113 protein-coding genes (2 of these 113 running past the window's edge) are annotated in these 113,558 nt (G+C 64.6%); 74 read left to right on the forward strand and 39 right to left on the reverse strand.

All coding sequences use genetic code 11. From position 1 onward, the window contains the following. The 9 genes from ATE71_RS04570 to ATE71_RS04610 form a co-directional block, all read left to right on the forward strand. A protein-coding gene (locus ATE71_RS04570; RefSeq protein ID WP_152998645.1) for an efflux RND transporter permease subunit crosses the window boundary here: on the forward strand, positions 1-935 show its final stretch. 2,308 nt of this gene lie to the left of the window's left edge; 935 of the gene's 3,243 nt are visible here — the last part of the coding sequence; its start codon lies beyond the left edge, outside the window; it ends in the stop codon at positions 933-935. Between the two features lie 12 nt (positions 936-947). Next, a complete protein-coding gene (locus ATE71_RS04575) occupies positions 948-1,292 on the forward strand; it encodes a DUF190 domain-containing protein (protein WP_003046493.1) in 345 nt (114 codons plus the stop codon). An 81-nt stretch (positions 1,293-1,373) separates the two neighbouring features. Then, complete coding sequence (locus tag ATE71_RS04580; protein WP_003046490.1) at positions 1,374-1,844, forward strand: SRPBCC family protein; 471 nt, start codon at positions 1,374-1,376, stop codon at positions 1,842-1,844. Positions 1,845-2,034: 190 nt separating this feature from the next. Further along, positions 2,035-4,575, forward strand: a complete 2,541-nt coding sequence (locus ATE71_RS04585) for a heavy metal translocating P-type ATPase (protein ID WP_058802277.1) — start codon at positions 2,035-2,037, stop codon at positions 4,573-4,575. A 44-nt stretch (positions 4,576-4,619) separates the two neighbouring features. Next, positions 4,620-7,799 (forward strand): efflux RND transporter permease subunit, encoded by a 3,180-nt coding sequence (locus ATE71_RS04590; protein ID WP_058802280.1) that lies wholly within the window; start codon positions 4,620-4,622, stop codon positions 7,797-7,799. A 13-nt stretch (positions 7,800-7,812) separates the two neighbouring features. Next, the gene (locus tag ATE71_RS04595) at positions 7,813-8,298 is read left to right on the forward strand and encodes an SRPBCC family protein (protein ID WP_058802281.1); all 486 of its coding nucleotides are present in this window, start codon (positions 7,813-7,815) and stop codon (positions 8,296-8,298) included. After that, positions 8,295-8,729: a disulfide bond formation protein B gene (locus ATE71_RS04600; RefSeq protein WP_058802283.1), complete on the forward strand. Its 435-nt coding sequence runs from the start codon at positions 8,295-8,297 to the stop codon at positions 8,727-8,729. Before ATE71_RS04595 ends, ATE71_RS04600 begins: the two co-directional genes overlap by 4 nt. Beyond that, the gene (locus ATE71_RS04605) at positions 8,726-9,370 is read left to right on the forward strand and encodes a DsbA family protein (RefSeq protein ID WP_058802284.1); all 645 of its coding nucleotides are present in this window, start codon (positions 8,726-8,728) and stop codon (positions 9,368-9,370) included. The genes ATE71_RS04600 and ATE71_RS04605 overlap by 4 nt, the downstream gene beginning before the upstream one ends. Before the next feature lie 191 nt (positions 9,371-9,561). Further along, a complete protein-coding gene (locus tag ATE71_RS04610) occupies positions 9,562-9,867 on the forward strand; it encodes a hypothetical protein (RefSeq protein WP_058802287.1) in 306 nt (101 codons plus the stop codon). Positions 9,868-9,895: 28 nt separating this feature from the next. On the opposite strand, the gene ATE71_RS04615 is transcribed toward ATE71_RS04610, so the two are convergent. The 4 genes from ATE71_RS04615 to ATE71_RS04630 form a co-directional block, all read right to left on the reverse strand. Further along, positions 9,896-10,555: a class I SAM-dependent methyltransferase gene (locus tag ATE71_RS04615; RefSeq protein ID WP_058802288.1), complete on the reverse strand. Its 660-nt coding sequence runs from the start codon at positions 10,553-10,555 to the stop codon at positions 9,896-9,898. A 47-nt stretch (positions 10,556-10,602) separates the two neighbouring features. After that, positions 10,603-11,292, reverse strand: a complete 690-nt coding sequence (locus ATE71_RS04620; RefSeq protein WP_058802290.1) for an AraC family transcriptional regulator — start codon at positions 11,290-11,292, stop codon at positions 10,603-10,605. Between the two features lie 128 nt (positions 11,293-11,420). Next, positions 11,421-13,367: a cytochrome c/FTR1 family iron permease gene (locus ATE71_RS04625; protein WP_058802292.1), complete on the reverse strand. Its 1,947-nt coding sequence runs from the start codon at positions 13,365-13,367 to the stop codon at positions 11,421-11,423. Positions 13,368-13,372: 5 nt separating this feature from the next. Beyond that, positions 13,373-14,026 (reverse strand): cation transporter, encoded by a 654-nt coding sequence (locus ATE71_RS04630; protein ID WP_058802294.1) that lies wholly within the window; start codon positions 14,024-14,026, stop codon positions 13,373-13,375. A 105-nt stretch (positions 14,027-14,131) separates the two neighbouring features. Here ATE71_RS04630 and ATE71_RS04635 point away from each other — a divergent pair, with 105 nt between their 5' ends. Next, the gene (locus ATE71_RS04635; protein ID WP_058802296.1) at positions 14,132-14,545 is read left to right on the forward strand and encodes a MerR family transcriptional regulator; all 414 of its coding nucleotides are present in this window, start codon (positions 14,132-14,134) and stop codon (positions 14,543-14,545) included. 68 nt (positions 14,546-14,613) lie between these two features. Here the strand turns inward: ATE71_RS04635 and ATE71_RS04640 are convergent, their stop codons facing one another. The 12 genes from ATE71_RS04640 to copC all read right to left on the reverse strand — a co-directional run bounded on the left by ATE71_RS04640 (position 14,614) and on the right by copC (position 27,322). Further along, on the reverse strand, positions 14,614-14,982 hold the full coding sequence (locus tag ATE71_RS04640; RefSeq protein ID WP_058802298.1) for a copper-binding protein: 369 nt from the start codon (positions 14,980-14,982) through the stop codon (positions 14,614-14,616). Continuing rightward, complete coding sequence (locus ATE71_RS04645; RefSeq protein WP_058802300.1) at positions 14,979-18,113, reverse strand: efflux RND transporter permease subunit; 3,135 nt, start codon at positions 18,111-18,113, stop codon at positions 14,979-14,981. The genes ATE71_RS04640 and ATE71_RS04645 overlap by 4 nt, the downstream gene beginning before the upstream one ends. Then, positions 18,110-19,342, reverse strand: coding sequence for an efflux RND transporter periplasmic adaptor subunit (locus tag ATE71_RS04650; protein ID WP_058802302.1), 1,233 nt, complete (start codon positions 19,340-19,342; stop codon positions 18,110-18,112). Before ATE71_RS04650 ends, ATE71_RS04645 begins: the two co-directional genes overlap by 4 nt. After that, positions 19,339-20,565: a TolC family protein gene (locus ATE71_RS04655; RefSeq protein ID WP_058802304.1), complete on the reverse strand. Its 1,227-nt coding sequence runs from the start codon at positions 20,563-20,565 to the stop codon at positions 19,339-19,341. Before ATE71_RS04655 ends, ATE71_RS04650 begins: the two co-directional genes overlap by 4 nt. A gap of 63 nt (positions 20,566-20,628) precedes the next feature. Next, the gene (locus tag ATE71_RS04660; RefSeq protein ID WP_058802306.1) at positions 20,629-20,895 is read right to left on the reverse strand and encodes a hypothetical protein; all 267 of its coding nucleotides are present in this window, start codon (positions 20,893-20,895) and stop codon (positions 20,629-20,631) included. Positions 20,896-20,958: 63 nt separating this feature from the next. Further along, positions 20,959-21,324, reverse strand: a complete 366-nt coding sequence (locus ATE71_RS04665; protein WP_058802308.1) for a hypothetical protein — start codon at positions 21,322-21,324, stop codon at positions 20,959-20,961. 129 nt (positions 21,325-21,453) lie between these two features. Next, the gene (locus ATE71_RS04670; RefSeq protein ID WP_058802310.1) at positions 21,454-21,912 is read right to left on the reverse strand and encodes a YybH family protein; all 459 of its coding nucleotides are present in this window, start codon (positions 21,910-21,912) and stop codon (positions 21,454-21,456) included. Positions 21,913-21,958: 46 nt separating this feature from the next. Then, positions 21,959-24,280: a heavy metal translocating P-type ATPase gene (locus ATE71_RS04675; RefSeq protein WP_058802312.1), complete on the reverse strand. Its 2,322-nt coding sequence runs from the start codon at positions 24,278-24,280 to the stop codon at positions 21,959-21,961. 165 nt (positions 24,281-24,445) lie between these two features. Next, entirely contained in the window at positions 24,446-25,123 is a 678-nt protein-coding gene (locus tag ATE71_RS04680) for a class I SAM-dependent methyltransferase (RefSeq protein ID WP_058802314.1), read from the reverse strand. Positions 25,124-25,238: 115 nt separating this feature from the next. Next, positions 25,239-25,928, reverse strand: coding sequence for a helix-turn-helix domain-containing protein (locus tag ATE71_RS04685; RefSeq protein WP_058802398.1), 690 nt, complete (start codon positions 25,926-25,928; stop codon positions 25,239-25,241). 32 nt (positions 25,929-25,960) lie between these two features. Continuing rightward, positions 25,961-26,932, reverse strand: coding sequence for a copper homeostasis membrane protein CopD (gene copD / locus ATE71_RS04690; protein WP_058802316.1), 972 nt, complete (start codon positions 26,930-26,932; stop codon positions 25,961-25,963). A gap of 6 nt (positions 26,933-26,938) precedes the next feature. Further along, complete coding sequence (copC, locus tag ATE71_RS04695) at positions 26,939-27,322, reverse strand: copper homeostasis periplasmic binding protein CopC (RefSeq protein WP_058802399.1); 384 nt, start codon at positions 27,320-27,322, stop codon at positions 26,939-26,941. Between the two features lie 164 nt (positions 27,323-27,486). On the opposite strand from copC, the gene ATE71_RS04700 reads away from it, so the two are divergent. The 9 genes from ATE71_RS04700 to ATE71_RS04735 all read left to right on the forward strand — a co-directional run bounded on the left by ATE71_RS04700 (position 27,487) and on the right by ATE71_RS04735 (position 36,106). Further along, entirely contained in the window at positions 27,487-27,732 is a 246-nt protein-coding gene (locus tag ATE71_RS04700) for a hypothetical protein (protein ID WP_152998646.1), read from the forward strand. A 2-nt stretch (positions 27,733-27,734) separates the two neighbouring features. Then, the gene (locus tag ATE71_RS04705) at positions 27,735-28,172 is read left to right on the forward strand and encodes a periplasmic heavy metal sensor (protein ID WP_054731762.1); all 438 of its coding nucleotides are present in this window, start codon (positions 27,735-27,737) and stop codon (positions 28,170-28,172) included. Next, positions 28,169-28,753: an RNA polymerase sigma factor gene (locus tag ATE71_RS04710; protein ID WP_058802319.1), complete on the forward strand. Its 585-nt coding sequence runs from the start codon at positions 28,169-28,171 to the stop codon at positions 28,751-28,753. The genes ATE71_RS04705 and ATE71_RS04710 overlap by 4 nt, the downstream gene beginning before the upstream one ends. A gap of 119 nt (positions 28,754-28,872) precedes the next feature. Then, complete coding sequence (locus tag ATE71_RS04715) at positions 28,873-30,708, forward strand: copper resistance system multicopper oxidase (protein ID WP_414892465.1); 1,836 nt, start codon at positions 28,873-28,875, stop codon at positions 30,706-30,708. Beyond that, positions 30,705-31,922 carry a copper resistance protein B gene (locus tag ATE71_RS04720; RefSeq protein WP_058802322.1) on the forward strand — a complete coding sequence of 406 codons (1,218 nt, stop codon included), beginning with the start codon at positions 30,705-30,707 and terminating at the stop codon, positions 31,920-31,922. Before ATE71_RS04715 ends, ATE71_RS04720 begins: the two co-directional genes overlap by 4 nt. Positions 31,923-32,014: 92 nt before the next feature. After that, positions 32,015-32,404, forward strand: a complete 390-nt coding sequence (locus ATE71_RS04725; protein WP_234179369.1) for a DUF305 domain-containing protein — start codon at positions 32,015-32,017, stop codon at positions 32,402-32,404. 1 nt (position 32,405) lies between these two features. Continuing rightward, the gene (locus ATE71_RS04730; RefSeq protein WP_058802324.1) at positions 32,406-32,930 is read left to right on the forward strand and encodes a DUF411 domain-containing protein; all 525 of its coding nucleotides are present in this window, start codon (positions 32,406-32,408) and stop codon (positions 32,928-32,930) included. 16 nt (positions 32,931-32,946) lie between these two features. Continuing rightward, positions 32,947-33,291 (forward strand): hypothetical protein, encoded by a 345-nt coding sequence (locus tag ATE71_RS22015; RefSeq protein WP_152998647.1) that lies wholly within the window; start codon positions 32,947-32,949, stop codon positions 33,289-33,291. Between the two features lie 343 nt (positions 33,292-33,634). Beyond that, positions 33,635-36,106 (forward strand): TonB-dependent receptor plug domain-containing protein, encoded by a 2,472-nt coding sequence (locus tag ATE71_RS04735; RefSeq protein ID WP_058802325.1) that lies wholly within the window; start codon positions 33,635-33,637, stop codon positions 36,104-36,106. Between the two features lie 36 nt (positions 36,107-36,142). On the opposite strand, the gene ATE71_RS04740 is transcribed toward ATE71_RS04735, so the two are convergent. After that, positions 36,143-37,048, reverse strand: a complete 906-nt coding sequence (locus ATE71_RS04740) for a LysR substrate-binding domain-containing protein (RefSeq protein ID WP_058802326.1) — start codon at positions 37,046-37,048, stop codon at positions 36,143-36,145. Positions 37,049-37,103: 55 nt separating this feature from the next. Between ATE71_RS04740 and ATE71_RS04745 the strand changes: the two genes are divergently transcribed. From ATE71_RS04745 to ATE71_RS04775, 7 genes are all read left to right on the forward strand, one after another. Then, positions 37,104-38,174 carry an amino acid ABC transporter substrate-binding protein gene (locus ATE71_RS04745; RefSeq protein ID WP_235587902.1) on the forward strand — a complete coding sequence of 357 codons (1,071 nt, stop codon included), beginning with the start codon at positions 37,104-37,106 and terminating at the stop codon, positions 38,172-38,174. Then, positions 38,171-40,363: an ABC transporter permease subunit gene (locus ATE71_RS04750; protein ID WP_235587903.1), complete on the forward strand. Its 2,193-nt coding sequence runs from the start codon at positions 38,171-38,173 to the stop codon at positions 40,361-40,363. Before ATE71_RS04745 ends, ATE71_RS04750 begins: the two co-directional genes overlap by 4 nt. Continuing rightward, positions 40,353-41,600, forward strand: a complete 1,248-nt coding sequence (gene metC, locus ATE71_RS04755) for a cystathionine beta-lyase (protein ID WP_058802328.1) — start codon at positions 40,353-40,355, stop codon at positions 41,598-41,600. Before ATE71_RS04750 ends, metC begins: the two co-directional genes overlap by 11 nt. Next, entirely contained in the window at positions 41,597-42,349 is a 753-nt protein-coding gene (locus ATE71_RS04760) for an amino acid ABC transporter ATP-binding protein (protein ID WP_058802329.1), read from the forward strand. The genes metC and ATE71_RS04760 overlap by 4 nt, the downstream gene beginning before the upstream one ends. Positions 42,350-42,632: 283 nt before the next feature. Then, the gene (locus ATE71_RS04765) at positions 42,633-45,338 is read left to right on the forward strand and encodes a TonB-dependent receptor domain-containing protein (protein ID WP_058802330.1); all 2,706 of its coding nucleotides are present in this window, start codon (positions 42,633-42,635) and stop codon (positions 45,336-45,338) included. Between the two features lie 11 nt (positions 45,339-45,349). Further along, positions 45,350-46,054: a PepSY domain-containing protein gene (locus tag ATE71_RS04770; protein ID WP_058802331.1), complete on the forward strand. Its 705-nt coding sequence runs from the start codon at positions 45,350-45,352 to the stop codon at positions 46,052-46,054. Further along, positions 46,051-46,785 (forward strand): PepSY domain-containing protein, encoded by a 735-nt coding sequence (locus ATE71_RS04775; RefSeq protein ID WP_058802332.1) that lies wholly within the window; start codon positions 46,051-46,053, stop codon positions 46,783-46,785. Before ATE71_RS04770 ends, ATE71_RS04775 begins: the two co-directional genes overlap by 4 nt. A gap of 4 nt (positions 46,786-46,789) precedes the next feature. Here the strand turns inward: ATE71_RS04775 and hutC are convergent, their stop codons facing one another. After that, positions 46,790-47,620: a histidine utilization repressor gene (hutC, locus tag ATE71_RS04780; protein ID WP_235587904.1), complete on the reverse strand. Its 831-nt coding sequence runs from the start codon at positions 47,618-47,620 to the stop codon at positions 46,790-46,792. Positions 47,621-47,989: 369 nt separating this feature from the next. Here hutC and ATE71_RS04785 point away from each other — a divergent pair, with 369 nt between their 5' ends. The 15 genes from ATE71_RS04785 (at position 47,990) to ATE71_RS04850 (ending at position 65,157) form a co-directional block, all read left to right on the forward strand. After that, positions 47,990-50,119, forward strand: a complete 2,130-nt coding sequence (locus tag ATE71_RS04785) for a ParB/RepB/Spo0J family partition protein (protein WP_058802333.1) — start codon at positions 47,990-47,992, stop codon at positions 50,117-50,119. Between the two features lie 150 nt (positions 50,120-50,269). Continuing rightward, positions 50,270-50,761, forward strand: a complete 492-nt coding sequence (locus tag ATE71_RS04790; protein WP_058802402.1) for a hypothetical protein — start codon at positions 50,270-50,272, stop codon at positions 50,759-50,761. Then, entirely contained in the window at positions 50,754-51,257 is a 504-nt protein-coding gene (locus ATE71_RS04795) for a hypothetical protein (RefSeq protein WP_058802334.1), read from the forward strand. Before ATE71_RS04790 ends, ATE71_RS04795 begins: the two co-directional genes overlap by 8 nt. Positions 51,258-51,327: 70 nt before the next feature. Then, complete coding sequence (locus tag ATE71_RS04800) at positions 51,328-51,804, forward strand: hypothetical protein (RefSeq protein ID WP_058802335.1); 477 nt, start codon at positions 51,328-51,330, stop codon at positions 51,802-51,804. Positions 51,805-52,066: 262 nt separating this feature from the next. Next, positions 52,067-52,591, forward strand: a complete 525-nt coding sequence (locus tag ATE71_RS04805; RefSeq protein WP_235587905.1) for a DUF7007 domain-containing protein — start codon at positions 52,067-52,069, stop codon at positions 52,589-52,591. 91 nt (positions 52,592-52,682) lie between these two features. After that, positions 52,683-57,023, forward strand: a complete 4,341-nt coding sequence (locus ATE71_RS04810; protein ID WP_058802336.1) for a strawberry notch-like NTP hydrolase domain-containing protein — start codon at positions 52,683-52,685, stop codon at positions 57,021-57,023. An 11-nt stretch (positions 57,024-57,034) separates the two neighbouring features. Then, entirely contained in the window at positions 57,035-58,066 is a 1,032-nt protein-coding gene (locus ATE71_RS04815) for a toprim domain-containing protein (RefSeq protein WP_058802337.1), read from the forward strand. A gap of 306 nt (positions 58,067-58,372) precedes the next feature. Then, the gene (locus tag ATE71_RS04820) at positions 58,373-59,305 is read left to right on the forward strand and encodes a DUF2493 domain-containing protein (protein WP_058802338.1); all 933 of its coding nucleotides are present in this window, start codon (positions 58,373-58,375) and stop codon (positions 59,303-59,305) included. A gap of 243 nt (positions 59,306-59,548) precedes the next feature. After that, positions 59,549-60,292, forward strand: a complete 744-nt coding sequence (locus ATE71_RS04825; protein WP_058802339.1) for a helix-turn-helix transcriptional regulator — start codon at positions 59,549-59,551, stop codon at positions 60,290-60,292. 90 nt (positions 60,293-60,382) lie between these two features. Beyond that, positions 60,383-61,000 (forward strand): acyl-homoserine-lactone synthase, encoded by a 618-nt coding sequence (locus ATE71_RS04830; RefSeq protein ID WP_058802340.1) that lies wholly within the window; start codon positions 60,383-60,385, stop codon positions 60,998-61,000. A gap of 13 nt (positions 61,001-61,013) precedes the next feature. Next, complete coding sequence (locus ATE71_RS04835) at positions 61,014-61,925, forward strand: phytanoyl-CoA dioxygenase family protein (RefSeq protein ID WP_058802341.1); 912 nt, start codon at positions 61,014-61,016, stop codon at positions 61,923-61,925. Next, positions 61,922-62,560, forward strand: a complete 639-nt coding sequence (locus tag ATE71_RS04840; protein ID WP_058802342.1) for a GntR family transcriptional regulator — start codon at positions 61,922-61,924, stop codon at positions 62,558-62,560. The genes ATE71_RS04835 and ATE71_RS04840 overlap by 4 nt, the downstream gene beginning before the upstream one ends. Before the next feature lie 41 nt (positions 62,561-62,601). Next, a complete protein-coding gene (locus ATE71_RS22420) occupies positions 62,602-62,763 on the forward strand; it encodes a hypothetical protein (RefSeq protein WP_160328008.1) in 162 nt (53 codons plus the stop codon). Between the two features lie 55 nt (positions 62,764-62,818). Beyond that, positions 62,819-63,469, forward strand: a complete 651-nt coding sequence (locus tag ATE71_RS04845; RefSeq protein ID WP_082665081.1) for a lasso peptide biosynthesis B2 protein — start codon at positions 62,819-62,821, stop codon at positions 63,467-63,469. Then, positions 63,388-65,157: an asparagine synthetase B family protein gene (locus tag ATE71_RS04850; RefSeq protein ID WP_152998648.1), complete on the forward strand. Its 1,770-nt coding sequence runs from the start codon at positions 63,388-63,390 to the stop codon at positions 65,155-65,157. The genes ATE71_RS04845 and ATE71_RS04850 overlap by 82 nt, the downstream gene beginning before the upstream one ends. Here ATE71_RS04850 and ATE71_RS04855 read toward each other — a convergent pair. The 7 genes from ATE71_RS04855 to ATE71_RS04885 all read right to left on the reverse strand — a co-directional run bounded on the left by ATE71_RS04855 (position 65,058) and on the right by ATE71_RS04885 (position 74,808). Beyond that, positions 65,058-67,028, reverse strand: coding sequence for an Atxe2 family lasso peptide isopeptidase (locus ATE71_RS04855; RefSeq protein ID WP_058802345.1), 1,971 nt, complete (start codon positions 67,026-67,028; stop codon positions 65,058-65,060). The genes ATE71_RS04850 and ATE71_RS04855 overlap by 100 nt on opposite strands. Further along, entirely contained in the window at positions 67,022-69,952 is a 2,931-nt protein-coding gene (locus ATE71_RS04860) for a TonB-dependent receptor (protein ID WP_058802346.1), read from the reverse strand. The genes ATE71_RS04855 and ATE71_RS04860 overlap by 7 nt, the downstream gene beginning before the upstream one ends. An 87-nt stretch (positions 69,953-70,039) precedes the next feature. Beyond that, positions 70,040-70,960 carry a FecR family protein gene (locus ATE71_RS04865; RefSeq protein WP_058802347.1) on the reverse strand — a complete coding sequence of 307 codons (921 nt, stop codon included), beginning with the start codon at positions 70,958-70,960 and terminating at the stop codon, positions 70,040-70,042. After that, entirely contained in the window at positions 70,957-71,535 is a 579-nt protein-coding gene (locus ATE71_RS04870; RefSeq protein ID WP_058802348.1) for an RNA polymerase sigma factor, read from the reverse strand. Before ATE71_RS04870 ends, ATE71_RS04865 begins: the two co-directional genes overlap by 4 nt. Positions 71,536-71,835: 300 nt before the next feature. Further along, complete coding sequence (locus ATE71_RS04875; protein ID WP_058802349.1) at positions 71,836-72,648, reverse strand: TerC family protein; 813 nt, start codon at positions 72,646-72,648, stop codon at positions 71,836-71,838. 214 nt (positions 72,649-72,862) lie between these two features. Continuing rightward, positions 72,863-73,789 carry a lipid kinase gene (locus ATE71_RS04880; RefSeq protein WP_058802350.1) on the reverse strand — a complete coding sequence of 309 codons (927 nt, stop codon included), beginning with the start codon at positions 73,787-73,789 and terminating at the stop codon, positions 72,863-72,865. Positions 73,790-73,968: 179 nt separating this feature from the next. Beyond that, complete coding sequence (locus ATE71_RS04885; RefSeq protein ID WP_235587906.1) at positions 73,969-74,808, reverse strand: cation transporter; 840 nt, start codon at positions 74,806-74,808, stop codon at positions 73,969-73,971. Between the two features lie 74 nt (positions 74,809-74,882). Between ATE71_RS04885 and ATE71_RS04890 the strand changes: the two genes are divergently transcribed. The 3 genes from ATE71_RS04890 (at position 74,883) to ATE71_RS04900 (ending at position 76,927) form a co-directional block, all read left to right on the forward strand. Next, positions 74,883-75,284, forward strand: coding sequence for a MerR family transcriptional regulator (locus ATE71_RS04890; protein ID WP_058802351.1), 402 nt, complete (start codon positions 74,883-74,885; stop codon positions 75,282-75,284). A 306-nt stretch (positions 75,285-75,590) separates the two neighbouring features. Next, the gene (locus tag ATE71_RS04895; RefSeq protein ID WP_058802352.1) at positions 75,591-75,914 is read left to right on the forward strand and encodes a DUF736 domain-containing protein; all 324 of its coding nucleotides are present in this window, start codon (positions 75,591-75,593) and stop codon (positions 75,912-75,914) included. Between the two features lie 83 nt (positions 75,915-75,997). Next, positions 75,998-76,927 (forward strand): nucleotidyltransferase and HEPN domain-containing protein, encoded by a 930-nt coding sequence (locus ATE71_RS04900; RefSeq protein WP_058802353.1) that lies wholly within the window; start codon positions 75,998-76,000, stop codon positions 76,925-76,927. Between the two features lie 6 nt (positions 76,928-76,933). Here ATE71_RS04900 and ATE71_RS04905 read toward each other — a convergent pair whose 3' ends face one another. Next, entirely contained in the window at positions 76,934-77,164 is a 231-nt protein-coding gene (locus tag ATE71_RS04905; RefSeq protein WP_058802354.1) for an EexN family lipoprotein, read from the reverse strand. 209 nt (positions 77,165-77,373) lie between these two features. Here ATE71_RS04905 and ATE71_RS04910 point away from each other — a divergent pair, with 209 nt between their 5' ends. From ATE71_RS04910 to ATE71_RS04925, 4 genes are all read left to right on the forward strand, one after another. After that, positions 77,374-78,450 carry a PIN domain-containing protein gene (locus tag ATE71_RS04910; protein ID WP_058802355.1) on the forward strand — a complete coding sequence of 359 codons (1,077 nt, stop codon included), beginning with the start codon at positions 77,374-77,376 and terminating at the stop codon, positions 78,448-78,450. 85 nt (positions 78,451-78,535) lie between these two features. Next, a complete protein-coding gene (locus ATE71_RS04915; RefSeq protein WP_235587907.1) occupies positions 78,536-79,711 on the forward strand; it encodes a MarR family transcriptional regulator in 1,176 nt (391 codons plus the stop codon). A 35-nt stretch (positions 79,712-79,746) separates the two neighbouring features. Further along, positions 79,747-80,619, forward strand: a complete 873-nt coding sequence (locus ATE71_RS04920) for an antitoxin (protein WP_235587908.1) — start codon at positions 79,747-79,749, stop codon at positions 80,617-80,619. A gap of 52 nt (positions 80,620-80,671) precedes the next feature. After that, a complete protein-coding gene (locus ATE71_RS04925; protein WP_058802357.1) occupies positions 80,672-81,388 on the forward strand; it encodes an SDR family NAD(P)-dependent oxidoreductase in 717 nt (238 codons plus the stop codon). Positions 81,389-81,447: 59 nt separating this feature from the next. Here ATE71_RS04925 and ATE71_RS04930 read toward each other — a convergent pair whose 3' ends face one another. Further along, entirely contained in the window at positions 81,448-84,120 is a 2,673-nt protein-coding gene (locus ATE71_RS04930) for a TrlF family AAA-like ATPase (RefSeq protein WP_082665083.1), read from the reverse strand. A gap of 279 nt (positions 84,121-84,399) precedes the next feature. Here ATE71_RS04930 and ATE71_RS23015 point away from each other — a divergent pair, with 279 nt between their 5' ends. Beyond that, positions 84,400-84,528: a hypothetical protein gene (locus tag ATE71_RS23015; protein ID WP_268801409.1), complete on the forward strand. Its 129-nt coding sequence runs from the start codon at positions 84,400-84,402 to the stop codon at positions 84,526-84,528. Between the two features lie 207 nt (positions 84,529-84,735). Here ATE71_RS23015 and ATE71_RS04935 read toward each other — a convergent pair whose 3' ends face one another. Continuing rightward, positions 84,736-85,641 (reverse strand): endonuclease/exonuclease/phosphatase family protein, encoded by a 906-nt coding sequence (locus ATE71_RS04935; RefSeq protein ID WP_152998650.1) that lies wholly within the window; start codon positions 85,639-85,641, stop codon positions 84,736-84,738. A gap of 139 nt (positions 85,642-85,780) precedes the next feature. Between ATE71_RS04935 and ATE71_RS04940 the strand changes: the two genes are divergently transcribed. Further along, positions 85,781-86,056: an HU family DNA-binding protein gene (locus ATE71_RS04940; RefSeq protein WP_037553418.1), complete on the forward strand. Its 276-nt coding sequence runs from the start codon at positions 85,781-85,783 to the stop codon at positions 86,054-86,056. A gap of 249 nt (positions 86,057-86,305) precedes the next feature. On the opposite strand, the gene ATE71_RS04945 is transcribed toward ATE71_RS04940, so the two are convergent. After that, positions 86,306-86,818 carry an SOS response-associated peptidase family protein gene (locus tag ATE71_RS04945; protein ID WP_058802359.1) on the reverse strand — a complete coding sequence of 171 codons (513 nt, stop codon included), beginning with the start codon at positions 86,816-86,818 and terminating at the stop codon, positions 86,306-86,308. A 55-nt stretch (positions 86,819-86,873) separates the two neighbouring features. On the opposite strand from ATE71_RS04945, the gene ATE71_RS04950 reads away from it, so the two are divergent. Both ATE71_RS04950 and ATE71_RS04955 read left to right on the forward strand, forming a co-directional pair. Then, entirely contained in the window at positions 86,874-87,491 is a 618-nt protein-coding gene (locus ATE71_RS04950) for an SOS response-associated peptidase family protein (RefSeq protein WP_058802360.1), read from the forward strand. Further along, complete coding sequence (locus ATE71_RS04955; RefSeq protein ID WP_058802361.1) at positions 87,488-87,925, forward strand: DUF1810 domain-containing protein; 438 nt, start codon at positions 87,488-87,490, stop codon at positions 87,923-87,925. The genes ATE71_RS04950 and ATE71_RS04955 overlap by 4 nt, the downstream gene beginning before the upstream one ends. A gap of 12 nt (positions 87,926-87,937) precedes the next feature. Here ATE71_RS04955 and ATE71_RS04960 read toward each other — a convergent pair whose 3' ends face one another. After that, positions 87,938-88,495 (reverse strand): cytochrome b, encoded by a 558-nt coding sequence (locus tag ATE71_RS04960; protein WP_058802362.1) that lies wholly within the window; start codon positions 88,493-88,495, stop codon positions 87,938-87,940. A gap of 221 nt (positions 88,496-88,716) precedes the next feature. On the opposite strand from ATE71_RS04960, the gene ATE71_RS04965 reads away from it, so the two are divergent. From ATE71_RS04965 to ATE71_RS04980, 4 genes are all read left to right on the forward strand, one after another. Further along, positions 88,717-89,505, forward strand: a complete 789-nt coding sequence (locus ATE71_RS04965; protein WP_201022922.1) for an ImuA family protein — start codon at positions 88,717-88,719, stop codon at positions 89,503-89,505. Next, on the forward strand, positions 89,411-91,216 hold the full coding sequence (locus ATE71_RS04970) for a DUF6504 family protein (protein WP_082665084.1): 1,806 nt from the start codon (positions 89,411-89,413) through the stop codon (positions 91,214-91,216). Before ATE71_RS04965 ends, ATE71_RS04970 begins: the two co-directional genes overlap by 95 nt. Next, the gene (locus ATE71_RS04975) at positions 91,213-94,422 is read left to right on the forward strand and encodes an error-prone DNA polymerase (RefSeq protein WP_058802363.1); all 3,210 of its coding nucleotides are present in this window, start codon (positions 91,213-91,215) and stop codon (positions 94,420-94,422) included. Before ATE71_RS04970 ends, ATE71_RS04975 begins: the two co-directional genes overlap by 4 nt. Before the next feature lie 186 nt (positions 94,423-94,608). Beyond that, complete coding sequence (locus tag ATE71_RS04980) at positions 94,609-94,929, forward strand: DUF736 domain-containing protein (protein WP_037553339.1); 321 nt, start codon at positions 94,609-94,611, stop codon at positions 94,927-94,929. A gap of 8 nt (positions 94,930-94,937) precedes the next feature. On the opposite strand, the gene ATE71_RS04985 is transcribed toward ATE71_RS04980, so the two are convergent. Both ATE71_RS04985 and ATE71_RS04990 read right to left on the reverse strand, forming a co-directional pair. Next, positions 94,938-96,068: a hypothetical protein gene (locus ATE71_RS04985; RefSeq protein WP_058802364.1), complete on the reverse strand. Its 1,131-nt coding sequence runs from the start codon at positions 96,066-96,068 to the stop codon at positions 94,938-94,940. A gap of 57 nt (positions 96,069-96,125) precedes the next feature. Further along, entirely contained in the window at positions 96,126-97,040 is a 915-nt protein-coding gene (locus tag ATE71_RS04990; protein WP_058802365.1) for a hypothetical protein, read from the reverse strand. Positions 97,041-97,323: 283 nt separating this feature from the next. Between ATE71_RS04990 and ATE71_RS22705 the strand changes: the two genes are divergently transcribed. The 13 genes from ATE71_RS22705 (at position 97,324) to ATE71_RS05045 (ending at position 106,537) form a co-directional block, all read left to right on the forward strand. Beyond that, complete coding sequence (locus tag ATE71_RS22705; protein ID WP_162928261.1) at positions 97,324-97,488, forward strand: hypothetical protein; 165 nt, start codon at positions 97,324-97,326, stop codon at positions 97,486-97,488. A 123-nt stretch (positions 97,489-97,611) separates the two neighbouring features. Beyond that, positions 97,612-98,100: a hypothetical protein gene (locus tag ATE71_RS04995; protein ID WP_152998651.1), complete on the forward strand. Its 489-nt coding sequence runs from the start codon at positions 97,612-97,614 to the stop codon at positions 98,098-98,100. 262 nt (positions 98,101-98,362) lie between these two features. After that, positions 98,363-98,674, forward strand: coding sequence for a DUF736 domain-containing protein (locus tag ATE71_RS05000; protein WP_058802367.1), 312 nt, complete (start codon positions 98,363-98,365; stop codon positions 98,672-98,674). Between the two features lie 183 nt (positions 98,675-98,857). After that, positions 98,858-99,067 (forward strand): transcriptional regulator domain-containing protein, encoded by a 210-nt coding sequence (locus ATE71_RS22800; RefSeq protein ID WP_082396360.1) that lies wholly within the window; start codon positions 98,858-98,860, stop codon positions 99,065-99,067. Between the two features lie 169 nt (positions 99,068-99,236). Further along, entirely contained in the window at positions 99,237-99,641 is a 405-nt protein-coding gene (locus ATE71_RS05005) for a DUF2285 domain-containing protein (protein ID WP_228383939.1), read from the forward strand. A 128-nt stretch (positions 99,642-99,769) separates the two neighbouring features. Beyond that, positions 99,770-100,012: a helix-turn-helix transcriptional regulator gene (locus ATE71_RS05010; protein WP_037553423.1), complete on the forward strand. Its 243-nt coding sequence runs from the start codon at positions 99,770-99,772 to the stop codon at positions 100,010-100,012. Further along, a complete protein-coding gene (locus tag ATE71_RS05015) occupies positions 100,012-100,533 on the forward strand; it encodes a DUF2840 domain-containing protein (RefSeq protein WP_058802368.1) in 522 nt (173 codons plus the stop codon). The genes ATE71_RS05010 and ATE71_RS05015 overlap by 1 nt, the downstream gene beginning before the upstream one ends. Next, the gene (locus ATE71_RS05020) at positions 100,530-101,120 is read left to right on the forward strand and encodes a S26 family signal peptidase (RefSeq protein WP_058802369.1); all 591 of its coding nucleotides are present in this window, start codon (positions 100,530-100,532) and stop codon (positions 101,118-101,120) included. The genes ATE71_RS05015 and ATE71_RS05020 overlap by 4 nt, the downstream gene beginning before the upstream one ends. Further along, positions 101,117-101,449 carry a DUF736 domain-containing protein gene (locus ATE71_RS05025; RefSeq protein ID WP_058802370.1) on the forward strand — a complete coding sequence of 111 codons (333 nt, stop codon included), beginning with the start codon at positions 101,117-101,119 and terminating at the stop codon, positions 101,447-101,449. Before ATE71_RS05020 ends, ATE71_RS05025 begins: the two co-directional genes overlap by 4 nt. A gap of 5 nt (positions 101,450-101,454) precedes the next feature. Then, entirely contained in the window at positions 101,455-102,168 is a 714-nt protein-coding gene (locus ATE71_RS05030; RefSeq protein ID WP_082665088.1) for a lytic transglycosylase domain-containing protein, read from the forward strand. Between the two features lie 223 nt (positions 102,169-102,391). After that, entirely contained in the window at positions 102,392-104,137 is a 1,746-nt protein-coding gene (locus ATE71_RS05035; protein WP_058802371.1) for a relaxase/mobilization nuclease domain-containing protein, read from the forward strand. Positions 104,138-104,150: 13 nt separating this feature from the next. Next, positions 104,151-106,121, forward strand: a complete 1,971-nt coding sequence (locus tag ATE71_RS05040; RefSeq protein WP_058802372.1) for a conjugal transfer protein TraG — start codon at positions 104,151-104,153, stop codon at positions 106,119-106,121. Beyond that, positions 106,118-106,537: a hypothetical protein gene (locus ATE71_RS05045; protein ID WP_058802373.1), complete on the forward strand. Its 420-nt coding sequence runs from the start codon at positions 106,118-106,120 to the stop codon at positions 106,535-106,537. Before ATE71_RS05040 ends, ATE71_RS05045 begins: the two co-directional genes overlap by 4 nt. Before the next feature lie 14 nt (positions 106,538-106,551). Here the strand turns inward: ATE71_RS05045 and ATE71_RS05050 are convergent, their stop codons facing one another. From ATE71_RS05050 to ATE71_RS05060, 3 genes are all read right to left on the reverse strand, one after another. Then, positions 106,552-106,749 (reverse strand): hypothetical protein, encoded by a 198-nt coding sequence (locus ATE71_RS05050; RefSeq protein ID WP_058802374.1) that lies wholly within the window; start codon positions 106,747-106,749, stop codon positions 106,552-106,554. A gap of 238 nt (positions 106,750-106,987) precedes the next feature. After that, positions 106,988-107,617 carry a hypothetical protein gene (locus ATE71_RS05055; protein WP_058802375.1) on the reverse strand — a complete coding sequence of 210 codons (630 nt, stop codon included), beginning with the start codon at positions 107,615-107,617 and terminating at the stop codon, positions 106,988-106,990. A 2-nt stretch (positions 107,618-107,619) separates the two neighbouring features. Continuing rightward, positions 107,620-108,336 carry a hypothetical protein gene (locus ATE71_RS05060; protein WP_058802376.1) on the reverse strand — a complete coding sequence of 239 codons (717 nt, stop codon included), beginning with the start codon at positions 108,334-108,336 and terminating at the stop codon, positions 107,620-107,622. Between the two features lie 170 nt (positions 108,337-108,506). On the opposite strand from ATE71_RS05060, the gene ATE71_RS05065 reads away from it, so the two are divergent. Then, positions 108,507-108,737, forward strand: coding sequence for a hypothetical protein (locus ATE71_RS05065; RefSeq protein ID WP_058802377.1), 231 nt, complete (start codon positions 108,507-108,509; stop codon positions 108,735-108,737). A gap of 23 nt (positions 108,738-108,760) precedes the next feature. On the opposite strand, the gene ATE71_RS22425 is transcribed toward ATE71_RS05065, so the two are convergent. The 4 genes from ATE71_RS22425 to ATE71_RS05085 all read right to left on the reverse strand — a co-directional run bounded on the left by ATE71_RS22425 (position 108,761) and on the right by ATE71_RS05085 (position 111,078). Continuing rightward, entirely contained in the window at positions 108,761-109,792 is a 1,032-nt protein-coding gene (locus ATE71_RS22425) for a JAB domain-containing protein (RefSeq protein ID WP_268801411.1), read from the reverse strand. Beyond that, positions 109,699-110,175 carry a hypothetical protein gene (locus ATE71_RS22430; RefSeq protein WP_235587910.1) on the reverse strand — a complete coding sequence of 159 codons (477 nt, stop codon included), beginning with the start codon at positions 110,173-110,175 and terminating at the stop codon, positions 109,699-109,701. The genes ATE71_RS22425 and ATE71_RS22430 overlap by 94 nt, the downstream gene beginning before the upstream one ends. A 41-nt stretch (positions 110,176-110,216) precedes the next feature. Then, positions 110,217-110,540 (reverse strand): hypothetical protein, encoded by a 324-nt coding sequence (locus ATE71_RS05080; protein ID WP_414892485.1) that lies wholly within the window; start codon positions 110,538-110,540, stop codon positions 110,217-110,219. A gap of 70 nt (positions 110,541-110,610) precedes the next feature. Continuing rightward, positions 110,611-111,078 carry a LuxR C-terminal-related transcriptional regulator gene (locus tag ATE71_RS05085; protein WP_235587911.1) on the reverse strand — a complete coding sequence of 156 codons (468 nt, stop codon included), beginning with the start codon at positions 111,076-111,078 and terminating at the stop codon, positions 110,611-110,613. 271 nt (positions 111,079-111,349) lie between these two features. Here ATE71_RS05085 and trbB point away from each other — a divergent pair, with 271 nt between their 5' ends. The 4 genes in view from trbB to trbE are tightly spaced (at most 2 nt apart) and all read left to right on the forward strand, a layout consistent with a single transcriptional unit that may run on beyond the window. Beyond that, positions 111,350-112,327, forward strand: coding sequence for a P-type conjugative transfer ATPase TrbB (gene trbB / locus ATE71_RS05090; protein WP_058802381.1), 978 nt, complete (start codon positions 111,350-111,352; stop codon positions 112,325-112,327). Positions 112,328-112,329: 2 nt separating this feature from the next. Next, entirely contained in the window at positions 112,330-112,662 is a 333-nt protein-coding gene (locus tag ATE71_RS05095) for a TrbC/VirB2 family protein (protein ID WP_037553363.1), read from the forward strand. Then, positions 112,662-112,931, forward strand: a complete 270-nt coding sequence (locus ATE71_RS05100) for a VirB3 family type IV secretion system protein (protein ID WP_058802382.1) — start codon at positions 112,662-112,664, stop codon at positions 112,929-112,931. Before ATE71_RS05095 ends, ATE71_RS05100 begins: the two co-directional genes overlap by 1 nt. Beyond that, on the forward strand, positions 112,928-113,558 hold the 5' end (the start) of the coding sequence (gene trbE / locus ATE71_RS05105; RefSeq protein ID WP_058802383.1) for a conjugal transfer protein TrbE. It continues 1,811 nt past the right edge of the window; 631 of the gene's 2,442 nt are visible here — the first part of the coding sequence; it begins with the start codon at positions 112,928-112,930; its stop codon lies beyond the right edge, outside the window. The genes ATE71_RS05100 and trbE overlap by 4 nt, the downstream gene beginning before the upstream one ends.

A 113,558-nucleotide genomic window follows, 5' to 3' on the forward strand; every position in this document is an offset into this window, starting at 1 on the left:
TTGCCGATACGGTGTCGGCGGCGCTCGGCGGGCGGGAATCCGGCCTGCTCTATGAGGGCGACAGGCGCTTCGACATCACCGTGCGCGTCCCCGACGCGACCCGCGTCAATCTCGACGACATCCGCGCACTTCCTGTCCTCCTCCCGTCCGAAGGCGGGAACCGCGGGCAAATACCGCTCGCGCAAGTGGCGCAGATCCGGCTGACCGAAGGGCTCAACCAGATCAGCCGCGAAAATGGCAAGCGGCGCGTCGTCGTGCAGGTGAACCTCGAAGGCCGCGATGCGGGATCCTTCGTGGCCGAAGCGCAGGCGAAGATCGCCAATGTGAAGCTCCCGGCGGGCTATTATCTCGAATGGGGCGGGCAGTTCGAAAGCCTGCAGGCCGCATCGCAGCGGCTCTCCATCGTGGTTCCGCTCTGCTTCGCGGGCATCTTCATCCTGCTCTACATGGCGCTCGGCACCTTCGGACGCGCGACCGCCGTGTTCCTCGCCGTGCCGCTGGGCCTCGCGGGCGGGGTGTTCACTCTCGCGCTTACGGGCATCAACTTCTCGGTGTCGGCGGCGGTGGGCTTCATCTGCCTTGCCGGCGTCGCGGTGCTCAACGGTCTCGTCGTCATGACGGCGATCCGCGAGCGGCTCGAGAATGATGTCCCGCTCACGGAGGCAATCCGCGAGGGCATGACCGAGAAGATGCGTGCGGTGATCATGACCGGCTTCGTGCCCGCGATCGGCTTCGTGCCGATGGCGATCGCGACCGGCACGGGTGCCGAAGTCCAAAAGCCGCTCGCGACGACCGTCATCGGCGGCCTCATCGCGGCGACCATCCTGACGCTGCTCGTTCTCCCCGCGATCGCAAAAGTCGTCCTCGGGGCGAACTGGCAGCCGAAGTTCCTCAAGCGAAAAGCGGAGTCGGCGGTCCAGCCGGTCACGGAATAGGGAGAGACTGTCATGACAAAAGCATCCAAGCTCTTGCGCATCTACACCGATGAATCCGCCTTCTTCGGTGATCAGCGGGTCTTCGAGTTCATTTCCGAACTCGCTCGCCAGCAAAAGCTGGCAGGCGTTACGGTGCTCGAAGCGGTTCTCGGTTTCGGTCGCTCGGCGCATCTCCACCGCAAGCATGCGCTGGAGAATGACCGGGCGGTCGTGATCGAGATCATCGACGAGGAGCAGCGGCTCCGCGACTTTGCGGCGCAGCTGACCGAAATACCGGACATCGGGCTCATCACGCTCGAAGCGGTCGAAATCCTCGGCGGGAAATCCGCCGCGGAGCCCCCCGATGTTCAGAGCTGACCGGCATCTTGCCGGTCTACACCGCGGCGCAGGTCCCCGGCCTGCGTCGCGGACCAGCTCGCGCGAGCGAGGAGGTCTCCGATGTTCTCGGTAGGCACCTCGCTCCGCTTGCCGGTCCCGATCGGGCGGGTCTGGCGACTGCTCGTCGATATCGAGCGGTACGACGACTGGCATCCGACGCTCCGTTTCACCGATCGTCCGGGAGATGATGAGCGCGTAGGCTATGTCTATTCTCCGCGCGGGAAGCGGGGTCCGGAATTTGCATCCGAGGGGCGGATAACCGGCCTCGACTGGCTGACGGGCTTCTCCTGGCGGACAGGCACGCGCGGGCTGCTCGTCATCGAGGAGAGCTACCGGCTCGAAAAGCTCGGCCAAGGGGTGGAGGTTACCCATCGCCTGGAATGCGCGGGTCTCTTCTCATGGCTCGGCTATCCCATTCTGCGGCGGGTTTGCAGCGTTTTTCTCAAGCGCTCGAACATGGCGCTCGAACAGCAACTCCGTCGCACGACAGTTCAGTCCCGCTACGCGCGGCCAAGCGGGCGCCGCGCATGATCTTGAATTCGAAACCTGGCCGTCGGAGGCCCCTCTCAATCGCCCCCCTCACCACGGGCAGGGATTTCCGGCTGTCAGGGAGGTGCGGGAGCCGGGTCGCATCCCGCAATGGCTCCCGCACCTCATCCTGCCGCGCGTTTAACATGCGCCCGGATCGCATTGCCGACCGCCAACAGAAAGGGATGGCATCATGAGTGACCAGTTGCGGCTCGATATTCCGCTTCTCCTCCCCGAAGTCGCCGATACCGCCGACCGCTGCGTCGCGCGCCTGACGAGCGAACTCGAAGGACGCGAAGGCGTCGACAAGGTCCATGTTGTCCGCTCAAGCGACGGTTCGCCGCCACAGCTCTGCATCCATTACCGTCCGGATATTCTCCCGCTCGAACGCGTGCGGCAGCTCGCGCGCAGCGCCGGTGCCGAGCTCACCGGCCAGTATCAGCATCTCTTCTGGGATGACCTCGAAGGCGTCGGCCACGCCCGTCGCGCGCGGACGATCGGACTGAAGCTTCGCGAAATGCCGGGCGTGATCGAGGCCGAAGTCGGCGCCGCCGGTACGCTGCGCGCCGAGTTCCAGCGCTCGGAGACCTCCATCGAAATGATCAGAAAGACACTCTCGGATATGGGCGTCACTCAGAAATCGGCTGCCGTCGCCGCGGCTGCCCCGGCACAAGCCGCCCACCAACATGGCGATGATGGCCATGACCATGGTCCGGATCACGCGCATGGGCCAGATCACAAACATGGCCATACGGGCGAGGATAGCCACGACCATGGCCATGATCATGGCGGCATCTTCGGCGAGCGGACCGAGCTGATCTTCGCGCTGCTGTGCGGTCTCGTCCTCGGCATCGGCTTTGCGATCGAGAAGCTCGCCGCGGCGCCGGAGTGGGTGCCGCTCGCATTCTATATTGCCGCTTATGGCGTCGGTGGCTGGTTCACTGTCCGCGAGGCCATCGAGAATCTGAAGCTCAAGCGCTTCGAGATCGACACGCTGATGCTCGTCGCCGCGGCCGGCGCTGCCGCGCTTGGTGCGTGGGCCGAAGGCGCGCTGCTCCTCTTCCTCTTCAGCCTCGGCCATGCGCTCGAACATTATGCCATGGGCCGCGCCAAGCGCGCAATCGAGGCGCTTGCGGAGCTGGCGCCGCAGACCGCGACGGTGAAGGATGCCGACGGGACGGCTCGCGAAGTCCCGGTCGAGCAGCTGGCGATTGGCGACACCGTCATCGTCAAGCCCAACGAGCGTCTTGCCGCCGACGGCTTCGTCGTCGTTGGCCGCACGGCGATAGATCAGGCTCCGGTGACCGGCGAGAGCGTCCCCGTCGACAAGGAACCGGTGGCCGATCGTGCGCAGGCCGCGGCAAAGCCCGATGCACTCGACGCAAAATATCGCGTCTTCGCGGGCACCATCAACGGCTATGGCGCGATCGAGATCGCGGTAACCCGTCTTGCGGCCGATACCACGCTCGCCAAGGTCGTGAAGATGGTGAGCGAGGCGGAAACGCAGAAATCGCCGACCCAGCGCTTCACCGACAAGTTCGAGCGCATCTTCGTGCCGAGCGTGCTCGCGCTTGTGTTCGTCCTGCTCTTCGCCTGGGTCGTTGTCGACGAGCCGTTCCGCGACAGCTTCTATCGCGCCATGGCGGTCCTTGTCGCGGCAAGCCCGTGCGCGCTCGCGATCGCGACGCCGAGTGCCGTCCTGTCGGGCGTTGCGCGTGCGGCGCGCGGCGGCGTGCTGGTCAAAGGCGGTGGCCCGCTCGAAAATCTCGGCTCGCTGACCGCGCTGGCGTTCGACAAGACGGGAACGCTCACCGAAGGAAAGCCGCGCATCACCGACGTCCTGCCGGCCAGCGGCGTGCCGAAGGAGGAACTGCTGCGGATCGCGGTGGCGGTCGAGCGGCTGAGCGATCATCCGCTTGCCGCTGCCATCGCGCGCGATGGCGAGGCCATGCTGACGTCGACGCGCGTACCGGTGGCGGACGACCTTAACAGCCTGACGGGTCGCGGCGTCACGGCAAAGGTCGAGGGCGAAACCGTCCTGATCGGCAAGGCCGAAATGTTCGGTGCCGACGGCATCGCGCCGATCGGCGGCGAAGTGGCGGCTGCGATCGCCGGCCTCCGCGAGCAGGGCCGCACGACGATGGTCGTTCGTATGGGCGACCGCGATCTTGGCGCGATCGGTCTGATGGACACGCCGCGCGAAGCGGCGCGCACCGCGATCGCCAAACTGCGCGAGCTCGGCATCGGCCGGATGATCATGATTTCGGGCGATCACCAGAAGGTCGCGGAATCGATTGCCGCCGAGGTCGGGATCGACGAGGCCTGGGGCGACCTGATGCCCGATCAGAAGGTCGACGCCATTCGCGACCTCAAGGCGCAGCAGCCGGTCGCCATGGTCGGTGACGGCGTCAATGACGCACCGGCGATGGCGAGCGCCACCGTCGGGATCGCGATGGGCGCCGCGGGGTCCGATGTTGCCCTCGAAACCGCCGACGTCGCGCTGATGGCCGATGACCTCGCTCATCTGCCGTTCGCGATCGGACTCAGCCGCCAGACGCGCCGCATCATCCGCCAGAATCTGGTGGTCAGCCTCGGCGTCGTCGTGGTCCTCGTGCCGGCGACGATCTTCGGGCTCGGAATCGGTGCGGCGGTCGCGGCGCACGAAGGCTCGACCCTCGTCGTCGTCGCCAACGCGCTTCGCCTGCTCGCCTATCGCGATCGCAGCATGGGCTGAGGGTGCACAGTCGCGGCAGGATCGAACCGGAAGGGGGAGAGAGGATGAACTTCAAGAATATCTCGGCCTGGTCCATCCGGAACCCGATCCCGCCGCTCGTCATGTTCTTCGGTCTGACGGTGGCGGGCATCGTCTCCTTCCTCATGATGGGGGTCCAGAGCGATCCCGACATCGATTTTCCGGGTGCCATCGTCATCATCGCCCAGCCGGGCGCCGCGCCCACCGAACTCGAAACGCAGGTCACGCAGCGTGTCGAGGCGGCGGTGCGGACGATCGAGGGGATCGACGAGCTCAATTCGACGGTTACCGAAGGCCAGTCGCAGACCTTCGTCCAGTTCGCGATCGGCACGCCGATCGACCGAGCGGTGACCGACATCCGCGACAAGATCACCCAGATCCGCAGCAACCTGCCGAACGGCATCCTCGAGCCGCAGGTCATCCGCCTCTCGACCTCGGGCAACACGCTCGCTTATTGGTCGGCTTCGGCCACCGACATGACGCTCGAGGAATTGAGCTGGTATGTCGACAATGTTGTCGCCAAGCGGCTGATCGCAGTCCCCGGCATGGGCGACGCCTATCGACGGGGCGGTGTGAGCCGCGAAATCCGCGTCATCCTCAACCCCGAGCGGATGCGCGCCTATGGTCTCACCGCCGCAGCGGTGAACACCCAGCTCGTCCAGCTCAATGTCAATGCGGCCGGCGGCCGGATGGAGGTCGCGGGGTCCGAGCAGGCGGTCCGCATTCTCGGCAATGCGAGCAGCGCCAACGCCCTCGGCGAGACGCTGATTTCGGTCGGCACGAACCGGACCGTGCGTCTCGCCGATATCGCCGAGGTCAAGGATCTCTACGCCGAGCAGCGCTCGGTCTCGAAGCAGGACGGACGGCAGGTACTGACCTTCGGCTTCGAGCGCGCGAAGGGCGCCTCGGATGTCACCGTCTATGACGCGGCGGTCGAGGAGCTGCGCAAACTCGAGAAGGAGAATCCCAAGGTCAAATTCACCGAGCTGTTCAGCGATATCGAATATACCAAAGGCCAATATCATTCGGCGATCAACGCGATGGTCGAGGGCGCGATCCTCGCGGTCGTCGTCGTCTTCCTCTTCTTGCGCGACTGGCGCGCGACGCTGATCTCGGCGCTCGCCATCCCGCTATCGGCGGTCCCGACCTTCCTGTTCATGGACCTCATGGGCTTCTCGCTCAACATGATGACCTTGCTCGCGCTCAGCCTTGTTGCGGGCGTGCTGGTCGACGATGCGATCGTCGAGATCGAGAATATCGTGCGCCACATGCGGATGGGCAAATCCGCCTATCAGGCCTCGATCGACGCCGCCGACGAGATCGGCCTCGCGGTGCTCGCGACAACCATGACGATCGTCGCGGTGTTCCTGCCGGTCGGGCTGATGCCGGGCGTCGCCGGGCAATATTTCAAGAATTTCGGGCTGACGGTCGTGGCCGCGGTGCTGATGAGCCTCGCGGTCGCGCGCATGATCACACCCATGCTCGCTGCCTATTTTCTCTCTGCGCAGGGTCCGCAAAAGCATGGCGAGGGCCCGCTGATCGACACCTATATGCGCATCTTGCGCTGGAGCCTCGATACTAGCGGGGCCGCTGCCGCGCATGCGCGCGGCGGGCGCTGGAAATGGCTCGGCTACATCAAGGACCATCGCGTCTGGGTGGTCGGCATCGGTGTGCTGGCGCTCTTTGCGACCATTTTCAGCTTCTCGCTGCTCCCGATGACCTTCCAGCCGTCGATCGATTCCGACACGAGCCGCGTCGCCATCCAGCTCGCCCCGGGTGCAACGCTCGAACAAACCGAGGCGGTGGCCGACGAGGTGACCGATCTCATGAAGCGCGACCCGCTCGTCGAATCCGCCTTGTCGCGGATCGATGTCGGCACGGCGACGGTCTATCTGAAATTGCGCAAGGATCGCGAGCTGACCTCGACCGAGTTCGAAAAGGACCGTGCGCCGCGGCTCGCGCAGGTTCCCGATGCCCGCATCAACTTCCAGTCGCAGCATGGCGGCGGCGGCGGCAGCAGCCGCGACATCTCGATCACGCTCGGCAGCGACGACCCGAAAAAGCTCGAAGATGTCGGCAACCGGCTGCTTGCCGAAATGGCCCGCGTGAACGAAATCCGCTCGCCGCGTGTCGAGGGCAATCTCCAGCGGCCCGAGATCGTCATTCGCCCGCGCTTCGCGCTCGCGGCGCAGCTCGGCGTGACGACGCAGGCGCTCAGCCAGTCGATCCGCGTCGCGACGCTTGGCGAGATCGACCAGAATAGCGCCAAATTCTCGCTGTCCGACCGGCAAATCCCCGTTCGCGTCGCGCTTGCGGAAACCGCGCGCGAGCGGCTCGATACGCTGCGCAACATGCCGGTTCCGACCCGGAACGGGGGAACGGTGCCGCTCTTGGTTGTGGCAGAGATCGGCTTCGGCGCCGGCCCCACCCAGATCAATCGCACCAACCAGGTGCGCCAGCTCACCATCGGGGCCGACCTTGCTCCGGGTCTCGTGACCGGTCAGGCGATGGATAAGGTCGAGGCGCTGCCGGCGCTCAAGACGCTGCCCGCCGGGGTCACGCGGCTGGTCCTCGGAAGTGCCAAGTGGCAGGCCGAGATGCTGCGCAACTTCGCGATCGCGGTCGTATCGGGGATATTCCTCGTGCTGGCGGTCCTGATCCTGCTCTATCGCAAGATCATCCCGCCCTTCGTCAACATGGGCTCGCTTCTGCTCGCCCCGCTCGGCGGGGCGGTCGCGTTGCTGCTGACGGGCTATCCGCTCTCGCTTCCCGTCTTCATCGGCGTGCTGATGCTGCTCGGTATCGTCGGCAAGAACAGCATCCTCCTCGTCGACTTCGCGATTGAGGAAATGGCGTCCGGGGTGCCGCGCGACGAGGCGATCGTCGACGCCGGACACAAGCGCGCGCAGCCGATCCTGATGACCACGGTCGCGATGGTCGCGGGCATGATCCCGACCGCGCTGTCGCTCACCGGCGACGGCGCATGGCGCGCGCCGATGGCGGTCACAGTGATCGGCGGGCTCATCCTGTCGACGATGCTGACACTGCTGATCGTGCCGGCGTCCTTCAGCCTCGCGGCGGGCTTCGAACGCCGGATGGCCCCGCGCTTGCGCCGCTGGTTCACAACGGGCGGCGCGCACGCCGACCCATCGCCTGCGGGCGTCACCGACATCGGCGCGGGGCAAAGCCCGGCGGCCGATCGATAGAGGAGTGAAGCTGATGGAGTTCGAGCGGGAGCATGACCTCCCCTATAGTCCGGAGCAGATATGGGCGGTCCTCGGCGATTTCGAGAACCACCGTATCTGGAATCCCTATGTCCGGATCGAGCAGCTTGCCGAGGACCCGATCGCGATCCACTATTCGATGCGCATGGATCCGCACAAGCCCAAGTTTCTCGAAGTCTCCGCGGCGGTGCTCTCCGCGCGCCCCGGCGAGGAGCTGATACTCGACGTCAAGCCGAGCTTCATCCTCCAGTTCGAGGAGAGTTATATCCTGACGCCGACGGCGAGCGGGACGAAGTTCGTTCACCGCTATCGTTGCCGCGGGCCCTTTGCCTGGCTCCGGCTTCCCGGCATCAAGACCAGCTTCCAGCGAATGATCGCGTCGATCGACGGCATCCTGCTCAGCTACCTCAAGTCCAAATACAGCAAGCCGCCACCGCCGCCGCGACGGCCCAAGTCCAAGTTCAAAGGTGGCCGGCGATGACGAGCTTTCCGCTGCTCGCGCCGCACAAATGGCGTCCGCTCGGCGCGGCCTGGGCAATCGCCCTCCTGTCGAGCCTGGCCGTCCTCTTCGTCGGCGAGGTCATGGGCCAGGCGCCGTGCGACCTCTGCTGGTTCCAGCGTAGCTTCATGTTCCCGCTTGCGATCATTCTGGGCATCGCGGCGTTCAAGTCGGACCGCGCCATCGTTCCTTATGGGCTGGCGCTGGCTGCGGGCGGTGGTCTCGTCGCTTTCTATCATAGCCTGCTCTACGTCGGCGTCATTCCGGCCCCGGTCGTCCCCTGCACCGGCGGCCCCTCCTGCTCGGGAGAGAGCATGGCGATTGGAGGCGTGCCGCTGCCCCTCCTGTCGCTCGCCGCTTTCGCGCTGATCCTTATCCTCTTGCTCAACTTTCAAAGGAGATTGAAATCATGAACAGACGTATCGGAGTGGTGGCCACGCTTGTCGTTTCGGCACTCGCCTTCACCGGCGGCGCGATGCTCTACAGCGGAACCGCCGAGGGCGAACCCACGAAGAAGGTCGTGGCGGGGCCCGTCGACAGCCTCATTCGCCCGCATTCGCCGATCATCGGACCGAAAAATGCCCCGGTCACCATCGTCGAATTTTTCGACCCGTCGTGCGAGGCCTGCCGCGCCTTCTATCCCACGGTGAAGGGCATCGTCGCCAAATATCCCAAGGATGTGCGTCTCGTGATGCGCTACCTGCCGCTGCACCCCGGCTCGGCCGAGGCGATCGTGATCCTCGAAGCCGCCCGCGTCCAGGGCAAGCTCGAGCCGGTGACGGCCGCGCTCCTCGAAGCGCAGCCCGAATGGCACGACGGAAAGATGGACGGTGCCTGGGCGGCCGCCGAGAAGGCCGGCCTCAATGTCGCGAAGGCGCGCGCGATGCCGACAACCGATGCGATGGCCTGGATGGAGCAGGACATTGCCGACGCGCGTGCGGTCGGCGTCCGGGGCACGCCGACCTTCTTCGTCAATGGCGAGATGCTCGTCCAGCCGAGCCCCGAACAGGTCGAGGCCCGAGTCCAGGCCGCGGTACTGGCAAAGGGCAAATGAGGGCCCGCACCCGTCCCGCTTCGTCCACGCGGGACGGGTGCCCACCATGCAGCGCGATACTGTCTCTCCCGCCATCGGCCTGTCGCATGGAGACGCCGGGTCACCGTCCGATCGGCAGCATCGGAGCCAATATTCACAGCGCATTCAAGCATGAAGGGGGAGTTTGAACGCCACAAAATGGAGAGACTGACATGCGAAAACTAATCACGATCGCGGCCGCGATGCTCGCCTTCGTGCTCCCCGGAACGGCGCTTGCCCAGCACCATGGCGATCGCGGCGGATACAACCGCGGCCATGATGCGCCGCGTGGCCACGACCGCGACTATCGCTCCTCGCGTCACGGCGTGCCCTATTATGGCAACGACCGTGGCTATCGTGGCTACGATCCCCACTACCGCGGCTATGATCGCCGCTATGAGCGGCGAGACCGTTACGAGCGGCGTTATCAGAAGCGCCGGACGCACCACCACCACCGCGGCCGTCACTGGCGCGGATAGCCGTGACTCGGCGTGCTGGGCGAGCGAGCTACCGCTTCGCCCGATAGATTGAAATCGAGCCAGTCGGAGTCGGGATGACCCTCATCTCCTCTACCGCCTCGAAGCCTGCGGCTGTAAGGAGTTCCGGGACGCAGCCCTTTGCGTTGGGTTCGGTATATTCGAAGCCGTCCAGCCACTGGATCTGGCGGAATAGCGCTCGCATCAACAGCGAGCGCTGCTCACCATAATCGGCCAGGAAGAGCGCGCCACCGGGTTTGAGCAAGCGGTGCATCTGCCGCGCTATCGCCTGTTTGACGTCCATCGGGCATTGGTGCAGCACGAGGCTCGAAACGATCTTGTCGCTGCCTTGCAGCGCTTCAATTTCGTCGAGCTCGTCGCCCATCGCCTCAAACCAGATGATGTCGGCGCCCGCAGCCTTGGCCTTTTCACGGGCGATGTCGAGCACGGCGGGATCGGGATCGACTGCCAGTATCACGCTCCCGGCCGCCGCCTGCTTGAGGGCGATCGCGAACGTCCCCGTGCCGCACCCGATATCGACGATCCGCTCGTCCGGCTGCGGCGCGGTGAGGCGAAGCAAATCGCTCCGCCATCTTTTCTCACGGGTCATGAGGGCGATAGCGGCGTCGTAGCGTTCGAGCGATCCGCTCTTGCCAAGTGCCGGGACGAAATCTCTGTCTGCATTTGTCATGGCGCCTCTTTAACCGCCACCGTCACGGACCGGCTTGAACGGAGAGGCTATGATTCGATCAAGAGGTCGCTTGCCCGGATACCGAACATGGCCTTAATCGTGCGGGCAAAATGCGGGCTATCGCTGAACCCGGCCAAGTGCGCGGCCTCGGTCGCGCTGCGGCGAGCGCCCAATGCGTCGAAGGCGATGATCAACCGCCGCCAGAGCACATAACGCTGGAAGGGCATGCCAATCTCTGCGGCAAAGAGATGCCGGAAACGGCCAAGCGAGAGGCCGCTCTCCTCCGCCGCGTCAGCGAGACGCACCGAACCCATTGGAATCAGGCGGTCGATCGAGGCGGCGGCGCGGGTGATGCGCGGATCGAGCGGCGCGCGCGCGCCTCGCGTCAACCAGCTCTTCCAGAAGGAGGGCTGTCCTGGCTTCGCGACATGAACGGGATCGCATCCGAGTAGCCGGCTGCTCAGTTCCACAGGCGGGCCGAAGCCTGTCGTCGGCTCGGCGAACCATAGTTCTGCCGCGGGCGCGGGGAGCAGCCGATGCACCATATCGGGTTCGATGAGCAGGCAATGACCCGACCGGTGCGCGCCGTCGGCGTCGATCACCGTAAGCGGCTCAGTACAGAAGACCGCCTGTGCGGCAAAATGGCGGTGGACGGCGGCGTCGCCGACGGAACCCGACCAGAGAGCATAATAGTCCCCGAGGCGAAGTCGGCCGTTCCAGTTGGACGTTTCGGGCATTGGATCTCGATAGCAGGTCTGTCGGGTCTGCGTAACGGGCTCGGGGTGAACCCTCGGCTTCGGGGCGCTATTTGGTAAAGCGATCGCCCGGCCGGGGAGAAGGGCGAAAAGTTCGTCGAGACTTCCGCTTATTGGCCGTGCGTTGCCGCGATCCGGCGATGCTGCTGGCTGTTGTAACGATAGCCGATCCAGAGGATCGCTAGCGCGAGAAGCTGAAGCAGCAATGGTTCGAGCGAGGGAAAAATCCCCAGGGCCGGGAAGCGGGGGAAATGGGTGAGCGGCGTGATGCCTAGAAGGTCGGCTTCCTGCAGCGCGCCGGCACCCTTGCCTGCCAGGACGACCGCCAGGATCGCGATCAGAGCGGAACTGTAGGCGAAAAATTTCCCGATTGGCAGGACCCGGCTGTAACGAAGCATGACCCATGCGATCACCGCGAGGATCGCCAGTGCCGTTCCGGCTCCGGCGGCGATCGCACCGCCGCTGCCTTGCGTGGCAAGCGCTGCAAAAAACAGGATGGTCTCGAACACCTCGCGATACACGACAAGAAACGCCAGCCCGAACAGGAACCAGGCCGAGCGGCGCGAAAGCGCCTTGCCCATCGCTTCGCGAATATAGCGCTGCCAGCTCTCCGCATGCGATTTGCCATGCATCCAGATGCCGACCCAGACGAGGACCACGGCCGCGAAGAGCGAGCCGAATCCCTCGGTCAACTCGCGGTTCGCGCCGCTAATCGATATTGCATAGGTCGCGATGGCCCAGGTCGCGCCGCCGGCAACCAGCGCTGCGATCCAGCCGCCATGGACGTAGGAAAGGACTTCGGGCCGTTCGGCCTTTCGCAAGAAAGCGATCATCGCGACGACAATGAGCAGGGCTTCGAGACCCTCGCGCAGCAATATGGTCAGCGCGCCGACAAAGGTCGATGCATCGCTCGCGGCATCGGGAGACAAAGCGGCTTCGGCATCGGCGAAGAGTGTTTCGAGAGCGGCGGCCTTGCCCGCGACCGCGTCGATCGGCAGGCCGCGCGCGATGGAAACGCGATAATCGGACATCACGGATTCAATGCGCGCCATCAGCGCCGCATCGCGCGTCGTCAGAATCGGCTCGATCGGTTCGAAACCGTCGAGATAAGCCGACAGCGCCAGGCGCCCTGCATCGTCCCGGTTTCCCTTGCGGTACGCGGCGAGGCTTTGCGCCAATTTATCGCGTGCAACCATCAGCGTTGCGGGCGAGGCGGTGCTCAGTGCCCTGGGGTCGGAGCGCAAATAGGCCGTGATGGCATCGGCCTGTTCCGGTCCGAGCGTGTGACCAAGTGCTTCGGGGCTGAGGCTCGTGAAGGCCTGCAGGTTGGGGACGAGTTCGCGAGCGGACGGTGTCTGGTTCCAGATACGTCGGCCCGTCGAAACATCGCGAAAGGCAAATCCACCGGCATAGGCTGCTACCGCCCAGCGGTCGTCCGACGGCAAATGGGCAAAACTCGGCATGGACGTGCCCTCGAGCCCTTGGCCTATGACCTGATAGAGTGCGAACAGGCTGCGCTTGCGGGCGCGTTCGGCATCGGTGAAATCGATAGGAGCAGGGTCGAGCCCCTTGGCCTGAGGCCCATTGCCATCGCCGCGCGCGCCGTGACAAATGGCGCAATTTTCCAGATAGACCTGGGCGCCGCGCAGCGGATCGGGGGCTTTGCGCGGGGCGAGGGGCACCGGATAGGCTGCGAGCAGGTCCGCCGCGAGTCCGCGCGCCTGGCCGGCCACCTTGCCGGGGTCGGACTTCGATGCGATCGCCGCTTCGAGTTTCCCCGCTTCGGCGACAAGGCCTGTCCGCGCGGGCGACGCCGGGAGGGCCGCGATGCCTTTGCGAACGGTGGCCGAAAACTCGGTCATCTCGGCATATTCGACCGTGCTCGTCACCTCGCCCTTCGCGACCGCGCCGCCATAATCGACGGCGAGATAATCCAGCAGGCGCCAGATGGTCTGGACTTCGTCGGCAGCGCTGCGCGCCTCCGCCGTCTGCACGGCAAGCCCGCCGATGGCGGCCAGCAGGATCAGCAGGATGCGAAAGCGGCGAGCGGGCTGCATGGGTCCTATTGCCCGGCCACAGTCGATAACTCTCGCAACTCGATACGAGCGCTGCGCAGAATTTCATAAGCCGAATGAAGGAAGAGCGCGGCGATGATGGCCGCAACCGCCAGATCGGGCCAGGCTTGGCCGGTCCATGCGACGAGGCCAGCCGCTATGATCACCGCCACATTGGCGACCGCATCATTGCGGCTGAACAGCCATACCGCGCGGACATTGGCGTCGCCTTCGCGAAACCGCGAGAGGACTGCGGCCGAGGTGAGATTGATGAGCAGCGCGACGATGCCGATGGCGCCCATCAGTTCGGCTTCGGGCGGAACGGCGGTCAGCGCGCGCCATAGCGCGACCCCGATCACGCCGAGCCCGAGCGTCAGAAGAAACAGCCCCTGCGCGAAGGCGATGCGGGTCCGTGCCAGTGCTGTCCAGCCGATCGCCACCAGCCCCGCGAGCGTGATCGTGCCGTCGCCGATGAAGTCTAGCGAGTCGGCCTTCAGCGCCTGGCTGTTGGCGATAAAGCCGCCGACGATCTCGATCGCGCCGAACCCCAAATTGAGGAGCACGACAATCCACAGGGCGCGACGATAGGCTGGATCCTTTTCCGCGCGAACCGGGTCGCCCGTGCAGCCGCAGCCATCGCCACTTTCAGAACCTGCTGTCATCGCGTCTTCATCCCCGTGCCGCTGCCATGGCGTTCCATTTCACGCCTTCAACTCCGGACTGGATCGCCCTATACAACCTCCAGTCACTGGAGGATCAAGAGATTTATGGCCAAAAGGCTCGCGATCGGCGACCTTGCCCGGCAGACCGGCACCAAGGTCAACACGATCCGCTTTTACGAGGAGATCGGGCTCTTGCCCGAGGCGCTGCGCACCGCCTCGGGCCGGCGCAGCTATGAAGCGTCCGACGTTCGCCGCCTCGCCTTCATTCGCCACGGCCGGCAGTTGGGTTTTTCGATCCCTGAAATTCGGTCGCTGCTGGCGCTTTCGGACCAGCCCGATCGCGACTGCGCCGAAGCCGCCGCCATTGCGCGCGAGCATCTTCTCGAAATCGAGGTTCGCATCGCAAGGCTCGAGACTTTGCGTTCGGCGCTGACCGACGTCGCGACCTCGTGCGAAGGCGGCCGGGCGGCCGAATGCCGCGTGATCGAGGCGATCGCGGAAACCGAACTGGCGCTCTAGGCGGAGCATCTGCTGCGTAGCAGCCATCGCGCGCAGCAGCCGGGGCCGCCGCGCGCGATGGCGGCGCGTCAGGGCGCCTTGTCGAGCTTGGTGATCGTCCCGGCCTTGCCGTCCCAGTCGAGCTCGAACGCGACTTTGTCGCCGACCTTGATACCCTTCAGCAGCTCGGGCTTCGCCGCAAAGCCCATCGTCATCGCCGGCCATTCGAGTTCGGCGATCGCGCCATGATCGAGCGTGACCTGGCCCTTCGTGCTATCGACCGCCGTCACGGTTGCCGTGCCCGCGCCATGCTTGGTTTCGTTCGGCATCGCCTTGGTCCCGGCATCGTCGGCCATGGCGGCTTTTTCTTCGGCTTTGGGCGCTTCGCCTTGCTTTCCGCAGCCTGTAAGGGCCGCGCTGAGCGCAAGGCCGAAAGCGATGGTGCTATAGGTCTTCATTTCGTTTCTCCTTCGGGTTGAGCTAGTCTTTCCGCTCGCCTGCGCATCAGCAGATAAGCGGCGGGAATGATGAACATCGACAGCAGCGGCGCGGTGAGCATGCCGCCAACCATCGGTGCGGCGATCCGGCTCATCACCTCGGAGCCGGTTCCGGTCCCAACGAGGATCGGGAACAGGCCTGCGAGGATGACCGCGACGGTCATCGCCTTGGGCCGGACGCGCAGCAGCGCGCCGTCGCGCACCGCCGCCGCAACATCGCCGTCGCTGCGTGCAGCGAGTGCATGCTTGAGGTAGATGAGCATGACGACGCCGAACTCGGCGGCGACCCCAGCGAGCGCGATGAACCCGACCGCGCTCGCGACCGACTGATTATAGCCCAGCAGAAAGAGCAGCCACAGCCCGCCGGTGAGCGCGAAGGGCAGGGTGCCCATGATGAGCAGCGCCTCGTCAAGCCGCCGGAACGTCAGGTAGAGCAGCCCGAAGATGATCGCGAGCGTCACCGGGACGACGATCTTCATCCGCTCGGTCGCGCGCACCAGAAATTCGAACTGGCCGGTGTAAGAGACGCTGACCCCCGGCGGCAGCTTGACCTCGCGGGCGATCGCCGCCTGGATGTCGGCGACCAGTGTTTGCAGATCGCGCCCGCGGCCATCGACGTAAATCCAGGTCACCGGGCGGCCATTCTCGCTGCGCAGCATCGGCGGACCGTCGCTGATCCGCACGTCGGCGACGGTGCCGAGCGTGATCTGCTGGCGCGAGGGGGTCAGCACCGGCAGGTTGATGATTTCATCGAGGCTGTCGCGGATTTCGCGCGGATAGCGCACGCTGATCGGATAGCGCGCCAGCCCCTCGACCGTCTGCCCGATCGTCGCACCGCCGATCGCGCCCGACACGACGGTCTGAACATCGGCGATGTTCATTCCATAGCGCGCCGCCGCGCCGCGATCGATCTGGATATCGATATAGCGCCCGCCGGTGAGCCGTTCGGCGAGCGCCGAAGCGACGCCGGGCACCATCTTGACGACATCCTCGATCCGCTTGGCGCTGGCGTCGATCGCCTTGAGGTCGGACCCCGCGACCTTGATCCCGATCGGGCTTTTGATCCCCGTCGCCAGCATGTCGATGCGGTTGCGGATCGGCGGCACCCAGAAATTGGCGAGCCCTGGCACACGCACCCGCGCGTCGAGTTCCTCGATCAATTTTTCCTGTGTCATCCCCGCGCGCCATTCGCTCTTGGGTTTGAACTGGATCGTCGTTTCGAACATTTCGATCGGCGCCGGATCGGTCGCGGTGTCGGCGCGCCCCGCCTTGCCGAACACGCGGCTAACCTCGGGGACCGTCTTGATCAGGCGGTCGGTCTGTTGGAGCAATTTGCCCGCTTCGGCCACCGAAAGCCCGGGCAGCGCCGAGGGCATATAGAGGAGGTCGCCTTCGTTCATTTGCGGCATGAACTCGCCGCCAAGCCGCGCCATCGGCCACAGGCTGGTCGCAAAGACCAGCACCGCGATGAACAACGCCTGTTTCGGACGCGCGAGCACCCAGTCGAGCCCGGGGCGATAGAGGCGGGTCAGCCAGCGATTGATCGGATTGGCATTCTCGCCTGGAATCTTGCCGCGAATGAGCCAGCCCATCAGCACCGGGACGAGCGTGATCGAAAGCAAGGCCGCCGCCGCCATCGCATAGGTTTTGGTAAAGGCGAGCGGCGCGAACAGCCGCCCTTCCTGTCCCTGAAGCGCGAAGATCGGGATGAAGGAGAAGGTGATGATGAGCAGGCTGAGGAACAGCGCCGGACCGACCTCGGCTGCCGCGCCGGTAATCACGCGCCAGCGTTCGGTCCCTTCCAATTTTCGATCGGGATTTTCGTGCGCCCAGCGCTCGATATGCTTGTGCGCATTTTCGATCATCACGACCGCGGCATCGACCATCGCGCCGATCGCGATCGCGATACCGCCGAGCGACAATATATTGGCGTTCAGGCCTTGCGCGCGCATCGCGATGAAGGCGATCAGGATGCCGAGCGGCAGCGTCAGGATCGCCACCAGCGCCGAGCGCGCGTGCCACAGGAACAGCGCGCAGACGATCGCCACGACGATGAATTCCTCGACGAGCTTCGAGGTCAGATTATCGACCGCGCGGTCGATCAGCCCCGAGCGGTCATAGGTGGTGACGATCTCCACCCCCGGCGGCAGACTGGCCTTTAGCGAATTCAGCTTGGCACGGACATTCTCGATCACCTCGCGGGCGTTCTTGCCTTGCCGCATGACGATCACCCCGCCAGTGACTTCGCCTTCGCCATCAAGCTCAGCGATTCCGCGCCGCATCTCGGGACCGATTTGCACCGTCGCAATGTCGCCTACCGTCACCGGCACTCCGCCCGCGGCGGTGCGGATCGGCACGGCGCGGAAATCGTCGAGGGTCTTGAGGTAGCCGCTGGCGCGAACGATATATTCGGCCTCGGCCAATTCGACCGTTGCGCCGCCGGTTTCCTGATTGGCGGCGGTCAGGGCGTCGCTGACTTCGCGCACGGTGAGGCCATAGGATGCCAGTTTCTGGGGATCGAGGACGATCTGATATTGTTTGACCATCCCGCCGATCGTCGCGACCTCGGCGACGTCGGGGACGGCTTTCAACTCGTAGCGCAGGAACCAGTCCTGGATCGAGCGCAGTGCGGCCAAGTCGTGGCGCCCGCTTTTGTCGACCAGCGCATATTCATAGATCCAGCCGACGCCGGTCGCATCGGGGCCGATCGACGCAGTCGCGCCGTCCGGCAATTTTCCCTGCACCTGGCTCAGATATTCGAGCACCCGGCTGCGCGCCCAATAGAGGTCAGTATCGTCGTCGAACAGCACATAGACGAAACTGTCGCCAACGAAGCTGTAGCCGCGCACGACGCGCGCGCCCGGCACCGACAGCATCGTCGAACTGATCGGATAGGTCACCTGATCCTCCACGATCCGCGGCGCTTGCCCCGGGTAGGTGGTGCGGATGATGACCTGAACGTCCGACAGATCGGGAATCGCATCGACCGGGGTCGTCCGCACTGCGGCGACACCGACGAGGGTCAGGATCAGTGCCGCGGCGACGACCAGTCCGCGCGCCGCGACCGAGGCGCGAATGATCCGCTCGATCATTTCGCGTCGCCCAGCGGACGCACCGCGATGCCGGTCAGGCTCGCCTCGGAATCGAGCAGGAACTGCCCCGATGCGACGATTCTTTCGCCCACCGCCAGCCCGCGCAGTATCTCGGTCTGGCCGCCGCCCTCACGCCCTGTTTGCACTTCGGCGGGATGATAGCGCCCGTCGCCCGCGGCGAGCATGACGATGCTGCGCGTGCCCGTGCGGATGACCGCCTCGCTCGGCACCAGCAGTGCCTTCTGTGCGTCGCCGCCGAGCGCGACATTGGCGAACATGCCGGGGCGCAGGCGTCCGTCGCGATTGGCGAGCTCGATGCGGACGGTGAGCGTGCGGCTGTCGACCTGCGTCGTCGGCAGTATGGCGATGACGCGCCCGCCAAATGTTTCGCCGGGAAAAGCGGTGAGCGTCGCAACTGCGCGCTGGCCGACGCGCACCGCCCCCGCCTGCGCCTCGGGCAAGGCGGCGTTTAGCCAGACAGTGCCAAGCCCCGATATTTCGGCGAGCGTCTGGCCCTGTGTCAGCGTGACCCCCGCCCGCGCGCTGAGCCTCTGCACGACGCCGCCGATCGGCGACCTGATCGTAACGGTCCCGCTTGTCCGCCCGGTCCGATCGACCCGGTTGATGACGGCATCGGACATTCCCATCAGCCGAAGCCGTTGCCGCGCGGCCGCCGTCAACTCGGGCCTACCCAGTTTCTTGACGCTCAGATATTCGGTTTGCGCGCCGCCCCATTCGGGCGACTGAACATCGGCGATCGGCGTCCCGGCGCCGATTACGTCGCCCGGGGCCAGCCGATAGATGCGCTCGACAAAGCCGCCCGAACGCGCCTGGACGATCGCGACGTCGCGTTCGTTGAAATCGACCGCGCCGGTGACGTCGAAGGTCGCCGCGAGGCTGCCCATCTCGGCGGCGACGACGCGCATTCCCAGATTTTGCATCGCCGACGGATCGATCGAAAGGCCCGGCGCGGCGTCGGTCCCGCCGCCTTCGTCGGCATATTTGGGTTCCAGCTCCATATCCATGAAGGGCGACTTGCCCGGCTTATCGAACTTCTGGTTCGGGAACATCGGGTCGTAATAGTAGAGGATCTTGCGCCCATCGCTTGTGGCGCCGGTCGGCGCGTCGTCCGCGCCGCGCTGCCCGATCCAGTAACCGCCGCCGCCCGCGATCAGCACCGCGGCCAAAATCCCGGCGCGCCACCGCGCCGCTGTCGTCGCTTCGGTCATCGCGCTGTCTCCCCATAGATAAAATTGATCCGGATCGCGTCGCGCGCGACCTCGGCCTCGCGCGCCAGAACATCGACTTCGGCTTCGGCCAGCGCGAGCGTCGAGAGCAATGCGGTCCCGAGGTCGAGCTGGCCGGCGGCGTAGCTGGCGAGGTCAAGCTCGGCGCGCTTTTTCGCCAGTGGCACCAGCCGCAACCGCGCATTGCCGAGCTGTTCATGATGCATGTGATGATCGGCGAGATCGGCGTCGAGCGCTGCGGCGATGTCGCGCTTTGCCGCTTCGCGGTCGAGCCGCGCTCGCGTCGCCTCGCTCGCCCGTGCGGCGATCTTCGGGTCCTGCCGCTTCTTGGCGAAGAGCGGCAGGTCGATGGTGACGCCGAGCGTGACGAGGTCGCCATAATTGGGCTCGCGCCGCCCATAGGCCGCCGAGACATTCCAATCGGGCCGCTTTTCGGCGCGGGCGAGGCCGGTTTCGGCATCGGCCGCCAGCGCTCGCGCATCGAGCGCGCGCAGGCGCGGCAGGGCGTCGATGCCGGCGCGCAGCGCGCTTTCGTCGACGACCGGTGGCGGCGGCGCGCCCGCCGTGTCGGCGGCAGCATCGCCGGTGAAGCGCGCGAGTTGCGCACGCGCACGCGCGATCTCGGCGGCGAGCGCGCTGCGGCGATCTTTGACCTCGGCGCGGAGCTGTTCGGGCTCGAGCGCCTGCGCCGGCCGCGCCGCGCCGCTGGCCAACCGCGCGGTCACCGTCGCCTGCAAATCGTTGAGCTCGGCATCGAGCAATTCGAGCTTCTTGAGCCGTTTCTTGGCATAGAAAAGGTCGATCCAGGCGAGCGCCGTCGCCAGCCGGACGTCCTGCGAAGCGACCGCTTCGTCGGCGCGCGCGATCCCGATGTCGGCGAGCGCGCGCGTCGCCCGCGCCCGGCGCTTGGCGGGATGTGTGAATTCCTGACTGATACCGATCACCTGCATCGTGAAATTGTCGCGGTTGAGGCGGCCCGCGTCGGGGCCGGTGACCGGAAAATCCTTGATGGCAAGATCGAGTTTGGGATCGGGCAACCGGTCGGCTGCGATCGCCGCCAACTCGGCGGCGTCGATCCCCGCTTCGCGCCCGCGCAGTTCGGGCGCCTTGGTTTCCGCTAGCCGAAGCGCATCGTCGAGCGACATCGGTTCGGCGTGCAGGGCCGTGGGCAGCGCAAGCACGGCTGCCGCAAAGAAAAGGCGCATGATTTCTCCCTTTTTTGGATCGGGCGGACCATCCCCGGCGCATGGGCCCGGGGATGGAGATATTTACGCCTCGGGGTGCGCCATCTGGCCGACGGACATTCTTTTCATGCAATCGGCCGTATCGGCCTTCATCATGTCGCAGTCGCAGTTGGCCATCTGGGCGGATTTGTCCTTCACCCAGACGCGGATCCGCGAGGTGGTATTGGACTTGTTCGGTCCCGGAACCTGGCGGGTCTGCCATTCATAATGGCCGCGCGATGCTTCCTGCGCGAAAACGGGAGCGGCAAGCGTTGCTGCCGCGAGCGCGGCAACGGCAAAAAACGGTTTCATGTTGAAATTCCTCGGTTGAAAAGCTTGGGAGTACGCCGAAACAGTCGGCGCGCATCGTGCAGTTCAGCCGAGAAGTAGCGGCGGATCGGGCTCGGGGCCGATCGTACGGCCAGTGAGCCGCCGGATCGGAAGCGGATCGAGCAGTCCCGGTATATGGGCCATCGCCACGAGCGGCATGGCCGACGATACGACGGCGGGAGGGAGTGCGCAGCCCATTTTGGCGATGCAGTCGAGCGTGAGACCTTGGCACGGCTCCTTGCCTCGCGACTTGTCGACGCTCATCATTTCCGCGCATTCGTCGCTCATGGCTGAGGCCGCGAACGCGGTGTCCGCGATAGGCATTGCCGGCGCCGATGCGAACGCGGCTTCTTGGGCCAGAAGGCCCAGCACAGCTCCGAAGAGAAGCAGCAGAGAAAGCCAGCGTTTCACGGTCGAAGCATGTTCCTTGTCAGTCCTGGCGTCAAACTGAAATTGCGGCGCCTGGACTGCGGGGTTGTTCGCGAGCAGCCCCTCCGCGGTTACACCCGGGCCAGTTAATCCCTGTCCTGCCCGCCGCCATCAGGCCTTCGGCTTGCGCGAAGAACTGTGCAGGTTGATGATCCGCCACTTGCCGTCCGTCCATTTGAGCACGCTTGTCGCAACGCCATCGCGTTCGACCGTTTCGCCGCTCGCGAGTATGATCGTGTAGGAATAGGTCTCAGTGGCGATCGCAACCTCGCCTTCGCCCCGCACCGAAACCTTATAGCCCTTGAAGGCGAAGGACTTGAACGCCTTGAGCTCGGGCGCGAGATGATGGTCGCGATAATGGGCAAAATTCCCTTCGATGCCGCCCGACTCGAATATCTGGGCGTCAGGCGCGAACAAGGCTTCGACGCCCGACAGGTCGCGACTCTCGATCGCTTGCTTATATTGCGCCAGCGTCGCCGTCGCCGCTTGATAATCGGGGGTTGACGCAGCGTGGGCGGGAACCGCGATGACCAGCGCCAGTCCGATCACCGCCTGCTTGATACCTCTCATCTCTATTCTCTCTTTCTGTACGCGAGCGTTCTCCGCCACGCTTCGATTAGATTTTTGCGAACCGCAGCCGCAGCGAATTGGCGATCACGCTGACCGACGAGAGCGCCATCGCCGCGGCGGCGATGATCGGCGACAGGAGCAGCCCGAAGATCGGGTAAAGCACGCCCGCCGCCACCGGAATGCCCGCGGCATTATAGGCGAAGGCGAAGAAGAGATTCTGGCGGATATTCGCCATTGTCGCATGGCTGAGATGCCGCGCCCGCACGATGCCGAGGAGGTCGCCGCGCAATAGTGTGACGCCCGCGCTTTCGATGGCGACGTCGGTTCCCGAACCCATGGCGATGCCGACATCGGCGGCGGCAAGCGCGGGGGCGTCGTTGACCCCGTCGCCGGCCATGGCGACGATCCCGCCCTCTTCGCGCAGCCGCTGGACGACGGCGCTCTTCTGGTCGGGGAGGACGTCGGCCTCGACATTGTCGATGCCGAGCCGCCGTGCGATCGCCTCGGCGGTGACGCGATTGTCGCCGGTGAGCATGATGACCTTGATTCCGGCTTCGCGCAGCGCCGCGAGTGCGTCGCTCGTCGTCTCCTTGACCGGATCTGCGATAGCGATGACGCCGGCCGCCTTGCCGTTGACCGCGATGTAGATCGCCGTCGCGCCGTCAGTGCGAAGGCGGTCGGCCGCCGCGGCGAGTGCGCCCAGATCGACGTCATATTCTTCGAGAAAGCTCGCATTGCCAAGGACGATCGCCTTGTCGTCGACCGCCCCGACGATGCCCTTGCCGACCGGCTGGTCGACCCCCGATGGCTCCACCAGCGCGAGGCCGCGGTCTTCGGCCGCCCTGACGATCGCGGCCGCCAATGGATGTTCGCTGCTGCGCTCGAGGCTCGCGGCGATCCGCAGCACATCCTGCTCCTCGAAGCCGTCGGCGACTTCGATCGCGACGACCGAGGGCCTGCCTTCGGTCAGCGTCCCGGTCTTGTCGACGACGAGCGTGTCGACCTTCTCCATCCGTTCAAGCGCCTCGGCATTCTTGATCAGCACGCCGGCTTCGGCGCCGCGACCCACGCCGACCATGATCGACATCGGCGTAGCGAGGCCGAGCGCGCAGGGGCAGGCGATGATGAGCACCGAGACGGCGGCGATAAGGCCATAGGCCATGGCAGGCGCGGGGCCGAGAAGCGACCAGACAATGAAAGCGACAATGGCGACCACTATGACGCCGGGTACGAACCAGCCCGAAACGGTATCGGCAAGACGCTGGATCGGCGCCCGGCTGCGCTGCGCGTCGGCGACCATCTGTACGATCCGCGCGAGCATCGTATCGCGCCCGACCTTTTCGCTGCGCATGAGCAGGCCGCCGGTCTGGTTGATCGTCCCGCCGATCAGCGCCGCGCCGGCCTCCTTGGTCACCGGCATCGACTCGCCCGTGACCATCGATTCGTCCACCGTTCCGCGGCCTTCTAAGACGATGCCATCGACGGGGACTTTTTCGCCCGGACGGATGCGCAGCATGTCGCCGACCGCGACCTCCTCGAGCGCGACCTCTTCGTCGCTCCCGTCAGCGCGGACGCGCCGGGCGAGCTTCGGCGTCAGGTCAAGTAGCGCGCGGATTGCGCCGCTCGTCGTCTCGCGGGCCCTGAGTTCGAGCACCTGCCCGAGCAGCACCAGCACCGTGATTACCGCGGCGGCCTCGAAATAGACCGCGACCGAGCCGTCGGCGGCGCGGAAGGCTGCCGGGAAGATTTGCGGGACAATCGCCGCGATCATGCTGTAGCCCCAGGCAACGCCCGTTCCCATCGCAATGAGGGTGAACATGTTGAGGCTCTTGTTGCGGATCGAGAGCCAGGCGCGCTCGAAGAAGGGCCAGCCAGCCCATAAAACGACGGGGGTCGCGAGCAACATCTGGATCCAGTTGCTCGTCTGGCGGCCGACGACATCGTGGAGGCCCGTCAAATGGCCGCCCATCTCAAGTGCAAAGACTGGAAGGGCGAGAAGGAGGCCGACCCAGAAGCGACGCCGCATGTCGTGATATTCTTCGCTGGGGCCGTCCGACGCGGTTGGCATGACGGGCTCGAGTGCCATGCCGCAGATCGGGCAGCTTCCAGGGCCGGGGCGTTGGATCTCGGGATGCATGGGGCAGGTCCAGATGGCCCCCTCGGGTGCGTCGGCTGCGGTCGGCTCGCTTTTTGCGGCGTAAAGATCGGGATCGGCCTCGAATTTGGCGAGGCAGCCCGCGCTGCAAAAATGATGATGCTCGCCGCCGTGCGTCGCCATGTGCGGCGTCGTGGCCGGGTCGACCGTCATGCCGCAGACCGGATCGGTCGTGCTCCCGCTGCCATTTTCCGCGCCCTGATGATCGTGCATCGTCGCCGCTCCCGTACATATAGGATGCCCTCCTGGGGGTGGGGCGTCCGAACGCCGCCGGCCGTGTTCGCCGTTGACGGCTTTCCTGACGGTTCCAGAATGAAGCCGCTCCTATCGATACGCAAGAAGAGCAGTTATCCCTCGGATTTTCTTTGCCCCGTACAATCAGATCCGGGGCTTGCTGGCCTCGATGATCGCGATCGCACCGGTTGGCGTGCGAAACGTCTCAAGTTCGCGAACATCGCGAAAGCCGGCCTCTCTCATCAGCACCGGTAGCAATCCATCGGCGTTGGGCTGGGTGTCCTGGACGCCATCGAGCTGCTGGATCGTCAGGCGGAACAGCAACCGCATGAGGCGGCTGCGCTGTTCCCCATAGTCGGCGACATAGAGTTTGCCGCCGGGCGCGAGCACCTGCCAGGCTTCGCGCAGCAAACGCGCCTTTTCATCAAGTCCGACCTGATGAAGAACGAGGCACAGCGCTATCTTGGCGGGCGAAAGCCAATCGTCGATCGCCGAAGCCCCGAAAAAGCCAACGCGAAACTCCGGCAGTGGAACAATCTGCGCGGTCTTGGTTTGGGCAATTCGCGTTGCCGCTTCGTCGGGGTCGATGCCAAGATAGCGGACGCCCGGGCTATGGCGGGCGATCGCCAGCGCGAGATTGCCCGTACCCGAACCGATGTCGAGAATGACCTCTCCTTCGGCGAGCGCCATATGGTGAACGAGACGGTCGCGCCACACGCGCTCGCGCGTAGTCACCGCGACGCCGAAATCATAACAGGGCGTCAGGAAGTGATATCCTGCCGCTGGCGTGTAGGAACGCGCTACGGATATCGGGTCGGGCAAGGCCGTCTCCTTTCGACGCTTTGGCTTGCCGCTGGATTGCGGCCACGCGCGAGACGTTTAGGGGCGAGCTGGCGCGCCCGTCTTGAACGTTTCGCCGGAGCCAGGCGCGTGCCGCTCAGGGCACGATTTCGAAAGCGAAGGCGCTGAGGCCAGCCGAAGGCGTCACTCCGAGCCATTGGGCGCAGCGGCGCGTGAAGTGCGACTGATCGGCATAGCCTCCCGCCGCCGCGGCGTCGGCGAGACCTCCGCCGCCGACCAGCGCCCGCACTGCGCGCTGAAGCTGGAGCCATTGCAGCAATTTGGCCGGAGGCGCGCCGAAGTCGCGGCTGACGATTTCGCGCAGGCGCGAGGGTGAGAGGCAGGCAACGTCGGCCAAGGCGCGGGCACTCGACAAATCATCAGGGGCCGCGAGCGCCTCGGACAGGCGTGCATCCACCGGACGCGCCCGCGACCGATCGAGATAGCCTGACGCCCAGCGCTTTGCGTCCGCGCCGCTAGCGATATCGCATAGTCCGGCTGTCTCTACCGGTGTCAACAGGACAGGCGCCGATCCGACGGACAGCCGCGCGTCGGCGCGAAAAAGCGGGTCGAGATAAAATGATCGCACGAGGGCGCCTGGCGGCCCCAGGCGGTGCCGGACTTGCGACGCAATGGCTACCGCATGTCCGGCAGGGACTATCATGTCGGCATCGCCAGAAATTTCGAGGTCGCGTTCGACGGCGAGGCTGACCTGATGCGCCACATGGCCATGAGGACGGCTGTTCCCGATGCGCGCATCGATCAATGCCCAGCCGGTCCCGAGCATGATCGAGCCGGACCAGGAGACGGTGTTGAGCGTCAAACCGGATCGGCGGCGACGAACGGCTCGAGCGTCCCGAACCAGGCAACCAGCGCGAGTATGGCGAGCGCGGCCGACGCTTCGATGATCAGGCTCCTGCGCATTGCCGCGAGCGCCGCATCTGGATCGGAATCGACGCTTTCTGCATCGTCGCTTGCCGCCGTCGCCGCCGCGAGCGCAGGCGTCAGTCGCCAGCGATTGGCGGCCGCGAGCGCAAGCATCAGTCCAAACAGAGCGAGCTTGGCAAGGAGCAATTGTCCATAGGGCGACCCGAGAGACCGGCCGAGATTCTCGGCGCCGACGATCATCTGGCTATTGATGAAGCCGGTGGCGGCGATGACGAGGACGCAGATCGTGCCGACGCGCGAGAATTGATCGAGGCTCCGCGCCGCAATTTGGAGCCCGCCTGGCCATTCGCGGACACGACGTGGTGAGATCAGGATCAGGAAGGCGCCGATCGCGCCGATCCAGACCGCGGCTGCGATCAGATGCAAGATGTCGCTGACCCGGTGCACGGTGCCTGCGGCGCCTTCGGTCGCGCCGGCGTGGCCGGACCAGACCAGACTCGCGACGGCCACCGAGCCTGCGGCCGCGAGTACGGCGGCCGAAATTGTCGGCCAGCGGACCATCCAGATCGCGACTGCCAGCGCGAGCAGCAGCGCTGCGCTCCGGCAGACCCAGGCTGTGCCGACCTCGGTCTCGCGAACAAGGTCCCAGAAAGGCTGGAGTTCCAGGGAGAGGAGCCCCACACCCTGCATTGAAGCCGCAAGCACGCCCATCCCCAAGATGGAGAGAAGCAGTCCGGCGGCGCAGAGCCATCGCTCTGCGCGCCAGATCGAGGCCATCATCGGCTGCGGCGCAAGGCGTTCGCTCCGGGTCAGCGCAAAAAGCGGGAACGCAGCAAGACCGGCGATGAGCATCAGGTCCGCATAGAGTGCGAACCTGATGCCGATCAGAACAGGGTCCCCCACCGCCTTTTACTTTACGGTGAAGCTGAATTCGCTCCCCATGCGATGGGTATCGGCGCCGGCCGCGGACCATGTGACCTTGTAGGTTCCTGGCGTCAGCGGCCGCTTGAGCATCAGCATCGCCGACTTGCCCTCTTTGCCCATCATCGACGAGTAGGGCACCTTCATCGGCGCATGATTGGCCATGCCGGGCATTCCGGTCATGACCAGCTCGGTCTTGAGGGTCGAGGCGACGATCTTTTCGTTGAACTGCAGATTGACCGACGTGACCTTCGAAACGGTCGAATTGGCGGCCGGCGTCGAGCTGACGAGCTTGGTGTGCGCGCTCGCTGCGACCGGCGTGATAAGCAGTGCGAAAGCCGCCACTGCAGAGGGGAGAAGAGACTTGAACATGAACACCTCCAAATGCGTGTCTGTCCTGCTAATACGCAAGATATCGGCATAGCCCTCAAATATTCCGGTATAATATTCCAGTGTGAGGGGTGAAGCGCTTCGGCGCGTATGTACAATGATGGAAAGGTTTGAAGAGACGATCGATGGATGAGGAGCTTTGCATTTTGAACAGGATCGATCTGCCCGCAGCGCTCGACGCGCTCGACGATCGCATCATGGGCGCATTGGCGATCCGCCGGCGCGAAGCGGTAGCAACGCGCCGCCTGATGGCGCTCGCGGCCTTTGTCTCCCTTGGCGGCGGTATTTTTGCGGGGAGCGCGATTTCCCAGCCAGCGGTCGCGGCAAGTCCCCTTACCCCGTTCGGTCCGCCAAGCGCATTGGCGCCTTCCACCTTGCTGGACGTGCAGTAACGATGCCGTCGCGCCGTCTTCTTCTCGTGGGGCTCATTGCTTTCGCCGCGGCGATTGCCGGCGTGTTCGTCGGCCGTCTGGTGGCCGATGCGCCCAGAGCCAGCGAAACCGAACTTCATGCGCTTCTTCACGGTCAACTCGATCTGACCCCGGAGCAGGAAACGAAACTCGAGCGGATCGAAGCCGACTTTGCCGGTCGCCGGCAGGCGCTTGAGCTTGAGATGCGCGCCGCCAATGTCCGGCTCGCGCAGGCGATCGAAGCCGAGCATGGCTATGGACCGCGCGTCACGGAGGCGATCGACGAGACGCATGAGGTGATGGGGACGTTGCAGAAGGAAACGCTCCAGCATCTCTTCGCGATGCGCGGGGTTCTCAACCCCGATCAGGCGGAGATGTTCGACAAGAGCGTGGTCAAGGCGCTGACCGCCGATGCGCGGTGAGCGCCGACTTATCGCAATGTAGCGACCAGGATCTGGCGGCCTTTGCGCGCGCGCACCGCGAGGACGCCTATCGCGAGTTGCTGCGCCGTTACAAAACGGGTGTCTACCGGCTCATCGTAAAGCAGATCGGCGATGCCGACGAGGCGATGGATTTGACGCAGGAGACGTTCGTCTCCGGTTTTTCGGCGCTCGACCGCTATGATGGCGAACGCCCCTTCCGCACGTGGATCGCCCGTATCGCGCTCAACAAATGTCGCGACTGGGCAAGACGGCGAAAGGTGCGCGCCTTTTTCTCCCGCGCGCTCCCGCTCGAAAATGCGCATCACGTAGCAAGCGATGGTCCGGCGCCCGATTCCGAGGCGACCGACAGGCGAGAACTCGCCAGGGTTCGCGGGGCGATCGACCAGCTGCCGCAGAATTTGCGCGAAGTCTTGCTCCTCCGCGGTGTCGACGAGGTCAGCCAGGCCGAAACCGCGGTCATTTTGCGCGTCAGCGAGAAAACGGTCGAAACGCGCCTCTATCGAGCGCGGACCAGGCTCCGGGAATTACTCGCGGGAACATCCGCGAGTGCGGAGGGTTGACGGTTCGACCGCTGGTTCAGGCGGCATCCCCTCATCGTCCGGCATTTTTGTTGAGGGGCAGCCGTGCCGCCTGCGTATAGCTTTAGGAACAGTCAGCAACGGTCGGAAAGAATATGCAGATGGAAAGGCGTCGGTTCGTCAGTGGAGCTTTGGGCGGAGGGGCGGCTGCGGCGATGGCCACATGGTTCCCGGCCTGGGCCCAGCCGGTGTCGTCCGGCATTACCGCGCCCCTTCCGACCGTATCCGGTAACGACATCACGCTACGCATCGCGCGCCAGACGATGCGCATCGACGGCAAGGTCAGCCGTGCGATCGGGATCAACGGCACCGTGCCCGCGCCCCTCGTCCGGCTCAAGGAAGGGCAGACCGCGCGCCTGACCGTCGTCAACGATCTCGACGAGGATAGCTCGATCCACTGGCACGGCCTGATTCTGCCGTTCCAGATGGACGGCGTGCCCGGCGTCAGCTTCCCGGGTATCAAGCCGCGTTCGAAGTTTGTCTATGAATTCCCGGTCGTTCAATCGGGGACTTATTGGTATCACAGCCATTCGGGGCTTCAGGAACAACTCGGCCATTATGGCCCGATCGTCATCGATCCCGCGGGCGCCGACCCGATCGGCTACGACCGCGAGCATGTCGTCGTCCTGTCCGACCACAGTCAATTGTCGCCCGAGGCGATCTTCCGCAAGCTCAAGGTCAATCCCGGCCATTTCAACATGCAGCGCCAGACGCTGGCGGGCCTGCTTGCCGGCAGGGATCAACCGCTCAAGGAGCGGATCGATTGGGGCAAGATGCGGATGGACCCGACCGACGTCGCCGACGTCAATGGTTCGACCTACACTTTCCTCGTCAACGGCCATGGTCCGCGCGACAACTGGACCGCGCTCTTCAGCCCCGGCGAGCGGGTACGCCTGCGCATCGTCAATGCGTCGGCGATGACGATCTTCAACGTCCGCATCCCGGGCCTCAGGATGACCGTCGTCCAGGCTGATGGGCTCAATGTCGTGCCGACCGAGATTGACGAGTTCCAGATCGCGGTCGCCGAAACCTATGACGTCATCGTGACCCCGGTCGAGGACCGTGCTTATACGCTCGTTGCCGAGGCCAATGACCGCTCGGGCATGGGCCGCGCAACGCTCGCACCGCGCGCGGGCATGGTCGCCGAGGTGCCGCCGCTGCGCGAACGCCCGCTCGCGACCATGAAGGACATGGGCATGGGCGACATGTCGGGCGGCTCGATGGCTGGTATGGACCATTCGGGCGGCGATATGGGCGCCATGCCCATGCCGGCGAGCGATCCTTCCTGTCCCCCCGAGCATGCCAAGATGGGCCATTGTACGCCCGCAGGCGATGGCGGCGCGATGGCGGGCATGGATCATGGATCGGGCGGAGGCATGCAGCACAGCATGCGCGACTTCAGTGTCGCGCCGCAGGTCAAGCGCGATCCCAGCGTCCAGACGATCTCGCCGATGCCGATGGATCGCATGGGCGAGCCGGGGCAGGGTCTGGAAGATGTCGGGCACAAGGTGCTGACCTACCACGACCTTGTCGCACTCGAGCGCAACCCCGATACGCGCGCCGCCTCGCGCTCGCTCGACATCCATCTGACCGGCAATATGGAACGCTTCATGTGGTCGTTCGACGGCATCAAGATGTCCGACTATCACGAGCCCATCCCCTTCATCGAGGGAGAGCGCGTGCGGATCAACCTCATCAACGATTCGATGATGAGCCACCCGATCCACCTCCACGGCCATTTTTTCGAGCTGGTGACGGGCAAGGGCGACCGGTCGCCGCGCAAGCATACGGTGCTTGTCCAGCCGGGCGGCATCGCGAGCTTCGATTTCACCGCCGACGCGCTCGGCGACTGGGCCTTCCACTGCCACCTTCTTTATCACATGCATGCCGGGATGATGCGCGTCGTCAGCGTGCGCCCGAAGGGAGACGGCGAATGACCCGGATCGCGCTTCTCCTCGCGGGCATCGCCCCGCTGACATTTGCTGTGCCCGCTGCAGCGCAGTCGATGGATCATTCTATGCATGGTGCGGCGCCCGCTCCGACACCCGCTCCCTCGCCAACGCCAGCGCCAGCGCCGGTAGCGCAGCCCGCGCCCGAAGCGCCCGCCGAAGGGTCGATGGAGCAGATGGACCATGGGAACATGCAGGGCATGGACATGGAGCCCAATACTTCGACCTGCCCGCCCGAACATGCGGCGATGGGTCATTGTACGCCCGAGGCGGAGGCTTCGGACAAGGGCGCTTCTGACATGGGCGCGATGGATCATGGCACGGCGGCGCCGTCCGATCCCGATTGTCCGCCCGAACATGCCAAAATGGGCCATTGCACCCCGAAGGTCGGGTCTGCGGACCCCATGGCCGGAATGGAAGGCATGGCGACGATGAGCGGCGCCAGCGGCACCGACTTGCCGCCGGGCGATGCCGCCGCACCCGCTCCTCCCGGCGACTGGTATGCCGATCGCATCTACCCCAAAGCCGAAATGGAGCATTCGCGCCACGACATGATGAAAGAGAATGGCGCGCAGACCATCGCTTTCATCAGCTTCAACCTCGCCGAATATCAGGCGCGCAAAGGGCGCGATGGTTTCCGCTGGGACGGTGAGGCCTGGTATGGTGGCGACATCAACCGGCTGACGCTCAAGAGCGAAGGCGAAGGCGTGTTCGGCGAAGGCATCGAGAGCGCCGAGGTGCAGGCGCTCTACAGCCGGGCGATCGGGCCCTATTTCAACGCGCAAGCGGGTATCAGGCAGGATCTTGGGCCCGGCCCCGACCGCACCTATGCGACGATCGGCTTCGAGGGGCTCGCCCCCTATTGGTTCGAAGTCGAGGGCGCGCTGTTTCTTTCGAGCAAGGGTGACCTGCTCGCCCGGCTCGAAGGCTATTACGACCAGCGCATCACCCAGAAACTGATCCTCCAGCCGATGGCGGAAGTCAATTTTGCGCTCCAAGATGTCCCCGAGACCGGCGTTGGCTCGGGCCTCTCCGACTTCGAGCTCGGACTTCGTCTGCGTTACGAGGTCGTGAAGGAGTTCGCGCCTTATGTCGGCGTCGAATGGGCGCGCAAGGTCGGCGATACTGCGCGTTTTGCCCGCGCCGCGGGCGAGGATGCGAGCGGAGTCAGCTTCGTGATGGGGGTGCGGGCCTGGTTCTAGAAGTTTCGCGGGGTGGCGACACGTCGAGGAGAAATGCCGTGAAACCAGCCTATCGCAGCCTCGCGCTGCAGACGATCGTCAGCGGCGTCATCATGTATTTGGTGATGTTCGTCATGATCGACCGCCTCTCGAGCTTCTACAATAATCTCAACATGCTCTACATGACGCTGATGATGGTTTCGCCGATGGTCGTGCTGATGATCGTCGCAATGCCGGGCATGTTCCCATCGAAACGTCTCAATACGCTCCTGCTGCTGGGATCGGCAGGCGCCTTCTTCGGGAGCTTCGCGCTGATCCGGACACAGACGACGATCGGCGACACGGCCTTCTTGCGTTCGATGATCCCGCATCATTCGGGCGCGATCCTCATGTGCGAACAGGCTTCCCTCAAGGATGCCGAAATACGCGAACTGTGCCGCGGCATCATCGCGGGGCAGGCGGCCGAAATCGAACAGATGAAATCCATTCTCGCGAGGAAATGACATGAAAAGTCCGATGACGCGCCGCCACCTTCTCGGCCTGATCGCCGCCGGGTCGGGGGTGGCGCTTGCGGCATGCAATTCTTCCTCGGGACCGGCGGCAACCAGCGACAAAGACGGCGGGGCTCGCGAGCCCCGCGCCGATGCGGCGAACATCCGGCAGATGCTCGTCTATCGCGATCCCGAATGCGGATGCTGTGAAGCCTGGGCGGATATTGCGCGCGCGGCGGGCTATGCGGTGACCGTTGAGAACCGTTCCGACATGCCTGCCGTAAAGGCGCGATATGGTGTGCCCGACGAGCTAGCTTCGTGTCACACCGCGATCGTCGGTGGCTATGCCATCGAAGGCCATGTGCCGATGCCACATGTCGCGAAGCTGCTTCGCGACAAGCCGCGCGACATTCGCGGGATCGCCGTGCCTGGCATGCCGCGCGGATCTCCGGGCATGGAAATGCCGGATGGAAGCACCGACGCCTTCGAAGTGATGGCGTTCGCTGGCGACGGCAAGGTTGCGCAATTTCCCGCATGAGCTGTCGGAACGACAAGTGGAGATTGATATGATGAGATATACTCCCCTCGCGAGCGCCGCAGCGCTTATGGTCGCACTGGCGGGATGCGGCGCGGAGCCTGCGCAGAAGAGCGACACGGCGCCGAAACAAGGCGAAGTCCCTGCCGGTGAGGCCCCGGCAATGGTCGAGACTACGCCGGCTGCCGACGAGACGCCAACAGCCCCTGAAGCGGCACCGACAGAAGCAGCAAGGCCGACGGAGAATTCCAAACCTGCCGCAAAACCTGCTGTTCCGCCGCGGGCGAAGGCCGCGCCGGAAGCGCCGAAGCCCGTAGAAACCGAGCCCGATCCGCACGCCGGGCACGATATGGATAAAAAGTAAGAGATCATTTGCCGATGAGGCTTGTCGGCCGACCACCCAAGGACAGCCGGCATGAAGCGCCCGCCGGGACTGGTAATCACCCGCGGGACCGGCCGCCTGTTCGCCGCAATGGCGGGCGGCACCCGCAGATCATGCTGTTCGCGCCGGAGCCCGTCCGGGAGAATGGACCGGCGAGGCCGCGGGTTGGGCGCGGCGCGCCGCCGCGCGGCACGGAGCGAGAGATATAACTATATGGAATAACCATCTCGTTTTTAGCGATGAGTCGTGATTATTTCTGGTCATGCCACGGTCACAAAGATAGCTCGGTGGCGAAGCCGAGAGCTTTCGTAAATGGGAGGGGACCATGAGGAAATTGCTTCGCACCAGTGGCTCGATAATTGCCGTTCTGGCCGCCACGTCGGCCGTCGCCGCTTTCGCACAAGATACCGCCGAAGAGGCATCGAAGCCGGGCACGACGCAGGGCGAAATTATCGTGACGGGCACGCGGCGAAACGATCTCAAGGCGGCTGATTCCGCCCAACCGATCGACATCATCTCCGGCGCCGAATTGCTCGAAAAGGGCACGGCCGACATGAACGACCTCCTCCGCACCGAGGTCCCGTCGCTCAACGTCCAGCGCCTCGTCAGCAACGACGGCGCCGTCTTCACCCGGCCTTTCTCGCTCCGCGGCCTGCCGCCGGACCAGACGCTGGTGCTCGTGAACGGCAAGCGGCGCCATCGCGGCGCGACGGTCCAGTTCACCAATGTTCCCTATATCCGGGGATCGCAGGGACCCGATCTTTCGGCGATCCCGTCGATCGCGATCGGCCAGCTCGAGGTTCTGCGCGACGGCGCGTCGGCGCTCTATGGATCGGATGCGATCGCGGGCGTGCTCAATTTCGGTCTGCGCCGCGACCGCGAGGGCGGGCTGCTGATCGCCCGCTACGGCCAATTCTACAAGGGCGACGGCGAGGATTTCCTCGTCCAGGGCAATGTCGGGCTTCCCTTCACCGACGCGGGTTTTGTCAACATCAGCGGCGAATATGTGAACGCCAGCACGACGTCGCGCGGCATCCAGCGTCCCGACGCCCAGGCGCTCATCGATGCCGGCGTTCAGGACGTCCCGGTCCCGGCGCAGCGCTGGGGCAATCCCGAATCCGAGGCGGCGCGCATCTTCGTCAACGCGGGCATCGAACTGTCGGACGAGATGGAGTTCTACACCTTCGGCAACTACAGCTGGAGCCGCGGCACGACGGCCTTCTTCTACCGCAACCCCAATGCCAGCTTCATTTCCACCTCGATTCCGCTCACGGGTACGCCCGGAGGACAGCGGTTCAGCTTCCGCCAGCTGTTTCCCGGCGGTTTTACGCCCGAGTTTGGCGCGACGGTGACCGATGCCGCGCTGGCATCCGGCCTCAAGGGCGAATTCTCCTCGGGCCTGACCTATGACCTCAGCGCGTCCTACGGCCAGAACCATGCCTCCTACCGGATCGACAATACCGTCAATCCGTCGCTCGGCCTCGCTTCGCCGACATCCTTCAAGCCGGGGCAGCTCGAACAGCGCGAACTCGCCTTCAATCTCGATCTCACCTATCCCATCGCGATCGGCACATCCGACCCGCTGACGCTTGCTGGCGGCCTCGAGTATCGGCGCGAGACCTACGAGATCACGGCCGGCGACATGGCATCTTGGCAAGTCGGACCCTTCGCGTCGGTCATCGATCCCGACACCGGAAACCGCGTCGGGCTGCCGGTCGGTTCGAACGGCTTCCCGGGCTTCAGTCCCATCCAGGCAGGTGAGTTCGCGCGCAGCAACTGGGCTGCCTATACGTCGCTCGAGGGCAATATCACCGAGGCGCTCCAGTTCGGTCTCGCGGGTCGCTACGAGAATTATGCGGACTTCGGCTCGAAGTTCACCTGGAAGGTCAACGGGCGATATGATTTTTCGGATGTCTTCGCGGTGCGCGGTTCGGTCAACACGGGGTTCCGCGCGCCGACTCCCGGCCAGTCAAACGCGTCGCAGGTCCAGACCAACATCGACTCGGTGACCGGAGCGCCGCTTACTGCGGGCATCATCGCACCCAATAATCCGGTGGCACAATTTTTCGGCGCGACGCCGCTCAAGCCCGAGAATTCGTTCAACCTGGCCGGTGGCATCGTGGTGAAACCTTCCAATCGGGTCACCCTCACCATCGACTATTTCAACATCAAGGTCGAAGACCGGATCGCCGTTTCGGGCAACTTCAACCTCACCCCGGCGCAGCGCGCGCAGCTCGCTGCCCTCGGCATTCCCGGCGGAGACTCCTTCCAGCAGGTGAGCTTCTTCACCAACTCCTTCGACAGCCGTACCCAGGGCGTCGACGCGGTGCTCACCGTGGGCTTCGACCTCGGCGGCGGCAAGGCCACGCTCGGTCTCAACGGCAATTATACCAAAACCGATGTCATCAAGGCCTCGCCGGTGATCACTGCGGACCGCGAGCGTCTGCTCGAGCTCGAGGGCTTCGTTCCGAAGTGGAAGGGCAATGCGTCCTTCACCTACGCGGGTGAGCGCTTCGGCTTCGTCGCACGTGCAAATTATTACGGCAAATGGACCGACTATGGCGCGGCCCCGGCTGCCGACCAGACGGGCGGTGCCGAACTATTGGTCGATCTCGAGCTGTCCTACAAGGTCAGCGACATGCTCAAGCTTGCGGTCGGCGGCGAGAATATCTTCGACAATTATCCTGACGTCGAGGCGCGGCAATCCCAGATCAACAACGGGATCCGATATCTCCGCTTCGCGCCGACCGGGTTCAATGGGGGCTTCTGGTACGTCCGCGCGACCGCCTCCTTTTGATCGGTGGCCGTGAGGGCCGTGCGGCGACCTGTGTCTTCAGCTGGCGTCGGAGCCGAACATCGCGTCGCGGTGGGATTCGAGCACCGCTATAAAGGCCGCAGCGACTTGGGACATCGGCTTCAACTTCGGCGTGAAGAGCATATATTCGAAATGGACCTCCGGCGCGAAATCACGGACCGTAAGGCCCCGCTCGGCATAATCCGCTGCGGTCACGGGGTTGAGAATCGAACATCCGACCCCCTGCATGACAAGCGCGCAGATGGTCATCGCATATTGGGTTTCGATGACCATCTCGCGGTGGACGCCCGCGTCTTCGAAAATGCGGTCGATGCGGTGACGCACGCCATCCTCGAGCGCGAGCGAAATGAAGGGCTCACCTTCGAGATCGGCCGGCCTGATGACGTCCCTGGCCGCGAGCCGGTGACCGGCAGGGAGAACGCAGGCGCCGGGGCAGCGCAGGAAGCGCTCCATCCTTATGCCGGGCAGTTCGCGCGCCGGCGTTGCGAGCCCGATGTCGAACTGCTGGTTCGCCATCCATTGCCGAACCGTCGAGGAGCTGCGGGTCTGGAGCTGAACGGTGACGCCGGGATGTGTCTCGCGAAAGGCCGCGATCACGCGCGGCAGGAAACTGACCGCGAGCGCCGGGAGGGCGGCGATCCGGAGCGTACCGGTCGCCATGTTGCGAATGTCTTCCGCTACTCGCTTCAGGGCCGCAATACCCGAGAAACTCCGCTCGACTTCATAGTAGAAGGCGTCGGCTTCGGGCGTCACAGTGAGCGCGCTGCCGCGCGAGCGCAGGAAGAGCTGAAAGCCCAGCTGATGCTCGAGCTCGGCAAGCATCTTGCTCACTGCGGGTTGCGACAGGTTGAGCGACTGTGCGGCCTGGGTAACCGATCCGGAGAGCATTACGGCTCTGAAGGCTTCGAGGTGACGCAGATTCATCGAATATCCCTCCCTATAGCTATTTCTTATGGCGCTAGCATCGAAAGCCTCGTTTATGAATAGGTCGCACGCACCGCGCCGCTGGCTTCCGGCGCTGCTCGCCGCCGGCGCCCTGCTTCTTGGCGGCTGCGACCGCGAGCCGGCCGGCACCGGCGGATATGAGATTGCCGCGGCGAAGGGATCTACGCTCGCGCGGATTCGCGCGCGCGGAACGCTCAATTGCGCCATTCATACGGGTCAGCTCGGTATGTCCTATCTCGACAAGCGCGGGCGCTGGCAGGGGTTCTTCGTCGATTATTGCCGGGCGCTCGCCGCCGCGGTCCTCGGCGATGCCCGCAAGGTCCGGTTCATGCCGGTCGCCTCGAACAAGCGCTTCACGATCGTGCAGACGGGCGAGGCCGACGTCCTGTCGCGGACGACGACATGGACGCTGACGCGCGACACCGACCTCGGGGTGAATTTCGTCGGCACCATGTATTATGACGGGCAGAGTTTTCTGGTGCCGCGTCGGTCGGGCGTGCGGCTGCCCGCAAATCTTGACGGCGCGTCGATCTGCATCACCAAGGGAACGACTTCTGAACTCAACACCGCCGAATATTTCGAGCGCAAGGGGCTACGCTTCCAGTCGGTCGTGTTTGAGAATCCCGAGGAAGCGAAGCTCGCCTTCTTTGCGGGACGATGCGACGCGATGACCACCGATGCTTTCACGCTCACTGTGATCCGTCTCGCCGATGCCGCGCATCCCGACGATTATGTGGTGCTGCCCGAACGGCTCACCAAGGAGCCGGTCGGCCCCGTCGTGCGCAGCGACGACGAGCAATGGTATGAGATCAACAAATGGGTGCTGAACGCGCTCTTCGCTGCCGAGGAAATGGGGGTCACCCGCGCGAATGCGGCGCGCATGCGCATGACCTCGCGCGACCCCGAAGTTCGCAAGATGCTTGGCGGCCTGCCCGGATTCGGCAAGTCGCTCGGCCTCGACGATGACTGGGCGTATCGGGCGATCGAGGCGACGGGCAATTATGGCGAAATCTTCGACCGGCACATCACGCCGCTCGGCGTCGAACGCGGGCAAAATAAGCTCTATCGGGACGGCGGGCTGATCTACCCGTTGCCGATGCGATGATCCCGGCGCGGAGACGGCTTGCGATCGCTGCGCTGCCCTGGCTGCTTTTGGCAGGCGGACTTGTGGCCGCTTATGGCCTGTTTGCGACATTGACGGACAATCTCGCGGACCGAAACATCCGGACGGGGTTCGGTTTCCTGTTCGACCGGGCGGGTTTCGCGATCGGTGAAACGCTGATCGCTTACGCGCCGGGCGATTCCTATGCCGCGGCGCTGGCGGTGGGTCTTCTCAACACGCTTCTGATATCGGCGCTCGGTATCATCTTCTCGACCTTGCTCGGCCTCGCGGTCTGCATCGCGCGCCTGTCGTCCAACTGGCTGCTTGCGAGGCTCTCCGGCCTATATATCGAGCTGGTTCGCAACATTCCGCTGCTGCTCCAGATGTTTGTCTGGTATGCTGCGCTGCTGTTCGGTCTGCCCGGCCCCGGTTCGGGCGCCGTCGGTGCCCTCGACCTCGACAATCGGGGATTGCACCTCCCCGCGCTCTCCTTGGCCGATCCGGGACGGCCGGTCTTGCTCATCGCTATGGTCGCCTGTGCGATCCTGTTCGGTGCCGTGCGGCGGGGGCGCGCTCGTGCTCGCACGGTGCTGGCCCTCGCGGGCATTGTCATGGTTCCGCTCCTGCTGTGGGGCGGGATCGATCTGCCGCGGGCGGGGCGCTTCGGAACCATCGGCGGCCTGTCGCTCTCCACAGAGTTTCTGACGCTGGTCGCCAGCCTTTCGGTCTATGCCTCGGCCTATCTGGCCGAGATATTCCGCGGCGCGATCCTCGCGGTTCCCGCAGGGCAGACCGAGGCCGCCAAAGCGCTTGGCCTGTCGCCTGCACAAACAATGGGACGGATTGTGATGCCGCAAGCGCTGCGCATCGCCATACCGCCGATGACGAGCTGGCATCTCAACACGATCAAGAATAGCTCGCTGGGGGTCGCGATCGGATATCCCGAGTTTGTCTCGGTGGTCGATACCGTCATCAGCCAGACAGGCCAGGCGATCGAGGGCGTCGGCCTGATCGTCGCGACCTTCCTTCTGCTTTCGCTGTCCTTATCGTTCGTCACCGGCCTCTATGCCCGCCGGCTGGGCTGGAGCGTCGCCGGGCAGCCCGGCCGGAGCATCCAGTCGGCGCCCCTCGAACCGTTTCCGCTGCGCCCGGTCGCGGCGTGGCCGACATGGGTGCGGCGCAATCTGTTCAGGGGAGGGCGCCAATCGATCTTGACCATCGCGATTCTCGCCGTGACGGCGGCTCTCGCCGGCAAGGGATTGTCGTGGTTGTTGTTCGACGCAACCTTCGCAGGAGGCGCGGCCGAGTGCCGTTTGGCCAGTGGCGCTTGTTGGCCGTTCCTCCATGAAAATGCGCGGCTTATATTGTTCGGAACCTATCCCGAAGCCGAGCAGTGGCGTTCCGCCGCGGCGGTGGCGGCGCTGCTTTCCTGTCTCGCGCTCTCCTTCGTCCCACGGTTTTGGCGCAGCCGCCTCGGCCTGGCCTGGCTCGGCGCGATCGCAGTGGCGGTACTTCTGCTGCGCGGCGGGTTCGTGGGCCTTTCCTACGTGCCGATGGAGAAGTGGAGCGGCCTGCCGGTCACATTACTGCTCGCGAGCCTCGCGGTGGTCGGCGCGTTTCCGCTGGCCATACTCCTCGCATTCGGCCGCAGGTCAGCGCGGCGCGGCATTCGCTGGCCGAGCATCGCCTTCATCGAGCTGGTTCGTGGAACGCCCCTGATCGGCGTGCTCTTCCTCGCCGCGGTCCTGTTTCCGCTGTTCGTGCCCTCTTATCTCTCGATCGACAGCCTGCCGCGGGTCCAGCTCGCGCTCATTCTCTTCACCGCCGCTTATATGGCGGAGGTCATCCGGGGCGGCCTACTGGCGGTTCCCGTCGGGCAGGCCGAGGCCGCGCATGCTCTTGGCCTCACCAAATGGCAGGCGCGGCGCCACGTCCTGTTGCCGCAGGCCCTGAAAGTCAGCGTACCAGGACTGGTCAACACTTCGATCAGCGAGGTGAAGAACACGACGCTCGTCCTCATCGTCGGCGTCTTCGATTTGTTGCAGACGACCCGCCTCTCCTACGTCGAGGCGCAATGGCGACCCTATTTCGCCGAAGCCTATCTTTTCACCGGGACAATCTTCTTCCTCCTTTGTTTCTCCCTGTCCCGGCTCAGCATGAAGATCGAACGGAAACTGAACTATGCAGGATAATCATGACGGAAAATGGCTCGAGGAGCCGGCGGGCTCGAAAGGGCACGCCTGGCAGGATCCGACGCGTGCCGTGCACGGCGGTCCCCGCCCTCGCGATCAGCGGGGCCTCATCAATCCACCCGTCGACCGGGCCTCGACCATTATCTACGACAGCGTCGAAGCCTATATGGACCGGCACCAGGGGCTCTACGATGAGGTCATCTATGGCCTGTACGGAACGCGAACGACCTTTGCGCTCGCCGAGGCTGTCAGCGAACTCGAAGGCGGCTGCGCCACCGTCATCACCTCGTCTGGAACCAGCGCGATCGCGCTAGCCCTCACGGCTTTCGTGGCCGGGGGGGATCATCTGCTCGTTGCGGATTGCGTCTATGGGCCGACCCGCAAGTTTCTGACCGACGTTCTCGCGCGTTTCGGGGTCGAGGTGGAATATTTCCAACCCGATATCGGAGCGGATATTGCCGGGCTGTGCCGCAGCAACACCCGGCTCATCTATATGGAGACCCCGGGCTCGCAGACATTCGATATGATCGACGTGCCGGCGATCACCGCGGTCGCGCGCAGCCGGGGCATTTTGACAGCCGTTGACAACACTTGGGCGACGCCGGTTTTCTTCAAGCCCTTGGCCCATGGCGTCGACATCTCGCTTGCCTCGGCAACCAAATATCTCTCGGGACACTCCGACTGCCTGCTCGGCACGATGACCGCCGCCAGCGATGCCGTCTACCGCCAGCTCAAGGACGCCGCCGCGCGCTGGGGCAACTGCGCGAGTCCCGACAATTGCTATCTCGTCCACCGGGGCATCAGGACGCTCGATGCGCGCCTTGAACGCCACCAGCGTACCGCAGCGACGCTGATCGACTGGTTTGTCGAGCAACCCGAAGTGGTTGCGGTCCGCTATCCGGCCCATCCCGCCGATCCCGGCCATGCGATCTGGAAGCGGGATTTCACCGGTGCGTCCGGATTATTCGGTGTTCAGCTCGATGGCCTGACCCCGCCCGAAACCAGCGCCTTTTTCGACGAGTTCTCGTTATTCCAGCTCGGTTCGAGCTGGGGCGGCTTCGAAAGTCTCGCAGTGCCGGCGTGGCCCGCTCCGATCCGCGATTTTCCCAATGGCGAGGCAGATGGGGCGCTGATCCGTATTCACGCCGGTCTCGAAGCGCCTCAGGATCTGATCGCCGACCTCGCCGCAGCCTTTGCGCGGGTACGGGCGCTACGCGGTCGGGGGCAGGCGTCATGACCCACGGTTCGGGCCACGCCGCCGTCAGCTTGCGGCAGGTCGACAAATATTATGGCGCCTATCATGCGCTCCGCTCGATCGACCTCGAAATCACTCCGCGCGAGAGGATCGTGATTTGTGGACCTTCGGGTTCGGGCAAATCGACGCTCATCCGCTGCATGAACATGCTCGAGGTGCCCGACTCCGGCGCCGTCCTGATCGAGGGAACCAGGATAACCGAGGCGTCGCAGGAGTCAGTTGCGGCGCTCCGCGCCGTCGGCATGGTCTTTCAACAGTTCAATCTGTTCCCGCACAAGACGGTGCTGGAGAATTGCACCCTCGCGCCCGTCCTGCTCGGCGGCTTGTCTCTTCCGGAGGCGGAGGCGCGCGCCATATCCTATTTGGACAAAGTGAGGATTGGCGACCAGGCGGGCAAATATCCGGGGCAGCTTTCGGGAGGGCAGCAACAGCGGGCCGCGATAGCTCGCGCTTTGGCGATGGAACCCCGGATTCTTCTCTTCGACGAGCCGACATCGGCGCTCGATCCCGAGATGATCAAGGAGGTACTTGATGTGATGACGGCCCTTGCCGGCGAAGGACGGACGATGGTGTGTGTGACGCACGAAATGGGATTCGCGCGCGAGGCGGCTGACAGAATTCTTTTTATGGACCAAGGGCAGATCATCGAAGACGCAACCCCGGCCAATTTTTTCGCCGCGCCGAAAAGCGAGCGCGCACGGACGTTTCTCGAACAGATACTCTCGCATTGAGCGGTTCATGTCGGCCGCCTCAAGCTGTGCCGACCCACTTAATCATGTCATTTCATGAGCAAGCCGAGGGAGGAGCCAGCCGGCTCCTTGCGCGAAAAGGCTCGGGTCAGCAAAAAAATTTCAAAATTGATGAGGGGTAGAGCTTTTGGGTGCGTATCTAGTAGGTATCATGCGTCCGCAATTTCCTGCATAACTAATTGATATGATTCAATAAATTCCTATTGACCTGTATATACATTTGATGCTCTCTGAGGGGAATCAGCCAACCATCAGGGGTTTCGCTATGATGACCAGGACAATTTTGCTCGCCAGCGCCGCAATGGTCGCTACCTTCGCAACGCCGGCCCTTGCGCAAAGCGACGCTCCGGCACAGGCGCCAGCCGCCGAGGACGCCCCCAACGCTTCTGACATCGTCGTCACGGGATCGCGCATTCGTCGCCAAGACCTCGCGGGCGTCGGTCCCGCCACGGTCGTCTCGGCCGAGCAGATCGAGAATACCGGCCTGGTGAATATCGAGACCGTGCTCCAGCGACTCCCCGCCAACGCCGGGTTCGCCGGAAACCAGACCTCGGCCTATTGGGCGAACAACGGCTATGGCACAGCGCAGGTCAACCTGCGCGGGCTTGGCATCAAGCGGACGCTCGTGCTGCTCAACGGCCGCCGCCTCGTCGCCGGCGGCACCGGCGCGAACTCGTCGCCCGACCTCAACATGATCCCGGTCGCCGCGCTTGCGCGCACCGACGTCCTCAAGGACGGCGCCTCGGCCATCTATGGCGCCGACGCGATGGCCGGCGTCGTCAACCTGGTGACGCGCACCGACTATGAAGGGCTTGGCCTCAGCGTCCGCCAGGGGATCACCGAAAAGGGCGACGGCTCCGATTTCACCGCCGACCTGCTCTGGGGCATTCGGGGCGATCGCGGCGGCTTCATGGCGGCGGTCACCTATCAGAAGACGAAGGCGGTCAACATGGCGACGCGCGCGCCTTGCTCGCTCGCCGAGGTTACGCCGGGTCAGCTCTCGTGCGTCAACAGCGCCTCGACGATCGGCGGGCGCGCGGTGCTTCCCAATGGGCAGCAGATCAACTTCAATCAGACCCCTGGCGGCGACGGCGACTTTTTCGAGCCGTACAGCGCGGCCAAGCATAATTTCAACTCAGCGCCCTTCCTCAACGCGGTCAGCCCGGTCGAGCGCGTGAGCACCGCCTTCTTCGCCGATTATGACCTGACCGACAATATCGAGGCGTTCGGCGAGTTTCTCTATACCTTCCGCAAGTCGAACCAGATCGCGACCCCCGGCACGCTGCGCAACCTCGCGATCGCGGCGAGCAATCCCACCAACCCGACCGGCGAGAATATCGTGCTGATTCAGCGGCGCCTCGCTGAGCCGGGGCCGCGCCAATTCTTCCAGGAAACCGACACGTGGCAGGGCACGTTCGGGCTGCGCGGAAAATTGTCGAACAACTGGGCGTGGGAAGTCGCGGGCGCATTCGGGCGCAACACTGCGGTCGATGGATCGACGAACATCGCCAACCTCGAGCGCGTCCGCAACACGATCGACACGACGAAGTGCAGCCTTGCAGCGGGCGCGTCGATCCCCTGCGCTGACTATCTGGGCGCCGGCGACCTGACGCCCGAAGTGCTCGACTATATCCTTTTCACCTCGCGCGATCGCGGCGGCAACGAACTGGCGACGGTCACCGCCGATCTCAACGGCAGCCTGTTCAATCTTCCCGCGGGTCCGGTGTCGTTCGCGACGGGGGTCGTCTATCGCAAGGAAAAGGGCTGGCGCGATCCCGATCCGCTGACCGTGCTCGGCATTGCCAACACAAACCAGCAAGACCCGATTTCGGGCTCAACCACGGCGAAGGAAGCGTATCTCGAACTGTCGGTGCCGATCCTCGCGGGCAAGCCTTTCTTCCAGGCGCTGACGCTGGACGGCGCGGTACGTTATTCGGACTATAATCTGTTCGGCAGCGACTGGAATTACAAGGCCAGCCTCGACTGGATGATCAGCGACAGCTTCCGCCTGCGCGGCACTTATGGCACCGGCTTCCGCATCCCCAATGTGCCGGAACTTTATGGCGGCGTGTCGGAAGGCAATCTGACCACGACCGACCCCTGCTCGCGCTATTCGACCAGCGGCAATGCGACGCTGATCGCCAATTGCCAGGCCTCGGGTGTTCCCGCCAACTATGTCCAGCTCGGCACGACGATCCTGACCACCGTTGGCGGCAACGAAAATCTGAAACCCGAAAGCTCGACGACCTGGACCGTCGGGACGGTGATCTCGCCCAAGGGGCTGGTGCCCGGCCTGTCGCTCACCGCCGACTGGTTCGACATCAAGATCAAGGACGCGATCCGCGCCATCCCCGGCTCGACCAAATTGTCGATCTGCTACGCGAGCCAGAATCTGTCGCATCCCTTCTGCGACGATTTCACGCGCAGCCCGCTGACCGGCGAAGTGACCTTCCTTTCGGCGCAGCCGATCAACACCGGCCGCGAGGAAATGAACGGGCTCGATCTGGGACTCGTCTACGCCGGCGGCGTCGGCAGCGTGAACCTCTCGCTCGACGTCAATCTGACCTACCTCAACAAATATGTCGTGCTGCCCTTCCCCGGCGGCGCGCCGATCGATTTCGACGGCTTCATCGGCGGCGGCAACGGCGGCTATTCGAAATGGCGCGGCTATGGCGTGCTGACGGCCGAAAAGGACGGCATCAGCGCAACCTGGTCGACCCAGTGGATCGGCAAGGCGACCGACTTCAACGCCGCGCCGGGAGAGATCGGCTATCGCACGCCCAATGTCTTCTATCACAATCTCCAGCTCGCATACGAGATCGACGAAAAAACGCGCTTCCAGCTCGGCATCGACAATCTTTTCGATCGCAAGGCGCCCTATATCCAGTCCTTCACCGATGCGAACACCGACACGATGACCTATGATCTGCTCGGCCGGCGCTTCTATGTCGGCTTCCGAACGGCTTTCTGAGGAACCGGGAGATGGCAATACGTTGGCCGCTGGTCATCCGGCGCACGCATAAGTGGCTGGCCCTCGTCATCGGCGTTCAAGCGCTGCTCTGGGCGCTGACGGGCATGTATATGGTCGCGGTCCATATCGACATTATCCACGGCGATCATTTGGTCCGCTCCCCGGCGGTCCAGCCCTTCGACCTCGACGGCTTGGCCCCGCCGTCGAGGGTCGTCGCGGCCGCGTCGGGCGCATCCGAACTGCGTCTCCAACGCTTTTCGGGGCGGCCCGTCTGGCGCGCCGAGACGCCCGACGGGGCACGATTGTTCGATGCGCGTTCGGGTGCGCCGCTGCCTGCCCTGACCGAGTCCCAGGTCCGCGAGCAGGCGCGGCGCATCTACACGGGCGATGGCAAGATCGTCTCGGTGCGCCTTCTGACCAAGTCGCCGCAGGAAATGCAGGCGCGCAAGCCGCCCTATTGGCAGGTCGAATTTGAAGGCTGGAACCGGCCGACGCTCTATCTGTCGCCGACGACGGGCGAACTCATCTCGCGCCGCCACGCGCTGTGGCGCGTTTTCGACTTCGCGTGGATGCTGCATATCATGGACTATGACGAGCGGACGGACGTCAACAACCCGCTGCTCCGCGTCGCGACCTGGAGCGCCTTTGCGATGGCGTTCTCCGGAGCTTGGCTGCTGATCTGGTCCTTCAAGCGCCGCAAAAGGAAACAGGCATGAAACGCATCCGGCTGACCCCGCTCTTTTTCCGGCGTATCCATAAATGGGTGGGGCTGATCCTCGGTCTGCAGTTCCTGCTCTGGGCGCTCAGCGGATCGGTGATGGCGCTGCTCGACAAGGACAAGGTCGGCGGCCACGGCGGCGGCATGTCGCACGCGCATCCGCTCCCGGCCGGGGAATATTTCAACATCGCCAGCTTGCCGCGCGGTGAACCGGTCACCGGGGTGGTTTTGCGCGATCTTGGCGCCCGACCGATCTACGAACTCCGCACCGTGAAGGGCGTCCGGCTGGTCGATGCTACGAGCGGCGAGGACATTCGCGTCGATGCGGGGATGGCCCGCGAAGTCGCATCGATGATGAACGAGGCACCGATCCGCAAGGTGAGCGTGATTGCGAAGCCAAACCTGGAATCACGCGACCATGAAGGTGCGATGTGGCGCGTCGACTTTGCCGACGCCGAGAACAGCAGCGCCTATGTCTCGCTCGACACGGCGCGCTTCCTCGTGATGCGCGGCGATACCTGGCGGACGTGGGACTTCTTCTGGATGCTCCACAATATGGACTATGTGAACCGCAAGAGCTTCAATCACCCGTTGATCATCTTCGTTGCATTCGGCGCGCTGTGGCTTTCGGGGACCGGATTCTACCTGCTGTTCAAAAGCTTCAGCCGCGCCGATTTCCGCTGGCTTCGCCGTCGCCGCAAGCCCATCGTTACCCGCAGCACGGCCTGACGCGTCAGTCGTCGACCGAAAAAGCTGCGGAAAGCTCGAAGCGCGTGCCGGGATGGGAGAGCCAGGCGTGCGACACCAGCCGACCGTTGCTCCAGGTCCGCCGGGTCATGCGCAGAACCGGTTCCCCCTCGTTGAGACCAAGCATGCCGCGCGTGTGCGCGTCGGGCATTTCCGCGCGGACGCGGTGCTCGACCCGCTCGAGCGGCGCGGTGCGCGTCAAATATTCATTGGGCGTCAACTGCGTGAAATCGAGCGTACCATAATCCGGCGCGGCGGACGCAAGCACGAACCGCTCCTCAAGCTGGATCGGAAATTCGGCCTCGTGATGGACGATGATCGAGTGGAAGATTTTCGTACCCACCGGCACCTCCAGCAGCGCGGCGGTGTCGGCGTTGGCCTTCTCCTCGACATTCTGGACGACCCTCGCCCGATAGTCATGACCGCGTCCGCGAATTTCCTCGGCGATGTTCCGAATCTCGATCATGTGCCCGATTGGTTTGGGTTCGGCGATGAACGAGCCGCTGCCTGCGCGGCGGATGATGATACCTGCCGATTGCAACTCGCGAAGCGCCCGGTTTGCCGTCATGCGCGAGACGTCGAATTGCCCGACCAGATCGGCTTCCGACGGCACGCGGTCGCCCGGTTTCAAACGGCCGTCACGGATCGCATCATGGATGCTCTGTTTGATCGCTGCGTAGCGCGGTGGGGCATCCGGGGAAGCAACGTCGGCAGACCGCTGGGCGCTGTTCAAGTTCAGTCGAGGCATAAGATCCATCACCCGTCTATACAGGTGAAACCGTTTAGATTCCAAGCGCTCCGACTTATTTCGTTGCAAAAGTCGAACCGCATTGCCGAGCGATCCTCCTCACGAAGCTTCGGCTTTCGAGACCTTAGGCATCTACCGTGAATGGCGGGCGAAAATTTGGTGCTTGGCACGACGTCGGTTGGGGGCAGCGACAGTTTTGACCGATGCGGAAGAGCCGGGAACTGATGAAGCCCGGTAATATCCGCAGACGGGGCATTATCCACTAGTCGGTGTGGTCATTCAGCGTCAATCCGACCTCCTCATCGCTTTGTGGTGACAAATGTTGCGCGCTCCCAGAAGCGGCTGGGCAAGCCCAGCCGAGAGGGAGAGGAGCCGGGTGCCGGGTGGCGAGTCAAGGGCCGAGAGAGTGTCTCGCGGCGCTCGCCACGGAGATGGCAAATGGCCAGAGCACAACCGAAAATCACCCTCAGCCCTTCAAGGGACCTTCCCTTCGACAAGCTGAGGCTTTCCCAATCCAACGTTCGCCGGACGAAGGCCGGTGAAACCATCCCGGAGCTTGCGGAAGATATCGCACGCCTGGGGCTGCTCCAGAGCCTCAATGTGCGGCCCCTTCTCGACCCGGGCGGCGAGGAAACGGGCCTGTTTGAAGTTCCGGCCGGTGGCCGGCGCTTTCGCGCGCTCGAACGTCTCGTGAAACAGAAGCGGCTGGCGAAAGATGCGCTGATTCCGTGCATCGTCCAGCCGACTGATCGCGCTATTCTCGCCGAAGACGACAGTTTCGCGGAAAACGCGCGGCGCGAGGCGCTCCACCCGCTCGACCAGTTTCGCGCGATGCAGGCGATGGCCGATAAGGGCGAGGATATCGAGACGATCGCGGCCAACTGCTTCGTGACGCCGGCCGTTGTTCGGCAGCGTATGAAACTCGCCTCGGTCTCGCCCACGTTGCACGAAGTCTATGCCGAGGACGGCATGAGCCTCGATCAACTAATGGCCTTCACCGTCTCGGACGACCATGCTCGCCAGGAGCAGGTCTTCGAGATGCTGCGGACGAGCTACAACACTTCACCGTCATACATCCGCCAGAAGCTGACCGAGAACAGCGTCCGCGCGGTCGACAAGCGGGTCCGCTTCGTGACCGTCGATGCCTATGTTGCGGCGGGCGGGAGCGTGGTTCGCGACCTGTTCGAGCGCGACGACGGCGGCTGGCTCACCGATCCGCCGCTCCTCGACCGCCTCGTCGATGAAAAGCTCGCGGCGGAGGCCGAACGCATCGGCGTCGAGGGCTGGAAATGGGTCGAAGCCGGAATCGAGATCCCGTGGCACGCAGGCCGCGACATGCGCCGGATCGTCGGCGACGAAGTGCCGATCAGCGACGCCGAACAGGAACGCCTGACGATGCTCGAGGCCGATGCGGAAATTCTCAGCGACGAATGGAACGACGCCGGCGAGGTCCCCGACGAGATCCACGCCAAGCTCGAGGCGATCGATGCCGAGATAGGCGCCTTGACCGAGCGGCCGCAGATTTTCGATCCTGCGGAAGTGCCAATCGCCGGCGTCTTCGTCTCGATCGAGCATGACGGCTCGCTGCGTGTCGAGCGCGGCTTCGTGCGTCCCGAAGACGAACCCGAGGCGGAGAGCGAAGACGGTCCCGGCGCGGACGCCGACGCCGCCGCTAACGGCGCGGACGACGCGGCGCGGGGGGGCGATGGCGCTGCCGGACAGGGCGGCGATGCTGCAAGCGGTGACGAGGAAGAGGACGCCGGGCTCAAGCCGATGTCCGATCGGCTCGTCTCGGACCTGACGGCGTGGCGCACGCTCGCGCTGCAAGACGCCGTCGCGCGCTGTCCGTCGACCGCCTTTGCCGCGGTGCTTCACGCTTTCGTCATTTCGTGCTTCTTTGGATACAGCCGCGAGGGCTGCGTGCAAGTTCATGTGAACGGCGTTGCCTTCTCGAACGCGCCAGCGGGCCTTCGCGACTGTCCGCCCGGACGGGCGATCGCCGAACGCCATGAGGCGTGGCGCGCGCGGATGCCGAAGACCGATCGCGATGCCTGGGACTGGCTCCTGACACTGGACGACGATGAGCAGGCGAGTCTCTTCGCGCATTGCGCGTCGCTCGGTGTCAACGCGCAGGCCGAGATCGTACCCAAATATGACAACGGCCGCATCTCCTCGCACACGGTCGCGCGCCGCATCGCGCACAGCCATGTTCTGGCGCGCGCGGTGGGACTTGACCTCATCGGGGCCGGGTGGCGTCCGACCGTGGAGAGCTATTTCAAGGCAGTTCCCAAGCCGCGGCTACTCGCCGATGTGGCCGAGGCGCGCGGCGACCAGTTCGCGGGAATGATCGACCATCTGAAAAAGGCGGACATGGCCCGCGAAGCTGAACGGCTGCTCGAAGAGACGAACTGGCTGCCCGAGCCGCTGCGCACACCGGATGAGCAAGGAGCCACGCCGCCGCCGCCCGCGAACGACGATGGGGCCGACACGCTGCCACCCGGTCTCGCCGACGATGTCAGTGACGCCGCCGACTACGCCGGAAGTGCCGACTCGATGGCCGCCGAATGACGCGGGCCGCGCCGTGCGGCTAACCCTTGAAATGATACTCCCGAAAGCCCGGCCGTCGCGCCGGGCTTTCGGCTTTTCGGAGACTGAAAATGGACAGACTGAACAATGCCATCGGATCGGCACTCCCGACCCCTTTTAATGGAGGACGCCATGGCTGATCGTGTTTCCATCTCGATCACGATCGGCGGGCGCGTGAGCGCGGACACTTACGCGCTGCTCGCCGAGATCGTCGCCGCCGAAGATCTCTCCACCGAGTGGGACGGACCCGCTTTCGAGCCGGGTCATCGCGCGATCGGCGATGCCCTGTCGCTCTTCGCGCACGAGGTCGCGTGGGGCCGCGTCGAGCGGCTCGAAAGCTTCTGCGCCGAGCATGGCCTGCCGTTCGCCCGCTGGTCGGGCGGCTATCCCGGCGAATGGAGCGCCGAGCGTATCGTCTTCCGGGGCGAAGGCGAACTCCACTCCTACATCGTCGACGAGAATGACCGGGTGATGATCGACCGGCATCTCGTCGTTGACCGCGGCAGCGTCGAGACGATCCTCGCCTATTTCGACGAGGCGGCGTTCGAAGTGCCGCCGCTGATTGTCGAGGGCGATCCCGAGCTTGCGGCGGCTGCGGACGAGGGGAGTGACCGTCATGGCTGACTATTTCTCCCAAATCGTCGTTCGCCCCGACATCCCGAAGACGGCGATGACCGCGCTCGAATATGTCATCCTCGCGACGATGTTCGACGCGGAGCCCGTCGGCGAGGACGTCTATTTCTCGGCCTCCGACGGGGTGAGCGACTTCGTCTTGCTGGACGTCGCCGAAGTGAAGAGGATGATCGCGGCCGAGGAGGGCATTGCGAGCAGCGTCACCGATGTCGTCCGCGAGGGGCTGGAAAAGCTCGATCCGGAAGCGGATGAGTTCGAAGTCGACATGTCTATGGTCAGCTTCGAAGGCATATTCGAGGATGTCGTGAAGCGTTCTGCGCTCGATTACATCGAGATCGAGACGGCGTGGAGCTGCTCGAAGATGCGCCCCGACGGCTTCGGCGGCGCCGCCACCCTGATCAGCAAATCCGGGATGGTCAGCATGTCGACCGCCAGCTTCCTCGAAGAGGCGATCGGCGCGCTGTCACTCGGCCCGCCGACTGGCTGACCGAACCTTTCCCATCCCCAACTTAGAGCCCGGCCGCAGCGCCGGGCTTTCCTTTTTCAGGAGACCCGAAATGTCACCGATCGATATCTATTGCCATGCGCCGCTCGGCGCGAAGATCCGCTTCTCCAACGGCGAGCCGCGTCCGCCCGAGCGCTTCACGCGCAAGGTGAAGGCGTGGGAGAATGACAACGGCACCGGCACGCTCGTCGAATATAGTCCCGGATGCGAGAGCAAGACATACTCGCATCCGCCGACCTTCGCGCTGCATCTGGCGACTTACAGCAGCGGCGGCGTCCAGATTCTCGTCGTGCGCCGCATTTATTCGGTCGCGAGCCGGCTCGATTTCGAGATCGTCGAGCGCCCGCGACCCGGCATGGCCCGGGTGCTCACGGTCATGGGCGAGGGCGACGAACTGCGTCACCTCGCTGCCGACGAGGCGGCGGCGCAGGCGTGGCTCGCCGAGCATCGCTATCATAATGCGCGCATAGAGCTGGTCGACGATCCCGATGCCGCCAACCGTCCGCTGTTTCGCGGGAGGGCGGCATGAGCGATATTGTTGCCGAATATGGCATCACAGCCGACGGGCTCTGGGCGGCCCGAATCGATTATCTCGCGCTGATCGCGATTCCGATACGTGACGGCTATCGCCTGGCGACCGCCTCGACGCGATCGAAGCCGATCTCGGAGTGGTCGGCGGCCGATGGTTTCGGCTTCGACGGGCAGGTTCGCGACGAAACCGGATTCCGCGCGCATGTCGAAGACTGTTTGCGTCACGTCCGCCAACGCGCAGCACGCGCATCGACCAGCCGATGTCGACGCCGTGGGGCCCGTCGCAGGTTGCAACGCGCTACACCGAAGGCATCATCTGCTACGACACAGCGAGCCATGGCGGCTTTTTCCTCGATGAAAGGCGCAATGCCGCGATGCATTCCGCGCTTCGGCTGCCGGAGGGCTGGTACGAGGAGGATTGCGACTGGGCTCTCGTCGCGACCGGCTATCCGCATTTCTTCACCGACAGGGAGAGGAGGTCGGCGGACAAGACGCTCCGCGACTGGCACCCTGATGCCTGGGAGAGCTTTCACGGCCGGCCGCTTGAACGCTCCGAATCTTTCGCGCGCGACCGCGAAGGGTTCGAACGCGATCATGCGGAGGACTGGATCGTGATTGCGGTGACCCAGTCGCATGCGCATCCAGGTGATGTCATCGGTATCGCGTCGCGCGGCGGCACGCGCGGTGCCGCGCTCACGCGCAGCTTTATCATTCAGGGAAGCGAGTATGCGAGGGGTAAGCACGGCTTCGTGATCGATCCCGCGCGGCATTTGCCATTGGATTGAGAGGGAGAGGCTGCGGCGGAACGGGGGAGCCGCCGGGCCAAGAGAGAGCGCCGGGCGGCTCGCCCCGTCCTGCTCTCCCGAGGATTCCGACATGCAATCACTTCCTTCCCGCGCGGCGCAAGGCTCCTCGATGCGCGCGCCTTCTTCCGCCGCACCGCGCCTTCTCGCTGCCGCCGAAACGATCCTGCCGCTTCTCGAGGCCGGGCAGCCCTTCGACACGGGCCAGCTTCGCGCCGCGATGATCTCTGCCTTCGGCGCCACCGATGCCGAGGGCGGCTGGGACTGGAAGGCGGCTTATGACGCGTGCGAGGGCGCGCAGATTCTCCTGCTGCGCGCCTATGGGCGCGCGCTGATGAGCCGGGCCGGCTCATCCCAGCACCGCCTGACGATGTGGGACCGGATCGCGTGGCGAATCCCGACCCACACGCGCCGGTCGGAAACGGGCCAGACGCTCCAGCAATTCTCAACGCCGCTCCCGCTCGCTTATGTCGCGGCCGAGGCCGCTTCGATCATCGCAGGCGACATTGTTCTTGAGCCCTCCGCCGGCACCGGGATGCTGGCGATCCATGGCGAGCTGGCGGGCGCCATGCTCGCGCTCAACGAGCTCGATCCGGGTCGCGCCGAATTTCTTGAACTGCTGTTTCCGGGCATCGGCGTGACACGTCACGATGCCGCCTCGATCGACGATCGACTGGACCAAGGGGTCCGCCCTGATATCATCCTCATGAACCCTCCCTTCTCGGCCGTCGCGAGCGTCGACCGTCCGATGCGCGATGCCGCGCTCCGTCATATCGCCTCTGCGCTCGCCCGGCTCCGCGACGGCGGACGGCTGGTCGCCATTGTCGGCGCGAACTGTTCGCCGGAGGCGCCCGCCTGGCGCGACGCCTTTATGCGCTTGCAGGAGCATGGCGCGCTACGCTTCTCGGCGGCGATTGCCGGGAAGGTCTATGCGAAGCATGGCACCACGACGAGCACGCGGCTGCTCGTATTGGACAAGGTCCCCGCAATCGACCCGGCAAGGCTTGTCCCGAGCCGCGGCGAGGCGCCCGACCTCGCGACGCTTCTGGCATGGGTCGAAAGCGATGTCCCGTCCCGGCCAGGGCCGGCGGCGCCCCATCGCGCTGCCCTATCCTCTCGGTCGGCGATACCAAGCTTCGCCCGCGCAGCGGCTTTGGCCCCGACGGCAGCCGTCGTCGAACGCCCGGCGCATGAGACCGCTACCGAGCTCGCCTATGTGGCGCGCGACTGGAAGGCGCCCGAAGGCCGCCTCGGCGACACGATCTACGAACCTTATGCGCTCCAGTCGCTCTCCATCGACGGGGCGCACCCGCATCCGACCGCGCTGGTGCAGTCTGCGGCGATGGCCTCGGTCGCGCCGCCGAAACCTTCCTATCGGCCGCATCTTCCCGCGCGGTTGGTGACGGGTGGCATCCTCTCCGACGCGCAGCTGGAATCTGTGATCTATGCCGGCGAAGCCCATGGCGGTCATCTTTCGGGGGCCTGGATGGTCGACGAGACGTGGGACATGCTGTCGGCGGTCAGCGACGACAATGAGGAGGCGGTCCGCTTCCGGCGCGGCTGGTTCCTCGGCGACGGGACCGGCGCCGGCAAAGGGCGGCAGGTTGCTGGGATCATTCTCGACAATATGCTCAAGGGTCGGCGCCGCGCCGTCTGGCTGTCGGTGTCGGACCGGCTGCTCGAAGATGCACAGCGCGACTGGTCGGCGCTCGGGCAGGAACGGCTGCTCGTCACGCCGCTTTCGCGCTTCCGGCAGGGCACGCCGATCAAGCTCGCCGAAGGCATCCTGTTCACCACATACGCAACGCTGCGCAGCCAGGCGCGCGAGGGCAAGGCGAGCCGCGTCGAGCAGATCGTCGAATGGCTCGGCCGCGATTTCGACGGGGTGATCGTCTTCGACGAGGCGCATGCGATGGCGAACGCCGCCGGCGGCAAGGGAGTGCGCGGCGAGCAGAAACCGTCGCAACAGGGCCGCGCCGGTCTGCGGCTTCAGCATGCCCTCCCCGATGCGCGCATCGTCTATGTCTCGGCGACCGGCGCAACGACGGTCCAGAACCTTGCCTATGCGCAGCGCTTGGGTCTCTGGAGCGGCACCGACTTCCCCTTCGCGTCGCGAAGCGAATTCGTGGCGGCGATCGAGGATGGCGGCGTCGCGGCAATGGAGGTACTCGCACGCGATCTGAAGGCGCTCGGCCTCTATGCGGCGCGGTCGCTTTCGTTCGATGGCGTCGAATATGAGCTGCTCGAGCATGCGCTGACCGATGAGCAGCGGCGCATCTATGACAGCTATGCGGGGGCCTTCCAGATCATCCACAACAATCTTGATGCTGCGATGGAGGCTGCCGGCGTGACGAGTTCGCTTCACGGCACGCTCAACGCGCAGGCGAAGTCGGCGGCCCGCTCGGCTTTCGAGAGCACCAAGCAGCGCTTCTTCAATCATCTCATCACCGCGATGCAGACCCCGAGCACGATCGCGAGCATCGCGGGCGATCTCGAGGCGGGGCATGCCGCGGTGGTGCAGATCGTCTCGACCGGCGAGGCGCTGCAAGAACGGCGGCTCGCCGAAATCCCGACCGAGGAATGGGGCGATGTGTCGGTCGACATCACGCCGCGCGAATATGTCCTCGACTATCTTGCGCACAGCTTCCCCATCCAGCTTTACGAGCCCTGCACCGACAGCGAAGGCAATCTTGCCTCGCGCGCCGCGTTTGACGGCGACGGCAGTCCGATCGTCAATCGCGAGGCCTGCCGCAGGCGCGATGCGATGATCGAAAAGCTTGCGTCACTCCCGCCGGTGCCGGGGGCGCTCGACCAGATCGTCCAGCATTTCGGGATCGACGTGGTCGCTGAAGTGACGGGGCGCTCGCGGCGCATCGTGCCGGTCAAGGCGGGGGACGGCTCGACGCGCTTCGCGGTCCAGAACCGGCCTGGCAGCGCCAATCTCGGCGAAACCCACGCCTTCATGGACGACGAGAAGCGCATCCTCGTCTTCTCCGAGGCCGGAGGCACGGGGCGCTCCTATCATGCAGACCTCGGTGTCAGGAACCAGCGCCGCCGCATTCACTATCTGCTCGAACCCGGCTGGAAGGCCGACACCGCGATCCAGGGCTTCGGGCGCACCAACCGGACGAACCAGAAGCAGCCGCCGCTCTTCCGTCCCGTCTCGACTGATGTGAAGGCGCAGAAGCGCTTCATCTCGACGATCGCGAGGCGGCTCGACACGCTGGGCGCGATCACGCGCGGGCAGCGGCAGACCGGCGGCCAGAATATGTTCCGGCCTGAGGAAAATCTGGAATCCTTCTATGCGCGCGATGCGCTGCGCCAGCTCTACCAGCTCCTCGCCGACGGCAAGGTCGAGGGGTGCTCGCTGCTCGCCTTCGAGGCGGCGACAGGTCTGTCGCTCCTCGACGACGGCGGCCTCAAGGACGAGTTGCCGCCGATCACGACTTTTCTCAACCGCATGCTCGCGCTGACGATCGATTTCCAGAACATCCTCTTCGAGATCTTCGAGGGGCTCCTCGCGAGCCGGATCGAGGGCGCGATCGCGTCGGGAACCTACGAGATGGGCCTCGAGACGCTGCGCGCCGAGAGCTTCCTCGTCACCGGGCGCGAGACGATCTACACGCACCCCGGCACCGGCGCCGTGACGCAGTTGCTCACCATCGAGCGCAAGGACCGGGTCGCGCCGCTGCTTCTCGTGGACGCGGTGGAGCTTGCCGCATCCTGGAGCGGTCAGCACGTCGTCAACGCCCGCTCGGGCCGCGCCGCGGTTCAGCTGCGCGCGCGCAGTCTCATCGACGATGATGGCGCCGTTCACCGCCGGGTCGCTCTCCAGCGTCCGCTCGAGAAAATGCATATGCTCGCAGAGGATTTCGAGCATTCGCACTGGCACGCGGTCGACGCGGAGGCGTTCGGGGCAGCTTGGAACGCCGAACTTGTCGAGCTTCCAAGCCATGAGATGTCGACGCTTCACATCGTCGCCGGGTTGCTGCTCCCGATCTGGAAGCGCCTGCCGAAGGAATCGACGCGGGTCTATCGCCTGCAGTCCGATGCCGGCGAGCGCATCATCGGGCGCAAGGTCTCGCCGGCATGGTCCGCTAGCGTTACGGGGGATGCGCCGCCGGGTCTTGCCGTGCCCGATGCATGGCGGATGTTGCAGGCGGGCGACATCTCGCTCGTCATCGCGGAAGGCCAGACGCTACGGCGGGTGAGCGCAATGAACGACTGGCGGATCGAGCTTTCGGGCTTCAACGATCTCGGCGTCGAGCGGCTGAAGACGATGGGCTTGATTTCGGAAATCGTCTCGTGGAAACTGAAGCTGTACGTGCCGGCAGGGGCTGCTGGCGCCGACGTGTTCGCTGCGCTCGTCGATCGCTTTCCGATCGCGCGGGTTCTCGATCGCAAGGCCGCCTGAAGGAGCCCCGCATGTCCAGTCCAGCTTCAGATGTCGCGCGCCACCTTGGGGAAAATGCCGAGGCCGTGTGTCGTCGCTACCTCTCGAACGGTCGTCGCGAGGGCCATTACTGGATGGTCGGCGATGTCCGCAACACGCCCGGGCGCAGTCTCTATGTACGCCTCTCCTCCAGCGGGGATGGCGGCGCCGCGGGCAAATGGACCGACGCGGCAAGCGGCGACCATGGCGATCTTCTCGACATCATCGCGGCGAGCTGTGGTCACGCGGGCTTTCGCGAAACATTGGACGAAGCGCGGCGCTTTCTCAGTCTGCCGCCATCACTTGAGGGACCACGAAACCCGGCACCTAGCAAGGCGCAGAGGGGTTCGCCGGAATCGGCGCGAAGGCTGCTGGCTGCTACGAAACCGCTCAGGGGCAGTCTCGGCGAGGCCTATCTCGCTGGCCGATTGATCACCGATTTTCATGCCGGGGATCCCGTGCGATTCCACCCGCACTGCTTTTACCGGCCGTCCAGCGATGACGCGCCCCGAGGGCGGCGGGCGTGGCCAGCGATAATCGCGGCTGTCACTGACCTCGCCGGGACCGTCACAGGCGTGCATAGGACCTGGCTCGATCCCGAGACCAAGGACAAAGCGCCGGTGGCCTATCCTCGTCGGGCTATGGGTCATCTCCTCGGCAATGGCGTCCGCTTCGGTGCCTCCGGCGTCGTCATGGCCGCGGGCGAAGGCCTTGAGACCATCCTCTCGCTGCGGCAGGTCATGCCGACCCTGCCGATGATCGCCGGTCTATCGGGAGCGCATCTTGCCGCCATCGCTTTTCCGGAGCGTCTCAAGCGACTCTATGTTGCGCGCGACGATGATCCCGCCGGCGACACCGCTTTGGCGAAGCTCGGCGAGCGTGCGTCCGAATGCGGTATCGAGGCCTGCCCGCTCGAACCCCGGCATGGCGACTTTAACGGCGATCTGCGAGCGCTGGGCCGAAGCGCGATGGCGGCTTCGCTTCGCGGTCAGCTTATGTCCGCCGATCGCATGGAATATCTCTGAGCGCGTCGGGATCGCCGGAACAGGCAGGAGATGGCGGGAGCTGCGCTAGCCTTCCGCTGCAGGCGCGCCCCGGCCTTCGTTAGAGGGCGACTGCTGCATGCAGGGCAGCACCGCAATGGCGGGCGCACGGCTATTTTCCGCCGGGGCCATGCGGCCCCTTTGCATCGCGAGGCAAAATAGCCGCGCGCCCGCCATCCTCCGCTGCGCTCCAGTCGCGGCATGCCGCGATGCGGTCCTGCCCCGAATGCCGCGAGCCGTCGCCACGAAGGCCGCGCGAGGCGCGGCTCAGACAGACGGAGACCCAAGATGCACGGCGATGCCACCTCCCAGGACCAACCCGCCGAGCCCGGCACAACTGCCTATCTCCTCCAGGAAATGCAGCTCTTCGGTTACCGACCCTTCGAGGATGAACCCGATCCGAGGCCGCTTCCCGACGCCCGCCTCGCCGGCGGGGCGATTGCTGATATGTTCGACGCGCTGGCGGGCTGCCTCGCAGAAACGCGTATCGAACCCGACCTCGACGACCTCCTCTGGAACCTCGTCAACATCTTCCACCGCGCCGGCGACCGTGTCGAACGCGCGCTGGACGACAATGAGCAGCTGCAACGGCGGCTTCAGCGCGAGCAGGACGGCAGCGAGATACGCTCGGTCGAGCTTGAGCGGGCCACGCGCGAAGGAATTTCGCTGATCGAACGCCGAGACACGATGGAATTCTTCCGCGACGGGGCCGCCGAGCAATTCCGGATCCATTGCCGCAAAGCCTGGGCACCCCGCAGCGGATCGCGGGCGCAGCACCGGTCGATGACCGCGGCACTGATCGACAGCCGCGATTTTCTCGACACGCGGCTGCGTCAGAAGGCGGCCGCTCTCCTACCCGAGGGCACGCGCATTTTGTTCACTGGCGGCGCGGACGTCGACGATCACCGGGCGATATGGGGCGCCCTCGACCGGGCTCGCGATCGCCATCCCGACATGATCCTGCTCCATGGAGCGACACCGACGGGGGCCGAACGCATCGCCGCCTGCTGGGCCGAGACCCGCAGCGTGACCCAGGTCGCCTTTCGTCCCGACTGGAACCGTCATGGCAAATCCGCACCGTTCAAGCGCAATGACCGGATGCTGGAAGCGCTGCCCGTCGGAATCATCCTTTTCCCCGGCACCGGCATCCAGGACAATCTCGCCGACAAGGCTGCGAAGATGGGGCTCCCCGTTTGGGATTTCCGGAGGCGCGGCCGCTGAAGGCTTAGGCCGCTCGCACAGGCCTCTGGCAAAATAGCCCCAATCTGGTTCTATCTCGCGAATATGTTTGAAATATATTCGCAACATCCGCAATTTTACATCGTTGTAGATCGCTCCGACCAGCGGCGATCGCCCGTCGCCGGCGGGACGGCCCATTGAGAGGGCATAGCTCGCAGGCCATGACGAGGAGCAGCGACGGTCGGCCGACTTGGCGACGACCGCCGTTCGCTGCCACGGGTCGCAATGCCGACGATGGACGCTGCGCATGCTTTTGCGCTCGACGTCACGAAGGTGAAAGATGCGGCGGGTCTCGCTGATCTGCTGAGGGAGGCCTGCGCGCTGATGGGCTGCGCCTGGTTCGCGCTGAGCCACCATGTCGATTTCCTCGCGGCTCCCGACAGGGGCGTTCGCGTCCACAACTATCCCGAGGACTGGGCGCGCTGGTTCGACGAGCGTGGCCTTGGGCTCACCGATCCGGTGCATCGCGCCAGCCACCGCAGTCTCGAGGGTTTCTTCTGGCGCAACATGAAGCCGCTTTCAGGCGAACGGCCCGAAGACGAACTGGTCCTCAGCGAAGCGCAGCGGCACGGGATCGGTGACGGTCTGACCATCCCGGCGCACATCCCCGGCGAGGCGCATGGTTCGGTATCCTTTGCCTGGACGCCGGGGATCGCCGCTAACGACCGGGCGCTGCTCTTTGCCCGGATGATCGGCGGGCCGGCCTTCGAAGCCGCGCGCCTGCTCGCCAATCCGGGCCTCGCCCGCGTCGGACCGCGCTTGACCGACCGCCAGCGCGAATGCCTGATCCTGGCAGCCAAGGGCAATCCGATATGGCGGATCGGCCGCATCCTCGATCTGAGCCCCGATACCGTTCGCGAGCATCTGCGCAACGCCCGGCTAAGGTATGACGCCAAGGGCGGGACCGTGCTCGCGGTGCGTGCCCTATATGATGGCGACATCAGCTTCGAGGAGGTCGCGAAGCGCTGAGTTTTTTCGCTGGCACCCCCCTATCGTGCTATGGTGGAGCGGCAAAAAGCCGTTCAATTGGATGGTCTCTTTCGAAAAGGAGACACATCCATGCTTTCCGTAATCGACCATTCCAACCGCGGGCACGAGCATCAATTGCTCCGCGCCATGTTCGAGGCGCGCAAGCGCGTCTTCATCGATCTTCTAAAGTGGGACCTGCCGGTGCTCGCCGACCGGTTCGAGATCGATCATTTCGACGACCCCCATGCGACCTATCTGATCGTCGGCGATCAGGACGGCGGGCATCTCGCCTCGACGCGCCTCCTTCCCACCACGCGCCCGGCTCTTCTCGATGGTCTCTTCCCCGGCCTCGTCGCCGGCATCCCGCCGTCCGGTCCCGATATCTTCGAAATCACCCGCTTCTGCCTGTCGCCGGGAATCGGAGCGCGCCAGCGCCGCATCGCGCGCGACACGCTTCTTGTCGGCCTCGTCGACTTTGCGCTCGCCAACGGCATCCGCTCCTACACCGGCGTCGCCGAACTCGACTGGTTCGCTCAGATCCGGACCTTCGGCTGGGACTGCCGATCGCTGGGCGAACCCGCCATTTACGATGGCCGCGCTCTGACCGCGCTGCTTATCGAGATCGACCGGGACACGCCTGCAAAGCTCGAAGCGGCGGGGATTGTTTCGGGGAGTGCCGCGTTGCCGGTCGCGGCCGATGCAGCTTGAAGGGAGGCAGTCCATGATCACCAATATCGCTCCAGCTGATAGCCATCAGCCAGTCTCCGCTCAGATGCGGGCACTCAAGGAAGACGGTTATGCGATCGTCCGCGCGGCGGCTCCGACCGAGCTGATTGCGGCTATCGATCGGGACCTCGATCCGCGCTACGCCGCGACGCCTTTTTGCGAGGGCGGCTTCTATGGCGAGCGCACCAAGCGCTTCGGGCGCCTGCTCATCCGCTCGCCCCATGTCGGCGCGCTGGTGATGAACCCGGCCATCCTCGCCCTCGCCGAGGCGGCGCTCGGCGACTGGTGCGAGCGCATCCAGCTCAATCTCGCCCAGGCGATCGAGCTGCATCCGGGAGCCCTTCCGCAGTTTCCGCACCGCGATCAGGACATGTGGCAAGGCACGCTCGGCGAGGTCGAATATCTCGTGAATGTCATGTGGCCGCTGACGCCCTTCACCGCCGAGAATGGCGCCACGATCATATGGCCGAAAAGCCTTGGACTCGAAGCGCTAGTCGAAGAGCCGGCCGAGGAACCGATCATTGCCGAGACCGTGCCGGGCGACGCCATCGTCTTCCTGGGTTCGACGCTTCACGGCGCTGGCGGCAATTGCAGCCCGTCGGTTCGGCGCGGGATCATCATCAGCTACTGCCTCGGCTGGCTGAAACCCTATGAGAACCAGTGGCTCGCCTATCCACCCGACGTCGCGAAGGACTTTCCACCCGAGCTGGCGGCCTTGACCGGTTATGTCCAGCATCGCCCGAACCTCGGCAACTTCGAGGGTCAGTGTCCCTCGATCCTGTTCCGCGGCTATCCCCCTGACCCGATCGCCGCCGTGGATGCGCTCCGGCCCGATCAGCAGGCGCTTCTTGCCGACTATATCGGCGACCGACGATCGGCGGGCGGAGACGGGACGCTCGCGGCATGAGCCCGGGCACCACGATGGAGCGGGTCTATCTGGACCTCAAGGCGCGTATCCTGTCGGGCACCTATCCGCCCGGTACGCGCCTGGAGGCGGCGCAGCTCGCAAAGTCGCTGGCGGCCAGCGCTACCCCGGTTCGCGACGCCCTGTATCGCCTGTCGGGCGAGCGGATTATAGAGAGCTGGCACCAGGAGGGGTTTCGGCAGCCCCTCCTGAATGAGGCGGACTTGGTCGAACTCTATTGGTGGACCGGCGCTCTCCTTTCGCTGGCGTTGAAGGGGAGGACACCGAGGCCCGATTTGCCCGGCGGGCTGATCTCGCTCGCGAATCACCAGTCCTATCCCGAGGGGCTCAATGGCCTCTTCCGGACCATCGCAATTGCCAGCGGCAATGGCGAACTTCGCGCTTCCATCGTCAATTGTGTCGAGCGAAGCATGACAATCCGCACATTGGAGGCTCGTGTCGACGGGTCTGTGGGCGACGCGCTCACGGCGATGGCGGACGATTACCGGTTCGGTCGGTGGAGCGCGTTACGCAGCAAAATCACGCGCTTCCATCGCCGCCGCGCCTCCTATGCCGGCCGCGTCGCGGCCGAGATCCGGCGGCGGTCCGAGCCGCTGGATAATATTCGAAGAATATGAGTCGTATTAAATTCCTATACGGCGCGGTCTCCTTAGCTTCGATGGAGCCGCAATTCCGCGGCATCATGGAGGAAACGATCATGGATCGCGAGACCAACGACCTCGTCGAGCTCGGCAGCGTCAGCGCAGACACCCTCGGCGATTTCGGCCCCCCGGTCGAAATCGGCGGGAAGGACCTGCAGAACGGCATCAGCCTCGACTGAGCCGATCGTTCGGGTGTCGGCGCGACCCGCCGGCACCCGGATACGGTATGATGCGATGAGCTGGAAACTCGCACCCGGTGTGGGCTTTTGCACCGTTGGCCCGGATATGATCTTTCTCGATCTCCGGCGCGACCGCTACTTACTCATGACGGATGCCCGGCGCGCGGCATTCGATCGGCTTCTCGCCGGCAAGCCCAATGACAGCGATGCTATGACGCTGCTCGTCGACACCGGCCTCTTCGTCCGCAGCGATTTTGGTTTTCGCATCGAAGCGCCCGCAATCGACGTTCCGACAGACGATCTCAGCCGCCCGGACTCCGAGCGGAGCGGCCTTCGATCGCTCTTCGGCGCCTGGTGCGCATTGGCTTGGGCCGCGCGGGCACTGAAGCCCGACCGGCTACCTTCGACCATAGAGCAACTGCTTCGCGACAAGCGGCTTCTGGACAGAAGCGGACACGAGAGTGAATTGAGAGCGTTGGGGACGGCATTCGCGCGCTCGCGGACCTTCGTTCCGATCGCGCCCCGCTGCCTTGTCGATTCGCTCGCGCTATACCGAATGGCGCTTCGCAGGAGCCTCGCGCCAACGCTGGTCTTCGGAGTGCGCACCAATCCCTTCGCGGCGCATTGCTGGCTCCAGTCGGGCGCGTATGTCCTGACGGGAACGGCGGAGGAGGCACGAAACTATCAGCCGATTCTGGTCGTATGATGGAGCAAGCTATCCTCGGATTTCTGGGCGGCGAACCTTTGGCGACAGAGCTTGCAGTGGCAGCCGGTAGGCATGGGCTGCGTTCGTTGGACCGCCTCGTTCCGGAACTAGCGCTTTTCGCAGGTGAAGGCGTCGGTATATCGATCCACGATCCGGGACGCCTGGTTCTTGGCGATTGGTTCGAGAATTCGCGCTCGACTTCATGGGGCAATTATCTCGAGTTTATGGTGGACCAGGCCGAAGGCCTGACGATCAGCCGGGCTCCGATCACCGGGATGCCGCTATACTGGCTGGAGGTAGCGGGAGGGGTTCTGCTCTTCTCGCACCTCGAGCTGATTGAAACCTTCAGTGTCGCCCTCTCCGTCGATGAGGAATATCTTCGTTACCTCCTGTCGTTCAGCAACTTTCGCACGGCGAGAACCGGGCTGTCAGGGGCCCAGGAGCTTCTACCGGGAACGGCGCTTATCCTTGGCCGCGGACTTCCGACGACCGAGACTTTTTGGTCTCCATGGCCGCATGCGCGAGAGAGCGTGGGCGAAGGTGACGCCCCCATTCTTCTTGAGCAGCGCATTCGCGCTTGCGTTTCGGCTTGGGCCAACAGTCGCGACAGCATCGTTGTCGAGTTGTCCGGCGGCCTCGACAGCTCGATCGTCGCGGCGGCGCTGGCGCAGGGCGAACACGCCTTTTCCGCCGCGACGATCGCGACTGCCAGCCCCGATGGCGATGAAAGACGCTTTGCTCGCGCCGTCGCCGAAAGATGCGGCATCGACCTTGTCGAATATGTGCATGGCGACGCTGTGCTTGACCTCACCGCAGGCCCCGCGTTCCTGGCACCGCGCCCGGCCACCTATGGCGTCCTCGCAGGGATCGACGCGGCTCTCGGTTCCGCGACAAATGAGATGTCGGGGTCCAGCATCTTTACCGGGATCGGTGGAGACAATGTCTTCGCGATTAATCGGTCGATCATGCCGGCGCTCGATGCGTTACTTTCGCTCGGTCCGCTCCCGCGCAGCCTTGCGGCTCTCAATGATTGCGCCCGCCTCTGCAATGCAACCGTCTGGAGGGCAGCCCGAGCCGTCTGGCGGCAGTGGCGCGCGGGCAGAGATGCCGCCTGGCCTCGCGACGATGGATATTGCGTGCGGACCATGCTCCCCGATGAGCCGCTGCCGCACCCATGGGACGAGGTCGTGGATGACCTCCCCGTCGGCAAGATCCGTCACGTACAATCCATATTGCGAATTGGCGATTTTCTGGATCGTCCCGGGCGCTGGTACGGACGCGATGTCGTCGCTCCGCTGTTGTCGCAGCCGGTGGTCGAGCTTTGTCTCGCTATTCCGTCCTGGGCGTGGGTCGCGCGCGGCCGTGATCGGGCGGTCGCGCGCGCAGCCTTTGCGAGCCACCTCCCCGCCATCGTCGCATGGCGCCGCAACAAGGGGCGGCTCGAGACGATGTGCGCCGAGGCGTTCCTGGCGCAGCGCCGCTCCCTTGCGCCCATACTGCTGGAGGGGCGGCTCGCACGCGAGGGTCTGATCGATCGGAAGAGGGTTGAAGCCTATCTGGCGCGCGAACGGATCGAGGGCGACTATGACTACTTTCGTTTGCTCGAACTCGCAGATATCGAACTTTGGATCGCATCGGTTTCCGACTTGGGCGCCGGGAAATTCAGGCCGGTCCAACGCGCATACTGAGCTATTTTGGCAGGATCGGGATCGATGTAGCCCTGCAGCCAGAAGCGGAACCAGTCGAGGTTGCGCTGGTACACAGCAAGCTTCTGCCTTGGCTCGGCCTTGATGTGCGGGGCGAAGGGAAAGACGTGGAGTTCACCTTTTCCGCTCGCTGAGAGGCGGGCCTGCAGTTCGGGCGAAAGTCGGGCCTCCTGCTCCGGGAGCTGCATCAGCACGGGGGCGGTGATCTTGTCGACCTGGAGCGAGGGCGAGCGCCGCTTCCAATCGGCTGCATCGATGTCGGGCGCGCCGAGACCCCATTGAGTCTCGAGATTCTGGCGGAAGAAATCGCGTCCGATGCCGGCGTTGAACCAGTAATAGGCGGGCTCGGCCTGCACCGACGCGATCGAGACCGCACTCAGAAGCTTGCTGTGGGTCGCTGTCCACATCGCAACCTCGCTGCCGAAACTGAGACCGCCCATCCCGACGCGGCCGGGGTCGACAAGCCCGCGGCGATCCAGCTCCGCTACAGCAGCGCGCACCGCTGCGAGGCCCAGCTCATAACGGGCTTCGGCTTTCGCCCCGCCCGATGGCAGCTGGTTGATGCAAAGCGCGGCAATCCCGCTGGCGGCCAAGGCGCGAAGTGGCCACTCATTGCCGAGCCCGCCGCGAAGGTAACCGGCGCAGCGATAGTAAGTGATGAAAAGCGGCAGCCGTCCGGGGAACTTCGGGCGGACGAGCCAACCCGACGCACGGCTGCCGCCCACCTGCCACTCGATCGCCTCGGTGAGAAGATCGTCGTGGTCAGGAAGGTCGTTGGGTCGGTCGAGGACGAGGGTTCCGCTGCCATCCAGCGCAATTCGCTGCAGTTGTGGAGGCATGGCGGCGCTCTCGGCTACGCAGAAGGCCGCCGTTTGCGACGCCGCACATGCCGCCATCTCACCGCCGCCGCTCAAAAGGCCTGGGCTGGCCGCGAGGCGCGTCAGGCCGGTCGCCTTAGCCCAGAGAAAAACGCTCTGACGAACTTTCCGGTCGCGCGTCGTCACCACGAAACGTCCATCGCCGACCGCCATTCCCTTCCAGATTTTTGGCGCGTCGGGATCGCCGCAGGGTGCTTCCACAGCGCAGATGCCGGCTTGCGACGCGGCCGCGCGAAAAGGCTCGGGAAGCGGTTGCGGCGATGGTCGGAGAAGCTCCGCCTCGATAGCGTGGGCGGGTCGCTCTCTCGCCGTAGTCGGATCCCGACGAACAATCTGTCGCGGCAATCGGTCGAGGAGCGCCTCCCGATCGAACCAGTCGCCATTGAGACGCTGGCTTGCGGGTCGGCCCGCGATCATTGCCCCTCGATAAAGCGTCTGCGCGAGATCGACCCGTCCATCGGCCAAAATGCCGCTGTCCCGCTCATTCTCTTCGGCCCGCGCGATCGCGGCACGCGAGGGCCCGAGTTCGAATATGATGCCGCCATCGGGGGCGACTGCAAAGCGTTCGATATCGGCGTCGCGAACGATCAATGGTGCGAGGGCGCCGCTGGGGCGGCCTTCCCATAGTCCCGTGGCGCCGTCCACCCGCGCGCGGAAATAGAAGCGGTCGCTTTCCGGCGACCAGGCGGCTGAGCCCGCTTCGACGATCCCGGTTCCATTCCAGCTCGCATGGCCGCCATCGCCGATCCTCCGTGGCGGTGTGGCTCCATCGGTGCCGACGAGATACCAGGCGGTCTCGATCTGTCCGCTCATGGTCGACGGGCGCTCGCGGCGGTAGAGCAGCCAGCGCCCGTCGGGAGAGACCGCGAGCCCAGAAAAGTCGGTCATCTCTACGAGCTCGCGGGGACTTGTCTGGGCGGCGGCCGGCGAAGCCGCCGCAAGGAAAACCGCCGCCCAGACCGCTTGTCTCACCACCGGATCGTGGCCTGCAGCGAGATGGTGCGTCCGAGCGGATTCGCCTTTTCGGGGTCATAGGCGAGCGCCGATGTATTGGTCCGGTTGTTCACATAGGGCGGATCGCGATCGAACAGATTGAGGATGCTCAGCCCCAGTTGCAGGCCGCGTTCATTGTCATCACCGCCGAAGCGTTGGGCGAGGCTGAGGTCGAACGTTGTCCAGGACGATACGCGCTCCGGGACCGCGGGGATCTGGTTGAGATAGCCGCCGACATAGTTGGCGAAGAGGGTCGCCGCAAAACCTCCGCGCGACCAGCCGGCGCGTCCGCGCAGCCGCCACTTCGCCGGATTTGCGAATGTGCCCACGACGTCCACCGCCGGCGTGCCCGGCGTAAGCTGCCGATCGATCCGGAAGATGTGGCTTCCCGACAGACCAAGGTCAATCTGGCCGCCGGCGAGCTCCGTTGCGTAGCCAAGATCGAAATCGAGCCCGGTCTGGCGCATGGCGGACAGGTTGCGGACCTGACCGTCGAGAATGGCATCGACATCGCCCGGCGCGAGGCCAAGCGGATTCGTGAAGGTCGGGAACGAGAAATAATAAGCGAGAAGTTCGGCCGACGGATTCTCGGTTACCACGCCGCCGAACAGGTCGCGGCGGGACAGGAAGCGAAGATAATCCTCGCTGACCGAGCCGATACGGTCGCGATAGTCGACATCATAATAGGTGACCGACGCTTTAAGCCCGCGGATCGACGGGGGCGCGACGTCGAGGCCGACCGTCCAGGTGGTCGCTTTCTCCGGCTTGATGCCGGGACCGTAGCCGAAGAGCCCGATGACGTTGGCGGTGCCTGTCGGCGAGCTCGGGTCGGGTACGCGCAGCGTCGTATAGTTCGAGACAGCCGGGCCAATCAGTTCGTCGAACGCAGGTGCGCGGAACGAGGTCCCGTAGCTGCCGCGCACAGCAATGCCGGGGAGCGCTTCCCAGCGGAGCCCGAGCTTCGGGTTGGTCGTGCGCCCGACGTCGCTATAGTCCTCGATCCGGCCTGCAAGCGAAAGGTCGAGCCGCTCGATGCCGGCAACGCTGTTGTCGGGACCAAAGAGCGGCACGAGAATCTCAGCATATGCCGAGCGTACGTGACGCGGCCCCGGCAGCCCGGTGAGCGCGGTAGTGCTGGGCGTCGCACGGCTCAGGTCGTTGACCGTGAAATTCTCATAGCGTTCGCGGCGGTACTCGGCGCCGAAGGCGACCCGCATGTCGCCGCCGGGCAGGCGAATGAGCGAACCATCGACGCGAAGCGCCGCGGACCAGCTTTCATAATCGTCGCGCGATCCGATGCTTCCGCGAATGGCCGCTGTAGTTGCGGGATTGTTCGCGGTTCCGTTACCGAAAACATTGAATGCCGTCGCGCGGTTGGTGTCCGCGATCGCCGCCGCAAGGCGCGCGCGGTTCGGAATGTTGATACTGTCGCTCCGGCTCTTCTGGCGCCCATAGGCGCCGCCAAGCTGGATCCGCCACGCGCCGATCGCCTGCTCGAGGCTGGCCGAACTGCTGATGCCTCGCACCCGTCCCGTGTCGATAGGCGCGCCGAGATCATTCGCGAAATTATAGTTCACGCTGACTTGTTGCCGCGTCCCGATAGGATCGACGTAGAAAGGGTTGGTCACCGGCACCCGCACGATGCTCAGATACTGGTTGAGCGCAACTTTCCGATAGTCGCGCTGGGCAGCGAGCGTGCTGGCCCGGAACGTGAGGCTGTCCGTAAGGTCGAACTCGAGCGCGGCATAGGCGCTGTGGATGCGCTGGCGAGGAAGGAGATCGCTCGCCGCGCGGCGGTCTCCCGGATTGCGAGTTCCAGCGACGAGCTGGCCCGGAGTCAGCGCCGTCCCGTTCTGCCCGGCCGGAATCGCGAAGGTCTGCCCATTAGCCGCGGTGATCGTCCCCGGCACGGCGAACAGCGAGCGGTAGTCCGGCCCACCGAATGGACGCAGGTCTTCGGTCGCAAAATCCCGGTCTGCTGCGGCAAGCGCGTCGCGTTGGCTGAACTGGTAGGCGAGCACGAGATGGCCGCGGTCCCATTTTCGTCCGAATAGCTGGCCGATCTGGACTTCGCCCATATCCCCATCAGCGGTGCCGACCCGAAAGAGGGTTTCGGCTCCCTCGAACTGGTTCCTCAGCCGGATGTTCACGACGCCGGCGACAGCATCGGCTCCGTAGATCGCCGAGGCGCCATCGGTCAGGATCTCGACCCGGTCGATCGCGCCTAGCGGGATCAGCGATACGTCCGCGAATACGCCTCCGAGCCCGCCGAGGGCGGGCCTACTGCCGTCGATCAGAACAAGGGTCGAGGATGGGCCCAGTCCGCGCAGGTTGACGCTCGAACCATAGGTGCCGTCGGTTCCCGCGCCGTTTCGAGTGGTCGCTCCGAGGGTCGTCTCGTTAGGTCCGCCCGCAAAGGATTGCGGGAGCGCTTGAAGAAGCTGCTGCACCGATCCCGTGCCGCTCTTCTCGATATCGGCGCGACCAAGCGTGACGACTGGCGATCCCACCGGTCCGGCGCCGCGAATGCGCGTGCCGGTCACAACGATCGCTTCGTTGACCCCGTCAGTCGATCCCGCCTCCGCCGCATCGCCGTTTCCCGCGCGCAGCACCCACGCGCCTTCCACCAGTTCAATGGTCAAGCCTGTGCCGGAAAGGAGGCGGGAAAGGGCGGCGTCGGGAGAGAGGCGCCCGCGGACACGGTTGCTGCGTCGGCCTTCGAGCAGGCTCGAAGCCGCGATGACCTCGCGGCCGGAAATGTCCGAATATTTGCGAAGCGCGTCGCTAAGACGCTGTGCCTCGATGTTGTATGTCTGCTCGCCCGTCTGCGCGCACGCGCTGGGTGCATAGAGTGCGGTCGCCGATACGCCCGAAGCCAGAACGGCCGCGAAAAATTTCATCGTCATTCATCCCTCCCGTGCGGCCGATTTTGGCCGTCTGAAGGGAAAAAATGACGGGTGCTCCGAATACCCTATGAGTTTTTATTGGGCATCCTACTCGGATTTCGCGCCCAGAATGGGTCCGTTCGCACCGAACTCGACCTTGAGATCGAGCGCGGCGCCGAGCTTCAGCGCAAGTTTCCGGGCGTCGGTCATGTCGAAGCGTCCCGTCACCTGCAGTGAGGCCAGCGCCGGATCGGCCAAGCTGATCTTGACGCCATTCTCGCGGCCAGCGCGGTCGAGGATCGCACCAAGCGAGAGATTGTCGGCCCACAGCGATTTGGCCGGGGCGTTCGCTTCCTCGCCCGTGATCGGCTGGGGTCCGGTCGACCTGACCTCGGCGCGTTCGCCGGGACGGAGGCGAAGTGCCTTTCCGCCCTCGAGGCGCCGCACCTCGACCGAGCCTTCGACCAGTGCGATGCGCGGGACATCCGCGCGGAGATCGACCTCGAAGATGGTGCCGAGCGCGCGCGTGACCGAATCTCCGGCCTCGACGAGGAAGGGACGCGACGCGTCGTGCGCGACTTCGAACCTGGCGCGGCCGTCATGCAGGACGACGCGGCGTTCGCCGTCCGAGAAGCGCGTCTCGATGCGGGCGCCGTCCATCAGCGTCACGCGCGTCCCGTCGGCGAGCCTGCTCTCGCCTTGCGCCGAATTGGTGGCGATGATCGGCCGATCGCTATCGCGACCGACAAGATACCAGGCGAACCCGACCGCGATCACCGCAGCGAGGATTGTGGCAAAAGCCCATCGCCGCCCGCCGGGTTCGCGCTCCCGGGCATCGGCCCGCACATCGGCCTCGATCCGGGACGGCGACATCGCCGCAGACCAGTTCCAATTGTCGCGCGCTTCACCATAGGCCTTGGCGTTGTCCGGCTTGGCCAGCCATTCGTCGAACGCCGCCCGGTGCTGGTCGGCATCGGGTCCCATCATTTTGTCGAGCCAGGCGGTGGCTTCGCTCTCGGCGCGGCTCACTGCTTACCCCGCGCGCGCTTGATGGCGGCAAGGGCTTTGGTCATGTGGCTTTCGACCGTCTTCACGCTGATTCCCTTGATTCGAGCGATCTCGGGATAGCGTAGGCCTTCGAAGCGATGCATCAGGAAAATCTCGCGCGTGAGCGGAGATAGCCTCGAAATGGCTCTTTCTGCCCGGCGCAGAACGTCGCGCGCCTCGAGCGCGGCGTGCGGGTCGCTCGCTCCCTCATGTTCATCGCTGAAACTGTCGTGCTGCGACCGGTGGCGGCGCCCGTCCGCGCGACCATACTCGGCCAGCAGCATGCGCGCGGATTTCACAAGATAGGCGCCCGGACCTTCGACAAGTGCCGCGAGGCCGCCGCGCGCGCTTGCGAAACGACTGAAAACTTCCTGCACGAGATCGCTGACATCCTGGTTCGGTGCGCGGGTCTTGAAGAAGCGTGTAATTTGCGGCCGGTGCTCGGCGTAGATCGCCTCGATGCGCGCCGACCGCCCGACCCGCTCCCAGTCCTCGGGCGGCAAGGGATCGCCGCCGGCAACACCCGGTCGCTCGCCGTCCTTGTCCTCGAAGTCCATACCTGCCGCCTTCCCGTTCGGGACGAAGGCGGCAAGCCGGGCGTTGAGAACTTGCTTAGCGAACAAGCGCCGCCGCCTTTAGCCCGAGGGCTTGGACATGCGCAGCGGCCACCCGGCAGGATGGAATAGGAAAACTAAGCTAAGCAGGTTCTCACGCCTGGCACCGTGCGCCTTGCCCGATGCACTTCAAAGCATAGCCTTGCCGCAGCGGCATGCAAGCCGACTGCACCGAGATAGATCCAGATCGAGTCTATTCTCCGGAAACGACGGCAGAACAACTTCGGTGCTGCCGGGCGTCGACTATTTCGTTTCGGCGGTTTCGCCCGAGGCTTTTGCAAGCGCGACCCGCTCACGCCGGCGCCGCGCCCAAATATTGAGCCCTTCTACCCCGGCCGAAAACGCCATGGCGGTGTAGATATAGCCTTTGGGCACCTTTGCTCCGAAGCCGTCAGCGATCAGCACGACACCGATCATCAGCAGGAAACCGAGCGCCAGCATCACGACGGTCGGGTTGTCGCGGATGAAGTTGGCCAGCGGGTCGGCCGCGAGCAGCATGACGAGGACCGCCGAAACCACCGCGATCACCATGATCGGCAGATGTTCGGTCATGCCCACGGCGGTCAGGATCGAGTCGACCGAAAAGACCAGATCGAGCAGCAGGATCTGGACGATCGCCGATCCGAACGTCAGCGCCTTCTTGCCCGCGCTGAAGACATCGTCGTTCGGGTTGGGATCGACATTATGGTGGATTTCCGAGGTCGCCTTCCAGATCAGGAAAAGGCCGCCCGCGATCAAGATGATGTCGCGCCAGGAAAAGGCGGTCTCGAAGCTTGGCTTGCCATAGGCATCCGGCGCGCCCTGCAAACCGAAATCGACGACGATCGCCGTCAGCCCGACGAGCCAAGCAATCACCGAAAGCAGGGCGAGGCGCATGACCAAGGCCAGCGAGATGCCGATGCGCCTTGCTCTCTGTCGCTGGGCTTGGGGCAATTTGTTGGAGATAATCGAGATGAAAATGAGGTTGTCGATGCCGAGGACGATTTCCATCACCACAAGCGTCAACAGTGCCGCCCAGACTGCGGGATCCTGAAACAGGGTGACCAAGCCTTCCATGTCGAACGCCCTTCCTCAGCGATGCTGCCACAGAACCGGTCGCGCGAAGGTGCAGATCGATGGGAACGCAGACAATTGCACCGAGCGTCGCTCGATGCGGTCCGACATCACGGCCGTCGCTGTACGACCGTCAGAGGGGCCCGGCCCGCGCTTCGCGATTTACGGCAAAACCGTCCTTCTCACAAGGGCTTCGCGGCGGATCGCCGATCCTCGCTCAATGATGATAGAGTGGGAATTGCCGCGCATTGACGGGGCATTCGCACGGGGCCAGGACCGATATCGCTCTCGGTAGCACCCGGAAATGCGCCGGCGTCGCGGTGACGATCTCACCGTCGGTGTTCACCGGCATCGGCCGCCGCGTCTCGATATCGAACTCGACGCATTTGGCGGTGCGCACTTCCTTCCACGCCCCATGCGTGCCGGAGCGGAAGGCGCGAAGCATGAGGGCGAGCTTCCATAGGTTTTTGACCTCGAGACTATAAAGATCGAGCGTGCCGTCATCGATCGCGGCATTCTCCTCGACGACATTGCCTCCGCCATAGAGGCGTCCGTTACCGATCGCGACCTGATAGGTGCTGACGGTCCTCGACTCGCCCTTCTCGCGGATCCTCGCCCGGAACCGCTGGGCGGCCAGGATGACCCGCAGCGCGGCGACGGCATAGCCGAGGCGGCCGAACCTTTTCTTGATCGCCGGGTCGAGCTTCTGCGCAAGTTCGCTGCTGATCCCGATGCTCGCGACATTGAAGAAGGCATGGCCATTGACCGTGCCGACATCGATCCGCCGGCTGTGGCCCTCGACAATGACGTCGGCCGCCGCTGCGAAGTCGAGCGGGATCGACAGGGTGCGCGCCAGGTCATTCGCGGTTCCGGCGGGAATGATTCCCAGCGGCAGGCCGCTTTCGATCACCGCGGGCGCAGCAGATGAGATCGAACCGTCGCCGCCGCACACGACGATGATATCGGCGGTCTGATGCAGGCGTGTCACGTCGCGTGCGATTTCGGGGAGGCTCTCGAACGGTTCGACCGTCACCAGAAGGCCGCCGGCAGCGAGGCGCTCGCGAACGGGAACGAGCGCCTGCTCGCCTTGCCGCGCCTTGGCATTATGCAGCACGAGGGCGCGCGTTCCTTTGGGCCACGTCATCTGCTGATCCCTGTGTGGAGGAAAAATCATGCCATCGCCGCGCGCTTTAAAAGGCGGCGCGCCGATGGCCGCGGCTTATACGTCGACGCTTGTACACCGGGAAGGGGTTGCGGCTAGGCGGGACCGCTGAAGTTCCTGCCGACGAGCTTCGGAGCGGCTCGGACGACAGCGACCGGCGCTCAGTCGAGGGTCGCCACTACCGTCGGTCGCGAGGCGCGAAATTGCGGCCATGCCTGGCTGAGAACGCGGATTGCCGATCGGAAGAAAAGGATGGCAATGATGCTTCCGACCAGAATGTCGGGCCATCCCGACCCCGTCAGATAGACGCCTGCGGCCGCCACGATCACGCCGGTGTTGGCGATGACGTCGTTGCGCGAGCATTCGAACGTGCTCGACATGTTCACGTCGCGGTTACGGTGCTGATAGAGCAGCGCGAGACAGGTGAGATTTGCTGCCAGCGCGATGAAGCCGAAAATGCCCATCGTTCCGGCCGTCGGGACGATGTTGCCGGTGAGTTTGAGAACAACCTCGATCGCCACCCAGATGCCGAAAGCTGCGATGATCCCGCCCTTGAACAATGCGGCCCCGGCGCGCCAGCGAAGGCTCCGTTCCAGGGCATAAAGGCTGAGAATATAGACGAGCGCATCGCCCAGCATGTCGACCGAGTCAGCCATCAGCGCGGTCGAACGGGCGAAGACGCCCGCGGTGAACTCGGCGAAGAACATCACAAGGTTGATGACGAGCACGATCTGCAGGACGCGGCGGACGTCCGCATAGGCGCCAAGCGCCGCGATCTCGTCTTCCTTTGCCGAGCAGCAATCATCCCCGGCGAAATGGCGCGGCGCTTCGACGGCAGGCGCGTCGGACGCGGAAGCCTTCGCAGCCGTGCTGGAACAACCCGAGGCAGGTGCGCAGCAGCTGTCGATCACCGGCGGATTCGGGGCCGTCTCGCCGCAGCATCCGCTCTTTTCGGTGACAGGTTTCGAGACGGCATCGCCGTCGCCGCAGCATTTATCCATGATCGCGTTCCGTAATTGGCAAGTGGCTCGCGCAGGCCTATACGACCTATAGCAACTATAGGTTCAAGCACTTTATGCAGGAAAGTTTCTCGATCGGCGATTTGGGCCGGCTTACCGGCTGCCAGGTGGTGACCATCCGATATTACGAGAAGATTGGCATATTGGCCGAGCCGGGGCGCAGTAGCGGTGGGCACCGAATCTATGGGCCAGAGCATCGCGACCGGCTCACCTTCGTGCGCAAGGCGCGCGAGCTGGGATTCTCTCTCGACACCGTGCGCAGCCTGTTGTCGTTGTCGGAGACGCCCGAAGGCACACCCTGCGCCGATGTCGATCGCATCGCCTCGCGGCATCTTGTCGAAGTGCGCGAGAAGATCGCTGCCCTGAAGTCGCTTGAGGGAACGCTCGAAGGACTGCTCGATATTTGCAGCCACACGACCGTCGAGCAATGCCGGGTCCTCGACGCGCTGCGGGACTGAGGCGAAGCCTCTTCCCGATTGTCGTGAGGCGTTCTTCCTGGGCCTTGCGCGCTATCCTCCGCTAACTCGGCCAACCTGTCTCGAGGCCAGCTTACGCTACCCACCGTCCTTCGCTGAATGTCCTGCGCGTCCGTGACCATCCTGAGGCGCTCCGCCAAACTGGACGGCGGCGGCTGCCGCGCAAGCGGGCCTTCGTCCCGCTCCGCCGCTTCGCTTCGGCCCTGCGGGTGCGCGACTGCCTTGTGCCGCCGTCCTTCCCGGCTTCACGCCCGGGATGGTCTCGGGTCGATCAGCAGGAGACAGGACATGGCGAGCATCGGCATCGTCAGCGGCAGCATCGAAAAAGGGTTCGTGGGCCAGCTCATCACGCTGTCGATCAAGGCACCGATCGATATACGCCCCAACCGCGGCAAGGCGAGCGATGTGCAGCCCGACTATCGCGTCTGGTCCGATGGCGTCGAGATCGGCGCCGGCTGGATCCGCGTCGCCGAGCAATCCGGACGTCCCTATGTGTCGCTCTCGCTCGCGACCCCCGAGTTCGGGCCGCGGCGCATCTACGCCAATCTCGGGCGGGCCGCGGGGCAGGATCGCGACGACGTTTTCGCGATCATCTGGACACCCGCCGACTGAGCGGCGGCCATCTTGCGGCATCCTTGCGCATCGGAACAATCTTCCGGGTGCAAGGGTGCCGCCACCTTGTTAGGGTGACCCCAATGCAGAGCAGCCTCGACCATCTTCCCCCGCACAAGCAGCGCGAGATCGAGCGCGTCGTCGAAATCATCTTCGAGGAGTTCGAGGATGCGCTGGCGCTCGCGACGCAGGACTGGAAGCGCAAGGGCCGGATTTCCAAGATCATCCTCTATGGCAGCTATGCGCGCGGTGGCTGGGTCGACGAGCCGCACACGGCCAAGGGCTACCAGTCGGACTATGATCTGCTGATCATCGTCAACGACAAGAGGCTGACCGATCGGGCGGACTATTGGTCGAAGCTCGACGACCGGCTCATTCGCGAACTGTCGGTGACCAAGCGGCTCCGCACGCCGGTGAATTTCATCGTTCACAGCCTCGACGAGGTGAATTCCGGACTTACGCAGGGGCGCTATTTCTTCATCGACGTCGCTCGTGACGGGATCGCGCTGTACGAGGCCGATGGCCGGGAACTCGCCGAGCCCAAGCCGATGACGCCGCATGCCGCGCTTGAGATGGCGCGCGAGTATTTTGACGAGTGGCATTCAACAGCGGGGCACTTCGCTGGATCAGCGGCACACGCCATCGAGCAGGGCTGGTTGAAGAAGGCTGCATTTGATTTTCATCAGGCGGCCGAGCGTCTCTACAATTGCGTCTTGCTGGTCTGCACGTCGTATTCGCCGCACATCCACAACCTAGCATTTCTACGTGGTCAAGCGGAGCGGATCGACGACCGATTATTTGAGGCTTGGCCACGCGAGGCGAAAGCCGACCGATCGCGCTTCGAGAAGCTGAAGGAAGCGTATATCAAGGCACGTTATTCGAAACATTATGCGATCACCGCCGACGAACTGGAATGGCTCGGCGCGCGGGTTCAGCATCTCGCCGATATCGTCGAGACTATTTGCCGTGACCGCATCGCTGAGCTTGAGGCAACTGCGCGTCAGGCAGGTTGAGACTCGCTACTTTTTCCCGCGGAACCGCTCGAATTTGGCCTTTCCCTCGGCAGTCTCGACCGCGACATTGGCATTGCTGCATTCATCGCCGCGCATGTCGCCCGCCGTGCAGCTTTGGACGACGTCGCGTGCCTCATCGAGATTGGCCTCGAAATATTGAACGCTGCGTGGCTCCGGCGGAGCACATGCTGTCAGGATCGTCAGGCTGGCGATCGCCAGCATCTTGAAAATGATCATCGTCACCTCCGACGATCAACTCTAGCGTCGGCGGCCCGGTCCATGCAGTGGCGATTTGAGATTTAGAACCAAATTGAGGCTAGTTCTCCGTCCATCGGCCTCTGTGAGCCAGTTTTGCGCCATTCTTTGCTCTCTCTCAAGCGTCGCATTGGGCGGCGAGGCCCAAGGGAACGATTGAGGAAATCCGTCGCAAAAGCTAGTTTGCAACGATGAGCGAACCACCAACACCGCGCGGACAGCGCCTCGTCACGCCATATGCCTTCATCGATACTGAGGCTTTTCGTGCAGCGGGTCTCGACTGGCAATCGCGAACTTGGTCCAGCCTTATCGATCTAGCGTCGAAGAGCACGCTCGAGCCGATCACCACTTCAATCACCACTCGGGAGGTTGAAGCGAGACTTTCGGAAGCGCTGGCGGAGGCGGAAGCAGCAGCGAAGAAGCACGACGCGATTTTTGGCCAGCTTGGACAAAGCGGTCCTTTTGGCGATACCGATCCAGCCGATCGGAAGGCACTGCTTCATGCGCGCTTTCGAGAATTCCTAGCGACAGCAAAATTTACCGAAATCCCCCTTGTTGCCGATCACAAAGCGATTTTTGACGATTATTTTGCTGGTGCTGCGCCCTTTGGTGAGGGCAAAAAAAAGAGCGAGTTTCCGGACGCCTTTGTGCTGTCGAGCCTCCTCGCCTGGATCCGGCCCGGTCGACCCAGAATATATGTGGTTGGCAAGGATCCGGACCTGGTGAAATTCTGCGAGGGACGGGGCGATCTGATCCAATTGGACTCCGTTGCCCAGCTTCTCTCGCTGGCTCTGGCGTCAGCCCAGTTGCTGAAGCGTCTTGAAGCGCATGTTCGTGGAGACGCGTCCCTGCGCGAAAGGCTGAGGGCACGCCTTAACTCCTATCGTCCGCGCCGTGTCGATATCGAGGTTGAAGATGTCGAGTTCTTCGATCTTGAGATTTCGAGCGTGTTTCTCGTCGACGAGTCCGAGGAGGGACAGGATTTTGTCCTTGAGGTCGAAGTCTTGGCGGAGGTCGAAGCCGACGTTCGTGAGACGGGTCATGAGTATGTCATCTCGCGGCGGGGAGAGCCTGATTTGGATATTCGGACTTACCATGCTCGTCCAACTTCCAGCGCGGTTATTTATGTTGAGGTGCTGGTGTCCGAGGACGATAGTGGCGAAGAGCCAGCCTTGGTGACGACCGATTGGGCTATCACATCGGGCGATATCGAGATCAAATTGCCATCTCAGTTCAGCAGGCGTGAAATCACCCTCGAGGCGCGGTGACGCCAAAATCCTTCGTTGATGCCACCGGAACGTTGCCAGTTTCGACGCTTTCCAGATTTCAGATGAAATTTTTTCCATTTTTTTAATGCAAATTTTCTGCGCAGCAAATATCAAGGTTTTTCCGAATATTCACTTTTATCGTGATTTTTGCTGGGCACAAAATATGGCCGAATTTGAAAATTCCGAGCGCGAATTGCTCGATGCACTTTTGGAGGCGCTTCTGGCGCTTCCGCAAGCGCATGCGCAGATCGAGCAATCTGAAGTCAAAATCGGGCCTCGCGGCGAAGCCGACGCGCTGATCGGTGCATTTATCAACCGCCAACCGCTGCTCTTGCTCGTCGAAATCAAGGCGCAGCTCTTTCCTCGCGATGTGCGCGAAGCAATCTGGCAGCTTCGGAATAATCAGGCCCATCTCAGCAATTCCGGGGACGACCGGGAAATCATTCCCTTTTTTGTCGCCCGTGCGATCTCGCCGGGCGCTCGCGAAATCTTTCGGGAAGAACGCGTCGGATATTTCGACCTCGGAGGCTCGCTTTATATTCCGGGCAAAAAGGCATTTATATTTCTCGATAAACCGGCTCCGAAAAAAGGGACGAAGAAATTCGATTCCATTTTTCAGGGGCAAAAGGCGCGCGCACTCCAGGAAATTTATGAGAGGCGGCAGGACTGGCTGGGCGTGAAGGATCTCGCCGATGCGAGCGGCGTTTCGCCGGCTACGGCTTCCGAGACCCTCACGGAGCTCGAACGGCGCGAGTGGGTCGATGTGCAGGGCGCGGGGCCGTCGAAACAGCGTCGACTGCGCGCCGCACGGCCCCTTCTCGAAGCCTGGACCAGCTATGCGAGCGATCAGAAGGCACCGACGGTGCGGCGCTACTATGTTCCGAAAGGGAGTGACGCACTGGAGCTGGCGCTGCGCCTTGATCAGGCGTGCGACGAGGCGACGGCCGCCTATGCGGTCACCGGCGAAGTCGCCGCTCAAATCTATGCCCCCTATCTTTCTTCCATCTCGCAGCTTCGTTGCCGGATCGAGCCTGGGCAGAAGCTGATCGAGGCGCTGCTCAATCTCGACGCGCGGCCCGTGGCGGAGGGGTGGAATCTCGGCATCATCGAGGCGAAGAGCCGGCGCGATGTCGCGGTCGGCCAACGGATCGACGGCGTCTGCTATGCGCCGCCGCTGCAGGTCTATCTCGACCTGCTCCAGGCGTCCGGCCGTTCCCGTGAAATGGCGATGCATCTTCGTAGCGAATGTCTGGATAAATAATGCCCAAACCACAGACGATCAGCGGCTATGAGGACATGGTCACCGACGCGTGCGAGCGCGTGCTGGTTACGCTCCTGCGCGGGCTCGGACCATGGAAGGATTCGGTCTTTCTCGTCGGCGGTCTCGCGCCGCGCTATCTCGTGACCGCCCGGCCGCCGAAGGTTCCGAAACATGCGGGTACGGGTGACGTCGATATCGTCGTCGATGTGGGTATTCTCACGACGACCGAAGCCTACAGCACGCTCGAAGACAATCTGAAGGCGATGAACTTCGAGCGCGCCGAGAATGACAAGGGCGCGAAGCAATCCTGGCGATGGCGAGCCGAGATCGAGGACGGCACTACGATGATCCTCGAGTTTCTGGCGGACTCGCCGGAACTTGGAGGCGGCAAGGTCAAGGAACTGCCTTCGGACGGAAATGTCTCGGCGTTGAACATCCCCCACGCTTCCATGGTGTTCGACCATCACGGGACCGTCGAAATCACGGCGGACCTGCTGAACGGTAAGGGCCGTGCCACCGAGGTCGTGCGCTACGCTGATATCGTCACCTTCACCTGTCTCAAGGCCTTTGCTTTCGATCAGAGGTTCGAGCGCAAGGATGCGCACGACCTGATCTACTGCATCGAGAATCTGGAAGGTGGCGTCGGCGCGGCGCAATCCGCATTCGCGGCTGCACTGACCGGTCCGCATGCCGAGGCGATACGCGAGGCTCTTACTCGCTTGGCGGCTCGCTTCCGCGATCCCAATCCCGACGAGAGCTATTTGCGCGACGGGCCCGTCGCCGTGGCAAGTTTCGAAGACGACGAAGCCGATGTCTCGGCCGACCCCGATCTGCTGAACGCCCGGGTCTTGCGGCAGCGACATGCCGCGGAAATTATGGCCGACTTCCTCAGGGCATTCGAAATCTGATGACGAAGGCTGTGATCGCAGTCATGTTCCGGTGCATTCCAGGAGCTTGACTGTGAACAGAGCGATCATAGTCGGCGCGAGTTCGGGGATCGGCCGAGAGCTGGCGATGCTGCTCTCGCGTCATGGCTACTCGGTTGGCGTCACCGGTCGGCGCCGCGACCTGCTCGCCGATCTCGCTGGCAATTCTTCCGGTTCGATAATCTACGAGGCTTTCGACGTGGCCGACACGAACGCGATGCATCGCGGGCTCGCCGCCCTGATCGAGCGGCTTGGCGGGCTCGACTTGCTGGTGATCGGTGCCGGGGTCGGCCACATAAATGCCGATCTTGGCTGGGCGGCGGAACGCGAGACGATCGCGGTGAACGTGGAGGGGTTCGCGGCCGCGGCCAATATCGGCATGCAGCACTTCCTCGCTCAAGGCACGGGGCACCTGGTTGCCATTTCGTCGATCGCGGGACTACGCGGCGGCGTCGACGCGCCTGCCTACAATGCTTCCAAGGCCTTCGTCTCCAACTATATGGAGGGGCTACGCAAGAACATGGCACGCCGGGGCTTGCCGATCGCAACGACCGACGTGAGGCCCGGCTTCGTCGACACCGCGATGGCGAAGGGCGACGGGCTCTTCTGGGTTGCGTCGCCTGAAAAGGCGGCGAAGCAGATCTACGGCGCCATTCGCGCCCGCAAATCTCATGCCTATGTCACCAAACGCTGGCGGCTCGTCGCGGCCCTGATGAAATTTCTGCCGAACCCGATCTACGACCGCCTCTAGCCGATCGCGCCTCCGGTCAGGGCATCTGCATGAGGGCGCTGACCTATCGAGACTGTTAACTAAACGACTCCGTAGATTGTGGCACGCCGCTTGAACGCCTCCGCCGATCCTTCGAGAATATCGCAAGCAAATTGACGGGTGTCGGGATGATCGATCGAGCCACTCGATACGATACGCCCATTGTCATCCTGCGCCTTCAGCACGATGATTTGTTCCGCATCCCCCAGCACAGCGATATTCGCATTATGGGTTACGATGATCACCTGGCGACGCTCTTTCGCGCGACGTAGGACAGGAACAAGGGTTTGATAAATGAACTCGCTGTCGAGATGATCTTCGGGCTGGTCGATGATGAGTGGCCGGTTCGATTCCGCCGAAAGCATGAGGGCAAGCAAGACGGATTGTTTCTGACCTAGGCTAAGCCGGCTGAAATCCCGTATCATCGGCTGCGGCCTGCCGACCATGGATTTGGCGACGATCAACTGCGGCTTGTCGCTGACTTCGACTGCCTGAAGCTTGTACATAACCTCGGGCGGCGACAGGTTATCGATGATGGATTGGGCATCGGCGTCGGAGAAGACCGTTGATCCGTCCTTCTCCTTCACGCCCTTGATTGTTGCCTTGTCCTTCTTCAGCACGGCTTGCACCAATACAGGCAATGACAGAGTTTCGATCAGCAACTCCGCCCTCGGTACGCGCGAGGTTCTCCAGCTCATCGCCTCACTGATGACGGAGCTGCCCGACGGTGAATAAGCGCTGTGAAGAAACTTCAGCGACACGCTGAGGTCGGTCAGGACCGCCTTGAGAGTGGTGCTCGCCTTGACGCCATACGCGCTTCGCTTGGTTGCAATCCGTTGTCGGATTTCCCAGCGCTTCTTCACGAGCTCGGCACGTTCCTTTCGTGCTCGGTCGAGGGCGGGCTCCCAAGTTTTCAGTTTCCGTAGGCGCTCGGTCAACTTGGCCTCGTCAGTGGACAGGCTATTGATGAAGACGATGTCGAGGCGGACCCCGCTTTGCTCGAGCGCTTCGCGTTTCTGATCGATTTCGGCCTTGGCCGCGGCTTCCTTGACGCGCCATGCGGCCAATTCGCGTTCCATAACTGTGCCGAGTGCTTTGGCTGCGTCTTGAAGATCTGTTTCCGCGGCAACGACCTTCGATTTGAAAGCCGACGCTTGAGTTGCGATGGCTTGATACTCGTCGCCGCCAATGGTGAGGTCGGCAGGATCGACAGATGTCTCGATACTCTCGATACACTCCCGCAGCGCCTCGTTGGAGGTAAGTCCGAGAAGCTCATCCAGATCACGGCGAAGCGATGAGCGAACCTCCTTCTCCTTTTCAAGCTTTCGGATGAGGGCGATTACCTCTTTGCCCTTTTGTGCTTCGAGCGCGGCCAGTTGGGACTTCTTATATTTAAGATCGCGGTCCACGCCCGGAATGAGAGCGACATATTCCGTAGCCTTTTTGAGCTCGGCTTCGGAATCGAGAAGTGCCTGCCGAACTTCCCTTTCTTCCTTGAGGTCGGCCGAAACTCCGATGAAACGATCGAGGAAGCTCAGCAATCCCGCAGGGTCGGCAGTGGCATTCTGGCTGATCGTCGCAGCCTCGCTCTGCGCATAACATTCGACCGCGAAATGGGGCAGCAATGCCTCCGGATCATCGGGATCCTCGACGTTGGAATCGCGGCGTCGCTGCATCCTTATCGTCTGCCCCGACTGGTCATTGACCACGAGATCTATGAGGTCAGGCCAAACCTCAGAGTCCACCACATCGCCAGCACCGGAATGACCCGTCAGACAACGAATTGCTTCGAAGGTCGTCGACTTACCGGTGCCGCGCCCCCCGATGATGCAGTTGAGGTTCGGGCTGAAATGCACGCCTTGATCGCTGAGGAAGCCGCCGTGCATGGCCAATGCCCGCACCATGGGAATCCGTGCCGGAACATCTTCCTCAATGCGCACACGGGCATCGCTGTCTTGCAGCGCCAGCCGCAAAGCATCGAAATTGACCTCCTGCATCTTGTACCGGGTGACCTTGCGGTCGCCGGCGGCGTTTCGTCCCAACGCATTGAGCGTATGCGAGTCCGAATTGAGTAGCCGCGCCAGAAATTGCGACTTTCCAAGGCCGAGGGCATCTATCCGTTGGCGGCCAAGGGTCTTTCTATCGCCATCGGGGTCGAGGTCCGAATAGGAGATTTCGCTGTCGGCACGCTTCAGTTCGATTCCGAGAAGGGCTGCATGGCAAATTATGTCTTTCTTGTGGGGCGGGTTGCCCGGAATTTCCGTTTCGAGGCCCTTCCCACCATCAACATGTGCGAGGATCGCAAATCCACCGCCTTGTTTCACAAGATCAAGAATATCCACGACGCCATTCGAGCACCGCGAGTTCGCAGTATTTCGATCGGCAAGAGAAAGCTTCGCATGAAAGCGCGTCAGCGCGTCCAATGTAGCAAAATAACAAAGCAGGTGGCCATGAGGCGTCGACAACTCGACGGCGGGAACGACGAGCAGGCCGGTTCCTTTCGCAGCTTCAATCGCTGGCCCGACACCTCCGATTTCGTTGTGATCGGCAATCGCGATAATGTCCAAGCCCTCCGACCTCGCGGTCGCGACAATTGCTTCCGGGGTAGCGGTCGCGTCGCTGACATCATGGGAGCCCGCGATGCTATGAATATGAAGATCGCCACGGAAGAACCGGGCGCCGTTGTCCAGGGCCAGAGCCTGAGTTATATCCATTATGCCCTCCCGACGCCTTTTTAGGCTTTCTAACCTTTTAGTTCAGCACGAACGTTCCGCGGCTAGGTTCATAAAGGCAATGACCGAGAGGCACCACTCAAGTTCAAAAGCTTTTTGCTCCACATCGGCTCGCTCTTTCGTGGGGAAGGCCATTGATCGCGTCGGACAACTTCGCCGCGCACATTGACCAGTTTCTTGAGTTTCCAGAGGTTCGGTCACGACGACGGAACTATCGGCCCGAGGCGCCGTTGCTCTCCTTGTCCCGGCAAGGAAATCATCATGGCAAGCGCACCGCCCGACCCGCATCCCGATTCTCCGCCGACCGGCCCCGAGCAAGTTCCGGAGCAGGTTCCCCTTCCTGATGACGACGGCCGGGAAAGTGTCGAGGATGTACCCGAAGCGGAATGATTGGCGGGCATAGCGCGTCGCCTGCGGCATAGCGGCGCGCCGATTCAGCGAGCAGAAATGGTAAGCCCCGCTACATCTCTGCAGCGGGGCTTCCCTAGATTGCATCCGAAGATGCCATCAAATTCTGCCATTCTTTCGTCTGGACAGGTAAGTGAAACGTGCCGGGAACGCGATGGTTCCGTGGCCTTCTTCGAGGCCCCGATTTTTCTATCGCCGCAGCGTGACCGCGATCGGGCAGTGGTCCGAATAATGCTTCTCGCCGGGCGCATAGAGCGTCTCGCTGAACCCCGTCCGGTCAGCGGCGGCGCGCCGGTCGAGCACGATATGATCGATGAAACTGTCATAACGCGGATCGCACGCCGGCGGCTGGCCCGCGTCGGCGAGCGTCAGATCGGCGTTGGCCGGATCGCCATCGTCGATTTCAGTCCAGATCGCGTCGCCGGGAAGCGCGAGCCGGCGATTCCAGTCGCCCAGCACCGCGAAGCGCTCGGGCCCGGCGGCGGCCGCGTCGATCCAGGCTTCGAGCGCCGGAATCTGGTCCTGGAATATAGGGCAGGCCTTCGCCTCGCTCCCGGAGAAGCAGCCCGACTTGAGGTGGATGCCGAGAAGGCGGATCGGTGTGCGGCCCTCGGGGCGGAGTGTGATGTCGACGCCCGAGCGAAGCTGTTCGTTGCCGCGCATCAGCGACGTCACATCGGCATGGCGATCGAACGCGATATCTTTGCGGACCGCGAACCCGACCGCCTGGCGGATCACCGTCTGCGACGGGAACTTGCCGCCGCAGGTGCCGCCCGGCGAGCCCTTCCGCGCTTCCATGATCACGACATATTTGGCGGGATCGAAGACCCGCGCCGCGGCGGTCTCATTCTCGGCCTCCTGAAAGGCGATCACATCGGCGTCGAGGTCGTCGACGATGCGGCGCATCGCGGCATAATCGCTGTCATCCCTGGGGTTGCAGCCCTCGCCGTTGCGCTCGGCGAGAAATTCGAGGTTCCAGCTCGCAAGCTTGAGCGGTTTCGATGGAACAGGCAGGTTTGCGGGTGCGGAGGTCGCGGGCGAGCAGGCAGCAGCCAGCAGGAGCAGGGCGGATGCGATGAGGCGGTGGGGAAGCATCCGCCGCTACTGCCGCAGGCCGCCACCGAGTGCAACTCGCCGTGCCGCGCCTTGGCGCGGCGCAGATGGCGCCGATCCGTCCGCGGCGCTATAGCGCCCGCCCGGCCGGGATCCTTCCGGCCGCTCAAGGAGATGATTTATGAACCACGCCGAACTGTCGGACAGCGTCGCAACCGCACTTGGTCTGAGCAAGGCCGATGCGAAGAAGGCTGTCGATGCCGTTTTCGCCGCGATCACCGACGCCGCCGCCAAGGGCGACGAAGTCTCGGTCAACGGCTTCGGCAAGTTCAAGGTCAAGGAATCGGCCGCGCGTGAAGGCCGCAATCCCTCGACCGGCGAAACCATCCAGATTGCGGCTTCGAAGAAGCTGACCTTCGGCGCCGCGAAGGCCGTCAAGGATCGTCTGAACGGCTGAGCCGGTACGTCCCGCCGGCGTGCCCGGCGGGACGGCCGCGCGGCGGCATGTCGGGCGCGGCATCTGATGAGCGCGCTCTGGCCTCGCAGGCTCGGCCAGGGGTCGCACTTTTGTTTTGGCCGCGCGGCACACTCGGCTCGCTATCCTTGCGGGGCGGCGGCTAGGCACGGGCGCGCATCGCACGCCGCCCCGCTGCGGGCTCGCCAAGAGTGAGGTTGTTCGGGCCCTTCGGGCCGGCGACATCATGATCTAGAGCGGAAGCTCCGCCTGTTTGCGCAAAGGCTCAACGAACAGCGTGTGACGCGGTGGTTCCTCGAACAGCAGCTCGTTCGGCACGCTGCCGTCGAGCCAATGGTTCGCGTCGCGCCGCTGGATGATCACGCCGTGGCGCGACTGATAAGGAATGACATCGGCGCCTGCCGGGATGGTGAGGATGCGGTAGGACAGCGGCCAATCGGCAAGTGGCGGGTCCCACACTGCGGCGAGATAGAAGAAATTGCCGCTGTCGAGCGTTACCCGGTAGCGGTGATCGCCGGTTCCCATGCGGAACTCGGACGCCGGGATCAGGCAGCGGCGCGCCGGGAAGGCGCGGCCCTCGGCGCGCACAAAACGATAATTGATCCCGTCGTTGAACCGCGGGTCGGAACCCCAAACCGCTTTGACCATTTCGATCTCGGTCATATTGTCGGGATTGCGCCGGACGAGCGCTTGCACGCCTCCGCTCGGGGCGTCGGGATCGAAAGGGGTTGGCGCGATACCCATATGTGGAACATAATGGGAACGATGTTGAGTCGCAAGGGCGAGGGGACCGACGCGCATGTGCAATGATTATCGGCTCGAAATAGACATCGCGTCGATCGCCGAGGACTTCGACAACCTCCAGATCAAGATCGACATGCCCGAGGGCGCACCGAACGTGCCGGCGCGCGAGGATGTCCGCATCACCGATACCGCGCCGATCGTGAAGAGCAGCGACGGCGCCACCGCCGGATCGCTCGTCAACCGGCGCTGGAGCTGGCCCGGACAGGGCGGCAAACCGGTCTATAATGTGCGCTCGGAGCGCCGCGATCTCGGCATGCAGCGATGCCTCGTCCTCTGCGACGGTTTCTATGAGTTCACCGATCCCACCGACCCCGCGCAAAGGCGGCTCGACAAGTGGCTGTTCACGCTGAAGGATCATCGCTGGTTCTGCATGGCCGGTGTGTGGCGCGACAGCCATGTCGGCGAAGCCTTCAGCCTCCTGACCATGGACGCCGGTCCCGACATCGCACCCTATCACCATCGCCAGATCATTCCGCTCGCGCGTGATCAATGGGCCGCCTGGCTCGATCCGCGCGTTCCGGCCGAGGACATATTGAAATGGCTTCCCGAGGGCAGCCTCGAGGTGACGCAGGTATATGGCAAGCCGCCCGCGCAAGGCGCTCTTGCCTTATGACGAACGAAGAGGGGCTCGACCTGTTCGTGACGGCGCAGGAGCAAATCTATGCGCGCGCGCTCGGCGAGATTCGCCGCGGCAAGAAGTGCTCGCACTGGATGTGGTTCATATTCCCGCAGCTGGCAGGCCTTGGCCGAAGCGCGACGTCGAAGCTCTACGGTCTCGCGGGAGCCGATGAGGCGCGGGCCTATCTGGCCCATCCGCTTCTCGGCGCGCGCTATGCCGAATGCGTCGAGGCGATCCAGGACCTGCCCGCAAGCGACCCGGTGGCGGTCTTCGGCGAGGTCGACGCCGTCAAGCTGCGTTCGTCGCTCACGTTGTTCGAGGCCGTGAGCCGGCGGCCGCTCCTCTCCGCCGCGCTCATCCGCTGGTTCGGCGGCGAGCGCGATGAGCGCATCCTCGGCCTGCTCAGCCGCGACGACAGCATGCCGTGACGTCGACGCGTGTCAGCCGCGCGGATTGCGAAACAGCGGCAGCATCCGGTGGAGCACTTCGTCCTTGTCGAAAAAATGATGCTTGAGCGCGCCGAGAACATGCAGCGCAAGCACGACGTAAATGGCCTTCACCATCAGCTTGTGTATGTCGCCGAGCTCTTCGGCGAGATCCTCGTTCAGCGGTAGCGGAAGATTGGGCGCGGGCACGGCGCCGTAAAGCGGCACTTCAGGCGCCCCGCCCGCCGACGCTGCGGCCCAGCCGAGAAGCGGGGCGCCGATCATCAGCACATAGAAGAGAATATGGGTCGTGCGCGCGAGCAGCCGTTCCCATGACGGCATGCCGCCGGGGAAGGCCGGCCAGGGATGTCCGAAGCGCCAGCCGAGCCGGATAAGGCTGAGCGCGAGGATCGTGATCCCGACCGATTTGTGCAGCTGATAATAGCCGAGTTTCTCGCTGTCCGAGGCGTCCTCCATCCAGCCGCCAATGGTCGCATTGGCGATGATCAGGATGGCGATCGTCCAGTGCAGGACGATCGAGACGGTAGAATAGCGACTGTGATTCTCACGCATGATTCGCCTCACAATAAGTCCGTCACCGGTTTTCCAATGCTTTGGCGGCGATCCTCGTTCCGTCAGCAAGACGCAGCCGTCACGATCATGAGCCCAAATTGTTTCGCTTTTACAGAGGCTGAGCGGAAGGCCCGCACCGATTCCCGGCGGTTCGTCGCGGCCCGCTTGACGCGCCCTTTGACTCGGTGGAACATAAAGGGAACATTTGAGTCGATATTCCCATGAGCACGATGTCCCAATCTGCACCTCGGCCAAGTGCCAGAGATATCGACGTGCTTCGCGCGGCGGTGGCGCGTGTAGCCGCCTCGCGTGGGCCGGTCCTGCCGTTCGGCGTCGGGCCGGTCGATCATCTTCTCGCTGGCGGCGGGCTCGATGGCGCAGGCCTGCACGAGGTCGCGGGCGCCTCGGCAAGCTGGAGCGACGACGCTGCGGCAACGCTCTTCGCGGCTGGAATCGCGTCGCGCTTCGCGGCGGCGCCCGACGTGTCGGCGCTCTGGGCGCTGACGCGGTTCGACCTCTATGCCCCCGGTCTCGAACAGGCGGGGCTCGGTCCGGACCGCGTGCTCTATGCTCAAGGCAGGACCGACAAGGAACTGCTGGCGCTGTGCGAGGACGCGCTGCGCGATGGTTCGCTCGCCTGCGTCGTTGCCGAAGTGAAAGCGGCCGATCAGACCGCGACGCGCCGGCTGCAACTGGCCGCATCCGAGGGCAACACGCCGATGATCCTCTATCGCCGGTACCGGCGTTACGGCCAATGCCCCCTCGCCGATCCGTCGCTCGCGATGACCCGCTGGCGCATCGGCACCTTGTCGTCGGGCCGCCTCGCCTCGCCCGGTGTCGGGCGCGGGCGCTGGAATGTCGAGCTGGTCCGGCAGCGCGGCGGGCCGCCTTTTTCCCTCGAACTGGAGGCGTGCGATGACCAGGGTCGCCTCGCTCTTCCTGCCGCAACTGCCGATCGAGCGGTTGCGCCGGGCAGAACGGACACCGTCGCATTCGGGCACGCCGCCTGATCGGGCGCGGGCGGGTCCGCGCTTCCCCGAGCCTGTCGACGACAATCCCGGCACCTGTTCGGTGCCGCGCGGCGGCGGCTGGCGTCCGGGCGCGCGCTGGGCGCAAAGCACGCACTCCGGCGAGCCGTCGCTCGACGCCCTCCCGGCGCACCAGCGACCAACGATGCGCGAGCTGGGACGGCGCAGCGAAGCTGCCGCACCGGTGTTCCGGGCGTTGCGCTCGGACGACGGGACGTCCGGCGGGATCGCTGCGCCGCTGCCGCCGCTCTGGGGCCTTCGTCCGACGATCGTCGTCGCGCGAACCGGCCAGCGTGACCTCGTGACGGCCGCCTGTGCGGCGGCGCTCGATCTCGGCCTCGTGCCCGGCATGGCGGCCGCCCATGCCCGCGCGCTGGTCTCCGATCTCGACATACTCGACGCCGCACCCGACGCCGATCGCGCGTGGCTCGATCGCCTTGCGCTCCACGCCGCCCGCTGCTGGACGCCGACGGCGGCGGTGTCGGGCACCGACGGGCTGTGGCTCGACCTGTCGGGCACGACGCATCTCTTCGGCGGCGAAGAGCGTTTCGCGGTGCGTCTGCTCGGTTTTCTGCGGCGCCTCGGCTTCACCGCGCGTGTCGCGATCGCCGGCACGCCGGGCGCCGCGCACGCGCTCGCGCGCTATGGCGGCGCGGGCGTGCGGATCTTGCCGGAAGGAGGCGAGAGCGAGGCGCTGGCGCCTTTGCCGCTGGCGGCGCTCCGGCTGGCGCCGGAGTCGCTCGCCGCGGCGGCACGCTTCGGGATCGAGCGGATCGCCGACCTTTATCCCATGCCGCGCGGGCCTTTGGCCCGGCGGCTCGGGCGCGGCGCGGTCGAGCGGCTCGACCAGGCGCGAGGGTTCGTACCCGAGCCGATCGTTCCGGTCGTGCCGTTCGACATGCCCGAGGCGCGCCGTTCCTTGCTCGAACCGATCGGGACCGCCGAGGCGATCGAGCAGGTCATCGCCGACCTGCTCGGCGATCTCGTGCTCGCGCTGCGCGAGCGCAGTCTCGGCGTGCGGAGCCTCGTCTTGCGCTGCGACCGGCTCGACATGGGCGCGCAGTTCATCACCGTCGGGACGGCGCGCGCGACGCGCGATGCGAAACATCTGCTGCGCCTGTTCAGGCTCCGGATCGACCGGATCGAGCCGGGGCTCGGGATCGAGACGATGGTTCTCGCGGCGCCGCAGGTCGAAGCGCTGGCGCCCGAGGCGATCGCCGCCGTGCTCGACACGGCACGCCAGGCGCCCGACCTCGCTCCGCTCGTCGATGCGCTGGCCGGCCGCGCCGGCGATGCCGCGCTGTTCCGCCTGTCCGCGATCGAAAGCGATGTCCCCGAGCGCGCGATCGTGCGCGCCGGGCCTTTGGCCAAGCCCGCCGGCTGGCCCGTCTGGCCGCGGCCGATCCGGATGCTCGCGCGGCCCGAGGCGCTGTCCGGCGTCGTCGCCTTGCTTCCCGACCATCCGCCGCGCCGCTTCGCGTGGCGCGGGCGGAGCTATGCGGTGGTCGCAGGCGATGGTCCCGAGCGGATCCATGGCGAATGGTGGCGCCGTCCCGGCGAGATGTGGGCGGTTCGCGATTATTTCCGGGTCGAGGCGACAAGCGGCGAGCGCTTCTGGCTCTTCCGTCGCGGCGACGCGATCACCGATAAGACGGGTAACCTCAGCTGGTACATGCACGGCGTGTTCGGATGACGGACCCCGTTACGACCTATGTCGAACTCTACGCCACGAGCCATTTTTCCTTTCTGCGGGGAGCCTCTTCGCCCGAGGAATTGTTCGCGGCCGCCGCTTCCCAAGGCCATTCGGTCCTCGGGCTTTGCGACCGCGGCAGCGTCGCCGGCATGGTGCGCGGCCTGTCGGGACAGGAAGCAACCGGCGTCCGGCTGATCGCGGGGACGCGCGTCGACCTGCGCGACGGACGCTCGATCCTCCTCTATCCGACCGATCGCGCGGCCTGGTCGCGGCTGACCCGGCTGCTCTCCTTGGGCAAGGGGCGCGGCGGCAAGGGCAATTGCTGGCTCGACTGGCCCGATGTCGCCGCCGCGGCCGAGGGCCTCGTCGCGATCCTCCTGCCCGGTGAAGCCGACGAGCGGGCGCGGCTCGATCTCGCCGAGCTCAGCGGTGCCTTCGGCCCGCGCGCCTTTCTCGCGCTCGCGCTGCGCCGCCGGCCCTGCGATTTAGCGCGGCTTCGCGCGCTCGACGCGCTGGCGCAGGAAGTGGGGGTACGGAGCATCGCGCTCGGCGACATCCTCTACCATGCGCCCGAACGGCGCCCGCTGCAGGACGTGCTGACCGCGATCCGCGAGAAGACGACGGTCGATGCGCTCGGGTTCAAGCGCGAACGCTTCATGGACCGGGCGCTGAAGAGCCCGGCCGAGATGGAAAGGCGCTTCGCGCTCTTCCCGGACGCGATCGCGGCGACTGCCGACATTGCAGCGGCCTGCCGCTTCGACCTTGGCGAAATCCGCTACCAATATCCCTATGAGCAGGTGATGGAGGGCCGCACCGCGCAAGAGGCGTTGGCGGCGCTGACCGAGGAAGGCGCTGCGCGCATGTTTCCGGGCGGCGTGCCGCCTGCCTATCGGAAACAGATCGATCATGAGCTGCGCCTGATCGGCGAGCTCGGATATGCGCCCTATTTCATTACCGTCAATTCGATCGTCGCCGAGAGCCGGCGGCGCGGCATATTGTGCCAGGGCCGCGGGTCGGCCGCGAACAGCTGCGTCTGCTTCCTGCTCGGCGTGACCTCGATCGACCCGATCAAGCATGAGCTGCTCTTCGAGCGCTTCGTGTCGGGCGAGCGCAAGGAGCCCCCCGATATCGACGTCGACTTCGAACATGAGCGGCGCGAAGAAATCATCCAGTGGATCTACGAGACCTACGGCCGTCACCGCTCCGCGCTGACCGCCGTGGTCACGCGATACCGAACCCGCGGGGCGGTCGCCGAGGTGGGGAAGGCGCTCGGCCTGCCGCGCGACCTCACCAAGATGCTCACCGGCCTCGTCTGGGGCTGGTCGGTCGATGGCATCCCCGAGGAGCGCATTGCCGAGCTGAACCTCAACGCCGGTGATTACCGTCTGCGGCTGACGCTCGATCTCGCCCGGCAGCTGATCGGGACGCCGCGGCATCTCTCCCAGCACCCGGGCGGCTTCGTGCTGACCGAGGAGCGGCTCGACGATCTTGTGCCGATCGAGCCCGCGCGCATGGAGGACCGCCAGATCATCGAATGGGACAAGGACGATATCGACGTTCTGAAATTCATGAAGGTCGACGTGCTGGGCCTCGGGATGCTCGGCTGCATGAACCGGGCGTTCAACCTGCTCGCCGAACATAAGGGGATTTCGGTCGGCATGGCCGATCTGCAGGATGACGATCCCGCGGTCTATGGCATGATCCAGAAGGCCGACACCCTCGGCGTCTTCCAGATCGAGAGCCGCGCGCAGATGTCGATGTTGCCGCGGATCAAGCCCAAATGCTTCTACGACCTCGTGATCGAGGTTGCGATCGTCCGGCCCGGTCCGATCCAGGGCGACATGGTCCATCCCTATCTTCGCCGCCGCGAAGGCAAGGAGAAGCCCGAATATCCGAAGCCCGAGCTTCGCGCCGTGCTCGAGAAGACCTTGGGGGTGCCACTCTTTCAGGAGCAGGCGATGAAGGTCGCGATCGTCGGTGCCGGCTTCACGCCGGTCGAGGCCGACCAGCTTCGCCGCGCGATGGCGACCTTCAAGCTCACCGGCGGCGTGTCGCATTTCTACGACAAGCTCGTCGGCGGCATGGTCGAGCGGGGCTATCCCAAGGATTTCGCCGAGCGCACCTTCAAGCAGATCGAGGGCTTCGGCTCCTATGGCTTTCCCGAGAGCCACGCCGCGAGCTTTGCCAAGATCGCATACGCCTCCTGCTGGATGAAGCATCATCATCCGGACGTCTTTTGCGCGGCCTTGCTGAACGCGCAGCCCATGGGCTTCTACGCGCCCGCGCAGATCGTGCGCGATGCCCGGAATCACGGCGTCGAGGTGCGTCCGGTGTCGATCAACGACAGCCATTGGGACTGCACGCTGGAAAGGAGCGACGGGCGCTATCTCGCGGTTCGCCTCGGTTTCCGCCAGGTTCGATCGCTCGCGAACATCCATGGTGCCGCGATCGTCGGCGCGCGGGGCGATGTGCCCTACGACTGCGTCGAGGATGTATGGCGGCGCGCCGGAGTGCCGCGCGCCGCGATCGAGCGGATCGCCGAGGCGGATGGATTTGCCTGCCTGTCCGAGGACCGGCGGCAGGGGCTGTGGAAGGTCCGCGGCCTCGGCGAGGCGCCGATGCCGCTCTTCGCGGCCGCCGACGCGCGCGAGGCTAACTTCTCGCCCGAAGGGCTCGAACCGCCGACCGCGCTTCGGCCGATGACCGAAGGACGCGAGGTGGTGGAGGATTATCGTACGCTTCAACTGAGTTTGCGCGCGCATCCCCTGAGTTTCCTGCGCGAGGAGCTGGACGCGATGGGGATCGTCCGTTGCGCGGATCTTGGCTCGATCCGCGATGGCCGGAATATCGAGGTCGCCGGGGTGATCCTCGTCCGGCAACGGCCCGGCTCGGCGAAGGGCGTGCTGTTCGTCACGATCGAGGACGAGACCGGTATCGCCAACGGCATCCTCTGGCCCGATCGCTTCGACATCTATCGGCGCCAGGTCATGGCGGCGTCGATGATCGCGATGCGCGGCCGCGTTCAGAAGGAAGGCGAGATCATCCATATCATCTGCGACCGGATAACCGATCATGACGCGATGCTGCGGCAGGTCGGGCGCAGCTCGCTTTCCATTGCGCCGGGACGCGGGGACGGGGCGCGGAACGGGGGCGGGCCCGATAGCCGCGAGCCTGCGCTGCGCGTCCGGAGCCATGACTTTCACTGATGGTGGCCAAATGCTCCGGTTGCAGGACCACTCCCTCCTTGGCTGCCTGACTGCGGGCCTCGGCTCGCCTCATGCCGTCAACCCCCTTCGGGGGTTCGCCCTCGCGTACCGCTCGGTGACGGCGGCTCGCGGGCCCTTCGGTTGGCGCCATCGGGGATGGTCCCGAGCAACCCAAGGAGACACGACATGGCCACCATCGCAAATCTCACCGTCAAAGCCGACGGCAGCTTCGAAGGCACGCTGACGACCCTTCTGGTCACCGCGCCGATCGCGATCGTCCCGAACGGCCGCAAGGTGAAGGACAATGAGCCCGACTTCCGCGTGATCGCGCGAAAGAACGGCTACGAGGTCGGCGCCGGCTGGACCCGCACGTCGCAGTCGAACGGCACCGAATATGTCTCGGTCACCCTTTCGGCCCCCGAATTCGGCACGATCTACGCGAATATCGCGAACGCGCCCGGCGACGACCCGATGAAGAAGGTGCTTATCTGGAACCCGCCGAGCTGACGGATCGATCAGGCCCCGCCTTCGGGCGGGGCCTTTTGCGCGGCTTTCTTGTCGGGTACGACCTCGTGGAAACCGTCTTGCATCCAGCCTTCGCGCTCACCGATATGCTTGTCCCAGAAGCCGCGCATCGCCTCGAGCCGCTTCTCGGCGAGATAGGGCTCGGTGAGATGTTCGAACATATTGTGCTGGGGAACGGGGACGGGCGAGGCGCGCCAGACGCCGAACAGCACAACCGACAACGTCTGGAAAACCGCGAAGAGGAGATAATGGGCGCGGTCGAGGTCGTGGATGGTGAGGCCGGACCGAAGCCCGGCCGCTTGCGCGCGCGAAAAGGCATCGGCGGCATGCGCGATGCTCTTGTTGCGCAGCGCCTTGATCTCGGGAAGCGGCGGCCTCGCCATCAGCTCGTCGAGCCGGTCGAAAAAGGCCTCGCCAATCAGGTCGCCGCGCGCGCGATTTTCGGGGGCGACACCCGATAACTGGTCGAACAGCTCATGTTCCATCCGCGCCTGGTCGAACCCTTCGGGTCCCGACAGGCTGAGGCTCACGCGCCGCGCCTTGTTCGGATTGGCGGCCATTTCAGCGGACAACCGCTCCAGCTCCGCCGCCTGCAAGGCTTCGTAATCATAGGGCAGCGCGTCGCGGCATACGAAATTCTCGCGCGTGATGAGTTCGCGCGCCGCGCGCATCTCGTCGACGATCCGGGGGAGTGAGATCACGGCCTTCTTCGGTTGGTTCGCCGGCGCTTTCTCGAGCAGCCGGGTGATGGCGATGACCTGTCCGGCAAGATAGCCGCGGTCTAGCATCATCGCGATGAGCGGCGCGGTCGAGCCGCGGGTGCCGTCGTCATCGGCGAATTTCCGCGCCTCGTTCGCCGTGCGCCAGGCTATGTCAAACCACATCATGTCGGCGAACTGCCCCGCGAGCGACGCGTCGGGATCGCGCTCGAACAGCTCGGACCAATGCTGGAGTTTCTCGCGAAACGCTTCGAGCGAGGCCTTGTCGCTGACGTTGCAGGCATCGATCGGATAGTGAAAGATGGACGGATGCGGGCGCGCGGGGACCGCTGGCGCCGCTGGTTTGGCTACGGGAGCCGCCGCCTTGTCGTCGCTACCCGCGACGCCTTGCGGCGCAGTCACGATTGTCTCCCCTGCATTGCCGAGCCGGGGCGGATGGCGAAATTCTGCCGTTTGCGTTCAGCCAAGATCGAGTCCCTGTGTTTGGCGCGTGCCTGTGGATGAGCTTATGTAGCGATTGTTCCGTGCGCCGAGGAGAGCGACGAGCAGACGCGATACCAGGCCGGACATCTCGAGCGTGAGGTTTGGTCCCCCGCCGACGCCGTGCAGCGCAAAGCCGAGCGGTTCGCCCATATAAAGGGCTTCATGCACCGCCGGATTGCGCATACCAGCGACTTGCGCACCGCCACCGCCCGCGGGATCGGCCCATGCGGGAACCGGCATTCCGAGCCAGTCGCACATCCACGCGATGCGCTGGGAATGCGTGAGGCTTTTGGGAGGCGGGTTTATGGACTTTGCGAGGGCAAAGCAGGCATCGAGCGCCGTGTAGAGCAGCGTGAACCGCTCAAACTGAAGATGTTGCGGATTCTGGCTCATGAAGAGGGCGTGTACTGCGGCCACCCAGATGCGCGCTCGCTCCGGAACTGCGCGATTATCGATCCAGAAGGCTTCGGCGAGTTCGATCGACTTCGGCAGGCTGCCGCCCATCAGCACGAAGTCGACGAGAACCCCGGGCTCGATCGGTGTCGAATCGAGGAAGCCGGCCTCGGTAATCGTGAAGCGCATGCCGCTGAAAAAGGACAGGCTCCAGACATGGAAGTCGATCTGATCAATCTCCGACGCCGTCGCATGGACGATGGCGTGCGTCTTCGGCAGGCCGAAGATGCGCGCGGGATAGGGCCGAACGCTGGTGCCGCCACCGAGATGGGCAACCGGCTGTAGCGGGGCGTAGGTCCATTTCCCCTCGCGGCCAGGATCGGCCTCGATATCCGCCACCGTCTCCGGGAGACCGGCAAGGGTCGCGATGGACACCGGTCCGACCGTGATATCGAGCGGCCGCGGATAATATCCGAACTCACTGCGCTGACCCGCCATTGCGTCATTCTCCCTGTTCTTCGCGCACGCCGGGACGACGGCGCACGCAGATTATGGTCCGGGAGGAAGGCATGAGGGCCTCTCCCCCCGCGAAACCGTACCCGCTCTCGATAGCCGCTGGTCCCTGGGCGCGGAGCCGGGCCTCCTTCAATCAACCCGTGAAGGGTCCGCTACGCTTCGCGTGCGGCCGCAGCCTTGCTGCGGTGATTGCGGCCCGCCCCCGGCCGGCGGGGCGACTGTCGAGCGGGAACGGTCCCGCTCCGAAAGGACAGGAGCCAAACCCATGCCGCTTTCCACCGCTCAATCGCTCGGCTGGAGCCTCGCCCGCACGATGATGACGATCATCGTCCTTATCGAAACGACAAAAGGCTATGCGGTGATGCCCATCGAAGAGTTCGACGGCGACCCCGAACACATCGTGTGCGAATATGACCCGTTCAACCGCTGAGCCCGCAAAATTTGCCCCGCGATGGTTCCAGTTCCGGTTCCGTCGCGGGCGGCCGTCTGCTAGATTGACGGTGCAGACCGCGCTGTGGTGGTGGTGGAGAGCGCGTCCCCAAGGAGGACGCTCGTGACTTTCATGCTTATCCTCGGCGCTGCCGCAGGCCTCTATCTCATCTGGCTTCTGTTCCGGCTGGCGGCCCTCGCGCTGCCGCTTGGCACCGGCATCGCTCTCGCCTTCGAACTTCAGGACCGCGGCTATGGCATTGGCGCTGCCCTTGCGATGGCATTTCTGGCGGGGCTCCTGCTCCATCTTGCTGGACGGCACCTCTATGCCCACGGTGGATCGACATTGCTGCGAGCCTGTATCGCAATGCTCTTCCTCCTCCCGGCGGGGGTCGCAGGCTATTATGGCATGACGGGGATCGTGAGGCTCTTCGTTACGGAGGGCATGCTGGTGGCGATCCTGCCTGTGCTCGCTGCCGTCGCCGCCGCCGTGGCGGCGGTCCGGGGACTTGATGGGTCTTCGGTGGATGCAATTGGCGTCGGCGACCGGGAATGGGACGATCGAGCGCCCGCGATCCCGGCCTCCGCTTCGCCCGCTTCCGACCGCCTCTGAGTCCCTCGCTCCCGCCGCAGGAACACGGTCTTTTCCCTGCGCGATCTGCCGGCAAGCCGCAGCGCTGAGCCCGCGGGCCGCAACGGCGCTCCCCGATTTTCTTCCCCCGGCGTGCCGCCGTTCCTCGCGGACCAAGAAAATCGCTGCGCTGCCGTCCTCCGCTTCGCTCCGGGCCTTCGGCTGCGGCGCGGCCTCCTTTCCGGCCACCGATGCGCATCGAGACCGCGATCCTGCGGCTCGAAAGCAAGGAAAGGACTTCAAGATGGCCAAGATCGGAACCTTCAAGAAAGCGAAGGGCGAATATCGGGGCGCAATCGCGAGCCTCGCCCTCTCGGTCGACGCGGTTCGCATCGTCCCCGAGGACAATCCCAAACCCAGCGCTCCGACCCACCGCATCTATGTCGGCGACGTCGAGGTGGGCGCAGCCTGGGAGAAGACCAGTCAGGACGACCGCACCTATCTTTCGACCAAGTTCGACGACCCGAGCTTCACCGCGCCCTTCTTCGCGCAGCTCTTCGAAGGAAGCGACGGCGACTATGACCTCGTCTGGACCCGTCCCCAGCGGCGGGACTGATCGAGCACGCCGCCCGGCCGCAAGCCGGGCGGCGATACTCTCATTTTGAGGCTTTTCGCGCGGGGATTCTCCGCCGCATTGCGTTACGATGATCCTTTGCATGCCGCTAACCATGTTCCAGCCGATGCGGGCAAGCTGCTGATAGGCTTTGCTTTCATTCCTGAAGATCAGCCGGAGGTGCGAATGGATCAGGTGGTCGATTGGCAATCGCCATATTTTCCGAGAATATTCGAAACATATGATCGCGCCGATTTCGCGCAGGAGTTCCTGCGCCGAAGCCCGGCCTATCGCCGCGCCTATCGTTCGGCCGCGTTGGCGCCGACGCGGCGGCGCACCGCGCGCCTCGCTGGGCTCGCGCGACGATGGGGGTTGGTCTTTCGCCCTGGACCCTGACCGATCCGTCACCGAATCCCCCGCGCTCTGGCAGCCCGAGGTCTGCGCGCATGTCGCCATCGCCGAACCGGCGCCCGACGGCTTCGCCGCGCCGCGGCTCGCCGAGCTCATCGCCTCGGCGGACATCGCCTCCGAGATCATCCTGCCGGGCGAGTGGCATCTCGTGTTCGTGGCCGACGGTCGGCGCTTCCGCCTCTGGCTTCGCCGCTTCCTCGCCGATGAACGGCTCGCCTATGTAAACCCGGCCGACCCGCACAGCGAGCTGCGGATGGCCGTGAGCCTCGCCGTACAGCGCCGCTTCTCGGCGGGCGTCACGACGCATCGCTTCCTGCGGGGAGGCGCCCCCGGACCATCCGAGCGCTGGCGTCTCATCCAGTGGCTGCGGCTCCTCGACGCCTCCGCCGAGGGGCGTTCGGCGCGCGACATCGCCGCCGCCCTCATCCTTGACGATGCCCAGGATTTCTCGGCCGCAGACTGGGACGGATCGAGCGAGCGCCGCCGCATCGCGCGCTGGCACCGCGCGGCGGTCGCGATGCGCGACGGCGGCTATCAGGAGCTGCTCGGCGCCGCCTGATCGGGACATTCCGCGCGTCGTCACTTTGTCCGTTCCTAAACCGCATCCCGATTTCCGAATGTCGCCGCCTCTCCGCCGGAGCCCGCCACGGGACCCGGCGCTGCGAACGGAGGCCCCTTTTGAGCGACATGCATACCCCCATTTCGCCGCGCTACCTCAAGACGCCCGACGCTGCGCTGCACCTCGGCCTGTCGAGCCGGACGCTCGAAAAGCATCGCTGCTTCGGAACGGGTCCCGAATACCGCAAACTTGGCGGGCGGATCGTGTACGCGATCGCCGATCTCGACGCCTGGGCCGAGATCGGCCGCAAGAAGTCGACGTCCGATCCCGGCAAGGGCGTCGTCCATCCCGCGCGCCCGGTTCGCCGCTGATGCGCCCGGCCCAGAACATCGCGCGCGCTTTGGGCGTGCAGCCGGTCGAGGCGACCGCGAGCGGTCTCACCGACCTTGAGCTGACCTGGATCGAGCAGCGCCTCGAGCATTGGCTGCGCTTCGGCCGCGTCGCCGCCGAGCGCATCGTCAGTCGCCGGACCCGCATCGTCTCCTTCCGGCCCGAGGCCGTCTTCGGCTTCGTCCGCTGGGGCGCGAACGACTTCGGCACCATCTTCTCGAGCATCTCGGTCATCGTAGCGCCCGCGCCGCGCGCCCCCTTCGCGACGCATCCCTACGTTCGCCCCGGCGGCGACATCCTGCTCCGCGTCGACGGTTGGCCGAGGGTTCAGCAGGTGCTTTCGGCGATCGATGCGATCGAGGCCGCCGGGATCGACCCGTGCGAGACGGCGCCCGATCATTGGCGCCACATCGGCAGCCACATTGCCGCCGGCCTGCCATTCCGGCCCTATGGTCCGGAGCGGCACCGGGCATGGCTCCAGCGCAAGGCGATCGCGCCATGAACCGCCGCTGGCTCCGCGCGACCGCGGCGAGCGCTACGCTCTTCGCGGCGCTGTTCGTCGCGGCGGCTGCGCTCGCGCCGCAACCGCGCCTCATCTGGAATGCGAGCCCGAGCGTCCCGATCGGCTTCTACCGCGTCGATGTCGGTGCCGAGCCCGCGGTCGGCGACCTCATCCTCTTCCACCCGCCCGAGGCGGTCGCGGCGCGTCTCGCGGTGCGCGGCTATGTGCCGCGCGGCGTGCCGCTCCTGAAGCATGTCGCCGCCGGCGAAGGCGCGCTCGTCTGTCGCAGCGGCACCTTCGTGACGATTGACGGCGCGCCAGCAGCGCGCGCGCGGGACGCCGACCGCCTCGGGCGGCCGCTGCCGCGCTGGCTCGGCTGCCATCGCCTGCGCCCCGGCGAACTGTTCCTCCTCAACCCCGCGCCCGACAGTCTCGACGGCCGATATTTCGGACCGCTCCCCGACACCGGCGTCGTCGGCGTCGCGCACCCGCTGCTCGTGCGCGATGCGCCCGGCGCGCCGCTGCGCTGGCGCCGAGGCGCCGATCGCTCCGCATTCACCCCCGAAGGAAAGGATATGTCCTCATGATTATCGGAAGCTTTCAAACCGCTGGCGACGGCTATGCCGGACAGATCCGGACGCTGCTGCTCGATGCGATGATCGCGATCGTTCCGGCGAAGCCGAACGACGCGGAGAATGCACCGGCCTGGCGCGTCCTCCTCGTCGAAGCCGACACCGGCGTCGAGATCGGCGCAGGCTGGGAACGCCGCAGCGAACGCGCCGGCTCCTATATTGCCCTGCAGATCGACGACCCGGCGCTCGCGCTTCCGCTGCGCGCCAATCTGCTCCGTTCGACGCAGAACGAGGATGAATATCATCTCCTCTGGACGCGTCCCGTCCCACGAGAACAAGCGTGAGCATCATGCATCCGGCTCGCTCGGCGCGCGTCCGCGCCGTGCGCCTCGCCTTGCTGCTGCTCTGCGCGGCGAGCGCCGCCCCGGACCGGGCATGGGGCGCGGCACCGGCGGAAACGCCGGCGGCCGCGGTCCACCCCTATGCCGCCCATGTGGCGGAGGCATCGCAACGCTTCGGCGTGCCAGAGGTCTGGATATGGCGTGTGATGCATGTCGAGAGCCGCGGCAAGCCGCGGGCGCTCTCGCATGCCGGTGCAATGGGGCTGATGCAGATCATGCCCGCAACCTGGACGATGCTGACGGCGCAGCATCGTCTCGGGTCTGACCCCTTCGACGTGCGCGCCAACATCCTCGCGGGCGCGGCCTATCTGCGCGCGATGTGGGATCGATATCGCGACGTTCGCCTCATGCTCGCTGCCTATAATGCGGGCCCCGGCCGCGCCGACGCCTATGCAGCGGGGCGGCGCGGCTTGCCCGCCGAGACGGTCGCCTATGTGGCAGCCATCGCGCCCGCGCTCGGTGCGCCGGCTGTGCCGTCGGCGGCGATGGCGCGGACGGCCGAACCGCCGAGCTGGCGCAGCGCGTCGCTCTTCACCAAGCAGCGATCGGACACGCCGGCTGCAACTTCGGTGCAGCGCGGCGACGTCGCGGCTGCAGGGCCGTCGCATTCCGCGCCTGCTCCCTCGCCCCTCTTCGTCCCGCTTTCCGGGGACAATCGGTGATGGTCGTCCTGGCAATATTTGCTGGAGTGCGTGGGTCCATGGATAGGCACTGCTTGGCGTTCAGAAGGGGTTCGGGGGGATGGCAAGATAAAAGACCTGCCAGCTCGCTGGCAGATTGTGGTTGGATTACAGCGCTTTATGCGTATGGCACCCCCCTCCGGCTGCCATATCGATCTCGGGATTTCCGAGGCAGAACAAGCGCTTACGATATGGCACCGGCGCTGTGAGCGGCGACGAGCATGATTTTCGGGTGCGACCGGGAAGGGGTCGCGATGCTGGTTCGGGATCGGCGCGGCGCGGGAAAAGGCTCGCGGCGCAGGTGCGCAAGGCAGCCGCTCGCTCGGGTTACACCCGCTCCCGTCGGGGCGGCGGCGGTCGCAGCGGGACCGGTCGGCATGGCCGCGGCCGTGCCGCGCTTGCGACGATGCGGCGGGGCCCCGCGCAGCGCCGGGTGACAGTCATGGCGCGCATCGTCCGGCATAAGGGCGCGCAGTTTCGCTCCGCGCCGCTCGCACGGCATATCGCTTATCTCGAACGCGACGGCGTCACCCGCGATGGACGCGATGCCATGATGTTCGATGCGGCTGGAGACGCCGCCGACCGCGAGGCCTTCGCCGATCGCTGCGCCGACGATCGCCATCATTTCCGCTTCATCGTCAGCCCTGAAGATGCCGAGCAGCTCCAGGACCTTCGGACCTTCACCCGCGATCTCATGGGCCGGATGGAGAAGGATCTCGAGACCCGGCTCGATTGGGTGGCGGTCGATCACTGGAACACCGACAATCCGCATATCCACATACTCGTGCGCGGCGTCGCCGAGGACGGAAGCGACCTGGTCGTCGACCGCGCCTATATGTCGGAAGGCGTGCGCGGGCGGGCGTCGGAGATCGCAACCCTCGAACTCGGTCCGCGAAACGAACGGGAGATCGACGCCAGCTTGGCGCGGGAGGCGAGTGCCGAGCGTTGGACCGGGCTCGACGCGCGCCTGCGCGAACGCGGCGGCGAAACGGGGATCGTCGATCTTCGTCCCGACCCAAGCTCGCCGCCGGGCCGCGATCGGCATCTCCTAGGACGTGCGGCAAAGCTCGAGGCGCTTGGGCTCGCGACGCGCCTTGGACCCGGCATATTCGAGATCGATCCGCGCGCCGAAACCATATTGCGCGACCTCGGCGAGCGAGGCGACATCATCAAGGGCGTCCACCGAGCCATGCGCATGCAAGGGCTCTCCTTCGACGCATCGAGGCTCGCCCTTCACGGTGAGGCGGAGCGTTCGGGCCTCGTCGGGCGGCTGGTCGCACGCGGCCTCGACGACGAGCTTGCCGGCTCCGCCTTCGCCATCGTCGACGGGACCGATGGACGGACCCATCGCATCAAATTCTCCGATCTCCAATGGACCGGGGACGCGAAGCCGGGCGCGGTCGTCGAGCTGCGGCGCTGGGAAGGACGCGACGGCGGCGAGCATCTCTCGCTCGCCCTGCGATCGGACCTTGCGGTCGCCGACCAGATATCCGCGCGCGGCGCAACCTGGCTCGACCGCGAACTGGTCGCGGCGAAGCCCACGGCAGGAACCTCGGGCTTCGGCATCGATGTTCGCCGCGCCATGGCAGCGCGCGCCGAGTTTCTCGCGAGCGAAGGCCTCGCGAGCCGTCAGAACGGCAAGCTCGTACTGGCGCCCGATCTCATCGAAACGCTGAAGCGGCGCGACCTCGAGGCGGCCTGCGAAACCATCGCCGCGCGCACCGGGCTCGCGCATCGCCCGCCGGCCACCGGCGACGCGGTGAGCGGGACCTACCGCGAGCGCGTGTCGCTCGCCTCGGGGCGCTTCGCGATGATCGACGACGGGCTTGGCTTTCAACTCGTGCCCTGGCGCCCGGCGCTCGACCGGCACCTCGGGCAGCATGTCGCCGGCACCGCCACCGCGGGCGGCATCGACTGGAGCCTTGGCCGCAATCGCGGGATCGCAATCTGAGGAAGGATGAACGATGAGCGACAGGATATTATGGGGCCAAATCTTCGCGGTGCTGCTGATCGTCCTCGCGGCGGTCTGGACCGCGACCCAATCGACGGCGGAAGCGCTCGGATTTCAGGCGGCGCTCGGTGCCCCCTGGTTCCGCATCGGCGACTATCCCGTCTATCCGCCGCCCGCCTTCTTCTGGTGGTGGTTTGCCTTCGACGCCTATGCGCCGCCGATCTTCTACCGCGGTGCCGCGATCGCCGCGTCGGGTGGGTTGCTGTCGGTTGTCGTCGCGATCAGCATGTCGGTGTGGCGTGCGCGCGAGCGCCGGCGGGCCGAGACCTATGGATCGGCACGCTGGGCGCAGGAGCGTGAGATACGGGATGCCAACATGCTCGGCCCCGATGGCGTCATTCTCGGGCGCATGGCCGGAACCTACCTGCGTCACGATGGCGCCGAGCATGTCCTCTGCTTCGCGCCGACCCGATCCGGAAAAGGTGTCGGTCTCGTGGTGCCGACCCTTCTCACCTGGCCGGGGAGCTGCATCGTTCATGACATAAAGGGCGAGAACTGGCAGCTCACCGCGGGCTTTCGCGCAAAGCATGGCCGGGTGCTGCTCTTCGATCCGACGAACCCCGCATCGGCAGCCTATAATCCGCTCCTCGAGGTCCGACGCGGCGCATGCGAAGTGCGCGACGTGCAGAATGTCGCCGACGTGCTGGTCGATCCCGAAGGAAGCCTCGATCGTCGAAACCACTGGGAGAAGACCAGCCACGCCCTGCTCGTCGGCGCGATCCTCCATGTTCTCTACGCCGAGGAGGAAAAGAGCCTCGCCGGTGTCGCGGCCTTTCTGTCGAACCCCGAGCGCAAGATCGAGGCGACGCTCCACCGGATGAAGACCACCCGCCATTTGGGAGATCGCGTTCATCCGGTCGTCGCCGCGGCGGCGCAGGAGCTGCTCAACAAGAGCGAGAATGAGCGGTCGGGCGTGCTGTCGACCGCCATGTCCTTCCTCGGCCTTTATCGCGATCCGGTGATCGCCAAGGTCACGGGACATTCCGAGTGGCGCATCGCGGACCTGATCGGGAGCGAGCGCCCGGTCTCGCTCTACCTCGTGGTGCCGCCCGGCGATATCAGCCGGACCAAGCCGCTCATGCGCCTGATCCTCAACCAGATCGGGCGGCGGCTGACCGAGGAGCTGAATCCGAAGGCGCGGTCGCAACGGCTGCTGTTCATGCTCGACGAGTTTCCCGCGCTCGGACGTCTCGATTTCTTCGAAAGTGCGCTCGCCTTCATGGCGGGCTATGGCATCAAGGCCTTCCTGATCGCCCAGTCGCTCAACCAGATCGAGAAGGCCTATGGCCAGAGCAATGCGATCCTCGACAATTGCCACGTCCGGGTCAGTTTCGCGACGAACGACGAGCGAACCGCCAAACGGATTTCCGATGCGCTCGGTACGGCAACCGAACAGCGTGCGATGAAGAATTATGCCGGCCACCGGCTCTCGCCCTGGCTTGGCCATTTGATGGTGTCGCGCACCGAAACCGCTCGGCCGCTGCTGACCCCCGGCGAAGTGATGCAGCTCCCACCGGACGACGAGATCGTGATGGCCGCTGGCCTCGCGCCGATCAGGGCCAAGAAGGCGCGATACTATAGCGACCGGCGCTTGGCCGGCCGCGTCATTCCGCCGCCCGCACCCGGTCGCGCTCTTCCCGCCGCCCACGACTGGATGGCCGACCGGGTACATCAGCTGATGGAGACGAAAGCGAAGGCGGCGGAGGACGATGACGCGGCCAATGGCGGCATTCGGCAGGAACCCGAACTTCCCGTCCATGAGGATATCGCGCCGCCGCCGCCGCGCAGCGTCAACGGCGAGTTCGATTTCAGCGAAGATGGAGTGCAGGCCGATGCGGCGCGGCTCCGCGCCGCGGCCGATCGGCAGATGGCGCGGGGCGCCCGTGCAGCGGCGCTCGACCCTGACGACGGGATCCAGCTGTGATCCGATCGCATGTCAAACAGACCTTCCGGATCGAAACCGGCCTCTCGCGCGACCTGACAGACCTCGCCCGCCGACGCGGCCTCACCCGGACCGAAGTGCTGGAGGCTGCACTGCGCTCCTTTCTCTCGCCCGATCAGGAGGAGCGGATCGAGGCGGTGTTGACCCGGCGCCTCGACCGCATCGGCCGCCAGCTCGACCGCATCGAATGGCATGGCGAAATGTCGGGCGAAGCAATTGCCCTGTTCGTCCGGCACTGGCTCACGAACACGGCGCCCTTGCCCGATGATGCATTGCCGGCCGCGCAGGCCAGCGGGAAGCGGCGCTGGGAGGGTTTCGTCGATGCCCTTTCACGTCGGATGGAAGTTGGACCAAAGCTCGCCGCGGAGCTGATGCGGGATGTCAGCGGTTCCGATTGAAGCCTTTAACCGGCTCATCCAGCCCGCAGTTTTAAGAGAAAGCTGATGGCCTCCGCGGGGATACCGCACAGGGCAGCCGCTAGCAGCAGTATCGTGACAGCCAGATATTTGGCCGGAGGAGTTCGTGACAGCTCGAGAAGCAGCGCCGATTTGTGGCGGCCCATTTGCACAAGCGCCACAAACTGGGCGAGCTCGGCCTCACGGTCAGTCATCGGACGATCGCCTACGGGCGGGAGAGGGGGCAAGTCGGTCATCACAAACCTCACGGATTCATCGCGAAAATGGCGCGCTGTTACAGATGCGCGTGCGGGTTACCGTGAGGGATAAGCCCTCCGGGCTGGAGTGCCCTTCAGGCGAGTCGCTTGTCAACAGGGTGAATCGCAATTTTATCAACAGTCGGGGGTGCGTCTGGGGATATCTCTCCGCATTTCCGGGAAAGCCGGACTATGCTCAGTCCTCTTCGTCCTGCTGCTCGCGCTCGCGCAGTCTTTCGGCGTAGCGGTAGCTCGCCTCCATTGAATGATAGGTATCGGCGTAGCGATCGATGTCGCCGAGCGCGCATTCGACCTCATAGGCCACCGTATGGGGAGACGAGCCCGGACGCTTTCGGGCCAGCCAGCGCTCCAGCTTGTCGAACCGGCTCTGCATCCCCTGCACGCTGCAGGCGATGCGCAGATCGTCGAGATTGCTGCTCGTCCGATTGCGGCTCCAGGTCCGGCAGGCGAACTCAAGCTCTTCACCCCGGGTCGGAGGGCGATCGCTGAGATCGGCCCCACCATCTTTCGCGAGAGTGGGGTCGGCCTGTACATTGGCAAGCCCCGCACTGAGTGCCTCGCAGAGTTCGCTATGATATTCATCCCGGCGCGCGGCGTCCCAATCATAGGGGCCAGCGCCGACGAAAAGATGCGGCAGCTTGAAATGCACCCGCACCGCCTTCGGCAGCATCTTCTCGATCCGGATCACTCCGCGGATGACATCGAGGAGGTGCTCGGCGTCGATCCCGGCCCACGGCCGCGCGAGATTTTCGAGCGCGCCAAGGTTCGAATTGGTGGGTGTGTCCCCTGTGTTCCAGTATCGCATGGTTAGTGCTTCCGTTTCTCTTTGGCCTTGATCCCTAGAATGGCTTTCGCCTCGGCGTTTGCGCCCTTCGCAATCTGATCGAGGCGAGCCTTGAAAATGGGGTCGGCGAGGAGCTGGGCCTTTGGCCCTTCGCCGGAATCGCACATAATGGCGTAAGAGAGCCGATAGAGCGTCTGCGCTCGCTCCGCTTCTTCGATCGCCGCATCGAAATCAGGCCGCCGATAGACCAGGATCTCCTCTTCATCGATCGGCATAGGCCGGATCACGCCGCGTCCGTCGGGAAGTTCCTCCACGCGCTGGCGATGGCTGATGTTGTACTTCACGATGGTCTTGGGGTGGGTGAGCAGGATCGCTTCCGTGAGTTCGGAGCAATGCCCCCAGATACGATGGGCAAAATGATTGCGGGTCTTGCGCGACTCCTCTGCGACCGAGCCGATCGCCTTGAACAGCAGTTGCTGCCACTCGGGGAGCGCTTCGTGCGCTGCCGCATCAAGTGCGCCCCGCTGTGCTCCGGCTCCGACCAGCGAGAGATACATTGCAGTGCCGACCGCAATGTCGCTTCTCAGCATCCGGCTGAGGATCGAGGCAATATCGCCATCGATATGCGCCCACAGAGCAATGACATAGGCAACGTCGCTGGCGAACGGCGAATGGCGTAGAATGCCCGGCGCGAAAAAGACGCGGCCATCGGGCGATTCCTCAGCGAGCGTTTTGGGCACCGTTCCTCCTCTTTCGCGCGGTCAAATTCATCGGCCACATTATATGGCGACATCGTCGCTGCTCCTAATTTTGGGTTACCGCTGGCGCTTTGCCCCCCGACCGGAAAGATGCCACATCCAAGTATCCCAGTTCTGCGATCCGCTAATTGCTGGATAAAAAGGAGCTTATCATGGACGAAGACGCACTTTTTGCGGTTGGTTCAATATTGGCAGCGCTCGGCGGCGTGCTGGAGCGAAAAGGTGTTTGCACGACCAACGAGTTTGCGGAAACGCTCGGCAGCGTGGCGCTGATGACCGCGGAGTCCGGGGATCAATACAAGAACCGTGCCGCCTATATCGGCAGCTGGGCGCAAATGGTTCGCGCTGCCGCCGAGCATTCGGGTGGCGCCCGCGAGCATTGAGCGACGCAATCTCCGGCGCTCCGTCATTCGGCACCGGCTTCGAAATAGGCGCGCATCCGGTGAGCGATGACGGGATCGAGCCGGATGAAAGTCCGGCGCCCGTCGATCGGATCGGGTACGCGGCGCGTAATGCCGGCATCGCAGAGGCGCTGCGCCAGCCGTAGCGCGCTGCTCATCGAGATCGAGGATGTGACGCATAGCGCGCTGATGGACAGGCGCTTGCGCTCGCATTCGTGAACGAAGAGATCGATCAGCATTTCCCATGCGGGATCGCCGAAGAGTTCAGGCGCCCCGATCAGTTGTTGGCGGAGGAGGCGCCTGCGCATCGCGGCCTTCGCATTAGCCAGCGCAATGTCACCATGGTCGATGCGCGCGGGACCTCCCGGACTTCGCAATGTGAAGGAGGCTGACGGAATGGGCGTCCCGGCAAGAGTGTCGTTGCTGATGACGTGATGGCAGTGGGTTGATGTCACAACGATGTGGTCGATGATCTCGACGTTGAGCGACCGTCCGATCATTTCGAGCTTCCGCGTCGCCTCGATGTCCTCGACGCTGGGGCGATGGTCGCCGCTCGGATGGTTGTGGACGAGGATCAGCCCGGCGGCGTTGAGTTCGAGCGCACGCCGGAAGATCGTCCGGGGGTAGATGGCAAGCTGCGCAAGCGTGCCGCTTTGCAAAACCTCGTCGGCGAGAAGATGGCGCCCACCGTCAAGGAAGAGGATGCGGAGTCGCTCGTCGGAGAGCGAGCCCATCGACATGATGAGGTAGGAGCGGAGCCTCCGGTCGAAGGGATCGATGCTGATACCTCGAAGACAGCCGGAAAGGCTCTCGGTGGCGAGCTTGCGTGCCTCGAGAATGACCTCTGCGACCTGCGGCGCGTCACCAATGACGCGAGCGAGCGCTTCTGGCGACTGCGCCCAAATGCGGCTGATCGAATGAAACGCGACAAGTAGCCGGTCCGCTAAGGCTTCGCAGCGTTCGGGCTCGATGGTCGCAATGAAATGTACCAGGACCGATCGCTGCCGGCTCGAGCCAATCGCTTTTGGTGATGCCAGGTTGCGGCCACGAGGAGCGGCGGAAGAAGCCAGGATGCAGCGACCTGCATCGTCAGATACGCTATTGGGTGGAGTTCCATGTCGATCGCGCGGGTCGTGTGAGCCAGTAGCGGAAGACATTGCAGGACTGCCGCCAGCATGGGCCAGAAGCGATAGGCCGTCAGCGCCACCGTCATGGTCGCGGCAGCTGCGATCAGATCTATCAGCAGGTGCCCGGTGTCGACCGTGACGAAGTTCACCGCAAAAATCAGGTGTAGAGCCTGATCGGAAATCAGCATGAACAGGAGAATGGCTGCCACCGCTCTCTCCGGGCCGCCGCCCTTGCGGAGAGCGTAGACGAGAGCCACCAGCAGCAATGTCACGAAGATTGCGATCCGCAGCATCGCGCTCATTCACCATGCCGATGGCCCATCGTCAATGTCGCTCAGCTCACCAGGGCAAGCTTTGCCGGGCCGGCTTCGGCAGCTGCGGGGCATTCGTGAAGGTCGAGCCCGGACGTTTCACGGCCGATGTCGGCAAGCTCGCCATGAACCCGGAGAATGTCGCCGCTCACACCAACCAGCGCCAGTTGCGCTTCGGCGATGCGGCGGATCGTCGCATGGCCCTTGGCAGCAGGGACGCCGACCGTGTCGCGACGGGCAGTGACGACCTCCGCCATCAGCGACGAAACGGCGATGAGGGCGCCATCGATCTGCGCTTCGGCTGCAGGCACCACTTGCTGTAACCGCTCCGCGGCAACGCTGTTCAAATTTTGCATAGACTCTCCTCTCCGGAGAAGCGCGCTGCGCTCCCGGACCATGGTTCAACACGATATGGGATCAGGCCGAGGCGAGCCGGGTCAGCGTCTGACCGATCGACAGGCCTGCGATGACCATGAGCAGGACCGCGATGAGCAAGCTCACGACGATCGCAACCCGGGCCTGAGGCCTATAGTTCGGCCTCAGCAAATCCCTGAACGGAGAGCCTTCGCTCCGAGACCCGGCTCGACTTGCCAAATTATCGTTCAGATGCAGCAAGCTAGTGGGGTCACCGTCCGGGAAGTCGGATGGCACCAGTTCGTGGGTTGGCGGTAGTATGACCGGATCACATGGTATCCGATCATAGGTCTGGCGCAGTCGCGCATAGATGATCGCGGTCTCGTCGCGGTTGGCCGCGCCCAGCGTGTCGCGTGCGGTGGTGAGCCGCAAATCCACCGCCTGCTTCGATATGTCGAGGTCGCGCGCGATCTGTTTCGAGGTTTTTCGTTCCAGCAGCAAATCGAGACAGGCCCGCTGCTTTTCTGTCAAGCGCGTCCACCTCAAGAACTCGTCCGAATGCTGCGACCCCGAATCACTCATCCTGACACTGTTGTCAAAATCGCGCTCGGCACAACCCGCCGACCTTCATTTAATCGCTTCCGAATCGGAACTGATCGCATCGCGGCCTACGCCATTCCCTGTCTTTCTTACCCACTGTACGACGCGCGCAAATCTCTGTTGAAAATAGTGAATCTCTGCGTCTCTTACTCATCCCCGTCGAGCCGGGCGTCTTTGCCCGGACCATCCAACGGGGACTATCATGGGCGCAGAACCGGTCCGTTTCGAGGCACAGGGACGTGGTGCCCGCATGCTGCGGACAGCGCTTGGCGGCGCGATTGCCGAGTGGCTTGCCGACCCCGCGGTCATCGAAATCATGCTCAATCCCGACGGTCGGTTCTGGGTCGATCGTCTCGGCGCAGGGATCACCGATAGCGGTATCCTGCTCGCGGCCACCGACGGCGAGCGCATCATCCGGCTCGTGGCGCATCATGTCGGCGCCGAGGTCCATGCCGGGTCGCCGCGCGTGTCGGCCGAACTTCCCGAAAGCGGCGAGCGCTTCGAGGGTCTGCTGCCGCCCGTGGTCGCGGCGCCGACCTTCGCGATCCGCAAACCCGCGGTCGCCGTCTTCTCGCTCGGCGATTATGTCGCAGCCGGCATCATGTCCGCACCGGCGGCCGAGGCGCTACGCTCCGGGGTCGCCGAGCGCCTCAATATCCTCGTCGCCGGCGGGACCGGGACGGGCAAGACGACGCTCACCAATGCCCTGCTCGCCGAGGTCGCCAAGACCAGCGAACGCGTCGTTCTGATCGAAGACACCCGCGAGCTCCAATGCGCGGCTCCGAACCTCGTCGCGATGCGCACCAAGGATGGGGTCGCGTCGCTGTCCGATCTCGTCCGTTCCTCGCTTCGGCTTCGGCCGGACCGCATCCCGATCGGCGAGGTCCGCGGTGCCGAGGCGCTCGACCTTCTGAAGGCCTGGGGCACCGGACATCCCGGCGGCATCGGCACGATCCACGCGGGCAGCGCGATCGGCGCGCTCCGCCGCATGGAGCAGCTCATTCAGGAAGCCGTGATCACGGTCCCGCGGGCCCTCCTCGCAGAAACGATCGATCTCGTTGCCGTTCTCGTGCGCGACGGCGCCGGGCGGCGACTTGCCGAACTCGCCCGCGTCGACGGTCTCGATGCGTCGACCGGCGACTACCGGATCACCCCCCTCTTTACCCCCGAAGGAGACTGACCATGACCCACGCCGCCCGGCGGGAGGCACCGCGCTTCCTGCTCGCCTCGACCGCTCTCTATGTCGCGCTCGTTACCGCCTTGCCCGCTCGGGCCGGTGGCTCGTCGATGCCGTGGGAAGCGCCGCTGCAATCGATCCTCGAAAGCGTCGAGGGGCCGGTCGCGAAGGTGATCTCGCTGATCATCATCATCATCACCGGGCTGACCATCTCGTTCGGCGACACGTCGGGTGGTTTTCGCCGCATGGTCCAGATCGTGTTCGGTCTGTCGATCGCCTTCGCGGCCTCGAGCTTCTTCCTGACCTTCTTTTCCTTCGGCGGCGGAGCCGTCGTCTGATGGATGGCGCGGCCGAAGTCACCGGCTTCTTCGCGCCCGTGCACCGCGCGCTCGCCGAGCCGATCCTGCTCGGCGGCGCACCGCGCGCCCTCGCGATCGCCAATGGCACGCTCGCAGCCGGGATCGGCCTTGGCCTCCGCCTCTGGATCGCTGGCCTCGTCCTCTGGATCGTCGGCCATGCGCTCTCAGTCTGGGCGGCGCGCCGCGACCCGCAATTCGTCGACGTCGCCAAACGTCACCTCAAATATCCTGTCTGGATGCGGCCATGATGAACCTCGCCGAATATCGCTCGAAGTCGGCCTGCCTTGCCGATTACCTCCCGTGGGTCGCGCTCGTCGCCGAAGGCGCCGTGCTGAACAAGGATGGCTCGTTCCAGCGAACCGCGTCCTTCCGCGGTCCCGATCTCGACAGCGCCACCCCCGCCGAACTCGTCGCGGTCACCGCCCGGCTCAACAATGCGATCCGGCGCCTCGGCTCGGGCTGGGCCTTGTTCGTGGAGGCGCAGCGGCTGCCGTCGAGCGATTATCCCGGATCCTCCTTCCCCGATCCGGCATCCGCTCTGGTCGACATGGAGCGCCGCGAGCAATTCCGGGAGGAAGGGGCGCATTTCGAGAGCCGCTATTATCTGACCCTCCTGTGGATGCCGCCGGCCGAGGATGCCTCGCGAGCGGAGGGATGGCTTTATGAGGGCATGGAGCGCTCGGGGGTCGACCCGAGGGAGCATCTCGCGAGCTTTATCGACAGGTCGAACCGCATCCTCCATCTCGTCGAAGGCTTCATGCCCGAGGCCGAATGGCTCGATGACGGCGAGACGCTGACCTATCTGCATTCGACCGTATCGACCAAGCGGCAGCGTGTCCGGGTCCCCGAGACGCCCGTCTATCTCGACGCGCTGC

The organism is Sphingopyxis sp. H115 (assembly GCF_001468465.1).
Taxonomy (GTDB): Bacteria; Pseudomonadota; Alphaproteobacteria; order Sphingomonadales; family Sphingomonadaceae; genus Sphingopyxis.

Coding starts and splice junctions, on each gene's coding strand:
- ATE71_RS04575 (WP_003046493.1), top strand. CDS start 948: ATGACAAAAGCATCCAAGCTCTTGCGCATCTACACCGATGAATCCGCC.
- ATE71_RS04580 (WP_003046490.1), top strand. CDS start 1,374: ATGTTCTCGGTAGGCACCTCGCTCCGCTTGCCGGTCCCGATCGGGCGG.
- ATE71_RS04585 (WP_058802277.1), top strand. CDS start 2,035: ATGAGTGACCAGTTGCGGCTCGATATTCCGCTTCTCCTCCCCGAAGTC.
- ATE71_RS04590 (WP_058802280.1), top strand. CDS start 4,620: ATGAACTTCAAGAATATCTCGGCCTGGTCCATCCGGAACCCGATCCCG.
- ATE71_RS04595 (WP_058802281.1), top strand. CDS start 7,813: ATGGAGTTCGAGCGGGAGCATGACCTCCCCTATAGTCCGGAGCAGATA.
- ATE71_RS04600 (WP_058802283.1), top strand. CDS start 8,295: ATGACGAGCTTTCCGCTGCTCGCGCCGCACAAATGGCGTCCGCTCGGC.
- ATE71_RS04605 (WP_058802284.1), top strand. CDS start 8,726: ATGAACAGACGTATCGGAGTGGTGGCCACGCTTGTCGTTTCGGCACTC.
- ATE71_RS04610 (WP_058802287.1), top strand. CDS start 9,562: ATGCGAAAACTAATCACGATCGCGGCCGCGATGCTCGCCTTCGTGCTC.
- ATE71_RS04615 (WP_058802288.1), bottom strand. CDS start 10,555: ATGACAAATGCAGACAGAGATTTCGTCCCGGCACTTGGCAAGAGCGGA.
- ATE71_RS04620 (WP_058802290.1), bottom strand. CDS start 11,292: ATGCCCGAAACGTCCAACTGGAACGGCCGACTTCGCCTCGGGGACTAT.
- ATE71_RS04625 (WP_058802292.1), bottom strand. CDS start 13,367: ATGCAGCCCGCTCGCCGCTTTCGCATCCTGCTGATCCTGCTGGCCGCC.
- ATE71_RS04630 (WP_058802294.1), bottom strand. CDS start 14,026: ATGACAGCAGGTTCTGAAAGTGGCGATGGCTGCGGCTGCACGGGCGAC.
- ATE71_RS04635 (WP_058802296.1), top strand. CDS start 14,132: ATGGCCAAAAGGCTCGCGATCGGCGACCTTGCCCGGCAGACCGGCACC.
- ATE71_RS04640 (WP_058802298.1), bottom strand. CDS start 14,982: ATGAAGACCTATAGCACCATCGCTTTCGGCCTTGCGCTCAGCGCGGCC.
- ATE71_RS04645 (WP_058802300.1), bottom strand. CDS start 18,113: ATGATCGAGCGGATCATTCGCGCCTCGGTCGCGGCGCGCGGACTGGTC.
- ATE71_RS04650 (WP_058802302.1), bottom strand. CDS start 19,342: ATGACCGAAGCGACGACAGCGGCGCGGTGGCGCGCCGGGATTTTGGCC.
- ATE71_RS04655 (WP_058802304.1), bottom strand. CDS start 20,565: ATGCGCCTTTTCTTTGCGGCAGCCGTGCTTGCGCTGCCCACGGCCCTG.
- ATE71_RS04660 (WP_058802306.1), bottom strand. CDS start 20,895: ATGAAACCGTTTTTTGCCGTTGCCGCGCTCGCGGCAGCAACGCTTGCC.
- ATE71_RS04670 (WP_058802310.1), bottom strand. CDS start 21,912: ATGAGAGGTATCAAGCAGGCGGTGATCGGACTGGCGCTGGTCATCGCG.
- ATE71_RS04675 (WP_058802312.1), bottom strand. CDS start 24,280: ATGCACGATCATCAGGGCGCGGAAAATGGCAGCGGGAGCACGACCGAT.
- ATE71_RS04685 (WP_058802398.1), bottom strand. CDS start 25,928: ATGCTCGGGACCGGCTGGGCATTGATCGATGCGCGCATCGGGAACAGC.
- copC (WP_058802399.1), bottom strand. CDS start 27,322: ATGTTCAAGTCTCTTCTCCCCTCTGCAGTGGCGGCTTTCGCACTGCTT.
- ATE71_RS04705 (WP_054731762.1), top strand. CDS start 27,735: ATGCCGTCGCGCCGTCTTCTTCTCGTGGGGCTCATTGCTTTCGCCGCG.
- ATE71_RS04715 (WP_414892465.1), top strand. CDS start 28,873: ATGGAAAGGCGTCGGTTCGTCAGTGGAGCTTTGGGCGGAGGGGCGGCT.
- ATE71_RS04720 (WP_058802322.1), top strand. CDS start 30,705: ATGACCCGGATCGCGCTTCTCCTCGCGGGCATCGCCCCGCTGACATTT.
- ATE71_RS04725 (WP_234179369.1), top strand. CDS start 32,015: ATGTATTTGGTGATGTTCGTCATGATCGACCGCCTCTCGAGCTTCTAC.
- ATE71_RS04730 (WP_058802324.1), top strand. CDS start 32,406: ATGAAAAGTCCGATGACGCGCCGCCACCTTCTCGGCCTGATCGCCGCC.
- ATE71_RS04735 (WP_058802325.1), top strand. CDS start 33,635: ATGAGGAAATTGCTTCGCACCAGTGGCTCGATAATTGCCGTTCTGGCC.
- ATE71_RS04740 (WP_058802326.1), bottom strand. CDS start 37,048: ATGAATCTGCGTCACCTCGAAGCCTTCAGAGCCGTAATGCTCTCCGGA.
- ATE71_RS04745 (WP_235587902.1), top strand. CDS start 37,104: ATGAATAGGTCGCACGCACCGCGCCGCTGGCTTCCGGCGCTGCTCGCC.
- ATE71_RS04750 (WP_235587903.1), top strand. CDS start 38,171: ATGATCCCGGCGCGGAGACGGCTTGCGATCGCTGCGCTGCCCTGGCTG.
- metC (WP_058802328.1), top strand. CDS start 40,353: ATGCAGGATAATCATGACGGAAAATGGCTCGAGGAGCCGGCGGGCTCG.
- ATE71_RS04760 (WP_058802329.1), top strand. CDS start 41,597: ATGACCCACGGTTCGGGCCACGCCGCCGTCAGCTTGCGGCAGGTCGAC.
- ATE71_RS04765 (WP_058802330.1), top strand. CDS start 42,633: ATGATGACCAGGACAATTTTGCTCGCCAGCGCCGCAATGGTCGCTACC.
- ATE71_RS04770 (WP_058802331.1), top strand. CDS start 45,350: ATGGCAATACGTTGGCCGCTGGTCATCCGGCGCACGCATAAGTGGCTG.
- ATE71_RS04775 (WP_058802332.1), top strand. CDS start 46,051: ATGAAACGCATCCGGCTGACCCCGCTCTTTTTCCGGCGTATCCATAAA.
- ATE71_RS04785 (WP_058802333.1), top strand. CDS start 47,990: ATGGCCAGAGCACAACCGAAAATCACCCTCAGCCCTTCAAGGGACCTT.
- ATE71_RS04790 (WP_058802402.1), top strand. CDS start 50,270: ATGGCTGATCGTGTTTCCATCTCGATCACGATCGGCGGGCGCGTGAGC.
- ATE71_RS04795 (WP_058802334.1), top strand. CDS start 50,754: ATGGCTGACTATTTCTCCCAAATCGTCGTTCGCCCCGACATCCCGAAG.
- ATE71_RS04800 (WP_058802335.1), top strand. CDS start 51,328: ATGTCACCGATCGATATCTATTGCCATGCGCCGCTCGGCGCGAAGATC.
- ATE71_RS04805 (WP_235587905.1), top strand. CDS start 52,067: ATGTCGACGCCGTGGGGCCCGTCGCAGGTTGCAACGCGCTACACCGAA.
- ATE71_RS04810 (WP_058802336.1), top strand. CDS start 52,683: ATGCAATCACTTCCTTCCCGCGCGGCGCAAGGCTCCTCGATGCGCGCG.
- ATE71_RS04815 (WP_058802337.1), top strand. CDS start 57,035: ATGTCCAGTCCAGCTTCAGATGTCGCGCGCCACCTTGGGGAAAATGCC.
- ATE71_RS04820 (WP_058802338.1), top strand. CDS start 58,373: ATGCACGGCGATGCCACCTCCCAGGACCAACCCGCCGAGCCCGGCACA.
- ATE71_RS04825 (WP_058802339.1), top strand. CDS start 59,549: ATGCCGACGATGGACGCTGCGCATGCTTTTGCGCTCGACGTCACGAAG.
- ATE71_RS04830 (WP_058802340.1), top strand. CDS start 60,383: ATGCTTTCCGTAATCGACCATTCCAACCGCGGGCACGAGCATCAATTG.
- ATE71_RS04835 (WP_058802341.1), top strand. CDS start 61,014: ATGATCACCAATATCGCTCCAGCTGATAGCCATCAGCCAGTCTCCGCT.
- ATE71_RS04840 (WP_058802342.1), top strand. CDS start 61,922: ATGAGCCCGGGCACCACGATGGAGCGGGTCTATCTGGACCTCAAGGCG.
- ATE71_RS22420 (WP_160328008.1), top strand. CDS start 62,602: ATGGAGCCGCAATTCCGCGGCATCATGGAGGAAACGATCATGGATCGC.
- ATE71_RS04845 (WP_082665081.1), top strand. CDS start 62,819: ATGAGCTGGAAACTCGCACCCGGTGTGGGCTTTTGCACCGTTGGCCCG.
- ATE71_RS04860 (WP_058802346.1), bottom strand. CDS start 69,952: ATGACGATGAAATTTTTCGCGGCCGTTCTGGCTTCGGGCGTATCGGCG.
- ATE71_RS04870 (WP_058802348.1), bottom strand. CDS start 71,535: ATGGACTTCGAGGACAAGGACGGCGAGCGACCGGGTGTTGCCGGCGGC.
- ATE71_RS04875 (WP_058802349.1), bottom strand. CDS start 72,648: ATGGAAGGCTTGGTCACCCTGTTTCAGGATCCCGCAGTCTGGGCGGCA.
- ATE71_RS04880 (WP_058802350.1), bottom strand. CDS start 73,789: ATGACGTGGCCCAAAGGAACGCGCGCCCTCGTGCTGCATAATGCCAAG.
- ATE71_RS04885 (WP_235587906.1), bottom strand. CDS start 74,808: ATGGATAAATGCTGCGGCGACGGCGATGCCGTCTCGAAACCTGTCACC.
- ATE71_RS04890 (WP_058802351.1), top strand. CDS start 74,883: ATGCAGGAAAGTTTCTCGATCGGCGATTTGGGCCGGCTTACCGGCTGC.
- ATE71_RS04895 (WP_058802352.1), top strand. CDS start 75,591: ATGGCGAGCATCGGCATCGTCAGCGGCAGCATCGAAAAAGGGTTCGTG.
- ATE71_RS04900 (WP_058802353.1), top strand. CDS start 75,998: ATGCAGAGCAGCCTCGACCATCTTCCCCCGCACAAGCAGCGCGAGATC.
- ATE71_RS04905 (WP_058802354.1), bottom strand. CDS start 77,164: ATGATCATTTTCAAGATGCTGGCGATCGCCAGCCTGACGATCCTGACA.
- ATE71_RS04910 (WP_058802355.1), top strand. CDS start 77,374: ATGAGCGAACCACCAACACCGCGCGGACAGCGCCTCGTCACGCCATAT.
- ATE71_RS04915 (WP_235587907.1), top strand. CDS start 78,536: ATGCAAATTTTCTGCGCAGCAAATATCAAGGTTTTTCCGAATATTCAC.
- ATE71_RS04920 (WP_235587908.1), top strand. CDS start 79,747: ATGGTCACCGACGCGTGCGAGCGCGTGCTGGTTACGCTCCTGCGCGGG.
- ATE71_RS04930 (WP_082665083.1), bottom strand. CDS start 84,120: ATGGATATAACTCAGGCTCTGGCCCTGGACAACGGCGCCCGGTTCTTC.
- ATE71_RS23015 (WP_268801409.1), top strand. CDS start 84,400: ATGGCAAGCGCACCGCCCGACCCGCATCCCGATTCTCCGCCGACCGGC.
- ATE71_RS04935 (WP_152998650.1), bottom strand. CDS start 85,641: ATGCTTCCCCACCGCCTCATCGCATCCGCCCTGCTCCTGCTGGCTGCT.
- ATE71_RS04940 (WP_037553418.1), top strand. CDS start 85,781: ATGAACCACGCCGAACTGTCGGACAGCGTCGCAACCGCACTTGGTCTG.
- ATE71_RS04945 (WP_058802359.1), bottom strand. CDS start 86,818: ATGGGTATCGCGCCAACCCCTTTCGATCCCGACGCCCCGAGCGGAGGC.
- ATE71_RS04950 (WP_058802360.1), top strand. CDS start 86,874: ATGTGCAATGATTATCGGCTCGAAATAGACATCGCGTCGATCGCCGAG.
- ATE71_RS04955 (WP_058802361.1), top strand. CDS start 87,488: ATGACGAACGAAGAGGGGCTCGACCTGTTCGTGACGGCGCAGGAGCAA.
- ATE71_RS04960 (WP_058802362.1), bottom strand. CDS start 88,495: ATGCGTGAGAATCACAGTCGCTATTCTACCGTCTCGATCGTCCTGCAC.
- ATE71_RS04965 (WP_201022922.1), top strand. CDS start 88,717: ATGAGCACGATGTCCCAATCTGCACCTCGGCCAAGTGCCAGAGATATC.
- ATE71_RS04970 (WP_082665084.1), top strand. CDS start 89,411: ATGACCAGGGTCGCCTCGCTCTTCCTGCCGCAACTGCCGATCGAGCGG.
- ATE71_RS04975 (WP_058802363.1), top strand. CDS start 91,213: ATGACGGACCCCGTTACGACCTATGTCGAACTCTACGCCACGAGCCAT.
- ATE71_RS04980 (WP_037553339.1), top strand. CDS start 94,609: ATGGCCACCATCGCAAATCTCACCGTCAAAGCCGACGGCAGCTTCGAA.
- ATE71_RS04990 (WP_058802365.1), bottom strand. CDS start 97,040: ATGGCGGGTCAGCGCAGTGAGTTCGGATATTATCCGCGGCCGCTCGAT.
- ATE71_RS22705 (WP_162928261.1), top strand. CDS start 97,324: ATGCCGCTTTCCACCGCTCAATCGCTCGGCTGGAGCCTCGCCCGCACG.
- ATE71_RS05000 (WP_058802367.1), top strand. CDS start 98,363: ATGGCCAAGATCGGAACCTTCAAGAAAGCGAAGGGCGAATATCGGGGC.
- ATE71_RS22800 (WP_082396360.1), top strand. CDS start 98,858: ATGGATCAGGTGGTCGATTGGCAATCGCCATATTTTCCGAGAATATTC.
- ATE71_RS05010 (WP_037553423.1), top strand. CDS start 99,770: ATGCATACCCCCATTTCGCCGCGCTACCTCAAGACGCCCGACGCTGCG.
- ATE71_RS05015 (WP_058802368.1), top strand. CDS start 100,012: ATGCGCCCGGCCCAGAACATCGCGCGCGCTTTGGGCGTGCAGCCGGTC.
- ATE71_RS05020 (WP_058802369.1), top strand. CDS start 100,530: ATGAACCGCCGCTGGCTCCGCGCGACCGCGGCGAGCGCTACGCTCTTC.
- ATE71_RS05025 (WP_058802370.1), top strand. CDS start 101,117: ATGATTATCGGAAGCTTTCAAACCGCTGGCGACGGCTATGCCGGACAG.
- ATE71_RS05030 (WP_082665088.1), top strand. CDS start 101,455: ATGCATCCGGCTCGCTCGGCGCGCGTCCGCGCCGTGCGCCTCGCCTTG.
- ATE71_RS05040 (WP_058802372.1), top strand. CDS start 104,151: ATGAGCGACAGGATATTATGGGGCCAAATCTTCGCGGTGCTGCTGATC.
- ATE71_RS05050 (WP_058802374.1), bottom strand. CDS start 106,749: ATGACTGACCGTGAGGCCGAGCTCGCCCAGTTTGTGGCGCTTGTGCAA.
- ATE71_RS05055 (WP_058802375.1), bottom strand. CDS start 107,617: ATGCGATACTGGAACACAGGGGACACACCCACCAATTCGAACCTTGGC.
- ATE71_RS05065 (WP_058802377.1), top strand. CDS start 108,507: ATGGACGAAGACGCACTTTTTGCGGTTGGTTCAATATTGGCAGCGCTC.
- ATE71_RS22430 (WP_235587910.1), bottom strand. CDS start 110,175: ATGCTGCGGATCGCAATCTTCGTGACATTGCTGCTGGTGGCTCTCGTC.
- trbB (WP_058802381.1), top strand. CDS start 111,350: ATGGGCGCAGAACCGGTCCGTTTCGAGGCACAGGGACGTGGTGCCCGC.
- ATE71_RS05095 (WP_037553363.1), top strand. CDS start 112,330: ATGACCCACGCCGCCCGGCGGGAGGCACCGCGCTTCCTGCTCGCCTCG.
- ATE71_RS05100 (WP_058802382.1), top strand. CDS start 112,662: ATGGATGGCGCGGCCGAAGTCACCGGCTTCTTCGCGCCCGTGCACCGC.